Here is a 108,930-nt window from a genome sequence, read left to right on the forward strand (position 1 = left end):
GAATACCTAAAATCCGTTCGAGAACCCGGTGTTGCGACGACCGGTTGAATCCGCCCTGGCTGCCTTGGTCGGAATGCACGGTGACCGTCGCTTTGGGTTGGCGCCGCCACAAAGCCATCAACAAAGCATTGAGGGCCAATTCGGTATCGATGCGGTGCCCCATGGACCAGCCGATGACATGGCGCGAGAACAAGTCGATCACCACGCTCAGATACAGCCAGCCCTCGTGGGTACGGATGTAGGTGATGTCCGTGACCCAGGACTGGTTGGGCTCGCTGACGATGAAGCGTCGCTGCAGATGATTGGGGGCGACCACGGCAGGCTTGCCACCACGACTTCCAGGCCGTCGGCGGTAGCCCGTCTGGGAGCGCAGCCCCTCGAGCTTGAGCAGGCGAGCCACGCGATGCTTGCCGCATGTCTCGCCCAGATCGCGCATGTCCATGGTCAGCTTGCGGTAGCCATAGACGCCGCCACTCTCCAGCCAGGCGTGCTTGAGAAGGCCCAGCAGACGTTGATCGTCCTTGCCACGAAAACTCATCGGCTCGACCTTCCAGGCGTAGTAGCCGCTGGGGTGAACGGCCATGACCTTGCACAGCCTGCGAACGCTGTGCTCGCCTTCATGGCGCTCGATGAATGCGTACTTCACCCGGACTGCTTGGCAAAGTACGCTGCGGCCTTTTTTAGGATGTCGCGCTCCTCGGTCACACGCTTGAGCTCGGCCTTCAGCCGCCGCAGTTCGTCTGTCTGCGACACCTGCGCCTGCCGATCACCGGCGGGCATGCGCTGGGCCTTGATCCATTGATAAAGACTGTGCTGACTCACGCCCAGCCGGGCCGACACATCGGCCACCTTGTGGCCGCGCTCGGTGATCTGCTTGACCGCTTCGGCCTTGAACTCTTCGGGATATCTCTGCTTACTCATGGCACCTCCTATTGGGCCTCAGGTTTGAGGCTCAGAGGTGTCTAGAAAACCCGGGGCGATTCACCCGCAGCTTCATCGGCCAAGCATTAGCACCACTAAGAAATGGGTTGCGAGAATTCGTGGATCTCCTTGCCGCATCCGAGGCGACCAGCACACTGCTCGGTCCAGCAGATAGCGAATTTCGCGGCCGCGAGTTGCTGCCGGGCGGCGAGTGCTTCAACAAGTCGAGACGTCGAACGCTAGAAGTTCCGTGATCAAGCCGTCGCCATCCGACGCGCCGAAAACCCAATTGCGCCTCGATCCTCAACGGCAAGCATCCAGCGGAATGTCACGGATCGAAGCCTTGCTCTGGGAAGCAGAGACGATGCGTTTGCACATCGGCCAAGAGATCGCCGAGATTCCGCAACATGAGTCGCTCCCAAAGTGACATTCGTCACCATTTCGATTCACTGGCGCATCTAACATGCCGCCGGTGTGACCGACCGGAATGCGGCGCACGCGGGACCGTCTCGTTCACCCAGATGGCAAATGTCTAATCCTGAAATCACAATACGCGAGCAATGAAAAAAGAAATCTCCCGACTTTTTTACGAAATCTCTGCCGTAGCCAAAGAGCTCGGTTGCACTGAAAACGCGCTTCTCGACCTGGGGGCCCACAATCGGATTGAGCTCATTTTTGGAATTCCGGAGACAAAGACACTTCGATTGCTAGAAAGCACCACCTCCGGCGAACGCAATCTTGGCCTCCCCCTTTTGACTCCTGATTTTTTGAAGCTTCGCCCCGAGCATTGTTTCAAACTAAACATAAGCGGCACCGCCTTAGTCAGCGATTCAGAAGTTGGTTATCGCTTCAGTGAAGGACGGCCGACACTAAGGCTGCATCCCACGGACAGTGACGAGCGACTGCCATTCGATATTGAAAAAAGAAAAGAGATCTCTTGGAAAGATCCACGCCGCGCTTGGCAAGCTTGGGCCTTCGATAAAGATGGATCCCCTGATCCGCTGACCGTTACTAAGGAAACCGTTTTCGTCTCTCATGCTGAGATTTCCGATTACTTAAGGCGGCCTGCGGAAGGATTCTTTGATGTCAAGAATGAATTCAATTCCGACTTCCTTCAATACATGAAGCAAGCTGCGGTGATTTTCTGGGGGCATGCAAAAGTTGTCAAAGCAAAACCGGAAACGCATCCTAAAACACAGGATATCGAAGACTGGTTTGTCGAAAAGGAAATGTCCAGAACGCTCGCCAAGGCTGCCGCTTCACTTATCCGGCCGAGCTTTGCGGGGAAGGGACGACCGCCTGAGGATTTGGCTGCCAAGCCATAGATTCACGGAATTCTGAGTGCTGTACAGCATCCCTGAGTTGCTCAAGGAGCCTGCCTAGGGATCAGCGCACTTCATCTTAGATAGGCGCGACTGTTGCACTACTGAGCAGGATTCACCCGAACTAAGTGAACCGAACTGTGTTGTGCCGCCACGCGGCGAAGCTCGGCTTTTGCGGCCAACGAGACATGGCCCGCCGTGCGAGGCCGCCGCGTGCCTCTTTAGGCTGAGAGCGGCTAGCTTTTACGAGACGGGCACTCATTACAAGCTCTGCCGCGCCTTGACCAAGGCCTTGCGGCAGTGAACGTGCGCGACCAATAGCTCACGTGCTTCGAGAGCCGATGCTATCGCCTACGGCGTGATCGCAATTACGGGCCGCCTTACAGGCAATCCGTACCCACCCACAAGCTTCCACTCCTGATCTTCTCGCCTCGCACCCTCGCAGGGCGGCACCGACGCGCGCGCTTCGGTTGATAGCCAACGCGACGTAACGATCCGCGTACTCCTATTTGCACCCTGTCTCGAACGACAGCCGAGTGCGCCCATTAATAACTGTCTCGCCGCTCAAGCCGCGCGAACAGCAAAAATTTTCGACTCGAAATATCCACGTCAAGACAAAGGGTATTGAAAATGCGGTCGGACCATTCCCTCCTTTTTTTTAGACGCGATTGGTGTAATTCGTACTTCTTCAAACGCATCTAAGAAAGGAATGACATGGATGCAAACAACGCGAAGGCGCAAATTGTTTTGAGACGGCCAGAAGTGGAGGTTCGCACGGGATTAGCGCGCTCAACGATCTACGACCGCATGAATCCTAGTTCGAAACGCTACGACAAGCACTTTCCGAAGCCCGTTCGTCTTGGCTCGAGCAACAACGCAAAAGCAGTGGGCTGGCTGGAATCGGAAATTTCGCAGTGGGTAGATCTCTGCATTTCGCAAGGCCGCCAGCAAGCTCAATAAGACTACCACACCCTCCGAGCCCTGCGGGGCTCCAAATACCGTCGCAACTCAGCGACTTAAGGCATTTCACGTTTTCGGCTTTCTGCCGATGCGTGAAGTGCAAAAAACCTTTAATTCAAAGTATTTTTTATTTTATGTTTGTCCCAATCTACTCTCTCCCCGCCTCGCTCCTGAACTCGGTTCTGGAGACCGAACGCATCACCCAGGCTCCCTCCTCGTTGATTCTCTCGGCCCACCTTTCTGCTCTCTCGATCGCGTGCCAGCATACGCTGCAGGTGCGCCGCCCCGGCGGGCAACTGGGCCCCGTGAGCTTGTCCTTTATTGATGTCGTCCCCAGCGGCGAGCGCAAGACGACGGTGCACAAGGACATCTTTCAGCCCCTCATCAATTTCCAGCGCGAGGACGAGATGCGGGTGCAGCCGCTGCTCGACAGCTATCGTCTCGCGCTTCCCGAATGGGAGGCCGGGATCAAGGAACTCCATCGCCAAAAGGTCGATCTGGAGAAATCGGGAGCATCCACGCAGGTTCTCGAAGAGGAAATCGAGGAACTGCTCGCCAACAAGCCCAAGCGCCCGAAAGCGTTCAAGTTGATCATGCAAGACGCCACGCCCGAAGCCGTAGCTCAGCGTTTGCACGAGGAGCACCCGACGGCTGCCATCATTTCGTCGGAAGGCGGCGTCGTTCTGGAATCCGCCCTCTTCCGCTCCCTGGGCCTGTTCAATTCGCTCTGGAGCAGCGAAGACATCGAAATCGTGCGTGCTACGAAGGACACGGTGAAGATCGTCAAGCCGAATTTTTCGGTGACGATCGCTGTGCAGGACGAGGTGATGCAGAAATTCCTGAACCGCAAGGGCAGCGAAATCCACAACAGCGGCTTCATGTCCCGGTTCCTGATTTCGAAGGCCTTTCCAAAGCGCGGTTCCCGCACCATCACCGGTGAGACCTTTTCGCGCACCGCATCGGACGCATTCAAGGCCCAGGTCACGCAAATCCTGAAAGCAACGCATATTCCCGACGGCCCGCCCGACACGTACGTCATGGAATTTGAGCCGGCGGCTTACAAACCGTGGATCGACTACTTTAATGAGACGGAATTAGCCCAAGCCCCCGGAGGCCAGCTCTGCGACGTCGCGGAAGCGGCATCCAAGAGTGCAGAACAGGCGGCGCGCATCAGCGCGATCCTTCAGTACTTCGAGCACGGGCCCTCGCCGATCAACGCGGCCAACGCGCAGCGCGGCGTCGATATTGCCCGTGCGCACCTGGTGCAGCACAAAGAGATGTTCGGCGCCAAGCCCGAAGTTGAGCAGGACGAAAGCGATGCAGTGACCCTGCAGCACTGGCTGACCAAGCAGTGCCTGCGCTACGGCGGCATGTCGCGCTTTCGCCGCAACGAGATCCTGAAGCTGGGCCCGGCCACCCTGCGCAGTAAGGCCCGCAGCGAGGCCGCATTGGTCTGGATGGTGCGAGACGGGCGCGTGCGCCTCGAGTTCTGCAACAAAACCACGTTCGTGCACCTGAACCCGCAGTTCTTCCCAGTCCAGAACCCGCCCGCCTGGTTTCCGCCTCCGTTCAGCGGTCTGCCGACAGGTCGCATCTAAGCTGAAGGCGCAGTTCGCGTTCTCTGCGAGAAGGACGACATCGACGCCATCGCGAATAGGCCGCCCCCCATAAAGCCGCGACTCCTGCTACCAAGTAGCAAGAGTCGCGGCTTTTTCATTTGCACATCCCTTGCCGGTGACCTCAAACGCTCACAAGCCGCCCGGGCGCACCGCAACCTAGGCCTTGGCTTCCTGAGTCAAGCTTCGCACCGCGGCCTGCCGGCCGATCGCATCTAGAGCCGAAGGCGTCGTTCGCGGGCTCTGCTAGAAGAGCCGCGTTGACACAACCAAGACCGGGCCGCCCCCGGTGACGCCGCGACTCCTGCTACCAAGTAGCAGGAGTCGCGGCTTCTTCAGTTGCGCGCCCCTTCCCGTGACCGCAAACACTCACACACCATCCGGGCGCTTCGCGTCCGAGGCCTTGGCTTCCTGGGTCAGGGTTCGCACAGCGGCCTGCCCCAAGTGTCTGCCCGGGGCGGCTGCCAGGCCCCGCTCCTGGTGGCTGCGATGGTCGACACGGGCCGCATGCCCAAACCTCTCGAGGAACTCGTTTTGCTTGCCGGCCCAGTGCTTGCGCCGCATGGTCGCCTCGGCGCCGAGCACTCCGCGCGGACGACCACAGTTGTCCTTTCGACACCCGCCGCGCTCGGGATGTGCCGGGTTGTAGCGCCTGAAGTACTGGGCCGCTTCGCGGTCGTACTGATCTTCAAGGCGCTCAGAAATCATGATGTGCGCATGTGGCTGGGGAACGCCACCGAGGGCCGCGGTGGGGCAGTGGATGGCGTACTGGTAGGGCTTGCCCCTGAAGCTCTCCTCGATGTACGAGTTGACCAACTCGTTATTCTGATCAGCCGTCAACTCGCCCGGCAGTGCCACTTCGTATTCCCGATAGGTGGCGGCATTGCTTCGTTCGAATTTGTCCGCGGCGCTCCATAGGGCGCGAGGTGAGCCATTGGCCCATAGTGGAAGATTGCCGTGCCCAGTGGCAATGAGGTCGGCTGATTTATCGTCCCGGGCGTATTGGCCTTCGCGAGCGATATAGCTCGAATGCCGGGCTGCACTACCCTTTTTGCCTGTCTTGATAGTGATGTGAAAACTGGCCATGGTTGCTCCTAGTGGTAATTAGAGAAACGGTAAGTGCGCAAGCTCATTTACCCTCTCTCTGGTCCCTCGACATGAGAGTCCTATACCAATAGGCAAGCGTGTAAAAATATATACAACCAAGAGCCATGCCCTTGATCAGCCTCCATTCATTCAATCCAACCTTCTCATCCCATAGATCATTTGCCTCATGACGCAACAAAAAAATATGGAGAACAAGCCTTTTAAGCTTGCCTCCGCATATACATTAATTGCTCATGACTTCAATGCACACGCGCTGACTCGACCATCCCATTCATAGGAACACTCAATCGGAAATTCCTTTGAATACTTTTCCATCGAGTTGAATTGAATCTTTTCCTTGAACATCTCCTTCAAGGCCGTATCCATATCCTGAGGGTGACGCAAGAACGCGGGAATGAAGGCATTGGATGCCACCTTCTTATCATCCAGGAACCACTCCGAAGAATTGACGTTCACGCCTTTATTCTCCTGAGCTAAAAAAGTGACCTTCAACTGGAATTTGTGTGAACCTGAGAAATGAGCATTCAAATCTCCAGTGACCTTTTCTTTCGTGGCTTTGGCAGCAGCCAGATACCGCTCCTTCCACTGAGTCATTTCTTCCAGTCGCTTTTGCGCGTTAGCAATGCTTCCCTGGTCTTGCGCCTGCTCGACAACGCGGTCTGACTCGAGCCTGCTTTGCAGCTCCGCATAGTTAGACTTCATTTTGGCCAGCTCCTGCTCAGCCATCCGCTTCCACGTCGGGTTGTTGATGGGACTGTTGGCCACCTGCTCGGCTTGTGCTTCGTAGACTTGCAATGCCTGCGCAGCGGATTCGAGCTTTGATTTGCGAGCTTGCTCTGAGCGCTCCAACAGGTTCTTGGCGTTCGCCAGGTTCTGCTCGGCGGCTTCGAGCATCTTTGCGTACCGCTGCTCTTTCTCCAGCGCCACCCTGTCCAGTTCTTGCAGACTTCGTTGCTTTGCCGCTTGAACGACCTCGTCGCTTGTCTCCGTCAGGCAGGTGAATTCAACGAGCGTTTGGCCATAGTCGGCCTTGCTGTGATCCCAATCCGTGGATTTGCAGCCCTTGGCACCGTCAAGCACTTCGCCGAAGGTGAAGTTGCTCTGGGACAGTGCGCTTTCTTTCACTTGGGTGATGCTGGAGTTCGTGCAGGCACCCAGTGCAACGCTGACGAGGAGCAGCGCTGATGTTCTTGCGAGTTGAAAGGTGTTCATTAATCTTTGCTCACGGTTAGAGTGAGCGTTTGCTACTCTTGATTGGTGGATGAGAGGGATGCGCTTGATGCCCGTTGTGCGGGAACGCGAGCAACGGGGTATCGCAGCGCTAGATGGAGGAGACACAGCTCAGGCTGAGGACTGGGCCGTGCTGAACGATCGAGGGCTATCGGGCAGCAGGAGTGACGCCGGGCGATGAATCCCGGCCGATGGCGCCCTGGCGCTCGAATGGCAGCTTCACGAAGACCAGCACAGCCAGCAGGACGACGCCGGCCCAGGGGAACACGAAGCTCCATGCCAAGAGGCCCCAGGCGCCGTGATACCCGAGCTTCTTCGCGAAGCGCCAGCCCAGTACAGGAGGAACGATCAGGCCTGCGACGATGAGAAGGTGATAGACGTTGAGCGAACCCATGGTGATTTGCTTTCGGAAGTTGGATAAGGAAGGGGATGGTTGTCGAGGCAGGAAGGCGGCTATGCCGCCGCTAGCACTTGTGCTTCTTGTTGACTGAGCGACGTGGATCGGTGCCAAGGATTGCGCCCTCCTTGGTCATGCACACGCCATCGGTGCAGACGTAGCCAGGGGCCTTGAGCACGGCGCGGTCGGCGTCCCCGATTTCGCAGCGCAGCTCGTCGAAGTCGAACTCCTTGTATGACTTCACACGCTCGGTCGTCGTGTAATACACGCCGTTGCCGCCGGCCTGCACCCGGATCGGATAGACCGGGTACTTGAGGTCGCGGCTCCAGCCCTGGATTTGGATCTCCATGGCCGAGCGGTCGATCTGATGCCGCACGGCATCGGGGTTGATGAGCGGATCTCTGCCCTGGGCAAGCGCCACAGGGGTCAAGACGATCGCGGCGAGTACCGCGAAGACGGTGCCGAGCATGGTTCTCATGGGGAGCCTTGAAAGAAAGTGGACTTGAAACGAGCCCGATCGGACGAATTCCGGTCGGGCGAAAGCCGTTCAACCAAGCTTGGCATCGGCAGGCTGGGGCGCGATCAGCTGCGGGATATTCCAGTCGGGCGGAAAGGCATCGACCGGCACCCAGCCGTTCTTCACATAGGAGCGCGCCGAAATCCGGTTACCGAAATACCCCACGAGCCCGCACGCGACGAGGATTGCCCAGGTCTGGGCCACCCAGTCTTCGGCCGGGTCGAGCACCAACAAGATGGCGAGCCCCACGACGAAAAAGGTCGCATACAGGAAGACCGCGCACAACAGCGCCAGCGGCCATTGACCACGCATCAGGAATGCGACCGGTCCGAAGAAGAAGAGCTGCCACGAGAAGCCGTGCTTGACGAAGCGGGTTTGATTGTTTCGAGCGAAGTGGATGTTCATAGGAGTGTTGAGAGCGAAAGGGCCGCTTCGCAGCCGCATATATACTAAGGATTCCTTAGTATAAGAAAAAGATGAAACTAAGACCATCTGAGGATGCCGCGTGCGCTCCATGCTCAGATCGACCCAGAGCTTCCTTTGTTTGCCCGACGGCTAAAGGCGGCCCGCTTGCGCAGTCAACTGTCGCAAGAGAAGCTCGGCATCAACGCTGGGGTCGATGAGTTTTCGGCGAGCGCTCGTATCAATCAGTACGAACGCGGCAAACACACTCCAGATGTCTTGATGGCGACGCATCTGGCGCGAGCGCTCGGGGTGCCGCTTTCTTATTTCTGGGCGGTCGATGACGATGAGGCAGAACTTCTGCGGCTTTATCACGGTTTTGGTGCGCGGATGAAGAAGCAGGTTCTTCGATCAGTTCAGGAGCTTGCGACGACAAAATAGGCATCCCTACTCGATGCTCGCGATGGACGCTGATTGCCAAGACATGAGGGACCGTCAGCCTGTAGACATTGACTTCGCAGTCCTTGAATGCCAACGTCAGCGCTTGAGAGGGCTCCCAATCTTCAGACCCATCGGACGGGGCATCGTGGCAACTGCCTAGTCGGAAGAGTGTGTCTCGCCCGCCCCTTAGATCCGCTTGGAGCGAGCCACCGTAAAACTCCCGCGGAAGGGAGCGGTCCACCGAGCCGGCCAACTCGATGGGAATGGGTCAAGCGCTGCAGCACGAGACCCAGAGGCGCAGCCCTTAGGGGTGACGCTGCCTCGAACGCCATTGCCAGCCAACCCCAAACCCGAACAGCAGTCCGAACAAAAGGCCGACAGCCAGCACGATTGCGAACGCGGCCAAGTATTCGAGGGGCCCTGGAAAGGTCGTCATCTCGCTTCCCACGTGTTCATGCCTACGGTTCTGGCGCTGCGACGGTTGGTCTGTTCGCGCTCCTGATCTCTAGGCGCTGCACGTTGGACCTCCTCTTCAAGCGCACGGTGGACGTGATCCATCCGGTACGGATCGCGCTGCTTGCAGAGCAGTCCCGCGCGATCCACGCGCTCCAGAAACGCTTCATCGAACTCGAGGCCAGCGTCGGACACCGGCGATTGGCCGACTTGAGACGTCGTCATTGCAGGTCCTCCCGATCAAAGACCGCCTGCACGCGCGATGCCCCACTGCCGTGAGCCGGAAACCCCACGATCGCTGCACGATCCCGTTGCTGGCAGATCCCGCAGTTCAGACAATCCGAGTTCCCGGTGCTGGCCGGACAGACGATCACCTGGCGCCCGGCCGGTGTGCGGGTGGACCTGGTGGCGTCGTGCGGCAGCACGACCACCACAGGCGCGATGCCCAGATCCGCATAAGCGTCGGCTTGCGCCAAGCTCTCCGCACTGAGGTTGACCGTGAAGCCGAGCCTGTTGGCGCTCTGGATCGCGATCCGGTTGATGGCCGTGGGCGGATAGTGGGTATAGGTGAATCCACGCCGCCCCCTGTTGGCCATGGCCAGCCGTGTCAACAGTTGCGCGTCGATGACCCCCGGCGCCTGGGGCGTCAGATCCCCCGCCTGGTTGTGGCGCCACAGTGCATGGCGTCGTAGCGTGGTGATCTCCTGCAGAAGTTCGTCAAAGCTGCTGCCGCGCATTCCGCGGGACACCGCCTTCCAGTGAATGGCCAGCGGGCCGCTTTCCGCATAGCAGCCGTTCCCCTTGAAGCTGCAGTTCGCTGGACACGCGTTCGCACTCGTGGTCGTGACCGGGATCGGACCGGTCTTGCGGTTGCGACTGACGCGCACCAGGTGGTAAGTGAAGACGCCCTGTGCGGGTAGATGCACTGGAGAGATATCCGAGCGGTTTTGAGGCGCGCGGGCTGGGTTCGGGCGAGCCTCTGCCCGCGCCATGATCGAAATGGACAAAGTCAAATCCTCTATGTTGTGAGCGCTGCCATCGACGACAGCGCCAGGGAAAAAGCCCGCCCCGAGGGGCCGAGCCAGAACCGCACGCGCAGACCCTCCACGCCCCAGGCCAGAGAGGCCGGGGCGTGGGGGGATGCGCGTGCGGGGATACGGGTGGGGAAGAAGCGGACCGGGAAGTCCGCTGCAGGCGTTGCGCCTTTTGTGAACGGCGGCCGTCAGAGGCCGTTGAGGGTCAGGACCTCTGCGAGGACGCGGCGGCTGGCGGACTCGCGTCACTCCTGCCCAGCCTTCTGGCCAGCTTGTCCCGGACCTCGACGGCACAGCCGTGCCAGGCATGGCCGCTGACCATCGGTGTGTCGAGCGCTTCCGGCGTCATCGCAGCCACCCGCTTGGCGTACTGCTCCAGCGCCTGCATGACAAACGCCTGGATGAGCGCCCCATGCGCACTGAACTCCATCAACTCGGTGACGAATTCAACGTTGGTGGATGTGTTGGTAGATGGCCTGCTCATGTCGCCTCGCACGTCGACTGGAGGATCTCGAAGCCCGCATCGGCGATCAGGCCCGGAACGAGCAACATGACCAGGTCATCGGACAGGCCTGTACGCATGGACGCCCACTCGGCCTCGCTCAGCCCGTCCTCGAGCGCTCGTGTCTTGGCAGCTCGAGCCAGCGCCTCCTCGTCGAAGACGGCGAGCTCGGCCGTGAACACCAACGTCGTTCGGGTCGGGGCGTTCATGAGGAGCCCTCCCCAGGGACGATTGACGAGATCTCCGCGCCGAACGCCAGCGCCGCGTTGTCGGGACTGGGGGGACCGTTCTGCCGGATCCACCAATCGGGCGGGCTGTACGGCACGGTCATCACGCCCAGATACCCGTTCTGGGAGGCGTAGCCGACCACCTTGGCGCGACCGATTCCGTTGATGCGGATGATCACGTCTTCGCTGATCGAGGGAACCTCGAAGTCGGCCGACCACTGCAGCAGGTCCTGGGTGAAGGGGTCGCGGGTATAGCTCGGCACCGTGACGTGCCGCTGGAATCTGCCTTTCATGGTTGTTTCTCCTTGGGCGGCAACACCGTCGCGTCGCCAAGTTGTCGGGATTTCATGCGCAGGACCAGGCCATCGAGTTCGCGCTCGACGTCCCATCCGCGCCGCCCGAGGCAGCGTCGCAGCACATAGGTGTGGGCGCCGTAGGCAACGCGTGCGCCCTGCCGGATCGCTGACCGTCGGGCCGCCCGGTTGGCATGGAACGCACGCACCTTCTCGCGCCAGGGGCCCGCGTACGGCCCAGTCGGTGCATCGGCCTGCGCGAGGAAGGCGAGTGGGCAGTCGTAGTAGCAAAGCCCGCAGGTCTCGTCCATGCTCTTGACGGCCGCCTCGCCACCCCGACAGTCGATGAGCGTCAGGCCGATCCATTTGCGGCCGACGTGTGCGCCTGAGTGGGTCTGGGCCAGGAACCACAGCCGGTTGCCGATCGTGCGGTGGGCGAGCACCGTGGAATAGGCCGCCACACTGGCCAGCTCGTCGTGGACGGCCTGGTCCTTGGTGGCGCGGTAGAGGATGGTCCCCATGTCAGGCTCCCACGGCCGACGAATCGGTGAACGCGAGGCGGGCGCCAGGCGCATGGAAAGGTGAGGGTTGGATCGCAAGGGCCGTGAAGGTCGTATCGATCCGTGGAACGCGTGTGTCGTTGTGCATCGGGTGGACGTAAAAAAGCCCGCGCAAGGCGGGCTGGATGGATGGGTGATGGGGCGGTGGATTGATAGGTGAACGGGGGGTGCCGGATTAGTAGGTGTTGAAGAGAGAAATTGACTTCGCCGCAAGGCGTCATCCAGGTTGCGTGTCGTCGTTCGCATGGATGCCGATGGCGCGCTCGATCAGCTCCTGCTTCGTCTCCCGGTCACTGGCGATCTCCTGCAAGCGCTGGTCCAGCGCCCGCACGGCCGCGGCCAGATCGCCATGCTCCCAGGAGGTCACGACGTCACGCGCCAGGCGTTCAAGCGTGAGCAAGGCAAGCCTCCAGGCCGTGGACATAGGCCTCGATGCGCGTGTGCTCCGCTGGCGAGGAGCGCTTCAGGATCTCGATCACCTTCAGGTGCAGCGGCGTGGCGCGGGTCCAGACCCGGTGCCAGGCTGCGGCATCGTCGGGCAGCGCACCGTCCCCCTCGTCGGGGCTGTCGATGCACTCGAGCCGAAGCTCGACGATCTCGCCGAAGTGCGTGAAGAGCGACCAGCCTTCGGCACAGGCCTCGGCGTTCTCCTCGGCGGTAAGCAAGGACGCTGCATCTTGCGCACCGGCCGCCTCCAACCTCGGGGATTCGAAGCCGTTGAACTCGCACGCTTCCGCGATGATCTGGCCCATCGCAACAAGTCCCATCGCATCGGCGGCCTCCTTCTGTGCATCGTCGATGTCGCTCCAGTCCACGGAGCCGTCGCCACCGTTGGCGATGTCGGCAATCTCGTAGGCGCGTGTCACGCTGTGGGCGCAATGAAGGGCGCGCTGCAGCTGATGGCCGGTGTACAGATCGCGGCCCAGCAGATATTTGCCGGAAGCTTCGATCGGAATCACGGCCATGTGAAGACCTCGAACGCTAGAACGGCCGGCAGCACCAGGTTGTCGCCCGAGAGCTCCAGAGCTTCGCACTGGTGGTTCTGTGCAAGTTGCAGCAACCGGCGCAGCGCATGCCATCCCAGTGCCTGGGCCGCAGCGATGTTGTCGGCGTTGACCTCGGCGCGCCAGCTGTAGTCGTCGAGCTCGAGGATCAGGAGGCCAGCAGCGGACTGAAAAGCGCCACAGATCTCGCCTGTCTGGTGTTCCACATGAATCTGTTGGGCGATCTCCCAGGGGAGGTGCCGCGCGCTAACGCGCAGCGTGCGAGCGATGTAGCGGTGAAGGCCAGCGGACGACAACGTGGAAGGTTCGTGATCCGCCGCAGAGTGAACGCTTGAATCGTTGGTCATGGGTATTCCTTGTGAAGAGAAGATGGAAGGAAAGATGGAAAAGAAATGAAGGGAAAGGAAAGAAGGAACGCGTGCCCGCGCTGGGGGGCAATGCCTGCGTGGTCATGGCAAGCCACCTGTCAAGACAGTTCCGCCCAAGGCGGCACAATCTGGGAATGACAACAACGCAGGAGCTGCCCGACGAGGCGTTGAGTGCGATAGCCACCGAGTGGCGCAGGAAGGCCCTGGAGGGCGAGCTTCACGCGCGCGGCATCGCCCATGAACTCGAGACGGAACTGCGCCGACGTGTCGGGGCCCCGTTCACGAACTACGACACCTTGGACCTGCGCCCTCTCGAGACGAGGATGGCGCAGCGCCGGTGGTGGCAGCTCTGGCGCACACGCTGATGCCGGTAGCTCCGGCCCCTTGCGACGTCGGTCAATCGCCATCCCGGGCCGCCGGCGCCCGGTCCAGTTCCACCCCGCGCCAGAACGCGCGTTCCGCCCGAATGAGCCGCGCGATCTCGGCCTCATCGCGCTCGACGCGATAGATCTGCAGGTCCTGCCCACCCAGCAGCACGACCACATCGGCCGCGCGTTGGCCTGTGACCGCCAGCAGATGGACAACGCGAAGCCGGATGTATGCGGGCATGCCCTCCGCCCACAGGGGGGCAGCATTCATGCCGACGCACAGGCACTCCAGCAACTGGACGTCCGGTGAAGCCACGACCTCTCGGTTGACGGTGGCGACCATCCAGGGATGGCGCGGATGGCGCCGCTCGGTGTCGGTGCGCCGGATCTGGCGCCCGGTGCGTTGGGTGTAGTGCGCGGCCACGATGGGCTCCAGCAGGCGGCTCCAGTACTCCATGCTGTCCTCTTGCTGATGCTGTTGCCGCGGTTGCAACAGGTCCTGCCGGCCCGTCTTTTCCATCCAGAGGCGCACCTCGGACTTGAAGGGGTCCAGGCCGAGGGCTGCAGCGGCGTCGAGGTTCGTGAGACTTGCGCCGCATGGCTCGGATGGACTAACGGTGTGGGTCCGACGATCGGGAATGAGCTTCGGGACAAGTTGCAGTACGGCGCCACTTCTCGAAGAGGTTCGCAGGCGCTCCGCGCGTGTGTGGATCATGGTTTTTTCCTGGGAAGTGAGGCCCATCGGCACGAAGCCCCGTTCTCCGCAAGGAGACACGGGGCTTCGGGCAGCGGGCGGGGGTTGAGGTGGTTCTGACTTGCTTGGCGAGCACCCTCAGGCGATGAGTTCAAGGGCATGGGTGAGCGCGCGCTGCTTGATCGCCGCACCCTGGCCGAACCAGGCGCTGTCCAGGCGGTATTCGCGGCTGCGGGCACGTCGTTCGTGGTCGACGTATTCGGTCACCGCGTTCAACAAGCCCCACGCTGTGCCCTTCGCGGCCGCGAGTTCGGCGCCACGGCCCTGGCCCTCGTAGAGCGCCTGGATCCGCTTGACGGCTCGCGCCTGCGGGACCACCGTTTGCTCGGAGGTGCCTTGCTTGCCATCGCCTTGACCTGCATGCGGTCCGCACAGCACGTGGAGGAAATAGTCCAGCGACTCTTTGCCTTTGACCTTGCGCTCGGCCAGGGTCTTCATGCGGTGCATGAAGCCGTCCCACTGCGACACGGCGATACCCAGTTGGCGCTTGATCGCATCGGCATCGAAGCTGGTGTTGTGGGGCACGCGGATGGCACTGCTGCTCGCGCCGTTGATCGCCATGGTGAGGGTGTTGTGGCAGACCACCCGCACCGTGGTCGGCGTCACGGTCGTGGCCAGCGTGCCGTCGCAGGAGGTTGCCAGCAGCAGGTACCCGTCGACGGCATCGGCGCCCTTGAGCACGGTGTGTTGACCGGTGCGCGCGAGCGCCCAGAACTTCCGCCCAGCTTTGAGGACGCCTGCGGTTTCCATCTCGAAGCCCGAGACTTCGGTAAGGTCCCGGTAGAACTCGAGCACGGCTTGCGGCTGGACCACTTGGTAGCGGCTGCTGACGACGGACAAGGCCGCTTTGGTATCGCTGCGGTAGAGAACCTTCTGCTCCTCGAAGGCCTTCAAGGCCTCGAAGCTACCCGCGTCTTCGCTCATGTAGCGCACCGGGGTCTCACGGATGGTCCAGTCCATGCCGGCCTGCTGCGCCCAGACTTCGATGGGCTGCTTGGGTGGGAGCGCTGTGCCCAGCAGGTGCCAGGGGGTTTCGCCGGCGTAGGCCATGGTTTCGATGAGGTGAGCCATAAGGGGTCAATTTCCTTTTGAGGGTTGAAAAAAGCACGACGCCCACGCCGGATCGCTGCAAAGGGCAGCGTCCGGGCGTGGGCGTCGAAGGGTGGAAAGAGTTGAAGAGAAGCGCTCGAGCGCGAGGGAGCAGGAGAGGCGGAGAACGGGATCGTTGCGTGCGAAGGACTTAGCGCGCTTTCTGTCCTTGATCGAAGAACTCGTCGACCAGGCGCCGGGCCTGAGCGCGTCGATCCTTTGGATCGCAGTGGAAGTTCTGGCGGCACCAGGTACCGAACGGCTCGCTGACCTCGTAGTCCATGACGCCGGGGAAGTCCGGCATCGCCACCTCGGCCAGGCACGCATTGAGGGCCTGGTGCAGCTCCGTGACGCAGTCGGAAAGTACAACGGCCGCACCGATCTGCTCGCCGTACAGATCGGCATCCGCATCGCCCCATGGACGGGCCTGCATGAAGCCCTGCCACATGAACATGGCCAGCAGGTGCGGGTTGATGAAGGGATGGTCCGGGTGTGTCGTCATCCGGGGTAGTCCCCAAGGTCGACACTGGCACCGGTCGGCGCCATGTAGACGTCCTTGAGTTCGCCCTCCACATCGAGGCAATAGAAGTCGTCGAAGCGGTCGTCCTGCTCTCGTAGGTGTTCGGCCCGAGCGAGCTCCGTGGGGAACTCCTGCGAGCCCGTACCGCCCGCAGTCACTGAGACAACGTAGAAACGAGTCGTCGGGTCCTTCATGGAGCGGCCGGCTTCTCGCCGAACGTATAGCTGCAAGCCAAGCACTCGTAGTTGTCCAGGAAGCTTGCGTCCATGGCCTGGCCAATGGTGGCGCCACCGGCCAGCCCTGCGAGCGCGGCACCGGCCATGGAACTCAGCAGGGAGCCGGCCGGGTCGGTGGCTGCGCCTGCGAGCGTGCCGACCTGGGCACCGCGCATGGCGCAGGCGGCACCCCAGGCTGCGCCAACGATGGCGCCAGCGGCACCACCTACTTTTTTGCCGCGGTCACGGGAGACGACGCGGTCGGATTCACATTGGGGACAAGTGAGCATAGAGAAGCGCTTTCTTTCTAGGGGAAGGGCAACGTTGGATGCCCGATGAAGAGCCAGACGGCAAAAAGCCCAGTGCGATCGCAAGACCGGACTGGGCTTTGTTCGAAGGGGATGGACTTCTACGTTCTATCCCATGCAAGTCATATGTGGTTGAAAAATTCTGGAATCATCGCGGTCGCCAGTTCTCGCAAGGCCTGCTTGGCATCGACAGTCATGACCGACGACATGAGAAGGGCGCGGACACCATCCGTGGCGACTCCGAGGCCGGCCACCGCACTCAAGACAGGGGCTTCCGACTCCCCTGCGGGAGGCATGTGCCGCCTAATTTTTGGCACGGTCGGGACAGACGACTCGACTGGATTCACATTGGGAAGAGGTGGGCATGGAAGAAAACCCTTGCTCGAGGTTGATGAAAGGGAAACGAACACGTGCAGACCGAGCGAAGCGGTCGGCCTGCAAGGCAGGGCATAAGCCGGTGCCCGAAGCGGACATCGGTTGGCGAGGTGGGAGCACAGGAAGGCGCTTTGACAGGCCCGCACGCTCCGCTTAACTTCGGCGCCTCAGACAGGCAAATGCAGAGGGATTGATGAAGGCAGAGGAAAAAGACTCAGCGTTGGGCGCCGACGTGTGCGCTGCTACGAGCGCGCCGGCTGTGCCCGACGCCGTCGGCGCACTGCAGCGGGATGTCCAGCGCAAGCTGGGACGCTGCATGCTGCGGCTGCAGCAGTACGAGAAGATGATCAAAGCGCTGGCCGCGAATTTCGAGCTCGCGGGGCCTGCCAATGAGTTGCAGGACATCCGGAAAAAGCGTGAGGCCGCACTTGCGAATCAAACCTTAGGGGGCCTTGTGACCGTATTGAGCGGCAGCTATCTCTCCCTCCAGCCAGCGTCGGAAGCCCAAGGCGGAGAGACGTCCGAACCGGTGTGGGAGCCTCCGGACACCAAGCAGATCTGCATCCGGATGGACGCACGCATCCCGTTGTCTCCCGAAGAGCACCAGCGGGTGGTCTCAGCCCTTCGCGATCTAGTAGTCCTGCGAAATCGCCTGGTGCATCACTTCATCGAAGATTTCGATATTTGGTCGACGCAAGGGTGCCTTGCCGCCGATGCCTTCCTGGAGGAGAGTTACACGCAGATTGATATGCGCTGTATGGAGGCGCGACGTTGGCTCGTGGCCTTGGACGAAGGCCGCAAGGCGATGGCGGCATTCATGTCGACCGAGACCTGGTCCGATCTGATCATTCACGGCATTCAGCCGGATGGCACCGTGGAATGGCGACAGAGCTCGATGGTGGAGCATCTGCGCGAAGCGGAAACAGCGCTCGCAGTGGACGGTTGGGCACCGCTGGAGGGGGCAATGGAGCGGATGAAGACGCGGCATCCCGAGTACACATTGGAGCGCTACAAACGCTCCAGCTGGCGGCAGGTCTTGAACGATTGCGGCCACTTCGACCAGCGATGCGTAGATGGCGCAGGCTCGAAGGACAGCCGTACGTGGTTTCGGAGCAGGAAGTGCGCAACGACGTAGATCCCGTCCGAAGACCGGGGCCGAAAGTGGATCGCGATGCGACCCAGCCGCAACGCGATACTTTTGCAAGCCCTTGGCACCGCCGTCAAGTCGGAGTAATGGGCTCGGATTGACGCGTGGCTGGACAAGTCGAAATCGATCGTCCATTCATCACAATGATCGTGCAAATCAGGCGAATGATCTGAAGTTCACGTAGCACCGTTGTAGTGATAGAGGGCTGAAAAATTTCTTGGTTCACCGATCCGGCACGTTCGCGGGGGCAACACGGCGCCGCGGTATTTTCTGGAGTTGATCTGGTGAGACACACCGGACAGCTTGGCCTATCGAAGCAAAGATATGAAACAGCTGTCGTCCTCACTTGATCCGAGGTCGGACAACTTTGCAAGGCGCAGAGCGCTTGCCGAGAAACTGGTTGCCGTTTGACCCTTGGGCTCCCCGAGGACCGAGCAACAGCCAACAGGACCTCTTCGTAGATATCTCCAGCGCAACAAGAACTTAGTCGGAGCGGCAACGGGTTCACCACAGCCCGTCGAATGAAGGAGCCCACCCGCGACCACCCTACCGAGGCCGGAAAATGAAATGCTACTTGGCCAGCAAATCGTCAGCCGACTTCCCCGCTTCAAGCGCCGCCTTGAACCATGCCGGGCGCGGACCACGACCACTCCAAACATTGCCTTGTTCATCCTTGAACTTCGGCGCGCTCGCATTGGTGGTCTTGGTGCTCTTGCGAGACTTTTTGCCGATGCCTTCTTTGGTGACTGCAACCCGACTAGGCGCCTTGCCAAATCCAAGATCGGCGGCGGTAAAGCCATAGACCGAAATCGCCTCCTTGATTCGGCTTCGCACCCCATCGGACTCCTTTTTGCGAAGATGCTCAGCTTCTTTTTGTAGCTGCTCGATCTGCTTTTGAACTTGGAGAAACGTTTTGGCCATAATTTGCACCTGAGAAGAGAAGGGATGCGAAGCATAGAGCATCGGATAACAGCGCCTTGTCAGCGCGCCTATCGACTTCCAGATTCGATTTTTAGATTTATAACAACTGCCTACGATCTGCCATCGTCAGATTTGTATCTGACGAGCCGTCGCAACTCGCAAATCTACCTATGTTTATTCGCGTTAGGGTGATCGAGCAACAGACCTGAGTGCCGCGGCCATGGAATACTTTGGCGACCACTCGCTGCGTCCGCGATGAAAAATTGCTACAGATCCAATTGGCGGCGACTGGCCATCGCGTAACCGTCGGCCGACCCGATAAATGGCCGAGCAGCGAAGCCCATGGACGTGCTAGCTGTGATGTCTCAATAGGTTGTTCACCCGAATGGGTCTGGGAAACTGGAGTTACCACGCTTCAGGATCTCAGAGGAATCCCACCGGATGAACAGCCATAAGAATGCCAGATTGACATTGGAAGGTCGCAAGTTGCTTGTCGAACGCATTGCAGGAATGGGGCTGATGCCTGCCGCCGAGGCGGCAGGCATCAGCCCGCGCACTGCGCGCAAATGGCTCAAGCGCTTCCTAGAGGGCGGCGTGCAGGGCCTGCACGATCGCAGCTCGCGCCCGGCCAGAACGCGCACGAACCTGGACGCTGAGCTGCACGAGCGCATCGAGCAATTGCGCCGCTCGCGCATGCCCATGCGCCGCATCGCCACCATCGTGGGGCGCAGCGTGTCCACGGTCAGTCGCCTGCTCGCACGCCTGGGGCTGTCCAGCCTGAAGGCCCTGGACCCCATTGCACCCATCGTTCACTACGAGCGAGAAGCGCCGGGCGAGCTGCTGCATATCGACACCAAGAAGCTCGGGCGCATCGTGCAGCCCAGCCACCGCGTCACAGGCGATCGTCGCGATGCCACGCGAGGCGCAGGCTGGGAGTTCGCTCACGTGGCCATCGACGACCACTCGCGAGCGGGCTTCGTGCAGATGCATGACGACGAGCGCAAGGGCTCGGCCGTGGCGTTCCTGCAGGCGGCCGTGGCTCACTACGCGGCCTTGGGCGTGACCATCAAGCGCTTGATCACCGACAACGGCTCGGCCTATCGCTCGCGGCTGTTCGCCAAGACTTGCCAGGCACTGGGCATCAAACATACCTTCACCAGGCCCTATCGCCCACAGACCAATGGCAAGGCCGAGCGATTCATCCAGACCTGTCTACGCGAATGGGCCTATGGCCGTGTCTGGGCCAACAGCAAAGAACGCACCACATGGCTGCCTGCGTTTCTGAGCTACTACAACGCCAGGAGGCCGCACTCCGCATTGGGCTACAGGCCCCCAGCTTCCCGACTCAGCGGGAATAACCTATTGCAACTCGACAGCTAGCTAGCTCTCTTCCGCAGTCCCATTTGCCTGATGGCATCGGGAGCCGCACTCGCGTCCTCTTCTCTCCGATTGATCGAGGTGGTGAGAATTTTCTTATCGCAAGGCCCCCACAGGCTGATCGCGATCACCACAGTTGTCGAGTTGCGCTTTGAGTCTGCCCGCCTCAGCGAGCGCCTGCTCTAATGCTTGGGTAGCGAGATGACTCGACTGCTGCGAGAAGATTACTGTTCGTCAGAGCCCGAGTAGATGTTTGGCCGCGCCCAAGCTGGGTGCGTATTCCAGATTCAGCGCAGCGAACTCTTGAGCGATATCCGGTTTGAGCACCCGCGCCGCATCGCAGTAGTCATTGACATTGGATGATGCGAACACCATTCTCACCGTGGAGCCGGCGCTACAAAGAGCGATGACTTCCTCTAGGTAGGTTTCAATCACCACGCAGTCCTTCACGGAGTCCTTGCCTTTTTTTGCTGGCGTGACTGCTCGATTCACGCGCGCTATCGCGCGCGCGGCGACGAGCGCCCCCTGGGGCACGACGGTCACGGCTCGAATCCAGCGGTCGGCGATCACCCGTGCTCTCTGCACATGACCGGCAAGATGCTGGGTGTTCGTCGTTGCAGTCGCCCCGAAAACAGCAGCAACGGCGTCGACACGTTGCACTTGTTCGCGCAGCTTCCTCACGGTAATAGTCCGCTGAAGGCCGTCGTTGACAGCCGGGCGGTTTATGGCGTGATGTCGGCTACGTGCTGGAGCAGGCCGAAGCCCACGCGCCAGGCCCGGCCGTCGCAGTGAACGGTGGCCGTGCGCTGGTTGAGGCGCTTGATCTCTCCGACCTGACGCTTGAGGCCTTGGTCGACGAAGCTCACCCGCTGGCCGACACGGAAGTCCTCCTTCCTGTTGATCTCCGGCGGCGGCCTCAGCGGCGCCGCAGGCGCTGCTGTCGTTGATCTGGCATCCGATGCATTCGGCTGTTCCTCGGCCGGCACGATGGCCGCATACAGCACGCTCAGGCGCTCTTTGCTCTGCTCGTCGACCAGCGTGGCTTGGCGGTCCTTCATGGCCACGATGCGCGCCGCGCGCAGCTTGCCAGTGCCCCAGTCCCAGTACTGCACCAGTTGGCCCATGTGCAGCTGCGAGCGCGCCTGCACGATGCGTCGGGGGTCGGCCATGAGTTGCTCGATGACCCAACTGAGCTGGTAAAGCTCGGCGCTGGTGGCCATGGGAAGGTCTTTGATCTGCTCGACACGCATGTCGGCAATTTTGCCAGCGGCAACGCTCAGGCCGCGAGCTTGTCTGCCGTCGCCGATGTCGTGGGCGTAGCCTTGACGAGCTCACCGGCGACTGCCCACGGCAGCAGCTCGTCGATGCGGTTGCTCGGGTAGTCGGCAATGCGCTCGAGCACGTGCCGCAGATAGGCGTGTGGGTCAATTCCGTTGAGCTTGGCGGAGCCGATCAACGTGTAGATCACTGCAGCGCTACAGCCGCCGGCGTCGGAGCCGAGGTGCAGGTAGTTCTTGCGCCCGATCGCCACGCCGCGCAGCGCACGTTCGGCTGCGTTGTTGTGCGCCTCGATCCGGCCGTCGTCGACGAAGCGCGTCAGCGCCGTCCAGTTGCTCAGCGAGTACCCGATCGCCAATGCCATCGGCGACTTTGCCGAGACCTGCGACAGCGTTGTGGTGAACCACTCCCTCAATTCACCCAGCATCGGACCAGTGCGTGCCTGGCGAAGCTGCATTCGCTCGTCCGGCGGCTTGCCGCGGATGTCGGCCTCTACGCCGAACACCTTACCGATGCGCTGTAACGCCTGATGCGCCAGCGTGCCGGCCAGCTTGTGCTGACGCTCGTGGATGTCCCACACCTTGCGGCGTGCATGGCTCCAGCAAGCCGCCTCGACCACACGGCCGTCTTCGTACAGCGGGTGGTAGCCCGCGAAGGCATCCGCTTGAAGGATTCCCTTGAAGTGCCTCAGGTGGCCCACGGGGTGTTCGCCCTTGCGGTTCGCCGAGTATTGGAACCACACCGCCGGCGGTGCAGTGTCGCCGCTGGGGCGGTCATCCCTGACGTACACCCACAGGCGTCCGGTGCGAGCCCTGGCGCCCGCACCGCCGAGCACGCGGATCGGCGTGTCGTCGCCGTGGACCTTGTCGGCCGCCACCACGTAGCGGCCAATGGCTTCGGCCAGCGGGCTCAGCAGGCGTGCCGCCTGCGCTACCCAGTCGGCGAGGGTCGATCGCTGCAGATCCACGCCTTCACGGCCGTAGATCTGGCATAGCCGGTACAGGGGTGTGTGGTCGCAATACTTGCTCACCAGCACGTGCGTGAGCAGGCCGGCGCCGGCCATGCAGCGGTCGATGGGGCGGCTCGGCGCTGGTGCCTGCGTGATCGTGCTGCAGGTCGCACAAGCGAGCTTGGGGCGAACGTGGCGTACGACGTGGAAGGTGCCGGGCTCGTAGTCGAGCACCTCCGAGACGTCCTGGCCGATCTCGCGCAGGCTGCGACCGCAGGCATCGCAGTCGCAGCCGCTGTTCGGCATGTGCACCACGGTGCGTCGCGGCAGATGTGCCGGCAGATCCCGCACGCCGGTACGCTGTTGCGCCTGGCGCTTCTTGCGGGCCTGCTCGAGGGACTTGACGTTGGTGGAGTGGTGTTCGCCATCAGCGACGTCCTCACCTGGCAGCGCTGAGGGCACCGCCGGCTGCGCGAGCTGGCCACCCACCAGGTCGAGCTGCGCATGCTTGAGTTGCTCGCTGGAGCGGCCGTACTTCATGCGTCGCAAGTAAGCCACCTCGACCTTGAGCTTCTCGACGGTCAGCAGCGCGATCTTCAATGCCTCTTGCGAGCGCTGTACCTCGCCGCTGAGAGCGGCGTTGGCAACGAGCAGTTCCTCCGAGGTCATGGGCACGACTGTGCGTGAAGCAGCCAGTGCCTTCAACGGGAGTTGTCCTGTCAACGACAGGCACCAACGGCTATGCCGCTGCGCGCGGCTGCCAGGTGCGCTCAGGTCGGCGCTAGTCGATGCCTTCGAGCAGCATCGACAGCTGCGCGGCACTCAGCGAGATCGATCCCGACTCGGCCTGCGGCCAGATGAAGCGGCCACGCTCCAGGCGTTTGGCCAGCAGGCACATCCCATCGCCGTCACTCCACAGCAGCTTGACCAGGTCGCCGCGCCGCCCGCGGAAGACGAAGACATGGCCGGAGTACGGATCCTCGGTGAGAGCCGTCTGCACCTTCGCTGCCAGCGTGTCCATGCCGCAGCGCATGTCGGTTACGCCGGCCGCCAGCCAGACGCGGGTGCCTGCGCGCGGGCCGATCATGCGCTTTGGCGCAGCGCGCGCAGGACGCTGCACAGGCTGGCTTCGTCCACGGCACCACGCAAGCGCAATTGCGCGCCGGCGAACTCCAGCTCAATGACGCCGCTGCGCGGCGCAGATCTCGATGGCGGTGACGTTGGCTCGACTAAAGTGGCCATCGTCATGACCTCGGCGTCCGACGAGACCTTCACCGGCAACAGCACAGCGCAAGCCGTGTTGCCCGCTGAAGTCTCAGCACGCCGGAACTCACGTCGCCAGGTGAACAGCAAGTTGGCGTTGATGCCGTGCTCCCTCGCGATTGCCGATGCCGACGCTCCTGGCTGCAAGCTCAGCTCAACAAGCCTGGCCTTCAACGCCCGATCGTGATGGCGCCGACCTGGTTCTCCCTCACTCTTCATGATGTACACGCACTCCTGATGATGGGCACCTCATGCGGTGCCATTTGTTCAGGTCACATGCTCTCGACTTCGGAAGGCTTCAGCAAGACGGCCTTCGTCGGACTATTACTCCTCACGCCCTTGTTCGACTCCTCCTCCACACTGTTGAGGTTGCCCTGGAATTCCAGTTCCGCCTGCTCGGCCCATACAGCAACCAACTGCGATTCCGTTTCCGCGGCAAGCAGCAACTCGAGTGCAGCTTGTGCATCGTGCGCGCGGATGGACTCTCTCGTGGGATCCCGCAGGACGTCCAGAATGGAGCAGGTATCAAGGCACAGGATGGGTGCGCCCAAAGCGACGATCCTCGCCCGCTCGACTGTCGGTAAGCTCATCGATCAGACTGGTCGTACTGCGCCAACAACGCCAGGCCGAATTCATATTCGATCGCTAATAGTTGAGCGACGTCATCCGACCAATGCTCGATCTCCACCAGCCAACGACAAAGCCTGCCCGGGCCCAGCGGCGGCGAGTCGCGGTGCGCAAGAATCACGAAACTCAACCACCGCGTTTGATCCAGCGGATGCGCGGATCCGGTTGACTTGTTGGCCAGTGCCGAAAACCGGCGCAGGGCCGTAGCTGTTTCAGGACTGACCCAATCCTCCAAGGCTGCCGCTCCTGACGAAACCTCTACCTTGTGACCACTTTTGTTCGAAGCCGGCACCGCAATGCGCTTCTGGAAATCGCTCAAGAGTGCGTTGTACTCTGCGTGGCTGAACGAACTGGACTCCAACGGAACGATGTTCGCAACCGAGTAGCCATCGGGTGCCGACCACAGCACCAGTCGAGCGGCCGCCAGCCCATCGCCAGCTTCACGACTAAAGGCCATGGCCTCTTCGTCACCTGACCCGGTACGCAGTTGCGCTTCGCGCTCTTCTTCTCGGGTCCAGCGCGTATCGGATCGAGCCGTTTCATCGAGCGCCTCGCGCAACGTTTCGCGCTCGATGCCGGGAGCCTGCATGGACAGATCCTGAAACACGGCGAGAGCATCGCTATTCGCCATAGATCCTCGCTTATAGATGGTGGCAAGAATACGCGGTCGGCACTCGCCTCGTTGAGTGAAAGTACTGCAGGCCGCAGCGCTTGATCACCGAACCTGCGTAAGAAACCTCGCTGGGATTCGGCTGATCCGGCTCGCTCGTAAAGTGCCCCTGATGAGACCGAAAGCGGAATTATTTGTGGGGGCTTGCCGGCCGCTGGCTTTTGCCCTACATTCTCACTCATGAAAGTGAGTGAGCAAAATCTTCTGCCGCTTCGCACGTTCCTTGGCGTGTCCGTCCTGGCCGGCGCCGCCTCGGGACGCGAAGCTGCAGGCAAGCTACAGGTCGCCGTATCCGCCCTGAGCCCCCCTTGGGTATTCGACTTCAAAGGGATGGAGCTGATCACAGCGAGCGCCTTCCGGGAGGCAATCCTGTCAATCGTTCGCTGGGCAGCTGAGGACGGACAACCCTGCTTCCTCGCCAATGTCGACGAAATCACGCGCGATGAAGGACTGATTGCAGCAGCCCAATCCAGCAACGTCCTGCTTTTCTGTGCTCTCGAGGGCTCAACGATCACGGACGTGAACGCGAGAGGTCTCTTGGACCCGAAGTTGGAGACGACCCTGGCATTGGTCCTTCAACTCGGTGAAGCCGACGCCAAGGCGGTCAGCGACGCCTCCGGCGAAGGCACCGTCACGACCGCATGGAACAACAGACTCGTGGCCTTGAATCGCATGGGTTTGCTCGCCGAACGCAAAGTTGGAAAGACCAAGTACTACTCCCCTGTGGTGAAAGGCATGTCTTATGGGCAATGATTTTCTGCGCAAGCAGCGTGAGAGCCGCACGAAAGGCTGGAACAGGCAACTCTACATCGGGACGCACGACCTCCTCGCTTCGTTGGCGCCAGGCGAGGAGCTGGGCTGCCGCGCTTCCGTTTTCGGTGAGATGCCCCCGGTCGGCCGCAAGCTGATCCTGCAATTGCTTGATGGCGCGATCAAGGTACGCGACGAGAACATCTGCATCGGTGAAGTCAAACGGCCGAAGCCCGAACTGCTTCTGGATCTGCAGTACGGCAGAGGCCTCGCCATCGTGCATGTGCGGGCGCAGTTGCCGGCGGCCAGCTGCATCGACCTCATCGTGGAACGCTGATGCTGAGCACAGACGCGATCCGGTTCGGCGCGACATTCAAGGATGTCGGTCAGGGCCAGCCTTTGCTCGGTTGTGGAAATTGCATTGACCGTTCGGTCTGTGGCGGCCTCCATCTGCGCAATACAGGCTCGCTGCTCGTCTCGTGCATGTCGCACTGCAATTGTGTCGACCCGAGCAAATGCGATTTCGTTTGCCCACGCAAACCGGAAGAATATGTCAGGCGGCATCGCGAAGTCGATGGCTGGGACCTCACAAACATCCCGAGAGCCCGCACCGTCGAAGTTCCCCGCTTGTCAGACTGGATTGCGCTGCTGCAAGGCAATCTGATGCCCCGTCGCGTAACGGTGCTCGATGACCACGTGGCACTGCCGCTGACCTACGCTCTGAGGGGCCGGGGGCATGCAACACGCGCAAGGAGCCGCCAGGAGCTCACCCAGGACTACGGCGTACGGCCGCGCCACGGCTGGATTTTGTCTGGCGTTCAAGAAGACCCCGCCGTTGAGCGCATCTGGACCCTGCCGGACATCAGCCGCATCGCCCGGCAGCTTGTGCACGCGGGCGCTATCTTCGCCACTTCGCCGGATTTCAGCACGATCCTTGATAGCCCACGGCACGACAATCTGCACGCGATGAAGCGGATCGCATGGGTTTGGTACCACATGACCCAGGGCGGCCTGTGCACGGCGTTGCACCTCAACGGCCGCACGGATCATGATTTCGTTCGATGGGCCGAGTTCATTCGACAGCAGCCGGCCGTGCGAGCCGTCGCCTTCGAATTCCTGACTGGTACAGCCACAAAGCAAAGCGCAGATCAGTATTGCGCACGACTCACCACTCTCGCTCGTGCCGTGGGACGTGACCTGGTCCTCGTGATTCGCGGCAATGCAGAGGCCGCGCATTCGCTTAGATCTGTCTTCAAGCAAGTTGTATTCATCGATTCGACTGCCTACATGCGCTCGATGAAGCGCCGCAAAGCCTACTTCAATGAGAGCGGCCGGGTTGGATACTTGTCCGTCAGCACCAGCACGAGCCGCGAAACGCAAGCTCTGTTGCGCCACAATATTCAAACCCTGCGCTTCGCTTCCACGCAATCTCGTTTACCGCCGGAATCTGATTTACAGACTCAATTCAACTTCCAGGCGTTACCAGTGCAGCAGAACACTGACGATAAAACCACGCAGATTCCCCTGTTCACGCAAGAGGAAACTTGAGCGGTCCGACCCCTGCTCAAGTTCGATGCTGGCTGCATCGCTCCGGACTCTGAGGCTGCCATCCAACGAGCGCACTGACTGAATGACCGTCTGAAATCCTGTTCCTCGAGCTGCATCGCCTGTGCGAGAGCGATGGTCGATCACTGCCCACTTGAGCGCCATTTCCGCATCGGTCGGTCGCTCCAGGAGAGGCGAAGCAAGGTAGCCGCCCATCACGCCGCAGCCGCTATCGGCCACCACCATCCAGGCGGAACGTTCCTGCACCTCGAAAGCGCCAAGCCCATCCACGCCATTGCCGGCATGCTCTTGGACGTTGTTCAGCAACTCGTGCAACCCGCCGGACAAACGCAGCGCAGCTGAAGTTGCCGCACCAGCCTCGACCAACCGCTTGCGAAAAGCATCGGCGAAGTCGTTCGCCGCGGCATTGGCCTCCGGCCCTCCGCCGCTTCGATGGTGCAGGATGCCTGTTCCGTTTTCATTCAAATAGGGTCGCTCCGACTTCAGGGATCGACGAAGCAGGCGACCCCGGTTCGAGGCGTCAGCGATCTGGACTGCGCGGTCGCTCCCACGCCGCAGTATCAGCAGTTCGAGCAACGGGCCAAGGCCGATATCGGACGCATCCACCTTCAAAGGTGCGCTGCCGGCGCCGTCCAAAACGGCGGCGACATCGTCCGATCGAGCGAAGCGCTGCTGGAAGTTCATCGCCCTGGTGTGCTCCTCTGACCAGGTCCATTCCTGTCGTATGAAGTGGCTCCCGGTTTCAAGGCGTGCTACTCGCGATTGACTCGACGCAATGTGATGGAGATACGCCGCCCGCGGACCACGCCCATCTCTTCGAGACGAGGCGGAATTTCGTGTTGCCAAGACGTGCGCGCCTCACCATCGAGCACTACTGCACTCCGACGGGGTAGAAGCTGCCCATACCGCTCCAGCTTCCGATCGCTAGACGTCCTGGTGAACAGCATTTCCCAAGTCTCGTTGAGGCTGATCGTGACGATCGGCCCCCGGAAGCACTCGATGCAGTCGACATGCTTTGCGATACCCTGCTTCCCCTGATACTCGTTGACGATGACCTGGTCGGGCTCCTCGCTGACCACGCCCTTCTCAACGAGTCTGTGCGCCAACTGTTGTGCCCATGCCGGCAAGGGACCGATCCTCGCGGACGGACTGACCTTCCGGGTCTTGTAGTCATATTTCCAACCATAGTGCTGAACGCGTCGACGCATCGACGTGTCCCATTGCGCGGCATCGATGGCCGCGAGCAACTCGTGCTCCTCCCGCTCATTAATGAACTCGGGAACGACACCAAGGCCTTTCGGACGCTCAGATGCAACGTGCGCAATCTTGGGAGCGCGGGCCTTAGTCTTCTTGGGTGTCGACGCGACTTTCTCCGTCTCGATCGATTCCAATGGCAATACCGGCTTGAATGGCTCCACCCCGTCCACCTGCGATTCAAGGCTCCCAGGATCGCCCAAGGGACGGACCAATGGCTTTGTCTCGTTCGGTGGACGCTGTAAACGCTGCGCGATGGATGCCGTGGCCAACCAGTGCTTGAACTTCACCACGTCAAGCCGCGATTCAACACGAATGTTTCCCGCCGCTCTGAACTCGATCGCCCCGCTTACTTTCAGAACCCTGTGCTTCGGATCCAGTTCGGCGGTCCCTTCGCCAAGGAGGTCATATTCACCGGCATTCAGGACCAGATGGCTCTGCGACAGCTCCGGGCAAAATTCCTCGGCCAAGCTTTGCGCAGCCTCGCGCACTGCTTCGTCGCCGAGGTCTGCCTGATACCAACGCCCGCGGCTACCGATCTTGTGCTCCACCCAGACTTTCCCGTCATCTAGGATTCGAAATCCCTTTTCGTCAATGACCCACTCCAGCGGCCCCTTGGTCATCTGCGACCAGGGACCCGCATCCGCCTCAGAAGCCAACACCCACGTGCGAAGGGCGATCAGCTTCCGGGTGGCGAGCGAGCCTTTCCATTCAACAGGGAGAGAGTTGTATCCGTTGACGTAGCCGGAAAGGGTCAACCCCGTCCACCACGCTGCTGGAGGGATCGCAGGCCACTCCTCCGGCCAGCGCATGAACTTCTCGGGTGACGGTCGCAAGAGCAAAAGCTGCAGCGACAGCGCCAGGGGATCGTCGACCAGCCCTACGTCCTTGATGGTGGCACGATCCTCCAGAACGGCGGAAGTGCTGTCCAGCAGTCGTTTGATACGACTGCCATCTTCACCAAGTCTTTCCGCAAGGTCACAGATACCCTGAAGAATTGATTTGGGCCGCCATTCTTTCGCCACTCTTGGACCAGATAGCTCATGGAGCATCGCCCCCCACAACGGTGACTGGAACTGCGAATCATCTGCCTTGAATGCCCAGGGCGGAGTTCTCCACCACAAGGCATCGACAGCGGCCGCAGACGCCACCGGGGCGCGACCTGAGAGGACGTCACACAGCAGTGCCATCCAAGGGCCAATGGCGGGGACAGCCCAAATTGCCAATGCCGCGGCACCACGCAGCGCATTCCAGTTTGAGGGAACATTCCTGGTCCCGGCTGTTTCGATCGCCACCGGTGGCGCGGCTTGTACATGAAACGCGCCAACGCTCATCGGCTGGGAAGGAACCTCCATGTCGACAAAACCGCGTACAAGCGATATCAGGTTCGCGCGCGCATCTTCGGACTGAAAGACGAAATGTGAGACGGCAAAAAGAGGAAGCGGACCTTCCCAGGAAATCGCCTCGGCATTCGGGTCGATCTCTTCAAGCGGGTGTTCAGCCCATGCGCCAGCTCCCCAAACCATCACCTTCTGCAGGGGCAACTTCGATTGATCAAACCAAACTGCAACCTGATGCCCCTTCGAGAGCGCAGCCGAGTCACACGGGGCTTCTATCCCCAGCAGCAAACGTCCATCGCTGCCGGCCATCAACCATTCGCACGCCAAAAACTCCATGACGCGCTCCTCGTCCAGCGCCACCCCAAATAACCGAATCTTGGTCACGGGTTGCGATGTCGAGGAGGCTGCGGCGAGAAGGTCCAGTTGAGCACTGGGCGGAGAACTCATGGTTCCAGTAGGGGTCGAGAGGGAAGATCTGCCAATTGTGCCGCGCTCAGTGCCACCGGCCCGTTGATCAGAAACAGGCTGTCGCGTGCCCTGGCAGAAAATGTGTAGAGGCGACGCTTCTGAAGAGCGGCCGTCGACGGAAGCGAACGCGAAAGGTCTTGGAGAAACACAGCGTCGAACTCCAGCCCGGTTGCCGACTCTCCCGAGATGATTGTGACACCCTCCTCCTGCATGCGAATTGCGTGTTCGGCACCCGCAGGCAGTTTACTGACATAGTGATCCACCCGCACCGCTCCCAGCGCCTTCTTGAAAAGGCCGGCGAGGAAAAGCACCTCGTTTCGTTCGTAGACGATGACCCCGATGGAACCACCGCGGTTGGCCAGCCGGGTGCTGACAGCCTGGACCAAATCCGCCCAGGTCTGCACGACCAGCAGTCGCGGTCGCTCGCCCGAAGAACCCCGACTGGCAGGAGGCTTTGGCAGTCGTCGATCGACATGGAACTGGCTGACGAAATCGACGATTTCCTGGGTGTTCCTGTAATTTATGAGCAACGGCTTCACGTTCGTAAAACCCGCAGCCTTCAGATCCGCCACCTGGCTTCCGTTGTCATCCGTTGTCTGAAACTCATCGGCGAACACAGACACTGCCCGTGCGCCGTACTTACGCGCCCAGATGAAAAACTGCGGCGGCAGATTTTGTCCTTCGTCAACAACAAGGTGATCCAAGGCCGGCCGGACATTTGCATGCTCATAGGTGGCGAGAATTTGCGGCCAACGGAACTGAAACCCGGCCGTCGGGGCGAAGTGACCGAAGCGCCCTGAATATTCGGTGGTGAAGAACTTGTGCATCGTCATCGACTCGATCGAACAGCCTCCCTCCTCCAGAGCCAATCGGCTTGCGACAGCGGCCAGCAACCTGTTGCGAGTCACAAGCACGACCCGTTTTGGCGGAGTCATCGTAGCCAGGCGCCTTGCGCGCCACAGCGCCATCGATGTCTTGCCAGATCCAGGGGGGCCCACTACCAAGAGCGACTCATCCAAGTCCTCAAAGTACACGGCACGCTGTTCTTTCTCAAGAACGCTAAAACTTGGCAGTTTCATGAGAGGAGCCACTCGATGGGGACGGTTGAAGCTCGTGGTCGCACGAAGAGCGCATAGTGAATATCGCGGGCCTTCCCCCCGACGCTCAACACTTCAACCTTGTCCCCGTCTGACTCAAAGCCCGAAGCCGTCAACTGGGCCTCGAGTTCCGGATATTTTTCGCGAGCTGCCAGTCTCGCGGTGTTCGTATAGAGCAGCGCAACGGGTCCAAACCGCATGGCGTCGCATGCTGAGACGATTTCATTGGTGATTGATCGCACGTCGAGTGTCTTGCTTGCGAGAAGGTACGACGCCACAACAATAGTCCACCCTGCGCGTGGTTCCTCAAAGTTGAAATTGTTGAGTGAATCTCCAAATTGCACCTGCGTTTGGGAATGCAATGCGCCAATTTCGCGGGCTCCCACGGCGAGCTCTTCTCCAAAGTTCCGCATCGCTTTCGATGTGTCAATACCGAAGTAGCGAAACACCACGCCGCTCCCAGCGACGTCAGCCAGTGCCAGACCAGCGGTGAACGGCCCACACCCGACATCTATGACCGTTGCGTCCTGCAGATCAGTAGGGTTGGCGAGAAGTTGCGCAAATGCGTGCTGCAATTCGAGGACATGCCCTGGCTGGTTGAACCATGCATAGAGCATTGCGCGGTCTCGAGGTTTCAGATCCTCGATGTCTTCGTCAAAGTTTGCCTGCCCCCCACCTATTGCCTTAGAGAAAATCCAGGATTTAGAGTGTCCGAGCAGCGTTTCGTAGGCTCCGGTGTTCCTCTTATCCTCTCGGATAGGCCTGATCACGAGCTTGTTTCGCAGTTCAGCCAGCCAGTTGCTCTTGTTATTCAAATAGCCCTCCATTTATCTGCGGAGATGAATATACGCCAACGTTCGAAGAACGCAACGCAACGTAAATCGTCAAGCCGGACGCATGTCTTCCCATTGCCGAATCTGTCGCTCTCACATTGCGCGAGCCAGACAAGACTTTGCCAATGCAGAAATCTGGAAGATCGACACCGGCGGCCCATCGGATTCGTGAAGATGTAGTCAAGGACTGGCTTCAGACGCGTCGGTTTTGCTGTCCCACGACCAAGTGACTGCGCAGTCTGGCTCTATTCCAATGCCAAACTTGCGACCCGACCAAAGGAATACGGTTGATCGCTCGAAGTCGCCTCAAGCGGATCAACAATTGCTTAGTATTTGTTGCCCACGTACTGAGAGTCCCAAGCTTCAGGAATCTTCAACCCGTCACCCACGGTGAAGTTCTTGCCGCCATCATCGAGATTGAACGTCATCTTCGCCCACAAGCCCACGGTTTTCCAGATCAGAGAGCCAGGGTCCGATTGCCTGGCGCTGCTGGCCTGCCTGTGGGGGTGGATGTGAGTGATCTTTCCGCCATTCGCCGCCACCGCGTCAACGATCCATCTCACAGCCGTTTTGACCGCCTCAGCCTGAACAGCGGGCAAATCCATGGGTTGGCGCTTTGGGCCTGGACCACCCGGTTGCCACAGCGTGTCGAACTGACCTTCAATGCCGGAAAACCACCCATCGATCTCGATGCCCACGCTGGATCGATTGAAGTTACCGGCGTGATTGCAGACCTCGGTCAACTCGTAGAGTTGATAGATCTTGCCGGCGCGCGTGACGCCAAAGTGGATGGGGACCCGGTGCCATGCCGAAGCCTTTTCTCCCATCTTGGTGGCCGTCTGATGCAAGACGATGGCCGTGACGTTCGACCAGGTGCGATAAGGCATGGAGACGGATCGTCCCGAATGAGGGTGCTTGGCGCGTTCGTCGATGATTCCTGCGGTAGGTACCTGCTGCTGCAACGCTTGATAGGCCTTGTCCAGTGCCGCGGCGTCGGCGACCGTGATGGAGTCCGGGATCTCGTCGCCCGGCTCGCGCAAACCGACCGTGACCAGAAAGGCGCCAAATGCGGCCAGGGTCTCATCGCCCAGATCGCTATCGACCCCGAAACGGGGCAGTGCATAGCCCAATGCCAGGAGCTGCTCCTGGATATTCTTCACCTCGATACCCTTGGCGCCGCTCTTCAGTGGTTCTTGAATTGGCATGGTGCATCTCCTTCGTTGTGGGAAAAGACATCAGCAGGACGGCAGAAAACTGGATTGATCGAGATCAACCTGGTGAAGTACGGGCCGTCGACTTTTCTTGCACTGCTTGCGAGCCTTTCTGGCCGCCCTGGAGCGTCCAGCGTTACTCAATGGGGACTGAAAAGGCGCAAGCGATTGGCTTCACTCTCGGGCTATTGCGCTGAGCACTGAGTGACGACTTGCTTTGACGTAGAAGTTGAGAGCCGAATCGATCTCCCTACGGCGAGAGCAATTGCGCGGTTCATTGAACGCTTCATCTTTTCGCACCCTCCAGGGCATTTATGGCGCTAGTGTGGGAATGTCGACCAGAGTTGGCATCCCTCGTTTGTGGGAGGCGATCGAAACGATAGATACACCGCTTCGTGACCCGTACGCGTCTCAGAGGTCTTCCAAGCTCAATCTGTGCGGCCCCTCGCGCAACAACTGTCGACGAACTCTGGCGTACCAATTCAGGAGCCCGCGGGACCGAATAGCAATGGAACGACGTGGAGGGAGATGCCACCGGGAGTCTGTCGCGTTGGCACTGTCACTGGGAAGGATGGCCTCGATTTCTGCAGGGCAATCCAGTTGGCAATGCCGCGCCCGAGTGGCAATGCTCCGCCTTCTACCAAAAGGAATTGGAATCCGGAATCAGCAGCTCAGCTGCAGCATGACGTCAGGACCAGATTTCGTCTACGACGCCCAACTTGGTTTCTCTGTCAATCCACGATTGCGTGATGGGTTGAAGTTGGAGTTCGCTCCAGAATCGCCTTCCTATCCGACACTGGGGAGAAATCGATGCTGATATTCACAAACCGGGCGATGACAAATGATTCGAACGAGAAGGCATTCGGACGAGGCTTCATGCAGGGTGCGGATCAGCTCGGCATGGCGACCGTTGAGGGCGACGATGCGACAGGATGGACGATCTCGGCCGCAACGACCAAGGTCACGGACAAGAATGCCTCTGCCGTTTTGGAAAAACTGTTCACGGGTGGCTTGCCCGTATTGGTCTACATCCATGGCAACAACAACACGCCGGCGAAATGCTTTAACCGGTGCAAGACGCTGGAGAAGCTTTACGGGAAGCCCGTCATCGGCTTCTCATGGCCGTCCGAGGGGTACGCGTCAGACGGCTCTGTAATCACCGGCGTGAATGCGAGCGAAGATGACGGCGACGAAGAAGAACTCAACGGCGTGACCGCGGCCGGCAAGAAGCAAGGCAAGGGGAAGATTCTCTCGAAGATCAACCGGTATCACCAGGCGACGAAGAACGGAAAGGACTCTGGCGAGGCATTGGCCAGGTTCCTGCGACTTCTCGCCGCAGCCAGGTTGCGCGCGAACCAGCAACCGTTCACCCTGGCAGCACACAGTCTTGGCGCTCAATTCCTTGAGTACACGTTGGATCTTTCTGGGGCCAGCGAGTCGGCCTCATCCGCGCAGAACATCATCCTGCTCGCGCCGTGCGTTCGCTCCAGCGGGCACAAGACCTGGCTCGGGAAGATGCGCCCCAAGGGACAACTGTTCGTGACCTTCAATCATGGTGATTCGGTCCTGGCAGCGGCCTCGATCGCCGACAACGGGACGGGACCGAAGCTGGGGCTCGATCCAACTGACGATCTCTTCAATGCGCCATACATGCGCTACATAACTTGCACGAATGCTGCGCCCGGCATTGGGGGGCACGCCTACTTTGCCGACAAGAAGATGTCCAAAGCGATGGAGAAGGTTTTCTCTCGCATCTTCGGATCGCAAAGAGACATGACCCCGCCGGAATACGATCGCCAGGTTTACGGAGTCCAAGGCTCGGACAACGGCCTCATCAAGACTTTCAATTAGCTCGGACGACTGCAGCCGCCTTTGTTCGACGTCGACGGATAGCAAATCCAAGCGGCGCCAACGGCAACGCGCCGCAGCCGTCATGAGCTTGATCCAGTCAGCCAAGCGCAATGGGCACGATCCGTATGCCTATCTGAAGGACGTGTTCTTGCGCCTTCCGACACAGCTGCATAGCCGCATCGACGAGCTGCTGCCGCATCACTGGCAGCACAGCTGACCTCCTGCTCGCGCTCGTCGCCAAATGTGCGGCCCTCGTCAAGATGTGTTCGCCGTGTGCTTACCGTTGTCCGAACTGCACTCAGATCTTCACCGCCCGCAGCTAATGCGCGTTGGCAGCCTGGCCTGACGTCGGATCGTCTACGTCGTAGCCTTACTTGCTGACACCCCGCGGCGCTGCTTGAATTTTGCGTAGCTGAAGAGAATGAACGCTACGACGATCATGTGAAACATCAGGAACGGCACGATGGGGGCACACAGGATCCCGTTTCGGATCAAGCCGCTTATCTTGCTTGTGCCTCGCTGCCAAGGAAGTAGAACCCACGCGGCATGGTTGGAACTGGAAAGGATCCAGTTTGCTGAACTCAGCACATGGGTCAGCCACAGCGCTGCGTACGCTTGCATCAGGCTGAAGGCCGTCAATGGGTGCATGTCGGTCATTGTCTTCACGTAGCCGAGAGTCGCTTTCTCGTAGAGCGCCCATCCAGCGATTGCAAGCAAGAGCAGCGGAAGCAGGCGCCGAAAAACTCGAGCGGCCGTCCCATCCGGGTCGGCGCGGAGTTTCGGAAAGTAGAGGACGTAGCAAACGAGGAGAGCTATGGAGTACACGGTGTTTGATGTCCTGGATCGGGAGTCGCTGCCTCGCGGACTACGAGGGTGAAACGAAGCCCGGAATGTAGGGCGCGTTTGGGCGCCCTACAAGAAATTGTGGTTTCAGTTCCCCGACAGGGGCGCCACTGTCAAATACAGGCTGGTGGCGTCGCATATTGCGGCGCCTTCGCGAAGATCGTCTTCATCAAGTGGTCGCGAACGTCTTGCCATGGCTTTTTCTCGTCGACCGCCTGAATCAGCCAGGTACCGACCGTCACAGGGTCATTGCTGTAGGTGTGGTTGCCGGTCCTGAGCAGTTTCTTGAACCAGGCCGGCGTGACGTCCTGTTTCGCGTGCAACTTGTGATCCTGCTCTACGTAGTTGCGCACGTCATAGAGTGCGGCGAGGGGTGCGGTGCCGCCTGAACTCACCGCGACGCGGCAGGTGTGCGAAGGAGAAAAAGAGTCCTGAAGGATGTGAAGCATCGAGCCGAGTGCTACATCAGGAGTGATTGAGTCGCGGACCGCGAGTTTCTCCGGCTCTTTCCCATCCGGTTTCGTAAAGAGTGAGCGAACAACAATGTTCCTGGGGTCCGCACATACATTCTTAGCAATAGAGGGCAAGTGCAGTCTCACCTCCTGGTCCGCATTGATTGCATCATTTGGCTTCGTCTTGCCAGTCGCGACGTCGTACGCGAACTCCAGCCAGACCAAGGCGTTTGCGGTGACGTCGTCCAGTTTCACCGCGGCTGGCTCTGTCCTCTTTTTCGTGGACATGAAGTGCAGATGCTGAAGATTGCCGAAGTGCGAGTGTTGTGGAAGATGTTCTTTGATCGGCACAGGACACTCGTCGGTGCTGCCCTCGTAAGTGGCGTACTTTTTCTTAGCGAATACTTTTTGCACATTTTTTATGCCATGGCGGAAATCATCGCTGCTGCCCCATAGGTACATGGAAGGGTCGTCGTTCCACCAGGTCCCTTGAACGATGATGATCGTCTGGTGTTTTGGCCCGTTGCCAACACGCCACGTCGGAGCGTAGAGGAGGTTGGTGGAGCTTTTGAGCCCGCCAGGTGTTTGCTCTGTCTTTGTTCCGACCGAATCACGGCCCGCGTACGCCTGCACGGTGGCCAGCGTCATGTGCTCGTGCACGCTGTCCTTCAACTGGGGGACTGCCCCGCATGGATTGATTCTGCGAATGGCTTCTTGCGAAGGCTTCCCGTTGGTAACGGTGAGGGTACGCAGGCAAGGATTGATCGTGAAGGCCGAGACTTCGCTAACGAGCGACAGGGCAGCAGCGGCCCCCAACAGCGGGATAAGCTTGAACAAGGTGACCCTCCAGGATCGGTGAAGCAGGTCAGGCCCGCTTTTTTTGGAAACTGGAGTTTTATCAGAGTCGGGTCGAAAAGTAATCAGTTGTTACCCGGCTCGCCTTGTTTAGCTGGGCGATACCCGAGAAGTCTCATTGCCTCCGTTAAGTCTTGTTTGGTCTGTCAATAGTCTTGCCAAGGTCGGCCGTCTGGAATGACGAGTGCTCCCGCGCTGTCTTGACGTTCCATTGCGAGCCACTTTTGATCGAGTTGAGCGCGTCCCAGGGAATCGGCGTGGAGACAACCTTGATGACTAGCGAGGCCCTGTGCGATCATCGGAACTCCACGCCTCCGACCCTGCGTTTAGAGCGCATCTGATTCGCGTGAAGTCATCGCGTAGAAAAAGCTCCCTGCTTGAAGCGAGCAACGAGGAAGAGACGCGAGGCCGATTGCCCCTTCAGCACGGCCCCGTCAAGATGTGTTCGCCGCGTGCTTACGGAAGTCTGAAGATACCATTGGGACCGACGAGACTTCCTGACGGAGCACCGTCACCCGTTGCCAAGGTCGAGTACCCCCGGCAATATATTCAGATCTTTGCCGAAGTCTCCCATCCCCCCATTCGCCAGGCCCAACGGTCCGGTCTTCGCGAATAATCGCATTGACGCAACGAACAAAAAAACTCCATGGAAACAATCCAAGTTCTGGCGCCTTTGGCGGGCGTCGTTTTAGGCAGTGCACTGACCGGAGTTTCAACCTATTTCAAAGATAAAAAAGAAAGAAGGCGGATCATTGCCGTCGCCTTGGCGGATCTGCTGGAAGTTCGGCACCACCTCGTTAGCAAGGAGATGGTTGTCAGTGCTATCCGGAGCAAGGCCGGGATCCAACCCGGATGGTTGACCCAACTACGCTCTGCAATCGATGCTATGGCGCCATTGGACACGGGCATTCATCAACGTTACGACGCGGCGATTTCGCTCCTTGCCGGAGTTGATCCAGTTCTGGCATTCAAGATGCGCTCCAAAAACCTGGTGCCGTCGATTCTTTCGAAGATTCGCACGCAAACGCCAGAAGGCGCGGACAGCGCTCTCCTCGACTTGGCGGAAGTTGATCTCATTGGCGCTGTTGCACCGACCTTGGATTTGGCCCTATTGACGCTTTCCAGAAAACATTCCTTCTCCACCGCGCGACAAGTGGGATCGATCATCGCCCGCTCCACCGTTTTGCCACCTGAGGTGACGAAGCTGCTGTCTTATATCGACGGCGCCAACCCATCAAGTCCTCGCTAAAGGTTGCGCAACCGTAGGGCAGTACCTGAGATAACGCATCGCATACCAACAAAGCTCCTTCATCGGAACGCATTCATTGCTGCTTCCGATGCAGGGCATCTTCTCCTGCGGTCAGGCCTTCGATTTCGTGAGTCTTAAATAGCCATGCCGAGAAGTGGATTAGCGAGAAGCCTGACGCGCATGGCCGGAACTTCTCTACTCACGGATTGTTGATTTCTCCTCTGGCGTGACCCAAATTTCCGCAGGCGCTTGATCTGCCAATACCTCTGGGTAGACGCCCGCTGCGCCTTGCAATCGGTGCACAAAGGGGCAGGGCTCGATGGAAAAGTGGGTTACGCGAGCGTTTGCAAGAAAACAAGCTGGTGCAGAGCATGTCGCGCAGGGCCACCACAAGCGCAAAGCTCGCGCAAATCTATGGTGTCGCGCCATCGAAGCTTCTCCGGACCACGGTCGAGGTTGATCGCTTCATGCTGGCCTGACCCCGGGGCCTTTGTTCTGCATACCGTGTTCAAACCCGGCGCAGAGCGAAGACGATGCGATGATCAGACGGAATACAGGCCACACTGTTCACACTGGCCAAGCTCGAAGATTGCGCTCATGCGAATTCACCCAGCGAATTTGATGCCAACCCGTTCAGCAGACGGCTTAGTTCTGATGACCCCAGTGGGTGGTCGATGGGGTTCAGTCCAAAGTTGACGCCTGACCGTAGCCGGTGACGCGCTTGGCTGCACGTATTTGCCCCGCCTTCAACTCGCTGCGGTGACGATGCCTCCGGCCATTGCTCCCCCGGTTGCTGTGCCCGCTGCAACGACGACCGCGGTCCCCCGGCCATACCTGCGCCGCCTGCGGCCAAGCTACCGCCGCCGAGCGCGGCAAGCCGCCTCCCGTGGGCGGCGAAGGATGTCTCATCGCTCCGGCGACATGTGCTCCTCTTGTCGTGTTTGCGTTCGTCGCTATTTCGCCGGAATTCTGCGCGTCCAAAGCGCCCAGACATCAACTCTTCTATCCTCAGGGAAGCCGGTTCTCCTTGTGTCTGCGGCAGCGGTATCAAGCGCAGGCGTATGACGAGGGCCGGACACAAGTGCGATGACCTGATCCTCGCGGAGTTGGCAAGTTGGATCGATCTCCTTGCATCTCTTGATAATGGCCTGCTTGACCGTCTCGGCTCTGGCCATCGCCAGTCCAGCATTCGCTTCAAACTGTCGGCTGGCAGCCCCTCTTATGGGAAGGCGATCCGTTGCACCAATGACCAGCAAGACAGCGCCCCTCTTGTCGGCGTGACCTTGCAGCCAGGCGCGGGAAAACTGGCTGATCTCGTCCGAATTAGCCACTGGCAGGCGTCCTTTGTCTTGTGTCTCAATATTTTGGGCTTCACCAATAGCGAATCGATCCAAGTAGCCGAGGCGCTCGGGCCCCAGAGCGCCTTGTTGCCGTAAGTCGATTGAAGGCTGCAGGACCAATTTATCCAAACTGACCTTGAATAGGCTGTCGATTTTCAAGTTTTTGACGAGTACGAAGCCTCCTGCAGAAAGGGTCGCAGCCGTCACAAGAGACGCGCCAATAGCTTTCATCGTCGGCGCCGTGAAAGTGAGCAAGACCACGCCCCCGATGAATGAAACCGTGCACAACCCAAAGAACAGCCATACCGTCCACGATGCCCAACTGCGGATCGTTCCTTCGCCTGGAACGCCGATGACGCGCTCGCTGAGCTGGTTGACATTCAGCTGATTCGTCCTGGTCTCGGGGGGCGCTTCTATTGCACGACGGATAGCGGCTACGTCATCTTCCATGCGTGGTGAGCAGCATGGCTCGAAACGCCTACCGGCAGCTTGATCGCCTTGTCTGAAAGTACCCGTGGTTAACGGAATGATTAGGAACACAGCGAGCAGAACTAGGCTGCCGCCTAGAGATGCCTGTTTTGACCAGAAGAAAATGATCTGAAGTCTATTGGGTCTTGAATAGCGGTCGTACTTGTAGTCGGCATCGGCGCCCTCAGTCTTCGTGCCGTTCCGCAGCGTGACAGTAGTCAGCATGTATGCAGCGACGTACTGCAGAAAATCCAGGAGAAGAGCTGCCAATGCAAGTGTGCCGGCAAACCATAGCAGAAAGTTGAACGACGATTGCGCTGGAAATGTCGACGCATCTTTTCCCGGAAAAAGGAGGAGCCAGACGAAAGCAAGGACGCCGATCGAAAGAGTTCGAACCTGCGCGCTTATCCGCTCGGATACCTCTTTTTTTCGCGCCAGGATGTCTTTTTCACTAGCCATCAACCTACCGCTTGAAGTTCTTAAAGACGGCTTGTCTCAACGCAAGCCGTGAAATCGATGGTCCAGGATCATTGCCAGTTCCTGGATCCTCCCCTTCTGCTGCCGATCGCAAGATAGCTTTAAGCGTAGTGTCTACGTGGATTCGCTTTGGCCGCCCTCCCCGGAAAAGCTGATTCTCGCGAACGTAGTCAACGACTTTGCGAGCAGCCACTGTCGCAAGGACTGGCTTGTAGCCCACAACGACGGATAACTCTGCGCTCGGTATCCGCGCCGCGCTGTCCGGAATCCGGCGCGACGTCGTACGTGTAGGCGTTCCAAATTTCTTTGAGGGCGTGTCGAAATCGACAGGCTTGTTTGCGGTTACTCGCTTTGAAACGAAGTTCTGCTTTTTTTGCTGTGGTTTTTTGGGCCTAGCCAATACAACTCCTCGACGGCGGTAGTTCGCCGCCCCACTCAACTTTTAGATTGGTGCGAGTTTAGTCGCAGTGCTCGATACCCGCATTGGTGTATACGACCAACGAAGTCGCAGTCGGCAGGGGGGAAGTCTCCTAGGATGACGTATCCGTTGGGGTCCGCGCGAGCATCCTCATCTGCGATGAGAGTTATCATCAAGGTGACGCCACGCGTTAACAACAAGAACTCGGGTTGACGGAGCATCTTGGGCCTATACCTGATGTGGAAAGCTCTCACTTATCAATCTTGACAATGCTTCCTCCTGCTGCGCCACGTAGATAGGAAGCTGCTCATTGGAGATCGACTCCTTCAGCGTAATCCTGCGAACGCTGCGCTTCTCACGCTGTGCAATCGAAGGCATATTTTTTGCCAGGACCTCACGCATCTTGATGGCGTCCGATTCGGACGGCATGTAGCCGGGCACGAAAACAAGGCGTACGCGGCAGTGAGAGTCATTTAATCTGTAGGCACTCAGATACACGGGGAAGTAGCTCTCGGGATCATAGAATTGATCCACACTTCGGGGCATCACATCGATCCAGGTACGCCCCCAACAAACATGCTCGGATTCAAACTGTGCGTTGTTTCGCAAAAGCATACGCCTGACTGAGGCAAATCCCTTGCCGTCCAGCAGTGCGAGAACTACGGCTTGATTCTGGGCCGCAAACAGCTGCGCACTTTCTGCAGCCTCCGCAACGGCAACCTTGCCCAGTAGCCAGAACTTCTGGGGCCGTCGCCCCATGGCGCAAACCGCCGTAGCCGCTTCGGGATGGTCGCGCCAGATATTCGCAACCAACTGCGAGCATTCCTTTTCGTTCGGACTCTCCCAACCGGTTTGCCTGCGACAGTATTCTTGTACTAATCGTGCCCCTTCGTTGCCCCGCTGGAGGTGAAGTTCTGCACGTTGTGCGCCTGCCCTAAGCCAGTCATAGCTGACAGGCACCCAATGCTGCAGCTCCTTTTGCAACGCTTTGGGATATCGATCTTCGTCGTCCAGATCGTAGTTGCGACCCAAGGCCACGAACCCGAGCTGGAAGTTCATCAGCCAAGGCGAGCTTTGCTGAAGCTTCACGACATAGTCTCGATACCGCTTGAGTTGCTCGGCGCTGAACTTCGGTCCAAGCTTGTTCTCTACCGCGATCAAGAAACGATTGACCGGATCAACTATCAGCAGGTCCAGACGATTGGCCTGGGTCTCCGCGAACTCGGTAGCAACAAAACAGGCACTGAGTCCGGAGGACTGAAGACGCTCAACTGACCAGTTCCGCGCAAATCCCTGGCTGGTACTTTTTTTGTCTGACTTTCCGCTTCTCCAACGCCTCGGAGACTGGTCGGCTACGTGCATCAGGAAATCGCGCACGATGGCCTCACCCTGTGCGTGGCCCTCCCGTGGATCGAAAAGCCAAGCCAGTATCGCGGAGTGCTGATTTTCTCCCAGATCGATCACATCGATGAGACCGTCACCGATCTTCAGCCTCTCTTGCAACTGCCTGAGGTTCTCATCCTGGAAGAACCCCGCCATCTGTTCAGACTTACTCATTCGCGCTTCTCATTTCTCAGCTTGAAGGAAATTGATTCAGACGACCATTTAGATTGAGATGAGTGAGAACACATCTTCGCCATCTCATGCCCGGTCTTTATTATTTCTCATGCGTTTCTTGGCCAGATCTTCAGTGCGCGCGCCAAAAGCTCATCGGAACGCTTCTCGATCGCCGCTTCATCCCATACGGCAACGTCGTGAAGCAGTTGATTAATTGGGAGTAGTGAATGCTTCATCAACTCCGACTTCTTCACGCTCCATTGGCTATTCGAGATCGATGAGTTCAATGCTTGCGTTAAGATGGTTAGATTGCCCAGAGTCTGCAGCGACTGATTGCGTTCACGCGACGCTTCGGCCACCGGATCGTCTACGGCGGCAAACCTCAGCTCCGCCACAGAGAACCCTTTCGAGCCATCAGGCAGCCGCCAATTCTCTTGCCATTGCTGGGGAAGAACATGCTCGACGGATAGCGCGTTCTCGACGGAGACAACCTCGCTTTTTCCGTCCATATAGGTGTCGCTCAAACGCTTCAGAATGTGAACGATCTTTGGGTTGTTGAGGACCTGATAGGCGTGCTGCGTTCGCCATGCCTCAATGAACCTTTCATCAGATGGCCATTCGGTTGAATCACCGGTTTGCTCGCGAAGTAGCCTGGACAGATTCTCAGGCGTAACACCTTCACGCCGTAGTGTCCGCGTCAATCCAAGGAAGACCCGGTTGTAGTTCTTCGTCGTCAGTCCGCAGACCGCTCGGCGCAGAAGATAAGACTCAAGGATCGTCGAGACGGACCGCCACTGCGTTTCATCCATCCCCAGATCCAACATCGTCAAGAGCAACGGGTATGAGGTCCGGACGTCATACGAATCAAGGAACGTGACCAAGCCATAGAGAAGATCATCCTTGCTCGGAGCCATGATGCGGCGGAAGTCGTCACCTTGCCTTGCCAGACAAGCCAGTTCCTCCTCGACGGAAGCAAAAGGCTGCGAGCGGTCAATCCAAAACTTGTATTCAACAAAAAGATGCTTGATGGGGATGTCGGCAGTCAAACGACTAGCAAGGAAATGCTGCAAGAACAAGTCGCTGCGAGGTCTGAGCAGCCGTCCTTGCTTGACCTCGACCCGCCAAAACGGATCGTCGAATCGCGCCCAGAACCGCTTATAGAGAATTTCCTGCGGCTCTCCGCGACGCGCCGCCCGCAGAAAAATGAAATTGCGAAGCAGGTCTGCAGGCAACAGAGGTTCACCGCGTGCGTTGAGTGTCTCGAAAATGACCTGAGCATCATCCCCTTGCTCAAGGTCGATCTCCACGACTTGCAACGCACCCTTGAGAGCTTGAAAGCATTCGTCAACCCGTTGGGCCAGAGGTACGCCACCTGCCAAAGGCGGCTCTGCCATCGTCCCGACGAAGAACTCATCAAACTGCTCGTAGAAGAAGAAATACGCCTCCACCATGCGCGGACGAGGATCGTATTTCTTTGCATAGGGCCGCTTGCGCAGCGGGTGCCTTTTCAGCATCTCTTCACGAGACCCCGCGCTCACGACATCGGAAAATTGCGCCCTATCCAGTTGCGTCGGCCAGACCTTGAACTTGTCGACCTCAGCATCCGCCATCATCCCCTTGTTGAGGGTAAAGCCGGCGCATTCCTTTGCCATGTCGTCACAACCGTGCTCATAGCAGAAGTCTCGAAATGCCGAGAGAAAAATCTGAAGCGTCGTTAGACGTTGCTGCCCATCAATGACTTGACGCTTGCCAACATGGGTCGCCGGCGTCTGTTTCAAGTCAAGCACCATCGCGCCAAGAAAATGAACCGGTGCGTCTTTGCGGCCATCAAGGTAGTCTGTGAATTTTCGCCCGATGTCTTCCCACAGAGGCTCCCAATGCTTCTCACGTTGCCAGATGTACTGGCGCTGAAACAGCGGGACCTCAAGTTGCATCTTCGTCTCAAATAGCGCGAGCAGCGATACGGCGATTGCTTTCATGTATTTTTTAGTTAATGTTCAGACCAGTTTTTTCTATCGGCACGCGCTATCTCAGCGAGAGATCTTGTCAGTCCCTCTCAAATTAAGGCTTGGGTAAAAATTGGCCAAACGTGCTCGACCTGTGGACGCCACGTACGCCGACCCGTTTCACTTCATGCTCGTCATGCCCTAAGTGATCGCAATGGTGTATGAGATCTCGGCATGGCGGCCTGAGTAACCACCCGTCCAATAGAGTAATCTTTGGTTACCTAAATAACATCCCATATTCGCGGGATTCCTCGCCCGAGCACTCGGCGAAATCATCGTAGTTCGAAAAGGCATTCCAACTTCGGGACACCAGATCAAGAAATTAATACTTTTTTATTCTTTTTTGAGGTTGGCCGTGTCTCGCACGCACCTACCCAAATCAGATACTGGCCTGCTGGGGTGAGCGGCGAGAAAACGCGTGCGGATACAGATCGCAGCGGGCATTTGGGCGACTCAAGATTAACTCCTTTAAATTTCGAGGGTTTTGATGTCCGTATCCGCCTCACTTACAGCGCGCGACAGTCCAGCCTGAAACTTGACTCAATAACTCAAGCACCCAAACCACGCAATCGATCGCAGGCGAGTTGATTGAAAGGTTACTTCGGTGCAGTATTGGCGCGATTTTCGGATCCAATAACGCACCGCCAGACGTGAAGCTTGACACAATGGGCCAATCTGAACGTTTTCATAAAATTCGTCGCCTGCTTCAGTCCAAAGACGTTGTGCCGCGTGCAGTGTTGCTGAGAGAGCTAGGAATCTCATTAGCGACGCTTAAACGCGATCTAGAATATCTGAGATCGCGCATGAACTGCCCTATCATCTGGGATGCTGAGCGGCGCGGATATGCAATCGAACGTGATGCACCGGAAAATCAGCCGATCTACGAGCTGCCAGGCTTGTGGTTCAACGCATCTGAGATATATGCGCTGCTTGCTATGCAGCATCTTCTTCGGGATTTACAGCCTGGCCTGCTTGACCCACACATTGCGCCCCTGCAAGCCCGTTTGCGAACTTTGCTCGGGAAAACCGCTCATGCAGCTGAGTCGGTCGAACGTCGCATTAAGCTCATTCATATCGGTACGCGCAAGGTGGAGTTGAAGCACTTCGAACAAGTGGCGCAGGCCCTGCTGGATCGCAAGCGGCTATCCATCACTTACCTGAATAGAGATCGCCGAGAGACCACCACACGAGAGATATCACCGCTCCAGCTTGTTCACTATCGCGAAAACTGGCTGCTGGACGCGTGGTGTCATTTGCGAGAGGGCATCCGGTCCTTCTCGTTAGACGCGATGCAGGAAGTGACCACGGGCACCACGCCTGCCGTAGACGTCTCGGGCGCCGAGATGGCTCAGCACTTCGAGAGTGGTTACGGTATCTTCGCGGGAGTGGCAACCCAGCGGGCCAGAATCAAGTTCACGCCTGAGCGAGCGCAATGGGTTTCCTTGGAAACCTGGCATTCAAATCAAACGAGCGAGATACTGAGTGATGGTAGCTATGTCCTAGAAGTGCCATATTCAAACGACCAGGAGCTGCTAATGGATCTCCTGCGTCATGGGGCTGATGTTGAGGTGTTGGCGCCGGCGACTCTGCGGGAGAAACTGGCGGCAACTCTGGCGCTCGCTGCTAGTAAATATTTGCAGTAGCCGCTAGGTAGCTCACGCTATGAGCCACCACCAGCGAAACAATAGACCTACGTTGGGGAACCGCGCCGCGGAAGCCCGAGAGGAGTGATTGTGCGAGCCAGTTTCACCCGTTCAATTTGCCGAGGAGCCGCTCATGGCCAAGAATGACCCAGTGGGCGACAACGCTCGAAGAGGCGCGGTGAAGAACCGCTCTCAAGTCCTCAATCCAACAACAAACAACTGGACCAAGCGCAATGGCGACAACGGTCAGTTCATGGATCAAAAGCAAGACGGAGCGCCATTCAAAGGCGTTCGCAAGGAAAAAGGAAAGTAGGCTGAAAAATGTCTTCGTACTACATCAACAAGAATCAGCAAGCCAACGGAGATCATGAAGTTCATGTGACCGGTTGCGCCTATCTCCCCTCAGAAAACAACCGAGTCTATCTCGGAGAATTTTCATCGTGCGGACCAGCCGTGAGCGATGCGAAACGCCGCTGGCCCGGCAACAGGATCAACGGCTGCTACTACTGTTGCCGCCCGTGCCACACGTCATAGGAAATTTCAACATGGCTGGATCTGATCGCGTAACTGGGCGAGTCTCTCGCGCAGTTGCGCGATCGACATGGGCGGATCCTCACGATGCAGCATGGCGTGGCAATTGGGACAGACCGGCTTCAGATGGTTGATTGGGTCGACTTGGTACTCTTCGCGGATGTCGGCGAGCTGAATCTCGTGATGAATATGGATGAAGCCAGTGCCAATCGGCCCGTAGCGCTTCTCGAAGTCCAGATCACAAACCCGACAGACGGCACCGTAGTGCTTAATACACGCGTTGCGAGCCCCGAGGTGACGCTCCCAACGTGTAAGTAGCACCTCCAAGGCGGCGCCCTCGACGTACTCGCCGACCGAGATCTCGTTCTGGAAAAAGGCGCCGGGAGGCCTCTCGATTTCGAGCGAAGTCTCGGGCTCCTGCTCACCCTCCGGCGTGGCAACGCCACCCGCTTGAGTCCCGGTCGGCGATTTCTGCTCGCATTCATCGTCCACCTTGATCTCGCAGGGAGACGAGGTCTTCAAAGACGTCGGTGGCGGCAAGCGTGGCATCGCCTCAGAGTTCGCTCGCCAAGTCGTCAAACTTACGGGGTCAGGACCGTCGGTCATCGACCTCTCAGTTCCTGGAAGGTCGGCAACCTCCACGAACGCACGCAGCATGACTGCAGGCTCGCACCCTTTGAAAAATGCCTGCGCTGTCGTTTCGTTTTCTTTCCAGACAAAGACCGCGACGACGGCGCCGTAGACGCGGACCTGTGAGGCGTTGGACGTCAACAGCAAAAACCTCGCGCCGTGTTCCCCGTCGACGGCGTGCCATTCAGTCGTGTGAGTCGTTACGACACGCCATTTGAAGTCATCATGCACCGCGGCAAAGATGATCCTCGGCTTGGAGGAGGCTCTCGCAACCTTTTTCGCCTTCGCTTTAGTCATTTTATTCGCTTAGAACAGCAGCAGTTCCATTTTGATAGCTCTCGCGCAGTCCCTCTGCCTTGTAGCGGGTGACCTCGTGGGCCAGATGTAACTCGACGAACGATCGCGCCGGGCACCACGGGGGCGGTGCTGTTCAGCGTGAAGGTGGACTGAACGGGGACGCGGCGCGGTGCGGCCGTCCGCGAGTCTTCAATCCGTGGTTTACGAGTTCGCCGCCTCCTGAATACCCAGCGTCTCGCCGGCCAGCCAGATGTAGAGATCAATGCGTTCGGACTCGTTCATCTTCTTGTGCCGGGCGGCCACTTCCTCAAACTTGACCAGTACCTCGCCCACGGTGGGATGCACATTCTTCGACAGGTACGTCGGGATCTCGACCCACTTGGGCCCGGCGCCGGTGGCCAGCCATCGCGGGTGGACCCGGAAATAATCGGCAATGATGAACAGGTGAGTCGATTCGATGCCTTTGTTTCGATCCGAAAGCCAGTTGGTGATCGCCGCACGGGTCACCCCGCAGCAGCGGGCGAGGTCGGCCTGCCATCCGCGGCCGATGTCCGTCGTGAATTCCTTCAGGCGCTCGGTGAACGTACTGCTCATCGCGGGCACCCCACCTGCGTCACGGCACTGAGGCTTCTGTCCGGATGACTGTCGGCCGGGCCTTCGCAGACGCCATCGCAAAACACACGGCCTGCTGGTGACGACGCTTACCTAATCAACCTCAAGTTCCATAGCATCGAAGGAGCCACGCGGCGGGAGCGAGCGCCTGGCCGCTTCTTTCTTCCTGTATTGGCAGCGCTTCAGAACATGCCCCCAAACCAGAGTTAGCTGCCCCCATTCGTGCCCCTCAATGCCTCCGGCTCTGAACGGATCAAGCTGGACAAAAATGGATTGCCGAGCAGCGACTCTCCGAGAGAGAATGAAAAAAGCCGGACACCTTTGGATGTGTCCGGCTTCATAGCTGGTCCCGCCGCCAGGAATCGAACCTGTACCCGAGAATGACTGAGGAATGCATCCCCTAAAGAGACTGGTGCGGCTGGCAGGAATTGAACCCACGACCCCTTGGTTCGTAGCCAAGTACTCTATCCAACTGAGCTACAGCCGCGCAGCCTTCAATTATAGCCTGCGCTGAGGCCTGCGCTGAGGCCTGCGCTGAGGCCTGCGCTGAGGCCTGCCCTGGCGTCCTCACGCCGGCGTGCCTGCCACAGAAGTCACGAATCAAACAATCTGAACGCGAACGCATTGGCAACTAGGTATTCCCAGGCAGCCTCCACGCCGGCTTGCAGCCACGCCGAGCATGTATTGACTTGCTGCTTCGTTCTAGACGCTCAAGGATTGGCGTAGACGCCACGTGGCAATGAACTCGCGGCTGCCATTGACCGCGCGTGAGTAAAGCCAAGATGGAGTCAATTTCTCATGCGGCATTTTCCAAATGGGTTTGTGCGCGTGCACGCGCTCGTTGCCGATGAAGATGTACTCGTCACATGCTTCGATGAGTGATGCTTCATCGACGCCGGTCACGCTGCCTCCGGCATGCGGTTGTGCTGGGTCAAAACGATGCGTGACCCAGCACGCAATGACGACGTTGGGTCGATACTTTCTCACGGCAGCGTCCGCATCCAGCGTCTCTACGTTTTTGCCGTAGGGGACCGTCGGTTGACCAATTTGTCCATAGTCGGCCCTGAGTTCCGGATCCTCTTGCTGGCGGTTATCGGTGGCAGGAATAGCCAGTGCCTCGGCAAGGATCCCGTGTCCAGAGCCGATCTCGATGGCGATCCTGCCGTCGATGCGGGATCGCAGGAACTCACAGAGCTCGTCGGTTGGAAAGCTATAGATGCCTTGGCGCACGCCAAACATCAGCCGTTCTTGGGCAGTTGTCTCTTCGAACATGCAAGCAGGAGTGATACGGAGGCGCCCATCGACATCAAGTAGGTGACTCGAGATGTCCCGTACCTTTGCTGGGTCGATGGCAAAAGCGTCCGTGTGGCGATTTCTAACCGCGGTGACAAGCCCATCTTCACCAGGAAAGATGCACCCAGCCGCTTCACTATCGCGGCTTCGCTGGCCCATACTCAAAATCCTGGCATTCGACCTCGCCACGGCAGAACTCAGCGGAAATCCGGGTTCAATAGATCAATGCCAGCGCCCTTGCATTTGATCCACGGCTCGGATGGATGTTCACAGCCATTCCAGGCCGCGAGCGCGGCTTGAGCGTCCGCTCGATGCTCGTAGCAATATCGGCGCTGATAGCCGAGATCATCGATCCCGACAACCACGGCAGTGGTGTAGTTGAACTGCTTCACCGCACACACTTGGTCTTAGAGCACGCAAATGCCTGAATACCCGCTGGCTAAAAGCACCTCCGCAAGCCTGACAACAGCGACGGTCTTGCGTGACAGATGAGGGTGAGACTGGTTTGCAGAAGCGGTGGGGGCATATCACCCCATTGTGATGGGTCTCAGCCAAGGTCTCCTGTGCCACGAAAGATTTGCCGCGCGCTTACGAAGAATCGAAGTCAGATAGGGCGTGCTGCCGGCGCCCCACGCATTGGCACGCACTGCGCCGCCTGAACACAGCATTCCGCCTCGCCACGAAAGTTGCCAGCGAATTCGAGGTCTGCGCTCACCTCTCCAGCTCGCGGCCGATCCAAAATCCGCCCGCCCTGCACAGACGCAGGGCACATTCCCCAAAATTGCGATGCCCCTGTAATCAAAATTCTGGCAACGATCTGGCAACGGCGAAATTTGAAATCTCGTTGCTATAAAATATATAGCAAACAATCGTTATGCGAAAAGGGTAGTTGGTAGGCCGTGATGGGCTTGAACCATCGACCAACGGATTATGAGTCCGCTGCTCTAACCAACTGAGCTAACGGCCCACGCGCCACGATTCTATTCGCGCCGCGGCGCCTATTTGCGGTGGCTCAGCGCATTGCTCACCAGACGCGACGTGATATCGACGATCTGGATCATGCGTTCATAGGGCATGCGGGTCGGCCCGATCACGCCCAGCGTGCCCACGACCTGCCCGTCGACCTCGTAGTTGGCGCTGACGATGGACAGTTCCTCGAACGGCACCACCTTGCTTTCGCCGCCGATGAAGATGCGCACGCCCTCGGCCTTGCTCGACACGTCGAGCAGCCGCATCAGCTGCGCCTTCTGCTCGAAAAGCTCGAAGGCGCGGCGAAGCTGCCCCATGTCGCTGGAAAAGTCGGTCACCGAGAGCAGGTTGCGCTCGCCGGAGATCACCACGTCGTCTTCCTGCGCCTCGGTGAGCACCTCGGAGCTGACCTTCACGGCGGCCTGCATCAGCGCCGCGATCTCGCCGCGCAGCTTCTCGACTTCGGATTGCAGGCGATCGCGCACCTGCTCGATCGTCAGGCCCGCGTAGTTCGCGTTGATGTAGTTGGACGCCTCGACCAGCTGCGACTGCGAATAGTCGGCCTCCGGAAAGATCACCCGGTTCTGCACGTCGCCGTCGGGCGACACGATGATCACAAGCAGGCGCCGGTCCGACAGCCGCAGGAACTCGATCTGCTTGAACACCGAAGCGCGGCGCGGCGCCATCACCACGCCCACGAACTGCGACAGGTTCGACAGCAGGTGCGCCGCGTTGGCGATCACCTTCTGCGGCTGGTCGGGCGCCAGCGCCGGCGGGCTCATCTGCTCGCGCTGGGCGGTGAGCATGGTGTCGACGAACAGGCGGTAGCCGCGATGCGTCGGGATGCGGCCTGCCGAGGTGTGCGGGCTGGCGATCAGCCCCAGTTCCTCGAGGTCCGCCATGACGTTGCGGATGGTCGCGGGCGACAGGTCCAGCCCGGACGAACGCGAGAGCGTGCGGGAGCCGACGGGTTGCCCGTCGGCGATGTAGCGCTCGACGAGCGTCTTGAGCAGCAACTTGGCACGGTCGTCCAGCATTGCAAGATTTTAGTGTTGTAATTTGTGAGATATGACCTCTCGCTTCCGTCACGTCGCCCTCATAGGCAAATACCAGGCTTCCGGCGCCCGCGCGCAGGCGGACGCGCGCGACGGCGTGATGGAAGGCATTGGCGCCTTCCTCGAATCCCAGGGGTGCAAGGTGTTCGTCGAGCGCTCGACCTGCGAGGACGACGCCGACGACGCGCCCGCCCATCCGCGCTACGAGGCCCTGTCGGTCGAGGAAATCGGCCAGCGCTGCGACCTCGGCCTGGTGGTCGGCGGCGACGGCACCATGCTCGGCATCGGCCGGCAGCTCGCCAGCTACGGCATTCCGCTGATCGGCATCAACCGTGGCCGGCTCGGCTTCATCACAGACATTCCGCTCGACAACTACCAGGCCACGCTGATCCCGATGCTGGCCGGCGAATACGAGGAAGACCACCGCAGCCTGATGCACGCGCGGGTCATGCGCGACGGCGCCTCGGTGTTCGACGCGCTGGCCATGAACGACGTGGTCGTCAATCGCGGCGCCACCTCCGGCATGGTGGAGCTGCGCGTGTCGGTCGGCCGGCATTTCGTGGCCAACCAGCGCGCCGACGGCCTGATCATCGCGACGCCCACGGGCTCGACCGCCTACGCGCTGTCGGCCGGCGGGCCGCTGCTGCACCCGGCGGTGCCGGGCTGGGTGCTGGTGCCGATCGCGCCGCACACGCTGTCGAACCGCCCGGTGCTGCTGCCCGATGCCGACGAGATCGTCATCGAGCTGGTGGGCGGGCGCGACGCCAGCGCCAATTTCGACATGCAGTCGCTCGCCTCGCTGGCGATCGGCGACCGCGTGGTGGTGCGCCGCTCCGACTTCCGCGTGCGCTTCCTGCATCCGCGCGGCTGGAGCTATTTCGACACGCTGCGCAAGAAACTTCATTGGAACGAGGGAGGCTCCTGAATGGCGCTGCGACGCATCGCACTGCGCGACTTCGTGATCGTGCGATCACTCGAACTCGACCTGTCCGGCGGCTTCACGGTATTGACCGGTGAAACCGGCGCGGGCAAATCCATCCTGATCGACGCGCTGCAGCTGGCGCTGGGCAACCGCGCCGACGCCGGCGCGGTGCGCGAAGGCGCCGAACGGCTCGACGTGAGCGCCGAATTCGATGCAGATCCGGCCCTGGCCTCCTGGCTCGACGAAGGCGGCTTCGAAGCCGGCGACGCGCTGCTGCTGCGCCGCACCGTCGACCTGCAGGGCCGCAGCCGCGGCTGGATCAACGGCAGCCCGGCCACGGCCACGCAGCTGCGCGAACTCGGCGACCGCCTGCTCGACATCCACGGCCAGCACGCCTGGCAGAGCCTGACCCGGCCCGATGCGGTGCGCGGCCTGCTCGACGCCTATGCGGGCGTGCGCAGCGACGCGCTCGACGCCGCCTGGCATGGCTGGCGGCAGACGCTCTCCGCGCTCGAACATGCGCGCTCGGCGCAAGACTCGCTGCAGCGCGAGCGCGAGCGGCTGCAGTGGCAGATTTCCGAGGTCGCCAAGCTCGCGCCCGGCGTCGACGAATGGGAAGAACTGTCGACCAACCACTCGCGCATTTCCAACGCGCAGGCGCTGATCGACGCGGCGCAGGGCGCCAGCCAGGCGCTGGAAGACGAAGACAACGGCGCGCTCTCCGCGCTCTCGCGCGCGGCCACGCTGCTGAAGAACTGCGAGCACATCGAGCCGGAGTTCCGCAACCTCGGCGAAGTGCTGGCCTCCTGCGTGGCGCAGGCCTCCGACGCGGCCCACTCGCTGCACGGCTACCTTCGCGACGCCGAAGCCGATCCGCAAAGCCTGGCCGAACTGGACGAGCGCATGGGCCTGTGGATGTCGCTCGCGCGCCGCTACAAACGCACGCCGGCCGACCTGCCGGCCTTGCTGGCCGGCTGGCAGGCCGAGCTGCAGGCGCTCGATGCGCAAAGCGATCTCGACGGCCTGGAACGCGCCGAGCAGAGCGCACAGCAGGCCTACATGAAGGAAGCCAGGGCGCTCGGCAAGTCGCGCAAGCAGGCGGCACCGCGGCTCGCGCAGGCCGTCACCGAGGCGATGCAGGGCCTGGGCATGCAGGGCGGGCGCTTCGAAGTCGATCTGCAGCCGCTGGCGCAGCCCGGCCGCGCCGGCCTGGAAGAAGTGGCGTTCCTCGTGGCCGGCCACACCGGCAGCACGCCGCGCGCCATCGGCAAGGTGGCATCGGGCGGCGAGCTTTCGCGCATCGCGCTGGCCATTGCCGTAACGACCAGCCAGCTCGGCACCGCGCAGACGCTGATCTTCGACGAAGTGGATGCCGGCGTCGGCGGTGCCGTCGCCGAGACGGTCGGGCGCCTCATGAAGCAGCTCGGCCGCGACCGCCAGGTGCTCGCCGTCACCCATCTGCCGCAAGTGGCGGCCTGCGCGGACCACCATCTGGTGGTGGCCAAGCGCCAGACCGCGGCGGCCGGCAAGGAAGGCCCGCGCACCGAGAGCGGCGTGTCGCGCCTGGACGAAGACAACCGCGCCAGGGAAATCGCCCGCATGCTGGGCGGCGAGAAGGTTTCGCAGACTTCGCTCGCGCACGCCCGCGAGATGCTGGGCCACAAGACTTCCGCGGCCACGCCATGAACCTCGACCTGGTCCTCATCACGGGCATGTCGGGCTCCGGCAAATCGGTGGCCCTGCATGCGCTGGAAGACGCCGGCTACTACTGCGTCGACAACCTGCCGCCCGAGCTGCTGACGGCGTTCATCGCCCTGCAGCACGAACAGCAGACGCCGCGCGTGGCCATTGCCATGGACGTGCGCAGCGGCGTCTCGCTGCCCATCGTTCCGCAGCAGCTCGATGCGCTGCGGCGCGACGGCGGGATCTCGCTGCGTTCGCTGTTCCTCGACGCCACCACCGACGCGCTGCTGCGCCGCTATTCGGAAACCCGCCGCCGCCATCCGCTTTCGCGCCAGGAAGGCCGCACCGACGTGCCCGAGCAGCATCGCGTGCTGATGCAGGCCATCGAGCTGGAACGCGAACTGCTGGCCGACCTGCGCGATGGTGCCGACGTGATCGACACCAGCCTGATCCGGCCCGCGCAGCTGCAGAGCTACATCAAGTCGCTGATCTCGGCGCCGCAGAGCGCGCTGACGCTGGTGTTCGAGTCGTTCGCCTTCAAGCGCGGCGTGCCGCTGGATGCCGACTATGTGTTCGACGTGCGCATGCTGCCGAACCCGCACTACGTGCCCGCGCTGCGCCCGCTCACGGGACGCGACGAACCGGTGATCGAATGGCTGCGCGAGCACGACGACGTGGCGCGCATGTACGACGACATCGAGCAGTTCCTGTCGCACTGGCTGGATGCGCTGGCGCGCGACCACCGCAGCTACGTGACGGTGGCCATCGGCTGCACCGGCGGGCAGCACCGGTCGGTGTTCCTGGTGGAGCAGCTCGCGCGTTCGTTCGGCGCCCGCTGGGGTGCGCTCAAGCGGCACCGCGAACTCGACGCGAACTGACCACCGGCTCCTATCGGGCCTCGCTGCTTTCCAGCAGCTTGCGCACCGGGGCCGGCAGGCCCAGCCGGCTCCACTCCTGCGCGTCGACCCAGCGCGCGCCTTCGCCGATCGGCTGGGCGCCTTCGAGCAGCACCGGGTGCAGGTGCAGGTCCTTGTGGGTCAGCACGTGCACGAAGGCCGGCATGTCTTGCGTGCCGCGTTGCGCGGCGGGCGGCAGCGCTGCGAGCAGATTGTCTCGGCTGTCGAATACGGGCAGGCAGTGCAGCCCCGCCCATATGCCCTTCGCCGGCCGTTTCTCCAGCCACACGCGGCCCTGCGCATCGCGCGCCAGCAGCAGCCAGAGCGACTGGGCGCTGCGCTTGAGCTTGCGGGTCTTGACGGGGTAGCGCTCGGGCGCGCCCTCGCGCAGGCCCACGCAGCGCTGGTCGACCGGGCAGATCATGCAGCTGGGCTTGCGCGGCAGGCAGACCGTGGCGCCCAGGTCCATGAGCCCCTGCGTGTAGTGGGCGATGGCCTCGCGCTGTTCGGCGGGGGGCAGCAGCTGCGTCGCTAGATCCCACAGCGCGCGCTCCTGCGCAGACGACGACATGTCGCCGCCGAAGCCGAGCACCCGCGTCAGAACGCGCTTCACGTTGCCGTCGAGGATCGCCACGCGCTCGCCGAAGCAGAAGGCGGCAATGGCCGCGGCGGTGGAGCGGCCGATGCCGGGCAGGGTCACGAGTTCCTGCGCCGTGCGCGGGAATTCGCCGCCGAAGCGCGCGACGACGTCCTGCGCGCAGCGGTGCATGTTGCGCGCGCGGCTGTAGTAGCCCAGGCCGCTCCAGAGGCCGAACACCTCGTCTTCGGTTCCGGCGGCCAGCGCCTTCACGTCTGGAAAGCGCTCGAGGAATCGCGCGAAGTAGCCGAGCACCGTCGACACCTGCGTCTGCTGGAGCATCACCTCCGACAGCCAGACGCGGTAGGGGTCGCGGGTGTTCTGCCACGGCAGCTGGCTGCGGCCGTGGCTGCGCTGCCAGGCCACGATCTGCGCGGCGAAGTCGGGGGATTCAGGCAGCACGCAGTTCGCCGGCGACAGCCGCAGACTGCGGCTTTGCCTGCTGGGTGATGAGCGTGGTGAATTCGCGCAGCCGCAGATGAAGCTCGGCCAGGTTGCTTTCTTGCGCGGCGAGCTCCATCAGCCGCTCGTCGAGGTTGCCCGCCGCGCTCTGGATGCGCTCGATGGCCTCGATGCGCTTGCTGAAGTTGCGCCGGCGCTCCTTGAGCTGCGCATCGATCTGCGCGCTCGCGCCCTTGCTCCAGCGCTCGACCTCGGTCATGGCGGCTTCATTCACCAGCCGCAGCCGGCTGGCCAGCGCGCGCACGAGCTTGTCGCAGAAATCGGCCTGCGCGAGCTTCAGCAGGTTACCCACGCCGAGGTAGTGGATGTGGCTGCGCTCGATCTGGCTGAGCTCCTGCTCGAAGCCCGTAAGGTCGGGCTCCGCCGGCGCCTGCAGCGTGAAGCCCTGCTCGGCATTGAGCTGGCGGAAGGTGGCGTGCAGCATCGACTGGATCTCCGCCGTGGTCGCCTGCACTTCGCGCAGGTTGTTGCGCAGCGAGTCGAAGGTCTCCGCGTACACCTTGCGCACGCTGAGCTTCACGCCGGGGCGCTTGAGCGCGGCCGACAGCCGCACCATGTCGGCCTTGAGCGCGGTACGGCCGAGCACGGCATACACCTCGCGCAGCAGCTTGCCCTGCACCGAGCGCAGCGCCAGGATGCGCGTGTTGCTGCCCTCGAACTCGGCGTGCTCCTGGTCGATGCGCGCGCGCATGTGGCGGATCACCGAGACATTCTTGCCGCGCAGCCCCTGCAGCTCGAGCGCCTGCTCGGACAGGTCGCGCTGGCGCACCTTCAGGATGCGTTCGGCCTCGACGCGCAGCGCGCTCATGCCGGCATCGACGGCCAGCCGCAGCATGGTCTCGCGCTTGCCGAGCACGCCTTCGCCCAGCAGCGCTTCGAGCGCGGGCAGGCGGCTGGCGTCGAGCAAGGGCACATCGCGCTGTATCTTGGCCTGCAGGCCCTTCTGCGCGGACACCGGCAGCACTTGCGCCAGCGGCACCTCGAGCAGGCGGGCCGCGCTTTCGCGCTGGCGCTCGATCTGCTGCGCGATCTGCGCGGGCGTGCTCAGCGTGTCCCACATGGTGTCGATCTTGTTGAGCACCACGAAGCGCGTGTTGTTGCCTTCGTCTTCGGTGATCAGGTGCTCGCGCCAGATGGAGAGGTCGGAGCGCGTCACGCCGGTCTCGGCGCCCAGGATGAAGACGACCGCGTGCGCCTGCGGGATCAGGCTCACGGTGAGTTCGGGTTCGGCGCCGATCGCATTCAGGCCGGGGGTGTCGAGAATCACCAGCCCCTGCTCCAGCAGCGGGTGCGGCATGTTGAGCACCGCATGGCGCCAGCGCGGAATTTCGACGCGGCCTTCGGCGTCCTGCACCGGGTTGTCGTCGGGCGTCTCGTCGTCCCAGAAACCCAGCGTGCGCGCTTCGTCCTTGGCGACCCAGCGCACCTCGGCCACCTTGCTCATGGCCTGTGCCAGCTGCTCGGCATTGGCTACGTCGATGGCGATCTCGGTCCAGCGCGTGGGCTTTTCGCGCCAGTGCGCGAGCGAGTGCGGCTCCAGGCGGGTCTCGATGGGCAGCAGCCGCAGCTTGGGCGCAAGCGCGGGGTCGTAGCCCAGCTCGGTCGGGCACATCGTGGTGCGCCCGGCGCTCGCGGGCATGATGCGCCGCCCGTAGCCGGCAAAGAAGATGGCGTTGATCAGTTCCGACTTGCCGCGCGAAAACTCCGCGACGAACGCGACCATGACCTTGCTGGTGCGGATCTGCGTCTCGAGCCCGCGCAGGCGCTCGGCCACCGCCTGGTCGAGCAGCTCGTTCTCGGTCAGCCAGCGGGACAGCCACTGCAGCCGGCGGGCGAAATTGCTTCGCCAGGCGCCGTGCTGATCGAGTTGTCGGTTGAAGGAGCGGCTCAAGAGACAGATGTAAAAAAGAGCTTACAAATATAGCATCGAGAGGTAGGCAGCAACCGTTTTCGGCCCATTTAGCTCGACGGTTACATCCGCTATTTCTGGCAGTTGGGACAGTAATAGGTGGAGCGCTGCCCCTGCCTCAACAGCCGGATGGGCGTTGCGCAGACCCGACAGGGTTCGCCGGCCCGGCCGTAGACGGTCGCCTCGAGCTGGAAATAACCGTTCTGGCCGTCGATGTTGGAGAAATCGCGCAGCGTGCTGCCGCCCTTCTCTACCGCCCTTGCAAGGATCTCGCGCACCGCCGCATGCAGCTTGGCGGCACGCGGCCGGCTGATGCGCGCGGCCGACAGCGTCGGCCGGATGCCGGCCTGGAACAGCGCTTCCGACGCATAGATGTTGCCCACGCCAACCACCACGTCGCCCGCCAGCAGCACCTGCTTGACGGCGGTCTTGCGCTTCTTGAGCCCGGCATGGAAGACGTCGAGGTCGAAGTCTTCGCCCAGCGGCTCCATGCCGAGCCCGCCGAGCAGCTTGATGGCCCAGGGCGCGTCTTCGTTCTCCACATAGACGACGGCGCCGAAGCGGCGCGGGTCATTGAGCCGCAAGGTGCCCAGGTCGGTGACCAGATCGAAATGGTCGTGCGTGCCGGGCGGCGGCAGCACCGCGTCGAAGCGCAGGCTGCCCGACATGCCCAGGTGCAGCAGCAGGATGCCGCGGTCGAGATCGATCAGCAGGTATTTGCCGCGCCGGCGCACCTGGAGCACGCGGCGCCCGACCAGCGCCTCGGGCAGCACCATCAGCGCCCAGCGCAGTGGTTTCCCGATGCGTACCGCGTCGATGCGCGCCCCGGCGATGCGGTCGGCAATGCCGCGCCGGGTGACTTCGACTTCGGGTAATTCAGGCATGAAAAGTAAATCTCCGGCAAATGCCGACGGCGACGAAGCCCCACGCGGCGCACGTTCAAAAGGCTGGATTATTATGGTCGGATGAACCTTCCGCCCCGCCGACACCGCCTTGCGGCGGCCGCGTCTCTCGTCTTACTGGCCTGTGCCGTCCACGCGCAAACCAACGACCCAGCAGCCCCCGACAGCCCCGCTCCCATCATCGAACGGTCCGCGCCACGCAAGCCGGCGGCCAAGCCGCAGCAGACCGTCGTCGCCAAGGCAGCCGCTGCCGCCGAGCCCGCGGCGCAGCCCTCGGCACTGACCGCGGACCTGTTCTACGAAATCTTGATGGGCGAGCTGACGACCCGTTCCGGCGACCCCGGCTCCGGCTACGCATTGGTGCTCGACGCCGCACGCCGGCTGCGCGACGGCAAGCTGTTCCAGCGCGCGGTCGAGATCGCCCTGCAGTCGCGTTCCGGCGATGCGGCACTGGCGGCGGCCCGTGCCTGGCAGGAAACGCTGCCCACTTCCCGCGACGCCCGGCGCGTCGAACTGCAGATCCTGATCGCGCTCAACCGCATCAGCGAAACGACCGAGCTGCTGCGCGCCGAAGTGGCGGCCACCTCGCAGGTCGAACGGCCGCTGCTCATGGCCGTGATCGTGCGCAACTATTCGCGCGCGCCCGACAAGAAGCTGGCCGCCTCGGTGGTCGAGCAGGCCTTGTCCGACGAACTCAAGAACCCGGCCACCGGTGCGCTGGCCTGGGCCACCGTGGGCCGGCTGCGCCTGAACGCGGGCGATGCTTCCGGCGCGCTGGAAGCCGCGCGCAGGGGCCAGGAACTCGATCCCTCGTCCGACGCCCCGGCTGCTCTGGCACTCGAGATGATCGACCCCGGCCAGCCGCTGGCCGAGCCCATCGTCACCCGCTACCTGAACAACAACCCCAAGGCCGCCCCAGACCTGCGCGTGGCCTACGCCCGCGTGCTGGTCGAAAACCGCCGCTTCCCCGATGCCACCGCGCAGCTCCAGGCCCTCACCACGGCCCGGCCCGAACTGGCCGAGCCCTGGCTGCTGCTCGGCAGCCTGCAGATGCAGGCCAAGCAGGACGCGGCCGCCGAGGCCTCGCTCAAGCGCTTCATCGAACTCTCGGGCAACCAGGGCAAGGACGCGGGCGAAGCGGGAGACCGCCGCCGCAGCGTGTCGCAGGCGTACTTTGCACTGGCGCAACTGGCCGAGCGCCGCAAGGACTACGCGGCCGCGGAACGTTGGCTGTCGCGCGTGACCAGCACGGACGACATCGTCGCCGCCCAAACCCGCCGCGCGGCGCTGCTCGCGCAACAGGGCAAGCTGCCGCAGGCGCGCGAACTCATCCGCTCGCTGCCCGAACGCACGGCCGACGACAAGAAGCAGAAGTTCCTCGCCGAGGTGCAGCTGCTGCGCGACGCCAAGCAATACCAGGCGGCCTACGACATGCTGGCCCAGGCTTCCGCGGCCTCGCCGGACGACGCCGACCTCGTCTACGACCAGGCCATGGTCGCCGAGCGCCTCAACCGCCTCGACGACATGGAGCGCCTGCTGCGCCGGCTCATCCAACTCAAGCCCGACAACCAGAATGCGTACAACGCGCTGGGCTATTCGCTCGCCGATCGCAAGATCCGGCTCGACGAAGCACGCACGCTGATCCAGAAGGCGGTGCAGCTGGCGCCGGACGATCCGTTCATCGCCGACAGCCTGGGCTGGGTCGAATTCCGCCTCGGCAACACCACGGAGGCGATCCGCATCCTCGAAGCCGCGTACAAGACACGGCCCGACCCGGAGATCGGTGCGCACTTCGGTGAAGTGCTGTGGAGCAGCGGCCAGAAGGACCGCGCGGTCGCGATCTGGAAAGAAGCCTTGCTGAGCGACTCCGAGAACGAAACCCTGCAGGAAACACTCAAGCGCCTGCGCGTGAAGCCTTGAAGATGACGCTGGCAAAGGCGCTTGCGCCGCAACGGATCGATCACGGGCGACGTGTGCTGCTGGCCGCTGGCGGCGCTGCATTGCTCGTCGTGTCAGGCTGCGCCCAGCTGTCGGGTGGCGGCGCTTCGGCACCCAAGGCTTCGGACAGCTGGAGCGGACGGATGTCGCTTCGCATCGAGAGCGAGCCTGTACAGACCTTTGCCGCGCTGTTCGAGCTGCGCGGCTCCGCCGACTCGGGCGATCTCACGCTCACGACCCCCATCGGCAGCACGCTTGCACAGCTGCACTGGTCGCCGGGCGAAGCACTGCTGAAAGACGGCAGCAACACGCGGCGCTTCGACTCCGTCGACGCGCTCATCGAGGCGGCCACCGGGGCAGCCATTCCGGTCGGTGCGCTGTTTGGCTGGCTGGCGGGCCGCAATGATCCCGTGCCTGGCTGGAAGCCGGACCTGGGGCAGCTCGCCAACGGCCGCCTGGCGGCGGTACGCGAAGCACCGAGCCCGCGGGCTGACCTGCGCATCGTGTTCGAGCGGTCATGAAGGCGATCTACGACCTTTCCGCGCCGGCCAAGCTCAACCTCTTCCTTCACATCACCGGCCGGCGCGACGACGGCTACCACCTGCTGCAATCGGTCTTCATGCTGATCGACTGGTGCGACACGCTGCATGTCGAATTGCGCCGTGACGGCCAACTGAGCCGCGAAGACCTCACGACCGAGCTGCCCGCGGACGACCTGATCCTGCGTGCTGCGCGTGCACTGCAGGCGTTCGCCGCGCCGGGCCAGGGAGCCCACATCGGCGTGGCCAAACATGTGCCGGCGCAGGCGGGCATGGGCGGCGGCTCTTCGGACGCGGCCACCTGCCTGCTGGCGCTGAACCGCCTGTGGGGGCTGAACCTGCCGCTCTCGCGCCTTGCCCACATCGGGCTGAAGCTGGGCGCGGACGTGCCTTTCTTTCTCGGCGGCCGCAATGCGTGGGTCGAGGGCATCGGAGAGCAGCTGACACCGGTTACACTCCCTGCCGCGCGTTTCGCGGTGGCCAAGCCTCCCGAGGGACTCGATACTCGATTAATTTTTTCAGCAACAGATCTTGAACGTTCAACTCCTGTTGCTATAATCACAGGCTTTGCTGCAGAGAGCGAATCGCTCGAAGCGACAAACCTGAAAAGCTCGGTTCTGAGCCCTTCGGTTTTCGACTTCGGCCACAACGACCTGCAGCCGGTTGCCCAGCGACTTTGCCCCGCGGTCACCGACGCCATCGAATGGCTCGGAGCCCAAGGGTTGAAGGCACGGATGACCGGCTCCGGAAGTTCGGTGTTCGCGAAAATGCCGCAAGCGCCGCAGGAAGCGGAACTGCTGGAAGCCCCCAAGGGCTGGCAGGTTCGTCAATGCAGCAACCTGGAAGTCCATCCACTCTGGGGATGGGCAACCTGAAAAGATGATCGGGCCGTTCATTCGGTTCGATGCGACATATATCGGTTGGTGGTGAAAATCATCGACCCGTGTAGGGGAGTCGCCAAGCTGGTTAAGGCACTGGATTTTGATTCCAGCATGCAAAGGTTCGAATCCTTTCTCCCCTGCCAAATCTTCAACGACTGCGGCCAAATGGCCGCAGTCTTCATTTGCAGCTCACCCGCTGCAATAATCGGCGGCCTACCGGTCGCCATGCATCACAAACCTTTTGGCGGCTTCCTAAGCCAATTTGCACTGCCGGGACGCGCTCATGCAGGCTAATCACCCTGATTTCATGGTTTTCACCGGTAACGCCAATCCTGGCCTTGCTGCGGAAATCGCGCACAACCTCGGTACTTCGCTGGGCGCCGCCCGCGTGGGCCGCTTCTCGGACGGTGAAGTCACCGTCGAGATCAACCAGAACGTCCGCGCCCGCGACGTGTTCGTGGTCCAGTCGACCTGCGCTCCTACCAACGAAAACCTGATGGAACTGCTGATCATGGTCGACGCGCTCAAGCGCGCTTCGGCCGAGCGGATCAGCGCCGTCATTCCCTACTTCGGCTACGCCCGCCAGGACCGCCGTCCGCGCTCGAGCCGCGTGCCCATCTCGGCCAAGGTCGTGGCCAACCTGCTGGAAACCGTCGGTGTCGAGCGTGTGCTCACGATGGACCTTCACGCCGACCAGATCCAGGGCTTCTTCGACATTCCGGTCGACAACATCTACGCCTCGCCGGTGCTGCTCGGCGACCTGCGCGCCAAGAACTACGAAGACCTGATCGTGGTTTCGCCCGACGTCGGCGGCGTGGTCCGTGCCCGCGCGCTGGCCAAGCAACTGAACTGCGACCTCGCCATCATCGACAAGCGCCGCCCGAAGGCCAACGTCAGCGAAGTCATGAACGTGATCGGCGAGATCGACGGCCGCAACTGCGTGATCATGGACGACATGATCGACACCGCCGGCACGCTGGTCAAAGCAGCCGAAGTGCTGAAAGAGCGCGGCGCCAAGAGCGTCTACGCCTACTGCACGCACCCGATCTTCTCGGGCCCGGCCATCGAGCGCATCACGCAGGGCTCGGCCCTCGACGAAGTGGTCGTGACCAACACCATCCCCCTTTCCGACGGCGCCAATGCCTGCGGAAAGATCCGCCAGCTCTCCGTGGCACCGCTGATCGCCGAAACGATCCAGCGCATTGCCAAGGGCGAGTCGGTGATGAGTTTGTTCTCGGATCAGGACAACCTGTTCTGACCGGGGCATGAAGCTGGCCTCCTTCGCAGGAGGCCTTTTTGAACCGGAGTCGCACTGGTCGCGGTGGACTCTCACAGGAGCTAGTTATGAAATTCGTCGCTTTTGAGCGCGCAAAGCAGGGCACGGGTGCGAGCCGCCGTCTCCGCATCACGGGCAAGACCCCCGGCATCGTCTACGGTGGCGACACCCAGCCGCAACTGATCGAGATCGATCACAACGCGCTGTGGCACGCCCTGAAGAAGGAAGCTTTCCACTCGAGCGTGCTCGAGATGGAACTCGGCGGCACGACCAGCAAGGTCCTGCTGCGCGACGTGCAGTACCACCCCTTCCGCCAGCTGGTGCAGCACATCGACTTCCAGCGCGTCGACGCCAAGACCCGCATGACCATGAAGGTGCCCGTGCACTTCAAGGGTGAAGAAGAATCCGAGGCCGTCAAGATCGACCTGAACCTGGTCAACCACGTGACGACCGAACTCGAACTGAACTGCCTGCCGAGCGATCTGCCCGAGTTCATCGAAGTCGACCTGTCGGGCCTGAAGAAGAACGGCACCGTCACGCTGAAGGACATCAAGCTGCCCAAGGGCGTGAAGTGGGTCAGCCACGGCAAGGTCAACCCGGTGCTGGCTTCGGCCGTGTCGCCGGCGGCTGAAGAAGTCGACGCTCCCGCCGAAGGCGCTGCCGATGCAGCAGCCGCCGCCGCACCGGCCGGCAAGGGTGGCAAGGCTCCGGCCGCCAAGACCCCCGCCGCAAAGACTGCCAAGAAGTAATCTTCTTTCGCATCCGTTGCTGCAGAAGGCCCGCCTCGTGCGGGCCTTCTGCTTTTTGGCGGCGGGATAATCAAGACCATGATCAAGTTGTTCGTCGGCCTCGGAAATCCGGGCCCTGAGTACGAAGCCACGCGGCACAACGCGGGCTTCTGGTGGATCGACGCCCTGGCGCGCGACTGGAAACTCAACCTCGTGCCCGAACGCGGCTACCACGGCCTCGCGGCGCGCGCCAACATCGGCGGGCAGAGCATCTGGCTGCTGGAGCCGCAGACCTTCATGAACCTGTCGGGCAAGTCGGTGGCGGCGCTGGCGCGCTTCTTCAAGATCGCGCCCGAGGAAATCCTGGTGGTGCACGACGAGCTCGACGTGGTGCCCGGCCAGGCCAAGCTCAAGTTCGGCGGCAGCCATGCCGGCCACAACGGCCTGCGCGACATTCACGCGCAGCTCGGCACCGGCGACTACTGGCGGCTGCGCCTGGGCATCGGCCACCCCGGCGTGAAGTCGGAGGTGGTCAACTGGGTGCTCAAGAAGCCGCTGAAGGAACAACGCGAGGCGATCGAAGACGCCATCGTCCGCACGCTGCACGCCACGCCCGCGCTGGTGGCGGGCGAGATGGAAAAGGCGACGCTGCTGATTCACACGAGCAAGCCACCGCGGCCCAAACCGCCGCGGAGGGAGCCCGGCGACGGGGGCACGCCTGCCGCCACCTAGCCGGCCATCGGAGCGCAGGAGGGAGAGAAATAAAAAATGAGAGAGAAAAGCAGAAGAAAAACGACAGCAGGCGCCGCAAGGATCGGCATCGCTATGTTTTCCATAGCGGCCTGCATCCATTCCACCGGCGCCTTGGCGCAAGGTGGAACCACCGCATGGCGCTGCGGCAACGCTTACTCGGACCAGCCATGCGAAGGCGGCAAGGCGGTGCGGGTGAACGACAGCCGGAGCGCGCAGGACCGCCGCGACGCCGACACGGGCACTCGCAGCGCAAGAACGCAGGCCGACCAGATGGAGCGCAGCAGGCTGTCGCTCGAAAAGGCAGCCTACGACCGCGACCAGCGGGCCGCCCGCGAGGCCCGCAGCGCGGCTCTCGCGGAACGGCGGCTCGCCCTGGCAGAGCAAAAGGAGCGGGACCGTGCCCGCACCCTGGCGGCCGAACCGCGCAAGGCCAGCGCGAGCTTCAAGGGCGCGGCGAGCGACCTGAATACGGCCGGCGACGCGCCAAAGAAGAAAAGGAAGCGGAAATCCGCCGGCTCAGACGCCGCCTGACGCGGCCGTCGTCACCTTGATCGCCGTGAGACGCTCGTACTTCTGAAGCAGCGTCTCGCGGCTTTCCACATGCTCTGGATTGACGGGAATGCACGCCACCGGGCAGATCTGCACGCATTGCGGCTCGTCGAAGTGGCCGACGCACTCGGTGCACTTGTGCGGGTCGATTTCGTAGAACGCCTCGCCCATGTAGATCGCGTCGTTCGGGCACTCGGGCTCGCAGACATCGCAGTTGATGCATTCGTCGGTGATCATGAGGGCCATCCCCCGATTATCGCGGGGCCGCGCAGGCCGGCCGCCTCTGAATGACAAAGGCCACATTCACGGCACATTTGTTGCAGGAGTCAGTTATGCTGCGCCCCGCCCCATGAGTCTGTTTCTATTCAAGCGCCTTGCCACGCTGATCGGCACGCTGATCGGTGCCTCGGTCATCGTTTTCCTCGTCCTCGAGATACTGCCCGGCAACGCCGCGCAGATGCTCATGGGCCCCGACGCCTCGCCCGAAGCGGTGGCGGCGCTGGCCACCAAGCTCGGCCTCGACCTGCCCGCGTGGACGCGCTACTGGCACTGGATCGGCGGCCTGCTCACCGGCAACCTGGGCGACAGCTACGCCTACAGCTCGCCGGTGCTCGACCTGATCCTCGAGCGCCTCGCGCTCACCATGCCGCTGGCGCTGCTGGCGATGTTCTTCACCACGGTCATCGCGCTGCTGGTGGGCGTGACGGCCGCGGCGCGCCACAACAAGCTCGGCGACGTCGGCCTGATGGGCATGGCCCAGGTCGGCATTGCGATTCCCAATTTCTGGTTCGCGATCCTGCTGATCCTCGTGTTCTCGGTGAAGCTGCAGTGGTTCTCCGCCGGCGGCTTCGAGGGCTGGGGCGACGGCTTCTTCTCGGGCATCAAGTCGCTGCTGCTGCCTGCCCTGTCGCTCGCGGTGGTGCAGGCCGCGATCCTCGCGCGCATCACACGCTCGGCGGTGCTGGAAGTGATGCGCGAAGACTTCGTGCGCACCGCGCGAGCCAAGGGCGTTTCGCAGCGCATGGTGCTCTGGACGCATGTGCTGCGCAACGCCATGATCCCGGTCATCACGGTGATGGGCATGCAGTTCTCCGAGCTGCTGGCCGGCACCATCGTGGTGGAGAACGTGTTCTATCTTCCCGGCTTGGGCCGGCTGATCTTCCAGGCCATCAGCAACCGCGACCTGATCGTGGTGCGCAACTGCGTGATGCTGCTCGCGGCCATGGTGGTCATCGTGAATTTCGTGGTCGACGTGCTCTACGCCGTCATCGACCCGCGCATCAAGGCCAGCGACATATGAGCAGCAGCATCACCGCCCCCAGCGCCGCCGCGCTCAAGGTGCCGGGCTTCTGGCGCCGCGCGCTGCATCACCGCAGCTTCGTGCTCGGCGGCGTCCTGACGCTGCTGTTGCTGCTTGCCGCCGCCGTCTCGCTGGTGTGGACGCCCTGGTCGCCCTACGACATGGACATGGCCAACAAGCTCAAGCCGCCGATGGCCTCGCACTGGCTGGGCACCGACACCTACGGGCGCGACGTGGCCTCGCTGCTGCTGGTGGGCGCGCGCGCATCCATCCTGGTGGGCATGATCGCGGTGGGCATCGGCCTGGTGGTGGGTACCGCGCTGGGCTTGCTCGCGGCCGCCAGGCGGGGATGGGTCGAGGAAGCCATCATGCGGCTCACCGACTTCTCGCTCGCCTTCCCGGCGATCCTGTCGGCCATCATGCTGACCGCCGTGTTCGGCGCGGGCATCGTGAACGCGATCATCGCGATCGGCATCTACAACATCCCGACCTTCGCGCGCATCACGCGCGCATCGGCCAACGCCATCTGGTCGCGCGAATACGTGGCCGCCGCCCGCGCCTGCGGCAAGGGCTCTTTTGCCATCACCATGCAGCATGTGCTGCCGAACATCTCGGCGGTGCTGATCGTGCAGATCACCATCCGCTTCGCCATCGCCATCCTGGCGGAAGCCGCGCTCTCGTACCTCGGTTTGGGCACGCAGCCGCCGCAGCCGTCATGGGGCCGCATGCTCAGCGAGGCCCAGACGATGATGTTCCAGTCGCCCCTGCTCGCGGTGTTCCCCGGCATGGCCATCGCATTCGCGGTGCTCGGCCTGAACCTGCTGGGCGACGGCCTGCGCGACCTGCTCGATCCACGGCTCGCACGGGCGAGGTAAGCAAGATGCCACTGCTTCAAGTCAAGGACCTGCACATCGAACTGCAGACGCAGCGCGGCCCCGCCGAGGCCGTGCGCGGCATCGACTTCACGCTGGAGCGCGGCGAGACGCTGGGCATCGTCGGCGAGTCGGGCTGCGGCAAGTCGATCACGGTGATGTCGCTCATGGGCCTGCTGCCGTCGACCGCCAGGGTCACGGGCAGCATCCGCTTCGACGGCACCGAACTGGTGGGCCGCGCCGAGAAAGACATGTGCCAGATCCGCGGCAACCGCATCGGCATGATCTTCCAGGAGCCGATGACGGCACTGAACCCGGTGCACACCATCGCACGCCAGGTCGGCGAGCCGCTGCGGCTGCACCGCGGCCTCTCGAAAGCCGATGCGCGCAGGGAAGTGCTCGCGCTGCTCGAACGCGTGGGCATTCCCGACGCGGCTTCGCGCCTCGATGCGTACCCGCACCAGTTCTCGGGCGGCCAGAGGCAGCGCATCGGCATCGCGATGGCATTGGCCTGCGGGCCCGACCTGCTGATTGCCGACGAGCCCACCACGGCGCTCGACGTGACCATCCAGAAGCAGATCCTGGAGCTGATCCAGAGCCTCGTGGCCGAGCGCGGCATGGCGCTGATACTGATCTCGCACGACCTCGGCGTGATCGCGCAGACGGTGTCGAAGATGCTCGTGATGTACGGCGGCAGCGTGGTCGAGAGCGGGCCGACCGAGGCCGTGTTTGCCCGCCGCGCCCACCCCTACACGCAGGGCCTGTTCGCCGCGCGCCCCGCCATCGGCGCGCCGCGCGGGCTGCGCCTTGCCACCATCAAGGGCAGCGTGCCCGAACTGGTAGACCTGCCGAAGGGCTGCCCGTTCGCCGGCCGCTGCAGCTACACGGTCGATGCCTGCCACACCACGCGGCCGCCCGCGACGATGCTGCCGCACGACCATGCGGTGCGTTGCATCCGGCTCGAAGAGATCGCGACCGAAGTCGCCGCCGCACCATGAGCCAGAAGACCGCTGTTCCACCGCTGCTGCAGGTCACCGACCTCGTGCGCCACTACGCGCTGCCGCGTGAAAAACTCTTCGGCCCGCCGCCGACAGCGAAGGCGCTCAACGGCGTGAGCTTCGACGTGCAGGCCGGCAAGAGCGTGGGCATCGTCGGTGAATCGGGCTCGGGCAAGTCGACCATCGCGCGCCTGGTGATGGCGCTGGACACGCCGACCTCCGGCAGCGTGCGCCTCGAAGGCCGCGACCTGCACACGCTGCCCAGGGCCGAGCTGCGCACGGCGCGGCGCGATTTCCAGATGGTGTTCCAGGACCCGTACGGCTCGCTCGATCCACGCCAGACCGTGGCGCGCATCGTCGCCGAGCCCCTCGAGGCGCTGGCGGAAACCAGCCGCACCGAGCAGCGCGAGCGCGCCTCGGAAGCACTCGCTGCCGTCGGCCTGCGCACCACCGACATGGACAAGTATCCGCACGAGTTCTCGGGCGGGCAGCGCCAGCGCATCGCCATTGCACGCGCGCTCATCACACGCCCCAAGCTCATCGTGGCCGACGAGCCGGTGAGCGCGCTCGACGTGTCGGTGCAGGCCCAGGTGCTCAACCTGATGCAGGACCTGCAGCAGCAGTTCGGCATCAGCTACCTGCTCATCAGCCACGACCTCGCGGTGGTCAACCACCTGTGCGATGACGTGTGCGTGGTGTGGAAAGGCAAGATCGTGGAGCAAGGCCCGCCCGCCCAGCTGTTCCGGCATGCGCAGCACCCCTACACGAGAACGCTGCTCGAAGCCGTGCCGCGCACGCCCACCGGCGGCACGCTGCTGCCGGCCTGAGGGAGCTGACACCGGCGTGTCGCCGGCCGTTCTTAGGATGAGTGGGTCATAAGCATCTGGTTGCGCGAAGGCCACCACCTCGCGGATGATGCTTGCCCCCTGTTCCGAGGACACCGCTTCATGCTCAAACGACGCACCCTGCTGGCCACCGGCGCCGCAGCCCTGACACCGCTGGCCCTGCCGACCATCGCGCTGGCGCAAAGAAGAAAAGACGCACTGGTGATCGGCCTCACGCTCGAGCCCACGGGGCTGGACCCCACGGCCAAGGCCGGTGCCGAGATTGCCGAGGTGGTGCTCTACACGGTGTTCGAAACGCTCACCAAGATCAACTCCGACGGCAGCGTTACGCCGCTGCTGGCAGACAGCTGGGAGGTTTCGCCCGACCTGAAGACCTACACCTTCAAGCTCAAGCGCGGCGTGAAGTTCCAGAACGGCGAGCCCTTCAACGCGCAGAGCGTGAAATTCTCGTTCGACCGCGCGGCCGCGGCCAACAGCACCAACAAGGACAAGCGCACCTTCACCAACATCGCGACGCAGGTGGTCGACGAGCACACGGTGGTGCTGATCAGCAAGGAGATCGAGCCCGACCTGCTGTTCCTGCTGGGCCAGGCTTCTGCCATCCTGGTCGAGCCCAAGAGCGTGGAGACCAACGCCACCAAACCCGTCGGCACCGGCCCCTACAGGCTCGACAACTGGGCCAAGGGCTCGAGCATCGTGCTGGCCAAGTGGGACGGCTGGCGCGGCGCCGAGACGGTGCAGATCCGCAAGGCCACCTTCCGGTTCATCTCCGAGCCGGCGGCGCAGACGGCCGCGCTGCTGTCGAACGACATCGACCTGTTCCCGCACGCCTCGGTGTCGCGCAGCCTGTCGCAGTTCCAGAACGACAAGCGCTTCCAGATCGTGTTCAACGCTTCGCTCGGCAAGACCATCCTGGCAATCAACAACAAGCGCAAGCCGCTGGACGACGTGCGCGTGCGCCGCGCCATCTCGGCGGCCATCGACCGCAAGGCCGTGATCGATGCCGCCGTGGACGGCCGCGGCATTCCCATCGGCAGCCACTACGTGCCGGGCCTGCCCGGCTATGTGGACACCACCGGCGTGAACCCGTACGACATCGAGAAGGCAAAAAAGCTGCTGGCCGAGGCCGGCGTGAAGACGCCGCTGGAGCTCGAACTGGTGCTGCCGCCCCCGCCCTATGCGCGCCAGGGCGGCGAGCTGATTGCCGCGCAGCTGGCCAAGATCGGCATCGTCGCGAAGATCCAGAACGTCGAGTGGGCGCAGTGGATCAGTGGCACCTACGGCAACAAGAACTACGACCTCTCCCTGATCCTGCATGTCGAGCCCTTCGACCTGGTGAACTACACCAAGCCGGAGTACTACTGGGGCTACCAGTCGGCAAAGTTCAACGAGGTGTTCGACAAGGCCCGCAATGCGGCGCGCCCCGCCGACCGCCTGCACTACCTCGGCGACGCGCAGCGGCTGCTGGCGGAAGACGCGGCCAACGTGTTCCTGTTCCAGCCTCAGTTCATCACCATCGCCGGGCGCAACCTGCGCGGGCTGTGGAAGGACGCGCCGATCTTCGTGAACGACATCGCGGCAATGTCCTGGGCCTGAGCCAGGCGGTCCGCGGCCTACGGGAACGTCCCGAGGAAAAACCGCCCCGCGGGCCGCTCGGCGGCGCTCCCGCTGCGAGAGAATGACCGGTTGCGCACGTGGCATCTTTCGTGCTGCGTGTCGTGTCTTTGCGGCGTCGCGCCTCCCTTCGGGGCACGGCGCACGCCGAAGCAGTCATTCGAACCTGGCTTGTTTTTCCGGAGATCACACGTATGTTGAACCGCCGCACCCTCCTCACCACCGCCGGCGCCACCGTTGCGCTGGCCACCCCGCTCGCCGGCATGGCGCAGGGCAGGAAGGACGCCATCGTGATCGGCATGGCGCTCGAGCCGCCGGGCCTGGACCCCACCAGCGGCGCCGCCGCCGCCATCGCGGAAGTTGTGCAGTACAACATCCTGGAAACGCTCACCAAGATCAACGCCGACGGCAGCGTCACGCCGCTGCTGGCCGACAGCTGGGAAGTCTCGCCCGACCTGAAGACCTACACCTTCAAGCTCAAGCGCGGCGTGAAGTACCAGAACGGCGAGCCCTTCAACGCGGCCACGGTCAAGTTCTCGTTCGACCGCGCCGGCAGCGAGAAAAGCACCAACAAGGACAAGCGCACCTTCGCCAACCTGAGCACCCAGGTGGTCGACGACTACACCGTGGTGGTCATCAACAAGGAAATCGACCCCGACCTGCCCTTCGTGCTGGGCCAGGCCACGGCCGTGATCGTGGAGCCCAAGAGCGCCGAGGGCAATGCCACCAAGCCGGTCGGCACCGGCCCCTACAAGCTCGACAACTGGGCCAAGGGCTCGTCGATCACGCTGAGCAAGTGGGAGGGCTTCCGCAGCCCCGCCACCGCCAAGATCAACAAGGTCACCTTCCGCTTCATCTCGGACACCGCGGCGCAGGCCGCGGCGGTACTGTCGGGCGACATCGACGTGTTCCCGCGCATCGGCACGCGCGTGGTGCCGCAGTTCAAGATGAACCCGCAGTTCCAGGTGATCCTGGCCGGCTCGCGCGCCAAGACCATCCTGTCGATCAACAACCGCAAGAAGCCGCTGGACGACGTGCGCGTGCGCCGCGCCATCCTCGCGGCCATCGACCGCAAGGCCGTGATCGAAGGCGCCGCGGACGGCTTCGGCGTGCCCATCGGCAGCCACTACGTGCCGGGCGCGGCGGGCTATGTCGACACCACCGCCATCAACCCCTTCGACATCGAGAAGGCCAAGAAGCTGCTGGCCGAAGCCGGCGTCAAGACGCCGCTCGAACTCAAGATGACGCTGCCCCCGCCGCCCTACGCGCGCCAGGGCGGCGAGGTGATCGTGGCCCAGTTGGCCAAGATCGGCATCGTGGTGAAGGTGCAGAACGTCGAGTGGGCGCAGTGGCTCAGCGGCACCTACGGCAACAAGGACTACGACCTGTCGATCGTGTCGCACGTGGAGCCCTTCGACCTCGGCAACTACGCCAAGTCGGACTACTACTGGGGCTACCAGTCGAAGGCCTTCGACACGCTGTTCGACAAGATCAAGACCACCGCCAACACCGCGGAGCGCAACAAGCTGCTCGGCGACGCGCAGAAGATGCTGGCCACCGACGCGGCCAACGGCTTCCTCTACCAGCCGCAGTTTCCGACCGTGGCGAAGAAGAACGTCAAGGGCATCTGGAAGGAAAACCCGATCTTCGTGAACGACCTGTCGGCGCTGTCGTGGGGCTGAGCGACCTGACCGCGCAGGAGCTTGCCGCGGCCTACCGCGACCGCAAGCTCTCGCCGGTGGAGGTAACGCAGGCCGTCATTGCGCACATCGAGCGCTGGGAGCCGCACCTGCAGGCCACCTGGCTTTTCAGGCCCGAGGCCGCGCTCGAGCAGGCGCGCGCATCGGAGGCGCGTTGGCAGCGCGGCGACGCACGCGGCCCGCTCGACGGCGTGCCGGCGACCATCAAGGAGAACATCGCCACGCGCGGCGACCCGATGCCGGCCGGCACCGCGGCCGTCGACCTCAGGCCCGCCGCCGCCGACGCGCCACCGGCCGCGCGCCTGAAGGAAGCGGGCGCGGTGATCGTGAGCAAGACCACCATGCCGGACTACGGCATGCTGTCTTCGGGCCTGTCGAGCTTCCACACGCTGGCGCGCAATCCGTGGGACCTGCGGCTCACGCCGGGCGGCTCCAGCGCGGGCGCGGGTGCCGCGGCGGCTGCCGGCTACGGCCCTCTGCACCTGGGCACCGACATCGGCGGCTCGCTGCGCCTGCCCGCGAGCTGGTGCGGCATCTTCACGCTCAAGCCCAGCCTGGGCCGCATTCCGATCGACCCACCCTACATGGGCCGCGCGGCGGGCCCGATGACGCGCACCGTGGGCGACGCCGCGCTGATGATGCAGGCGCTGGCCAGGCCCGACACGCGCGACAGCATGAGCCTGCCGGCGCAGGACATCGACTGGGCCGCCTTCGACGTGTCGCCCGACCATCTGCGCGGACTGCGCATCGGGCTGCTGCTCGACGCGGGCTGCGGACTGGCGGTCGAGCCCGAGATCCAGGCAGCGGTCGAGCAGGCCGCACGCCTGCTGGAAAAGGCAGGCGCCATCATCGAACCGATGCAGCCTTTCATGTCGCAGGCGATGCTCGATGGCATGGACCACCTGTGGCGCATGCGCTCGCTGGTGGACATGAAGGGGCTGCGCGCCGACCAGCGCGCGAAGGTGCTGCCCTACATCCGCGAATGGGCCGAGAGCGCGGCGGAGTTCAGCGGCGAGCATGTGTTCCGCAGCTTCAGCCAGTTCCACGCAACGCGCGTGGCCGCCGTCAGCGCATGCGCGCGCTTCGACTACGTGATCTCGCCGGTGTCGCCGAACATGCCGGCGGCCGCGGAAGCGCCCTCGCCCACCAACGATCCGCTGCGTGCCCTGGAGCACATCGGCTTCACGGTGCCGTTCAACATGTCGGAGCAGCCGGCTTCGTCGATGAACTGCGGCTACTCGGCCTCGGGCTTGCCGATCGGCCTGCAGATCGCGGGGCAGCGCTTCGACGATCTCGGCGTGCTTCGCGTTTCGCGCGCCTTCGAGCAGATCCGCGAATTGCAGCGGCCCTGGCCCGAGGTGCCGCGGGCAGGCAGCTGAAGCCTTCAGAAACTGGCGAACCTGCCGATAAGGAAGAGTGCCCGGATACCGGGCGTCTTCTTTTTCGACAGGAGCCTGGATTGATCGTCACCCCGACCGCTGTCAGCCCCCTGGTGACGTCCAGCGCCACCACCGCATGGCGCACCACCAGCCAGCCGGTCCCCGTCGACACCGCGGCAACGGCCACGCCCGCCGTTTCCGTGAGCCTCGGGCAGTCGGCCACGCCGGCCGATGCGCGGACCTATGCAATATCGGGCCGAACGGCCGCCGCACCCACCTGGGAGCGGCAGCCCGACGACGCGATCTCCTCGCTGATGGCGGGCAACCTCGTTCATGGCCCGAGCGGCACGCGGTTCAACGGATTGGGCGCCGCGATGCTCAAGCGCTTCGGCGCGGACGCCGGCGACTTCTCCCAGTCGCTGACGCTGGCGGCGCAAGGCACGAGCGCCTCGGCGCCGCATACCGACGCCGACAACCAGATCAAGCTGTCGATCCGCATGGCCAGCGGTGCCACCGTCGAACTGGGCCTGGGCAGCCAGGACGACGGCATGGCGGTGCAGATCAAGGTCTCCGGCGGCGAACTCACCGAGGCCGAGCGCAAGGCGCTGGTGCAGCTCTCGGATGCCTTCCAGGAAGCCATCGACGGCCTGGGCGCCTTTCCGCCGCGCATGGCGCTCGGCGGCCTCATGAAGTTCGACCCGGCGGTTCTGTCGTCGATCGACTTCAAGGCCGGCATCGAGGCCGATGGCAAGGGCGCCATCAACACCCTCGAGTTCCATGCCGACGCGAAGTCGCGGTCGGTGAACGCCTCCGGTCCGTCGGGCGCGGTGAAGGTCGACGTCGACCTCTCGAATCCGGCCATCCTCGGAGACGCCACCCAGCAGGCGCAGGCCATGGCGCGCTACCTGCAACAGGTCGATGCCGCCGGCAGCCGGGGCCGGGGCGACAAGGCGCTCGTGTCGATGTTCAAGGACGCGTTCTCGCAGATGAACAGCGACTACGGCGTGACGCCACCCGTCGCGGGCCGCGAGGCGCCGGGCGTGATCGCGCTGAACGCGGGCGACCACAGCCTGCTCAGCGGCCTGGCCGACTTCAATGCGTCAATGGTGCAGCCCCCGGTTTCATCGAATCCGATGCGGCCGGAGGAAGTCGACACCTTCTCGTACAAGCTCTCGCAGAGCACCACCGTGACGGGCAAGGACCCGCGCAATCGCAACATCCACCAGGACCAGCAGGCGCAACTGAGCGCAAGCTTCCACCGGCCGTTGACGCCGGAGGTGTCGCTCCTGCTCACGGCTTCGAAGGAATCGCAGTTCTACGAATACGTGCGGATCGACGACCAGGCCAGGGCGTCCGCCGACATCACCTACGAGGACGGCAAGCGCATCGGCGCGACGGTCGAGCAGTCCGCGAGCGAGTCGATCCGCGTCCAGCGCTACCTCATGGGCAAGCTGGCGTCCGACACCACGACCCCGCTCGAGCGCAAGCGTGTCTCGGAGGTGAGCCTGTTGCTGTCGAGCGTCGAGAAGGCGGAAAGGTCGCACGAGCCCGAGGATGCGCGCCGCCGCGACCAGGCGCTCGCGGTGGCTGCGTCGCTGGCCGTCCTGCCGGACAGGCCGGGCGCGCTGCCGCGAGGCTACGGCGAGACCGTGTATCGCCCGCAGCCGGCGGGCTGAACTCCGGCGGCGGGGCAGTACGGATCGGCGAGAGGCGAAGCCGGATAAGCTCGCCGTACGCCACCCATCCTTGGCGCTCTTGCCATGCCCTCCCGCAAAGACTCCAGCGCCCCGGCCCCCGCACCGCCTGAGGGCGCCCCCATGCAGGACCCACAGCTGCTGCGCCGCCTGCTGCGCGCGAAAGACCGCATGGACGCCGCATCGCACGAGGCCTGGCCGGTGCTGCGGCTGGCCGCGGTGAGCGGTGTTTCCGAAGCCCATTTCGCGCGTTCGTTCAAGCTGGCCTTCGGCATGCCGCCGCACCGCTACCTGCTGACGCGCCGCATCGAGCGGGCGACGGCGATGCTGCGCGACACCGACCTGTCGATCACCGAGATCGCCTTCGCCACCGGCTGGGAAAGCCTGGGCACCTTCGGGCGCACCTTCCGCGACGTGGCGGGCGAAAGCCCCGGCACGCTTCGCCCCCGCCTGCAGGCCGCGGCGCGGCAGCTCGAGCACATGCCGGCCTGTGTGCTCAAGGCCGCGCAGCGGCCCGATCTGACCGAAGCAGTTTCGGAGAAGCGCCGCCGCACGGCAGCCGGTACAAAACGGCTTTCAACCAAGGAGACGCGATGAGCCAAGGTATCGGTGTGGTGGGTTTGTATGTGGACGACCAGGACGAAGCGCTGGCGTTCTATGTGGAGAAGCTCGGATTCCGCGTCCACGCGGACGTGCGCAACGGCGCCTATCGGTGGCTCACGGTGAAGCATCCTGAGCAGCCGTCGTTCGAGCTGGGCCTGTTCACTCCCGGGCCGCCGGTACACGACGAGGCGACCGCACAGACGCTGCGCGCCATGGTGGCCAAGGGCGCGATGCCGCCGCTGGTGCTGAACGTGGCCGACTGCCGCGCGGCCTGCGAGCGGATGCGCAAGCTGGGTGTGGAGTTCACGCAGGAGCCCATGGAACGCTACGACAGCGTGGACGCGGGCTTTCGCGACCCCGCGGGCAACGGCTGGAAGATGATCCAGGCGCGAGTGAACTCGGCATAGGGGACACGCGCATGGGCATGTCGACTGCGGCATCCAGGCCTCGGCGCCGCAAGCCCGGGCGCGTCGCCGCAGCAGCCGTCCTGCTCGCGATCGCCGCCGGCTTCGTATTCACGGCCGCGATCGACATGAAGAACCCGGTGTTCCTCGTCCGGTTTCTGTTCACGCCAAGATCGGAAGTAGAGGCGCTGTACGACACCCGCATGATCGCCGCGTCTTCGCAACCACGCCCGATTGCCGAGCAGTTGCAGCCTCTTGCCAAGACCGTACCTTGGAAGGGCAACAACATGGACATCGTGAGCGTGCTGCGGGCGACCCGGACCAATGCGTTCCTCGTGATGTGCCGCGGAACCCTGGTGAACGAGTGGTACAGCGAGCCCGGCAAGAAGACGGCGCGCGAGTCCTCGTGGTCCATCGCCAAGTCCGTCTTGAGCCTTCTCGTCGGGCAGTTGATCGCCGAGGGCAAGCTGTCCGAAGACACGAAGCTGGTGGCGGTGCTGCCCGAGTTCGCCGCCGGCGGCAAGTTCGATGAGATCACCGTGCGCGACCTGCTCGACATGAAGAGCGGCATCGACGTGACCGAGGACTACGCCGAATACAAGCCATTCACCGGTGTCGCCGGCATGCAGATCACCACCGACCTTCGCGCCTATGTGATGAAGCACCGCACGCTCGCCTTCGCGCCTGGAAGCCGGTCGTCGTACCGCAGCATCGACGCGCAGTACCTGTCGATGATGGTGGCGCGGATAGAAGGCGAGCCCATTGCGAAGGTGCTCGAGCGCCGGCTGTGGCAGCCGCTCGGCGCGCAGGACGAGGCGAGCTGGAACCTCGATCACGCAGGCGGCATCGAGCGCGGCTTCGGCAACCTGAACGCCACGCCGCGCGATTTCGCCAAGCTCGGCCTGCTCGCGCTCGCGGGCGGCAAGGTCGGCGGGCGCACATTGGTCTCTCCCGCATGGATGGCCCGCATCACCACACCCGTGGCCGAGGCGGAGCCCGGCTGGATGTACGCGGCGCTGTGGTGGCACCCGCCCGGCCACGAAAAGAATCGCGACTACAGCGCGATCGGCGTCTACGGCCAATACGTCTACGTCAACCCCGCACGCTACACCGTCGTGGTGAAGCTCAGCGACTACGGCTCGCAGCAGGACGAGGCGGAAACGATCGACGTGTTTCGCGCCGTGGCCGAAGAGTGCCACTGAGCCCGGTGCGAGTCGGGTGTGGGGCCGGCCTCAGACCGCCGCGCTGCCGCCCTTCTGGAGCTGCCTCTCGATGGCGCCCTTGTCGAGGATCGACAGCACCTCCACGATCTTCGCGTCCTTGAATTCGTAGAACACGTTCTCGGCAAACGAGACGGTTCTTCCGTTCACCGGCAAGCCGAGAAAACTGCCCTTCGGCGCGCAGTCGAACTGCAGCCGGCTGGCCACGCGGGGCGGCTCGGCAACGAGCAGCTCTATGCGAAAGAAGAGATCCGGAATCGCTGCGTAGTCCTGCTCCAGCATTTCGCGGTAGCCCGACAGTCCGAGCAGCCGGCCGTTGTGCTTCACCTCGTCGTGAACGAAGCGGCCCAGGCTCGGCCAGTCCTTTGCGTTGAGGCAGGCGATGTAGCTGCGGTAGACACTGGAAAGGTCGGTAGTGGTCATGGCTGCGGCTGCTCCTTGGCGTGAACAATAGCGTCTCACACGAGGTGGGAAGCCAGCAGCTCGCGGGCCTTGCTGACGAACGCGGTCTCTCCCCGCCGCGCCGGCAGGAACTGGAACGCCACCTTCGGCAGTGCCGGCAGCCCGTGCGGCGTCGGCAGACGCGCCACGCCCTCGCTGATCGCGGATTCGTTGAGGCAGGCCACGCCCAGCCCCGCGGCCAGCGCCGACTGCAGCCCGGCCACGCCCGAAGCCACGTGCGCGAGCGAGTAAGCCACGCGCCGCCGACGCAGCAGCGCGACGGTGAACTGGTGCAGCGAGCAGGTGTCGGGCAGCACCAGCAGCCGCACCGGCTCGCCGCGCACGAGGCGCATGCCCGATGCGCCGAGCCACGCCAGCGACTCGCGCCGCAGCACCGGCGCGCGCGGCTGCACAGCGGACACGCCGGCGATGTTCATCCCGAGGCCCACGTCGAAATCTCCTCGTGCATAGGCCGCACGCAGGTCGTCGCTTTTCAGGATGCTCACGTGCAGCCGCACGCGCGGGTAGCTTTCGCCGAGCCGCCCCAGCAGCCGCGTGAGGTCCGCGGGGCGGAAGTAATCGGTGACGGCCAGTCGAAGCTCGCCCTGCAGCACTTCGCCATGCAGGTCGCGGAACGCCTCGTCGCTCAGCGCCAGGATGCGCCGCGCGTGGGCCAGCAGGCGGATGCCTGCCTCCGTGGGCGACACGCCGGCCTTGCTGCGCGTGAGCAGCGATTGCCCTGCACGTTCCTCCAGCTTGCGAATCTGCTCGCTGACCGAAGACTGGGAGAGAAACACGCGCGGCGCGGCCGCGGTGAGACTGCCCGCGTCGATCACCGCGGCGAAGGTGCGTAGCTGCTCGAGGTCGAAGCCTTGCATGGTCAATCCATCCGTTTATCCGATTGAAGACATCATATCTTCCCGCTTTTTCGATGATGAGAGGGCGCCCACAATCACCCCATCGACCCACCATTCACCAAGGAGCCAGCCATGCCCCACATCGTCGTCCACCTCTCCGGCGAACCCGACGCCGCCCTCACCCGCAAGACCGTCGACACGGTCGCCGAACTGACGCAGAGCGTGCTCGGCAAGCAGTTGCCGGTCATCGCCGTCACGGTGCAGTACATCGCCGCTGACGCCTGGTTCATCGGCGGCCAGTCGCTGGCTTCGCTGGGCAAGTCGGCCTTTCACCTGGACATCAGCGTCACCGACGAGACCAACACCAAGGCCGAGAAGGCGCGCTACCTGCGCGAGGTGCATGCGGCCATGGCGAAGATCCGGCCCGACCTGCACGAGGTGTCGTACATCCACGTGATCGACGCGCGCGCCGCGGCCTACGGCTATGGCGGTCAGACGCAGGAGTACCGGCACCAGCAGGCCGGCGTCTGAGTCGTTGAAGCATCCCCGGGGGCATGGCACCATGCCGCCATGCCCTCCGGAAAATCCCTCGCCGACAGCCTCGGCAACCCGCTCACCCTCGACGACTCGGCCAGCCTGCCGCTGATCGACGACTTCGTCATGGGCTTCATCTCGACCGAGGCCCGCGCCGTCAACCTGCTGGCGGCAGCCGACGCCGACCCGAGCCCCATCGTGCAGGCCTACTGCGCCACGCTGCACCTGTTCGCGGAATCGCGCGAGGCCGTGGCCAACGCGCGGCCCTTCCTCGACAAGGCGCTGGCCGGCGCCGCGCGCGCCACGCCGCGCGAGCGGCGCTACATCGCGGCCATCGAGGCATGGGCGCAGGGCGACATCGCCCGCGCCATCGCGCTTCATGCGGAGCAGGCGCGCGAGTATCCGCGCGACCTGGTGTCGGTCAAGCTCGGCCAGTACCACTGCTTCAACACCGGCGACTGCCCCGGCATGCTGCGGCTGGCGCTGGCCGTGCTGCCGCATGCGGCGGACGTGCCCTATGTGCACGGCATGGCCGCCTTCGGCTACGAGCAGTGCCATCTGATGCGCGAGGCCGAAGCCAGTGCGCGCCAGGCCATCGGCATGTGCCGCAAGGAGCCGTGGGCGCACCACGCGCTGGCGCACGTGATGCTCACCGAAGGCCGGCTCGCCGAGGGGCTGGCCTTCATGAAGAGCGTGAGCGACACATGGACCGGGCTCAACTCGTTCATGGTCACGCACAACTGGTGGCACGTGGCGCTGTTCCTGATCGACCTGGGCCATGACGCCGAGGCGCTCGCGGTGTACGACCAGCACGCCTGGGGCGTGGTCAAGGACTACTCGCAGGACCAGATCGGTGCGGTCTCGCTGCTGGCCCGGCTGGAGCTTGCGGGCATCGATGTCGGCATGCGATGGAACGACGTGGCGGGCTACCTGCTGCAGCGCCAGGCCGACCATGTGCTGCCTTTTCTCGACCTGCAGTACCTCTACGGCCTTGCGCGTGCCGGCAGGCCCGAGGCCGATGCGCTGCTGCGCAACATCGAGGCCTTTGCGCCCAACGCGCCGCTCTCGACGCGCGCCGCCTGGCAGCGCGTGTGCGTGCCGGCCGCGCACGGGCTGGTGGCGCATGCGCGCGGCGATCTCGCGGGCGCCATCGAAGGGCTGGGCACGGCGCTGCCACGCATGATCGAGATCGGCGGCAGCCATGCGCAGCGCGACCTGTTCGAGCAGCTCTACCTTGCCGCGCTGGTGCGCACCGGCACGGAGGCTTCGCTGACGGGGGCGCAGGGCATCCTGCAGCAGCAGCTCAACGGCCAGCCCGAGTCGCTGCGCCTGCGCCGGCAGACGGCCGCTGTCTACGAGCGGCTGGGGCTGGGCCAGCTCTTGCGGGGCTGAGCGGGCGGGGGGACGCTCAGTCCTTGTTCTTCAGGTGCCGCGTCTGGTCGTAGGTCGGCTGCGGCGGCAGGTCGGCCAGATGCCGCGTGTCGGCCCAGTCGACGATCTCGATCTCTTCGGGCCTTGCGGGGTCGGCGATGCGGATGCGGTTGAAGCCCGCGTTGGGAATCTCGCTGCGGCGCGGTCCGCTCAGGCTCAGGCCGCGCGCGGTGCGCCACACCATGTCGAGCACGCCGCCGTGGGTGACGACGATCAGGTACCGGCCCTTGTGCGCGGCGGCGATGTTGCCCAGCGCCGCGATGATGCGGGTGTGGAACTCGCGCGGCGTTTCGCCCTCGGGCATGGCGTGGTCCTCGCGGAACTCCAGCCACTCCTCCCAGGCGCGCGGATGCTGGCTCTGGATCTCGTCGGAACGCATGCCCTCGGCCACGCCGAAGAACTGCTCGCGCAACGCCGCCGAGGTGACCACCGGCAGCGACAGCTGCTGCGCGCCCGGTGCCGCGGTCTGCTGCGCGCGCATCAGGTCGCTGCTCAGGATGTGCTGCACCGCGGTTTCGCTGGCCAGCCGCAGGCCGAGGCGGCGGGCCTGCTCATGGCCGATGTCGTTGAGCGGGACGTCGGCATGGCCCTGGAAGCGCAGTTCGCGGTTCCAGGCGGTCTCGCCGTGGCGGATGAGGATCAGGTCGGTGGTGGAGTCGGGTTTGGGCGTGGGCATTGCGCCCATTTTCCACGCTGGGCGTGACGGCTCAGGCGTTTGCCGCGACCAGCTGTTGCAAGGCCGCCACCGCAGCGGCGGGCGAGGCCGTGCCCAGTCGCATGGGCGACGGCGTGAGCAGCGCCAGCACCCAGCCGATGATGCAGCCGCCGACGATGGCGCAAACCACCACCACGGCCGTGTACGGCACCGCCTTGTCGGGCGGGCAGCGCATGAGCACCGGCAGGCCGGTGTAGAGCAGGTAGATGCCGTAGAGCGCCGCGAGCGCGCCGATGATCGACAGCGAAGGCAGCAGGCTGAAGACCCCGCCCACGAAGGCCGCGGTGCTGGCATAGGCCGACAGCTTGAGCGCGCCGATCTGGCTCCGCGTGCCCTCGAAGGTCGGCGCCATCGCGTCGATGATGAGCGCGAGCACGAACACCATCACCAGCGACAGCACATAGCCCACGACCATGTGCGCGAGCCCGGAGACGATCGGCACGCGGAAGCTGATGCCGAAGGCGCCGACGCCGATGAGCGAAAGGCCGATGAAGCTCGCCACCGCCGGTATCAGCGCGAGGATCATCACGTAGTTCCTGTAGAGCGACGCCGGGTCGGCCGGCTCGGCATCGATCACCGGCCAGGTCGCCTTGGGCTTGAGCAGGATGGACTGCACGCGTTCGACCAGATTCATTTTTCGGAGTCCTTCGACATGTGCCGCAAAGTATGTCGACCGGAGGCTGCCGTGGCTGCTGGCCATGAAGCCTATGACGTTACGCCGGTGGCCGCGATCGCGCAGAATCCATGCATGCCAAATCTAGTCCTGCTGCCCGGCCTCGCCTGCGACGAGCGCATCTGGGAAGCCCAGATCCCCGCCCTTCCCTCCGTCTTCGACACCCGCGTGAGCGATGCCCAGCGGCACAACGGCACCATCGAGGGCATGGCCGCCGCGGTGCTGCGCGACAACCACGGCCCGCTGGTGCTGTGCGGCGCGTCGATGGGCGGCATGGTCGCGATGGAAGCGGCCCGCCAGGCGCCCGAGCGCATCGCCGGGCTCGCCCTGCTGGGCACCAGCGCGCGGCCCGAGACGCCCGAGATGTTCACGCTGCGCGAAGGCGCCATCGAGTACTTCGAGCGCGGCGAGTTGCGCGACGTGATCGAGCCGAACGTCTACTTCGCCTTCCACCCCGCGCAGGCGGCCGATGAAGTGCTGGTGCGGCGCTACCTCGACATCGTGCTGGGCGCGGGCGCGCAGCAGCTCATCAGCCAGAACCGCGCCGTGATGCGGCGGCCCGACGCGCGGCAGCACCTGGGCTCGGTGCGTGCGCCGGTGCTGCTGATGTGCGGCGACGACGACAAGCTCGCGCCGCCTGAGTGCACCCGTGAGATGGCCGCGCTGCTGCCGCAGGCCGAGGTGGTGTGGGTGCCCGCCTGCGGCCACATGCTGACGATGGAGAAGCCGGAACTCGTCAACGCCGCATTGAACGGCTGGCTCGCGAAGCACTTCGGCTGAGCCTCGCGGCCGCTCTCGTGGCGATCGCCGACGGCGGGTGTGAGCGCTTCCGAGCGCGCCCTGGGGTCAGGCCGACGACCGCACCGCGATACCTTCGGACTGCAGCCGCTCGCGGATGCGGCGCGCGAAAGCCAGCGCATGGGCGCCGTCGCCATGCAGGCACACGGTCTGTGCGTTAACGGGCACGACGCTGCCGTCGATGGCCGTCACGCGGCGGTCCCGCGCCATCGAGAGCGTCTGCGCGATCGCGCGCTCTTCGCTGTCGATGAGCGCGCCGGGCTGGCTGCGCGGCACGAGGCTGCCGTCGGGCATGTAGCCACGATCCGCGAACACCTCCTCGACGGGCACCAGGCCGGCACTGCGGGCGGCGTCGATCATGCGGCTGCCCGCGAGGCCGAAGAACCTGAGCGTGGGGTCGAAGCGGCGCACCGCCTCGCACAGCGCGTCGGCGAGCTCCGGTTCCTTCGCGGCCTGGTTGTAGAGCTGGCCGTGGGCCTTCACGTGCGACAGCCTGCCGCCCTCCGCCTTCACGATGGCCGCCAGCGCGCCGATCTGGTAGAGCACGTTGGCCACGATCTCGTCGGGCGGCAGGTGCATGGTGCTGCGGCCGAAGTTCTCGCGGTCCGGAAAGCTGGGGTGCGCGCCGATGGCCACGCCGTGGCGCATGGCCCAGCGCACGCACTGCTGCATGGTCTTGGCGTCGCCGGCGTGCCAGCCGCAGGCGATGTTGGCGGAGCTCACCAGCGCGAGCAGTTCTTCGTCGCTGCCGGCGCCTTCGCCGAGGTCTGCGTTGAGGTCGATGTGCATGGGGCGTTTCCTTTGCGGAAAGTCTATGCCCTGCCCGGCCAGCATGTAGCGGCCAACCCCTGCGCCACCTGCGCAAGATAGCGCTGCTGCTGCGCCCATGCGGCCAGCGCCTGCGGCTGGTCGACCTGCACCAGCCGCAGCATGCCGTTCAGCGGCGCCTGCGCCAGCTTCCAAAGGTCGGCGCGGATCACCACGCCGATGCGCGGGTAGCCGCCGGTGGTCTGCGCATCGCCCATCAGGATGATCGGCTGGCCCGACGGCGGCACCTGCACCGTGCCGGGGATGACGCCCGACGACAGCATGTCGCCGCCGCGCTTGCGCTTGAGCTCGGCGCCCGCGAGCCGGCTGCCCATGCGGTTGCTCTGCGGCGTGATGCGCCACCGCTCCCCCCACAGCAGTTCGCGCGCGGCCAGGGTGAACTGCTCGAACTCGGGGCCGGGCAGCACGCGCAGGGCGATCGCGCCGTCGGCTTCCGTGGGGCCCCAGTCCGGCCCGCGCACGCCGAAGGGGCGGCGGGCGAGCTGTGCGGCGTCGAGCCTGGGCGTGCCCAGCGGCAGGCGGTCGCCCTTGCGCAGCGGGCGCCCATGGTGGCCGCCGAAGCCGGCCTTCAGGTCGGTGCTGCGCGAGCCCAGGATCTGCGGCACGTCGATGCCGCCCGCCACCGCGAGCCAGCTGCGCAGCCCGGCTTTCGCCGCGCCAGGCGAGTTCGCGCCGGAGAGCTTCAGGACCTGGCCGGCCGCCACCGGCACGCTCCAGCAGGCGCGCAGCGGCACGCCGTCGAGCCTGGCCGTGAAGTCGTCGCCGGTCAGCGCGATGCGCGTGGCGGCTTCGAAGCGAAGCTCGCAGCCGCCCATGGTGAGTTCGAGGCCCGCGGCGCCGTCGGCGTTGCCCACGAGCCGGTTGGCCAGCGTGAGCGACAGCACGTCGAGCGCGCCGCCGGGGCAGATGCCGAGCTGGCGATGGCCGTGCCGCCCCAGGTCTTGCACCGACGCAAGCAAGCCGGGTTTCTGGACGACGATCATGCCTGCACGCTTTCCGCGACGAAGCGCACGCGGTCGCCGGGGCGCAGCAGCGTGGGCGGTGCGGCCTTGGGGTCGAACAGCTCGAGCGGGGTACGCCCGATCAGTTGCCAGCCGCCGGGCGAGGCCAGCGGGTAGATGCCGGTCTGCTCGCCGCCGATGCCGACCGAACGCGCGGGCACCGCGGTGCGCGGCTCCGCCCGGCGCGGCGTGGCGAGTTCGGGTGGCAGGCCGCCCATGAAGGCGAAGCCCGGCAGGAAGCCGAGCAGGTACACGACGTATTCGCCCGCGCTGTGGCGCCGCACCACCTCGGCCGGCGTGAAGCCGGTGTGCGCCGCGACGTCGGCCAGGTCGGGCCCGTGCTCTCCGCCGTAGGCCACCGGGATCTCGACCAGCCGGCCCAGGGCGCCGCCGGACGGCAGCTTCGGCCAGGCTTCGAGCACGTGGGCCGTGAGGGTGTCGAGATCGATCGCGGTCGGGTCGAAGGTCAGCGTGAGGTTGTTCATGCCCGGCAGCGTCTCGCCGACGCCCGGCCATTGGCGCGCACGCTCGGCGAGCGCCCAGATGCGCTGCTGCTGCGCCAGCGTGGCGGGCGCCGGCAGCTCGCACAAGAGCGCTGCATCGCCCAGGAGATGCAGCCGGGGCGGCGGGGTGCCGCTCATCGAGGCTTATTCACGGCCGAGGCTGCGAACCTTGGCGGCGAGTTGCTGCTCCACGTTGGGAGAGACGAACTTGTGGACCTCGCCGCCGAGCATGGCGATCTCGCGCACGAAGGTGCTGGAGATGAACTGGTACTTGTCGCTGGGGGTCAGGAACACGGTCTCGACGTCGGGCATCAGCGAACGGTTCATGCCCGCGAGCTGGAACTCGTAGTCGAAGTCGGTCACGGCGCGCAGGCCGCGCACCATGGCCTTGCCGCCGCGCGCGACGACGAAGTCGCGCAGCAGGCCGGAGAAGCTCTCGACAGTGACCTGGTCGCTGTAGGGCTTCACCGCCTCGCGGGCCATGTCCATGCGCTCGGACAGCGTGAAGAGCGCCTTCTTGTGGTGGCCCGCCGCGACGGCGACGATCACCTTGGAGAAGAGCTGGGTTGCGCGCCGCACCACGTCCTCGTGACCGAGGGTGATGGGGTCGAAAGTGCCGGGGTAAACCGCGATCACGTTGCTGGCCATGGTTGCTTCTTCCTCATGCTGCCGATGCGGCTTGTTCGGCGGATTATGCAGTCCCCTCCGGAGCGGGCCGAAGCAGATGGGCATGCACGGCGCCGGCCTTCAGGTAACGGAAGCCGGCGAGGCCGAAGGCGGCGAGCTCTTCGTCGCTCCAGCGGCGCGGCGCCTCGAGGTACACCGAGCCCCCGGCACGCAGCGCGCGCGCGGCGGCGCGCAGGGCGGGCTCGTAGAGCGCGGTGCTGTCGAACGGCGGATCGAGGAACACGGCGTCGAGGCTGCCGGCGGGGGTGCGCTCCAGCGCGGTCACGCCGTTGCCGCGCTCGATGCGCACGGCCTCGGCCGACAGCTTGGCCTTGGCGGCCTGCAACTGCGCGACCAGCGCGGCGTCCTGCTCGCACAGCAGCACGCTGGCGGCGCCGCGCGAGGCGGCTTCCAGGCCCAGCGCGCCGGTGCCGGCGAAGGCGTCGACGCAGTGCCAGCCCGGCAGCTCGCCGCCGCCGGCCCCGGCCAGGCTCGCGAGCCAGTTGAAGAGGGTTTCGCGCACGCGGTCGGGCGTGGGGCGCAGGCCGGGCTTGTCGGCCACGGCGAGGCGGGTGCGCTTCCATTCGCCGCCGATGATGCGCACCTCGCTGGGCTTCGATGGGCGCCTGGTTGCGGCGGGACGGGCGGCTGGGGCGGCTTTCTTCTGGGGCATGCGGCGAGCTTAACGCCCGGCGCCCCTCGGCCCGGAGCCCGCTTCAGAGCCCGCTGAAGGCGCGATGGGCCAGCATGGCGGCCAGCAGGAGCATGGTGCCGCCGATGAGCCCGTCGAGCATCTGCCAGGCGCGCGGCCGGGCGAACACCGGCGCGAGCAGGCGTGCACCGAAGCCCAGCGAGGTGAACCACAGCGCGCTGGCCGTGGCCGCGCCCGCCACGAACCAGACCTTCAGCAGCCCCGCGTACTGCGCGCCGGCACTGCCCACGAGCAGCACGGTGTCGAGGTAGACATGCGGATTGAGCAGCGTGAAGCCCGCAGCCTGCGCGACCACGGCCGCGCGCGACAGCGACACGCCCTGCGCGCTGGCCTGCAGCGCGGCGGGCCGGCGCGAACGCCACAGGGCCTTCAGTCCATAAGTGCAGAGAAAGACGGCGCCGAATGCCGCCAGCACGGTCGCCAGCATCGGGCGGCCCTTCAGCGCCTGCGCCATGCCGGCCACCCCGGCGCCGATCAGCACAGCGTCGCTGGCCGCGCAGAACAGCACCACTGCGCCCACGTGCTCGCGGCGCAAGCCCTGGCGCAGTACATAGGCGTTCTGCGCGCCGATGGCGACGATGAGGACCAGGCTCATGAGGAGCCCGTTGGCGAAGGCGGGGGTGGCTTGTACGGCTTGCATGGTCCGAGCTTGCAGCCTGCGCGCAGTTAATTCAAACTAAACTTTCTAACGCCGATTCAGTTTTACTTCATCTCCATCATGCTCGACTATGCCGCCCTGAACGCCCTTGCAGCCGTCGTGCGCGAGGGCAGCTTCGAACGCGCGGCCCGCGCGCTCCACGTCACGCCGTCGGCGGTGTCGCAACGCATCAGGCAGCTCGAAGAGCGCACCGGCGGCGCCTTGCTCGTGCGCGGCCAGCCCTGCGTGGCGACCGAGGCGGGACTGCAGCTGTGCCGGCATGTCGAGCGCGTGGGCATGCTGGAGCACGAACTGCGCGACGCCATGCCCGTGCTGGGCATGGGCAGTGGCGAGGCCGGCGACGAACGGCTGACGGTGCGCGTGGCCGTCAACGCCGACAGCCTGGCGACCTGGTTCATCGCGGCGGCGGCAGCCTTCACCGCGCAGGCACGGACGGTGCTGCTCGACCTCACGGTGGACGACCAGGACCACACGGCCGAGCGGCTGCGCAGCGGTGCGGTGCTGGCGGCCGTCACGGCGCTGGCAAAGCCGGTGGCGGGCTGCAACAGCGAGGCGCTGGGCACGGTGCACTACGTGGCGGCCGCGAGCCCGGCATTCGTGCGCGACCATTTCGCCAAGGGCGTGGGTGCGCGCACGCTGGCGAACGCGCCGAGCCTGGTGTTCGACCGCAAGGACCGGCTGCAGGCGCGCTGGGTGCGGCGCATCTGCCACCGCAATGTCGAGACGCCGCGGCACTGGGTGCCCTCGCCCACTGCTTTCGTCGAGGCGGCGTGCGCCGGCATGGGCTGGGGCATGCACCCGGCCAGCATGGTGGCCGGCGCCATCCGCGAAGGCAGGCTGGTGGAGCTGGTGCCCGGGTCGACGCTGCCGGTGCCGCTCTACTGGCAGCAGGCGCGCGCGGCACCGCGCCTGCTGGAAAAACTGGGCGCCGCCGTTCGCGCGGCCGCCAGCCAGGGGCCGCACGCCCTGGCCTAGTCGCTTTACTGCGGCTGCGCCTTGGCGGAGGCCTGGGCGGGCTTGCCGCCCACCACCACCGTCACCATGCGCTCCGGCTGCAGCTTGCGCTGGAAGGCGGCCTTGATGTCTGCCGCCGTGACCGCGTTCATGCGCGCAGTCCATGTGTCGAGATAGTCCAGCGGCAGGTCGTGCCAGGCGATGTTGGCCACGTTGCCGATCAGCTTGCGGTTGCTGTCGAGCAGCAGCGGGAAGCCGCCGATCACGTTGTCCTTGGCGGCCTTCAGCTCGCTGGCGGTCGGGCCTTCGGCCACGAACTTCGCGAGCACCTCGCGCGACACCTTCACCGCTTCCTCGGCCTGGTCGGGCCGGGTCTGGAAGCCGATGCGGAACGCGCCCGCCTCGAGCCCCGGCGCGAAGCCGCTGTAGATGCTGTAGGTGAGCCCGCGCTTCTCGCGCACCTGGTCGGTCAGCCGCGACACGAAGCCGCCGCCTCCGAGCACGTAGTTGCCCAGCGTGAGCGCGAAGTGGTCCGGGTCCTTGCGCGGATAGCCGGGCTGGCCGATGAAGACATGGGCCTGCGCCGAGTCGAACGGAATGCGCTCTTCCTTCGGCGCGGTCAGCGCGGCCACGGGCGCGATGGCCGGCAGCGGCGTGCAGGCCTCCGGCCCGGGCAGGCGCGACAGCAGCGTGTTGGCGAGCGTCTCGGCCTCGGCGCGCGTGACGGCGCCGACGATGCTGAGCTTGGCGCGGCACGGCACCATCAGCTGCTCGTAGCGCTGGCGCATGGCGGCGGTGTCGATGCGCGCCAGCGTTTCCTCGGTCACTTCCTGGCCGTAGGGATGCGTGCCGTACACCGTCTGCGCGAAGGCGCGGCCCGCAACGGTCGCGGGCTTGGTGTTGGCCTCCTTGATGGCGGCGTTGATGCGCTCGCGCTCGCGCTGCCACACGTCGTCGGGGAAGGCCGGCTCGCCGATCTCGCGCGAAGCCAGCACGACGGCCTTGTTCAGCAGCGCCGGGTCGGACAGCGTGCGCAGCGAATAGCTGGTGCGGTCGGTGCCGGCGCTCACGTCGAAGCTGGCGCCCAGGTCGGCCCAGGCTTCGCCGAGGGCATTCTGGTCGAGCGCGGGCTCGCCGCCCTTGCCTGCGCGCACGCCCTTCTCGACCATCGCGGCCGTGGTGCTGGCGAGGCCGGCCTGCGGTGCCGGGTCGCGTCGGCTGCCGGCATCGAAGTCGAGCTGCATGTCGACGATCGGCAGCGCGTTGGTCGACACCAGATAGATCTTGGCGCCGTTGGCGAGCGTCCAGTGCTGGATGGGCAGCGCGGCATGCGCGCCGGTCATGCCCGTGAGGGCCGCCACGCCTGCGAACAGCAGGGCGCATGCGGTTTTCTTGAGAGTCTTCGTCATGGAATCGGGACCTTTCAGCGCAGCTCGCCCGCGGGCGCAGCGAAACCGCGGCCGCGCTTGGCCTCGGGCGGCAGGGGCCGCAGCGTGGCGACCGTGAGCTGGTCGTCGCCGAAATACTTCGCGGCCACGGCCTGCACCTGCGCGGCCGTGACGGCTTGCAGCCGCGCGACGATGCGTTCGCTGGCGTCCAGCGGCAGTCCCTGGATCCAGTTGCTGCCGAGTTCGCGCGCCTGCGCCATCACCGAGTCGCGCTTGTAGGTTTCGCTCGCCACCCATTGCGTCTTGACCCGGGCCAGCTCCGCTTCGCCCACGCCTTCCTTGGCGATGCGCGCCACCTGCGCGCGCAAGGCGGCCTCGACCGCCTCGGCGCTCTTGCCGGCGGCCGGCACGCCTTCGAGCACGAAGAGCTGCGGGCCGCGGCCGATGAAGCCCGCATAGGCGCCGGCCGAATCGGCGACGCGGTCGGGGCCCTGTGTGAGCGCGCGGTCGAGCCGCGCGCCGGCATAGCCGTCGAGTACGGCGGACAGCACCACCAGCGCCCAGGAGTCGCTGTTCACGTCGTCGATGTTGGCGATCTGCGGCACGCGGTAGGCCAGCGACACATAGGCCTGCTCGGCGGGCGCCTTGAATTCGAGGCGGCGGATGCCGCGCTGCACCGGCTCCACGCGCGGCTTGCGCACGGGCACCGCGCGCGAAGGGATGCGGCCGTAGTACTTCTCGGCCATCGCGCGGACCTGGGCCACGTCGACGTCGCCGGCCACCACCAGCACGGCGTTGGCGGGCACATACCAGCGCTGGTGGAAGTCGCGCACGTCGGCCGGGGTCATGGCGTCGAGGTCGCTCATCCAGCCGACTACGGGGCGGTGGTAGGGCGACGCGATGAAGACGGCGGCGTTCTGCTGCTCGCCGAGCAGGGCGCGCGGCTGGTCTTCGGTGCGCAGGCGGCGCTCTTCCTTGACTACTTCGATCTCGCGCTTGAACTCGTCGTCGGGCCACTGGTTGTTGGCGAAGCGGTCGGATTCGAGCTTCATCACCTGCTCGAGGCTGCCGACCGGGATCTGCTGGTAGTAGCCGGTGTAGTCGCGGGTGGTGAAGGCGTTTTCCTGGCCGCCGAGGGCCGCCACGCGGCGCGAGAACTCGCCGGGCTTGATGTCCCTGGTGCCCTTGAACATCATGTGTTCGAGCGCATGTGCGACGCCGGAGGTGCCGTCGACTTCGTCGAGGGAGCCGACGCGCACCCAGACCATCTGCACCGCCGTGGGCGAGCGCCGGTCGGGCTGGACGATCAGCGTCATGCCGTTGGCAAGGGTGAATTGCTGGGGTCCCGGCGCAGCCGCGGCGGCGGCGGACGAAGCGGCGGGGGCCGGAGTGGACTGGGCCTGCGCAGGCATGGCCCACGGCGCCACGAGCGCCATCGCCAGCACCGCACCAGACGCAGCACGGCGTGGCGGGAGGTGTTTCATAGAATGGGTCGGATTGTAAAAAGCTCCTGATGTTCAGTTTCTTCAAGAAAAAACCGCCTGCCGATGCCCCGGTCGCGCCGGCGCCCCCTCCGGCCGCCGCGCCAGCGCCCGCCCCGGAGCCCGCGCCCACGCGCTCGATGTTCTCGCCTTCGAGCTGGTTCGGCTCGAAGCCTGCGGCGGAGGAAGCGCCTGCGGCGCCTGCGCCTGCGCCGGCCCCTGCTCCAACGCCCGCTCCGGCACCAGCACCTGCACCGGCACCGGCCGCCCCTGCGCCGGTCGTCGCGGCGCCGGCGCCAGCCCCGGTGGTGGCCGCTCCGCCTGCGGCACTGGCGCCCGTCTTCGCTCCCGCGCCAGCTCCCGCGCCTGCCCCCGTCCCGGCTCCCTCCCCGGCCGCCTCGGCGCCGGCGGTCCCCGAGCGCAAGAGCTGGCTCGACAAGCTCAAGACCGGCCTGCGCAAGACCGGCACTGGCATCCAGGCCGTCTTCGTCAACGCCCAGATCGACGACGCGCTCTATGAAGAGCTCGAGTCCGCCCTGCTGATGGCCGACACCGGCGTCAAGGCGACCGAGTACCTGCTCGAAGACCTGCGCGGCCGCGTCAAGCGCCAGATGGCCACCGACGCGGCCCAGGTCAAGGTCCTGCTGGCCGAGGCGATCGCCGACCTGCTCAAGCCGCTGGAGAAGCCGCTGGTCATCGGCCAGTTCACGCCCACCGTCATCATGGTGGCCGGCGTCAACGGAGCGGGCAAGACCACGTCCATCGGCAAGCTCACCAAGCACCTGGCCACCGAAGGCGCCTCGGTGCTGCTGGCCGCGGCCGACACCTTCCGGGCTGCCGCACGCGAGCAATTGCTGGTCTGGGCCGACCGCAACACGGTCGAGATCGTGAGCAACGAGGGCGGCGACCCCTCCGCCGTGAGCTTCGACGCGGTGAATGCCGGCAAGGCGCGCGGCAAGGACGTGGTGCTGGTCGACACGGCCGGCCGCCTGCCGACGCAGCTGCACCTGATGGACGAGCTCAAGAAGATCAAGCGCGTCGTCACCAAGGCCGACGCCACGGCGCCGCACGAGGTGCTGCTGGTGATCGACGGCAACACGGGCCAGAACGCGCTCGCGCAGGTCAGGGCCTTCGACGAGACGCTGGGCCTCACGGGCCTGATCGTCACCAAGCTCGACGGCACGGCCAAGGGCGGCGTGCTGTGCGCCATTGCGCGCGAAAGGCCGATCCCGGTGTACTTCATCGGCGTGGGCGAGAAGCTGGAAGACCTGGAGACCTTCGACGCGCGTGAGTTCGCGCAGGCGCTGCTCGGCTGACGCGGTCCGTGCCCCACCCATAAAAAAACGGCCCCGGCTTGCACCGGGGCCGTTTCTCTTTTCTTCTTTTCCTCTCTTCTCCCCCCTCGCCGGGTCAGAGACCGAACGGCGATGTCGGCATGCACAGGGCGGGCCCCGTGCAATTGCTGGCCTTGTAGTAGTAGTTGCGCGTCTGCGAGTTCACGATCATCGGGCCGATGAGGGCGAAGCCGGTCGCGCCCAGCGTGTTCGACTGCTCGATCTCCGCTGCCAGCGTGTCCTTCGGAACCAGCGCCTGGTAGGTGAATGTGCTGGACTGCGAAAGGTCCTTGGCGAAGATGTTCCCGAAGCTGTACGGCCCCCTGAAGCGGAAGCCGCGAGCGCCCGCCTCCTCGAACTGCGCCAGGGTCGCGCCGACGTCGGATGCGTCGTCTTTCACTTCATAGGCGAACGTGGAATTGCCGACCGAGCTTTTCTCGAAGACCGCGACCATCGCCGAGCCGAACCCGTAGGCCGGCGCGGTATTGAAGTAGCCCTCCGCGCCCTGCGCGTTGCCACGGGCGATGAAGTCGGACCTGCTGGCCGCCGCGGCCTCGGTGCGGTAGGTGTAGGTGGCGCTGGTGCCGCTGTCCTTGCGGTAGATCATCACCGGCACGTTGTTCACGCTGCTCGCGCCGGCCCAGCGATAGCCGCGCCCGCCCGCTTCGTTGGCCTGGGCTAGGAAGGCATCCGCGTCCGCCGGCGTCGCCTTCGTCTCGTAGACGTAGGTGATGTCGCCGGTCTTGTAATAGACGTTGGCGCCGGCACCGGACTGGGCCGCCGTCAACGCGCCGAGGAACCTGTAGCCCTTCGCACCTTCGGTGTTGAGGTCGTTCAGGAAAGCCGCGCCATCCGCCGGATACGGCACCTGCTCGTACAGGAAGGTGCTGGTGGCCGGCGCGGGCGCGGGCGCAGGGGCTGGCGCAGGGGGCTCCGCGGGCGGCGGAGCGGGAGCGGGAGCGGGAGCGGGAGGCGGGAGCACGCCGATGGGCGCAAAGCTGCTGCCATCGTTGCCGCCGCCACCGCAAGCCGCCAGGGCAAGCGTCGCCGCGACTGCTGCGGCTACCGCCGCGAGTCTGAACTTCATTGGGGAAAAACCTCCGGAATCCATGTGTTGTGAGCGCTCTGGCAAGAGGACTCGGACGGGGTGTCCGAGTCGCCAGTGCCCCGCTAAGTTAAAGCGCAACCACGGTATTCGCCAGTGCCGAAAGTCATTTCATCTGTCGGCTACAGATGCCATTGGCACTCAATTAATACCAATAGGTTCAAAAATCGGATCGGCTACCGGGCCGCCGCAAGTTCCGCCATCGCGCGCAGAAGCGATTCGGCGGCCACCGGCTTGAACAGCACCGGCACGCGCGATTCGCGCACGCGCTTCAGCCGGTCCGGCGAGGTTTCGCCGGTGATGAGCAGCAGCGGCGTGGCCGTTGTGCCCTGGTTCGCGGCCTGGCTCAGGCGCAAGCCGGCGTCGAGCCCGTCCGCGCCGTCGGCCAGCCGGTAGTCGCACAGCAGCAGATCGAAGGGACGCCCTTCGGCGGCGGCCTGCTTCAATGCCTCGGCCGCGGCTTCCTCGCTGTCGACGGCATGCGCATCGACGGCATGGGAGCGCAGCAGCCCCACCATGGCCTCGCGGATTTCAAGTTCGTCGTCGAGCAGCAGCACGCGCCCGGGCAACGCGGACTCGGGGTTGCCGCCACGCAGCGCCGATGCGGCCCCCGCGACGGACGCCGATGCGGCCGCCGACCGTGCCGGCGCCTTCACCGCAGGCACCACCACGCGGAAAAATGTGCCGCGCCCCGGCCGCGAATGCATCTGCACCGGATGGCCGAGCAGCCGCGACAGCCGCTGCACGATCGACAGCCCGATGCCCAGCCCGCGCGAACGGTCGCGGCCCGGATTGTTGATCTGATAGAACTCCTCGAAGATCCGGCTCGACTGTTCGGGCGCGATGCCGATGCCGCTGTCGCGCACCTCGATCCACACGGTTTCGCCGCGGTCGCGCGCCGTCACGGTCACGCCGCCGCGTGCCGTGTATTTCAGCGCGTTGTCCATCAGGTTGGACAGCATGCGGTGCAGCAGTTGCGGATCGCTGTGCACCCACAGGCCGCTGGCGAGCACGCGCAGTTGCAGCTGCTTGTGTTCGGCCCGGGCCGCGAAGGTGTGGTTGAGCGGCAGGAACAGCGCGTCGAGCTGCACCGGCTGCGGCGCCGGCGTGACCACACCCGCGTCGAGCCGCGAGACGTCGAGCATGGTGTCGAGCGATGCGCCCAGCGCATTCACCGCGCGCATCAGGCGCTCGGCATTGCGGCGCTCCGGGCGGTCGCGCAGTTCGTTTTCGAGCGCGGCGCCGAACAGCGCGATGGCGTGCAGCGGCTGGCGCAGGTCGTGGCTGGCGGCGCCGAGAAAACGCGTCTTTTCTTCGCTGGCGCGTTCGGTGGCGGCAATCTGCTCGCCGAGCCGTGCGGCAAGCGCCTCGTTCTCGAAGCGCAGCAGGAGCGACTCGGTGAGCAGCTTGTGCTGGCCGACGCCCGCATGCAGCGTCAGGAGCAGGTAGGCGGCGCCGGCCGCCGCCAGGAAGAGGTGCAGGCCGTCGCCCTGCCAGGCGAGCGCGGTGATCATGCCCAGCGACATCGGCATCGTGTAGCCGAACAGCGCCGGCTTCAGCGGCCAGAGCGACTGGGCCGCGCGGGCGCAGCTGCCGACGATCACGGCCATCAGCAGCGACGTCATGGGCAGGTTTTCGTGCGGCACGATGAGCCAGGGCACCACGGCGGTGACCATGCTCACCAGCGTGACCATGCGCGAGATCTTGCGCGCCCAGTAGGCGCTTTCGCGCGCCGGCCGCTCGGGCGTCCAGCGCGGGGTGAAGAGCACGTAGATGTCGGCGATCAGCAGCGCGGCGAGCCAGAACAGCAGGCTCGGGTCTTTCAGCTGCGAATAGATGATGGCGCCGAACACCAGCACGAACGCCATGTGCGTCAGCGTCGAGACGATGTAGGTGCTGTAGACCGAGGCGATGCTCTCGCGCAGCACCCGCTGGCCGAGCATGTAGTCGGCGGACGGCTCGCTCGGCGCCACGGTCGGTGCGCTCAAATCAGTGCAGGGTGCTGATCAGCTGGGCACGCGATCGCATGCCGAACAGCAGCAGGATGGTCGAGACGTGGTTCTTCACGGTGCCTTCGCTCAGGTTCGCAAGCTGCGCGATTTCCTTGTTCGCCTTGCCTTCGAGCACCCATTGCAGCACCTGCATCTGGCGCGGCGTGAGTTCCTGCCAGGCGCTGGCATGGGGGAATTCGGCATGGCCGGCGAGCGGCCTGGAAAAGGCCGGCGGCGGGGGTTCGGCGGCGCCGGGCGCCGAGGGGTCGAGCAGGCCGCAGGCGCGGATGAAGCTCACCACTTCCTTCAGGTCGGCCGACTTGGGCAGGAAGGCGGCCGCGCCCAGCGCCAGCACGCCCTGCGCCAGCGTGCTGTTTCCGGTGCCCGAGAGCACCACGATGCGCGCGTCGGGAAAGCGCTGGCGGAAGTCGGCCAGGCCGCTCAGGCCGCGCGTGTCGGGCAGCGCCAGGTCGAGCAGCACGAGGCCGATGGACGCCCGGTGGTTTTCGTAGAGCACCAGCGCGTCGGCCACGTTGCCGGCCTCGAAAACCTCGATGCTTGCGCCGGAGGACGCCGCCTGCGCCTGGACCAGCGCGCAGACGCCGAGGCGCAGCAGGTCGTGGTCGTCCACGACGAGGATCGCGGTGGGTGCAGGGTTGGCGGCGGGCGTGCCGGCCTCGGCGGCCGGATGCGGGGGCGTGGATGAGGTGTCGAGGGAAGCCACGCGCTTGATCTTAGCGGCGCGACGGCGCGATGAAAGTGCCCAAAGTCATTCTGTGCGTGCACCTGTAATGCTTTCAAGCTACTTTTTTGATAGCAAATACGCATCGGAAGCGCTCTTGCCATCGGGCTTTTCCGTGTGCACCATCGAAGTCCCGCCGCATCGAACGGCGCCCACGGAGACACGCCATGACGCACACCGCCGCCGCCCCGCTCGAATCGAGCGATCGCAAGGTCGACCGGCTGCTCGCCCACTACGAGGAGAGCCACCGGAACCCGACCAACGAACTGATCCATTTCGTGGCCATCCCGGCCATCATGCTGAGCATCGTCGGGCTGCTGTTCGCCATCCACCCATGGGTGGCATACGTGTTCGTGGCGGCCAGCCTCGTGTACTACGCCCTGCTGCGGGCGCCCGCCTTCCTGCTCACCATGGCCGTGCTGACCGCCATCGCACTGGCGCTGGTCCATGCGATGGGCGGCCTTGTATTGCCGATTTCGGCCGCTATCTTTGTAGTGGCCTGGATCTTTCAGTTCGTGGGCCACAAGCTGGAAGGCAAGAAACCTTCGTTCTTCGAAGACATCCAATACCTCTGGGTCGGCCCGCTGTTCGTTCTGTCGAAGCTCTTTCTCAAGCTAGGCATACGCTGGTAGCCTGGGGCTATCGGCGCGATAGAAACTCAAGGGAACCCTTGGTTTAGCACTCCCTCTAACCGAGTGCTAATATGGCCAACACAAAGGAGTTTCCCCTGATGACAACCCTGTCCGGAGTCTCTGCCAACCAGCTGGCCGTCGCCAACCCCTGGTCGATGGTTCCCCCGCTGGGCAACCTGGATGCTTACATTTCGGCCGCCAACCGCCTGCCGTTGCTCACGCTCGAAGAAGAGCAGGGCTTCGCTCGCAAGTTGCGCGACCACAATGACCTCGAATCCGCCGGCGCGCTCGTGCTGTCGCACCTGCGCCTCGTGGTCTCCATCTCCCGCCAATACCTGGGCTACGGGCTGCCGCACGGCGACCTGATCCAGGAAGGCAACGTCGGCCTGATGAAGGCCGTGAAGCGTTTCGACCCCGACCAGGGCGTGCGGCTCGTGAGCTACGCCATGCACTGGATCAAGGCCGAAATCCACGAGTACATCCTGAAGAACTGGCGCATGGTCAAGGTCGCGACGACCAAGGCCCAGCGCAAGCTGTTCTTCAACCTGCGCTCGATGAAGCAAGGCTTCAAGGCCGACTCGGCCGCGGCCGACAACGGCACGCACCGCGACACGCTGAGCCCCGACGAGGTGTCGCAGATGGCGACCCGGCTCAACGTCAAGCCTGAAGAAGTGCTCGAGATGGAAACCCGCCTGTCGGGCGGCGACGTCATGCTCGACCCGGGCCCGTCGGACGACGGCGAAGAAGCCTTCGGGCCCATCGCCTACCTGGCCGACGCCACGCAGGAGCCGACCGCCCTGCTCGAATCGCAGCAGCGCGACCGCCTGTCGAGCGACGGCATCGCCACGGCGCTCGAAGCGCTGGACGACCGCAGCCGCCGCATCGTCGAGGAGCGCTGGCTCAAGGTGAACGACGACGGCTCAGGCGGCATGACGCTGCACGACCTGGCGGACGTGTATGGCGTGAGCGCCGAGCGCATTCGCCAGATCGAAGTCGCTGCCATGAAGAAGATGAAGAAGGCCCTCGCGGACTACGCGTAAGCCTCCTCTCTTCCCAGAATGAAAAAAGCCCGGTCACCCGGGCTTTTTTCATTTGGAGAGCGTACGCATCGCCCGTTTAGCGATGTAGCGGGTCTCGGGCGTGTCCGATTCGGCCAGCCACCGCGCGCAGAGCCGGTCGACCCATTCGCCCTGGCTCTTGCTCGCATCGTTGAGCCAGTTGGCCACCGAGTTCTGCACGTAGCGGCTCGGATCGGCGCGCAGCGGCTCCAGCAGCGGCAGCGCGAGCCAGGGCTCGGTCTTGAGCGCCTCGATCTGCGCGCACCACACGCCGCGCGGCCGCGTGAGTTCGCTGGCAAAACGGCGGATGTTGGGGTCGGCATCGAACACCCAGGGCTGCAGCAGCGCGAGTGCTTCGTCGAGCGAGGCGATGACCGCGTCGCGCACCGCCATCCATGCGATCTCGCGCACGCCGAAGTGCGGATCGGCGGCAAAGCGCCGCACGGCCTCCAGTTGCTGCGGCAGCGGCAGGCCCGAGAGCGTGACCCACTGCGCGGCCCAGCAGCGCGCCACGTCGCTCGCGTGCGTGGCCAGCCGGTGGGCGACGGCGTCGCGCTCGGCGTGCAGCGCAGCGAGGTCGTAGAGCGCGCGGGCGATGTGCCCGTGCCGCTGCATCGGCTTGAACGCCGCCAGCATCGCGAGCGTATCGGCCAGCCGCTCGCTCTGCGCGTCGAGCCCGATGTGCCCTGCCACGCTGCGCGCCAGTTGCGGCAGCTCCAGCGCCATGAATTCGTTGAGGTTGACGGTCTCGAGCAGCCCGTCGTTGAGCGCGCTCAGCACCTCCGGCGGAATCAGCGCGATTCGGAAGGCGCCCTTGCGCGCCTTCAAGTGCTCGACCGAGCCCATGGCATCCATTCGCCGGCCCCGCTCAGGAAGCGAGCAGGGTTTTCAGGTCCGACACCATGGCCGGCACGCCCGCACCATAGCGTGCGTAGAGCCGCAGGCGGCCCTGGGTGTCGTACACGTAGCTGGCGGCCGAGTGGTCCATCGAATAGCTGGTCGGCGTCTTGCCCTCGACCTTCTTGTAGTAGACCTTGTAGTCCTTCGCGAGCGCGGCCAGTTCGTCGGCGGTCGGAATCAGCGCCACGAAGCTCGGGTCGAACGCGCCCATGTAGGCCTTGAGCACCTCGGCCGTGTCGCGCGCCGGATCGACGGTGACGAACAGCACCTGCAGCTTGTCGCCGTCCTTGCCGAGCTGCTGCTTGACCTGCGCCATCTCGGTCATGGTGGTCGGGCAGACGTCGGGGCACTGCGCGTAGCCGAAGAACATCACGACCACCTTGCCCTTGAAGTCGGCCATGGTGCGGACCTTGCCGTCGGCATCTTTCAGCGAGAAGTCTTTCGCGTAGTCGGCACCGGTGATGTCCACCGCATTGAAGCTCTGCTTCTGTTCGCTGCAGGCGGAAAGCCCCAGGCCCAGGGTCGCGGCAACGCCCACCCAGCCGGCGCTTCCGGCGATCAATCTGAGAGCGTTCCGCTTGTTCATGGAAAAGACGTGTTCAATGGATGTAGTGATCGACGAGCAGCGCCAGGAACAGCACGCTCAGGTGGATCAGCGAGAAGCGGAAGGTCTTTCGCGCCAGGGTGTCGGAGTAGTTGCGCCACAGAGCGAACGCATAGCCGGTGAAGCCGATGCTCACCGCCACGGCCACCGCCAGGTACAGCCAGCCGCTCATGCCGTAGATGAAGGGCATCAGGCAGGCCGCGAACAGGATGAAGGTGTACAGCAGCACCTGCAGCCGCGTGAACTCGTTGCCGTGCGTGACGGGCAGCATCGGCAGGCCCGCCTTGCGGTAGTCCTCGACGCGGTAGAGCGCCAGCGCCCAGAAGTGCGGCGGCGTCCACAGGAAGATGATGAGGAAAAGGATCAGCGCCTCCGGGCCCACGTCGCCCGTCATCGCGGCCCAGCCCAGCACCGGCGGCATGGCGCCCGATGCTCCGCCGATCACGATGTTCTGCGGCGTCAGCGGCTTGAGGATCACGGTGTAGATCACCGCATAGCCGACGAAGGTGGCAAAGGTCAGCCACATGGTCAGCGGATTGACCGTGAACCACAGCAGCGCCGAACCGACGGCGCACAGCACCGCCGAGAAGACCAGCGCCTGCAGGTCGCTGAGCTGGCCGCGCGCGGTGGGACGCCACGCGGTGCGCTTCATCTTGGCGTCGATGCCCTTCTCGACCAGGCAGTTGAAAGCCGCCGCCGCCCCCGCCACCAGCCAGATGCCGATGCAGGCCAGCGCGCCGCGCTGCACGTCGGCCCACGACGGCATGCCGGGCACGGCCAGCACCATGCCGATGAGGGCGCAGAACACGATCAGCTGAACCACGCGCGGCTTGGTCAGCGCGTAGAACTGGCGCAGCACGTTGGCGGTGCTGCTCTGCTGAACGGAAATCGGGGTACTCACGCGGCGGCCTTCCTCTGGTTGTTGTTGTCGCGACCGGTTGCATTGTCACTGGCGCGCGCCACGCGTGCCTCGGAAACGGCGCGCCGGCTCTCGCACAGGGCCCACGTCAGCACCACGGCCAGCGCCGCGGCGCCCCCGGTGTGCAGCACGGCCGCCGCCAGCGGCCAGCCGAGCAGCACGTTGCCCAGGCCCGTGGCCAGTTGCAGCAACGCAAGACCCGCCAGCCAGCGCGCTTGCGGTTTCAGCGTGTCGATGCGGCGCAGGCGCCATGCCAGCACGCCGAGCGCGGCGAACACGGCGTACGCCATCAGCCGGTGCGCATAGTGGATGGCGGTGAGCGCTGAAAAGTCTAGCGGCTGGCCTTCGCCGGTCACGCCGAGGTGACGCCAGATCTCGAAGCCCTGCGCGAAGTTCATCGGCGGCCACCAGCTGTCCTGGCAGGTCGGGAACTGCGTGCATGCGAGCACCGCATAGTTGGTGCTGACCCAGCCGCCGAGCGCGATCTGCAGCACCAGCAGCACGGTGGTCGCGATGAGGCCGTTGCGCAGTGCCGGCGACACCGGCGTCGGCAGCCGGCGCGCGGCCGCCTGCCGGTAATGCACGGCCTGGATGCAGAGCAGCGCCAGCAGCACCACGGCGCCCAGCAGATGCAGCGTGACGATCGCGGGGAACAGCTTCCAGGTGACGGTGAGCGCGCCGAAGGCGCCCTGCAGGCAGACCCACACCAGGGTGAAGGCCGGCCACCAGGCGCTGAGCGTGGTGTGGTGATCACCGTCCTCGGAAGATGACGACTGCTGTGGCGCGCGGCGCTGGCGGCGGCGCGCGATCCAGGTCGCGCCTGCGAGCGTGAGGATCAGCACGCCGACGCCCGTTGCCAGGTATCGGTGAACCATCTCGACCCAGGCCTTGCCATGCGTGACCGGACCGGTCGGCTGCGCACTCTGCGCCATCGCGATCTCGTGGCGCGCACCGTGCGGACTGGCGTTGCCGTAGCAGCCGGGCCAGTCGGGGCAGCCCAGGCCCGAATCGGTGAGACGAGTGAAGGCGCCGAACAGGGTCAGGTCGAAAGTCAGGAACAGCGTGAGAACGGTCAGCGCATGCAGCCGGCGCGCCGGGCCTGCGCCCGCGTTGCGCCGCCAGACCCAGAGCAGCGGGCCGAGCGCGATCAGCACGCCCGCGGCCATGAGCCACGCGATCGGCGTGAGGTCGTAGAGCGAGCTCGTCGTGTCCATGCTGTGCTGCTTGCCTGTCTTGCTGCCGGCCCGTCAGCGGTCCGGCTTGTCCCACGACGCCGAGGCGCGCAGCAGGCGGTCGAGGTCGCGCTTGGCGCGGCTGGCGCCAGCGGCGTCCATGCGCGCGGGGAAACGCATCATCCAGTGGCCCATCGGGTCGACCACGTAGAGGTGTTCGGCCAGCGTGTGGCCCGACACGGGCACCAGCCACCTGGCCAGTTCGTCGGCAGGCACGCGCAGCACGGTCGCGCCGTGCAGGCCGTTGTTCAGCCGCTCGGGCACGGGCGCGGCGTCGCTCACCAGCCAGACGCGGTCCATGCGGTCTTTTTCGCGGCCCAGGCTTTCGCGCAGTTGCCGCTGCAGGTAGAGCTGCTGCTCGCACAGCGCATCGCAGGCGGCGTCGGCCACCGCGACCAGCAGCCACTGGCCTTTGAGGGTGGCCAGGTCGACCGGTGCGCCGTTGCGATCGGTGGCGATGACCTTCGGCAGCTCGCGCTGCGGGTCGATCAGCTCGCCGTAGACGCTGCGCCCCTCCGGCCGGATCACGTAGTAGGTGAAGTACGAGGCGATGACCGGCGCCGCGCACATCAGCATCACCGCGATCATCTTCCAGCGCCCGACGACCGTGCGCCGGCCCTCGGCGCCGTCGAGCGCCTGGTTCGGCGACGGCATCGAATGGACCGTCAGGCCCAGCGGCTCGTCAGAAGCGGCCATCGCGTGCGCGGCGTCTCGCGCGGCGGAAGGGTGTGATGAATTGGAACCAGACATAGAGGATGACGACGAGGGCCGACAGGCCGAACCACTGGAATGCGTAACCGTAGTGCCTCTCGAGGCCCAGCGCCGGGGCCGGCCAGTCTCGCTGCAAGCCCTCGGAGGCCGGCCCGGTCTGCTGCAGCGACACGTCGGTACGCAGCGGCATCTTGGTCTCGGCGCGGAAGGCCTCCAGGTCGAGATTTTGCCGGATGGGCGAATACCCTTCGACGGCCGGTGTCGGCGCGGCGGGCGCGGCCGGCGCGGGGGCTTCCGGTGCCGCTGCCGTTGCGGGCGCCGCTGTCGGTGCGGCGGGCGCGGGGGCGGGCGTGCCCAGCTCCAGCAGGTGGCTCGGGGGCGGCTCGAGCAGGCCCGTCACCTCGACGATGCCGGCCGGCGTGTCGACAGCGCCCAGCTTCGTGCGATCGACGAAGTTGCGCTGCACCCAGCCGCGCTGGACCATCACCGTCTGCTCGGTGCCCTCGAGCGCGAACGGCGTCAGCACGTAGAAGCCGGGCACGCCATGCATCTGGCGGTTGTCGAGGTACACGGTCTGCGGCGTGAGCCAGAGGCCGCGCAGGCGCACGGGGCGATGCAGTTCATCGGAAGGCTGCTGCAGCGCCAGGAACTCGGCCTGGGTGAGCGGCGGCTTCTGCTTCTGGGCCTCGATGCTGGCTTGGAGCGCCTCTTTCTGCGCGGCGCGCGAGAGCTGCCAGCGGCCCAGCGAAACGGTGGCCGCCAGCGTCAGCACGGCGGCGACGGTGACCAGCCAGAAACGACCGGGGCGGCGCCGGTCTTCGGAATACAGGGGTTGGGGAGTCACTGGAGGAAGCGGGGCGTGCGGCCGATAATGCGGGTCATGAAATATTTCGTCGCCCTGGTGTTCGTGGGCATCTTCGCGAGCCTCGCGTTTGCCCTGTTCTTCATGCTGAAGGACGGGCGCAACGGGCGCGCCAAGAGCGGCGGCATGGCGCGCGCCCTCACCTTTCGGATCGGGCTCTCGGTATTTTTGTTCCTCTGCATGCTGCTCGCCTGGAAACTCGGCTACATCCAGCCCACCGGGCTCCCGCTCGGCAAGTAGCAGGTGGTGCTCGTTCCACGAGAACCATGAAAAAGGCGCCTTCCGGCGCCTTTTTTGTGGAATGCCGCGAGGTGCTTCGCTCAAAGCCAGTAGACCAGCATGTAGAGACCGAGCCAGACGACGTCCACGAAGTGCCAATACCAGGCCGCGCCTTCGAAGCCGAAGTGGCGCTCCGGCGTGAAGTGCCCCTTCTGCAGCCGCAGCGTGATGAACAGCAGCATCAGCATGCCGATGAACACGTGCAGGCCGTGGAAGCCGGTCAGCATGAAGAAGGTCGAACCGTAGGTGCCGGAGCTGAGCTTGAGGTTCAGCTCGGTGTACAGGTGGTGGTACTCGTAGCCCTGCACGCCCAGGAAGATCAGGCCGAGCAGCACGGTCATCCACATGAAGCGGATGGTCTGCGCGCGGTGGCCGGCGCGCAGCGCATGGTGGGCGATGGTGAGGGTCACGCCCGAGCTCAGCAGCAGCGCGGTGTTGATCGTGGGCAGCCAGAACGGGCCGACGGTCTGGAAGGGCTCGACGATGCCGGCCGGCGAGCCGGTGGCGCCGGCGGCCATGCTGGGCCACACGGCCTTGAAGTCGGGCCAGAGGATCGCGTTGTCCAGGCTGCCGAGCGTCGGCAGCGCATGGGTGCGGGCCCACCACAGCGCGGTGAAGAAGGCGCCGAAGAACATCACTTCGGAGAAGATGAACCAGCTCATGCTCCAGCGGAACGACAGGTCCACCTTGTGGCCGTACTGCCCGCTCTCGCTCTCGCCGATGGCGGCGCGGAACCAGACGAACAGCGTGCCCAGCCAGACCAGCATGCCCGCCAGGAGCGACCAGGCGCCCCACGCATGGCCGTTGATCCACTGCGCGGCGCCCAGGATCACGAAGAACAAACCGATCGCGGCCGAGACCGGATAGGACGACGGTCCGGGCACGAAGTAGTAGGGCGTGGCGCCGTGGGTGGTTGAACTCATATCAGCTGCTCCTGGCTTTCTTTCTTCTCTCGATTCAATGGATTCTGCTCGTTCAGGCCGCGGCCACGTGGCGCACCAGCAGCACCAGCGCGACCACGAAGACGATCACGGCCACGAACGCCACCGCAATGATGTGCAGCGGGTTCAGCTTGCGCAGGTCTTCCTGGTAGGCGCTGTTCTTGCGAACGCCGAAGAACGACCACCCCACGGCCTTCACCGTGTCCCACAGCGAAGCCTTCGAAGCCTTCGAAGCTTTCGGCCGTTCGGGCGGCGTGCTCACGAGCGCGGCTCATTCGGGGCATTCGAAACGGCGGCGACCGGTGCCGCGGGCGTCTTGCCGCCCACCTCGAAGAAGGTGTACGACAGCGTGATGGTCTTCACGTCCTTGGAAATCTTGGGGTCGATCACGAAGGCGACCGGCCACTGCTTCTTCTCGCCCGGATCGAGCGTGTACTGGTTGAAGCAGAAGCACTCGAGCTTGTTGAAGTAGGGCGCTGCCTGCTGCGGCGCATAGCTAGGAATGGCCTGCGCGGCCATGCGGCGGTTCTGCACGTTCTGGAACTCGTACATCACCGTGTTGAGCTGGCCGGGATGCACCTGGATGGTCCGCTCCGCGGGCTTGAAGTCCCAGAGGCCGCCGCGCACGTTGGAATCGAACTCGACCGTGATGGTGCGGGTCATGTCGACTTGCGTGTTGTCGGGCACGCGCACCTTCTTGCCGCCGCTGGCACCACCGGGCACCTCCAGTTCGGAGAGCGCGAGGATGTTGATGCCGGTCATCTCGCAGATAGCGCGGTACATCGGCACCAGCGCATAGCCGAAGGCGAACATGCCGCAGGCCACGACGGCCAGCTTGCCGACCATGCGGACGTTGGCGCGGCGGATGCGTTGACCGATGCTCATGCTGGTGCTCCCGTTCGGTGGCCGGCGGCTCAGCGCGCGCCGAACCAGACCATGCGCACGATGAAGCCGATGAAGAACACCACGGCGATGGAGGCCAGCGTGAGCCCCATGCGCCGGTTGTTGCGTTTCTGCTCGGGTGTCATCGCGTGCTGGCTGTTGCTGCTGCGAAGCCGGTCAACCGATCACCTTGGTGGCGGTCGCGTCGAGCTTGGGCGGGTTCTCGAAGGTGTGGAACGGTGCCGGCGACGGCACTTCCCACTCGAGGCCCTCCGCGCCTTCCCACGGCTTCTGCGCAGCCTTCTCGCCCTTGCCGCGCATGGTCGGGAACACGACGAACAGGAAGAAGTACACCTGCGCGAAGCCGAAGAAGAACGCACCGACCGAAGCCACCGCGTTGAAGTCGGCGAACTGCATCGGGTAGTCGGCGTAGCGTCGCGGCATGCCGGCCAGGCCCAGGAAGTGCATCGGGAAGAAGGTCACGTTGAACGAGATCAGCGACCACCAGAAGTGCACCTTGCCGCGCGTCTCGTTGTACATGACGCCGGTCCACTTGGGCACCCAGTAGTAGAAGCCCGAGAACATGGCGAACAGCGAGCCGGCCACCAGCACGTAGTGGAAGTGGGCCACCACGTAGTAGGTATCTTGCAGCTGCGTGTCGATGGGTGCGACGGCCAGGATCAGGCCGGTGAAGCCGCCCATGGTGAACACGAAGATGAAACCGACCGCGAACAGCATGGGCGTCTCGAAGGTCATCGAGCCCTGCCACATGGTGGCGATCCAGTTGAAGATCTTCACGGCCGTGGGCACCGCGATCAGCATGGTCGCGTACATGAAGAACAGCTGGCCGGTCAGCGGCATGCCGGTCGTGAACATGTGGTGTGCCCACACGATGAACGACAGGATGGCGATCGACGAGGTGGCATACACCATCGAGGCATAGCCGAAGAGCTTCTTGCGGGCGAATGCCGGCACCACCTGGCTGATGATGCCGAAGGCCGGCAGGATCATGATGTAGACCTCGGGGTGGCCGAAGAACCAGAAGATGTGCTGGTACATCACCGGGTCGCCGCCGCCGGCGGGGTTGAAGAAGCTGGTGCCGAAGTGGCGGTCGGTCAGCGTCATCGTGATGGCGCCGGCGAGCACGGGCATCACGGCGATCAGCAGGTAGGCGGTGATGAGCCAGGTCCAGCAGAACATCGGCATCTTCATCAGCGTCATGCCGGGGGCGCGCATGTTGAGGATGGTGACGATGATGTTGATCGAACCCATGATCGACGAGGCGCCCATGATGTGCATCGCGAAGATGCCGGCGTCCATCGAGGGGCCCATCTGCAGCGTGAGCGGCGCGTAGAGCGTCCAGCCCGCGGCGGGTGCGCCGCCTGGCATGAAGAACGAACCCACCAGCATCAGCGCCGCCGGGATCAGCAGCCAGAAGCTGAAGTTGTTCATGCGCGCGAAGGCCATGTCGGAGGCGCCCACCTGCAGCGGGATCATCCAGTTCGCGAAGCCCACGAAGGCCGGCATGATGGCGCCGAACACCATGATCAGGCCGTGCATGGTGGTGAACTGGTTGAACAGCTCGGGGTTCACCAGCTGCAGGCCGGGCTGGAACAGCTCGGCGCGGATCAGCAGCGCGAGCACGCCGCCCACCATCAGCATCGTGAAGCTGAACAGCAGGTAGAGCGTGCCGATGTCCTTGTGGTTGGTCGCGAACACCCAGCGGCGCCAGCCGGTGGGCGCGTGGTGGTCGTGATGCTCGTCGTGCGCGTGGCCGCCGGGGACTGCGTGACCGTGGGGGTCGAGGACTGCACTCATTTCGTTGTTCCTTGCAATTTCTTCGTCGCGGGACGCTGTCGCATCACTTGCCGCGCAGGGCGAGCACTTCGGCCGGCTGCACCAGCTGGCCCGTCTTGTTCGACCAGCTGTTCTTGGTGTACGTGGCCACGGCCGCGAGGTCGGTGTCGCTCAGCTGCTTCCAGGACGGCATGGCGCCGTTGTTCTGGCCGTTGAGCAGCACGTGCAGTTGCACCGTGTGGTCGGCGTCGAGCACCTTCGGGTCGCCGTCGAGCGCCTTGATCGGGCCCGCGCCCTTGCCGTTGGCCTGGTGGCAG

General features: G+C 63.9%; 117 protein-coding genes, 3 tRNA genes and 2 pseudogenes (1 of these 122 only partly in view). 46 read left to right on the top strand and 76 right to left on the bottom strand.

The window, feature by feature from the left end; genetic code table 11:
- Positions 1-921: pseudogene (locus QRN67_RS17685) on the bottom strand (IS3 family transposase); the annotation flags it as partial.
- 250 nt (positions 922-1,171) lie between these two features.
- On the opposite strand from QRN67_RS17685, the gene QRN67_RS17690 reads away from it, so the two are divergent.
- The 4 genes from QRN67_RS17690 (at position 1,172) to QRN67_RS17705 (ending at position 4,801) form a co-directional block, all read left to right on the top strand.
- Positions 1,172-1,348: a hypothetical protein gene (locus QRN67_RS17690; protein ID WP_285412883.1), complete on the top strand. Its 177-nt coding sequence runs from the start codon at positions 1,172-1,174 to the stop codon at positions 1,346-1,348.
- Between the two features lie 133 nt (positions 1,349-1,481).
- Positions 1,482-2,246, top strand: a complete 765-nt coding sequence (locus QRN67_RS17695; RefSeq protein WP_285412884.1) for a hypothetical protein — start codon at positions 1,482-1,484, stop codon at positions 2,244-2,246.
- A 711-nt stretch (positions 2,247-2,957) separates the two neighbouring features.
- Positions 2,958-3,203 carry an AlpA family phage regulatory protein gene (locus tag QRN67_RS17700; RefSeq protein WP_285412885.1) on the top strand — a complete coding sequence of 82 codons (246 nt, stop codon included), beginning with the start codon at positions 2,958-2,960 and terminating at the stop codon, positions 3,201-3,203.
- A 134-nt stretch (positions 3,204-3,337) separates the two neighbouring features.
- Positions 3,338-4,801, top strand: a complete 1,464-nt coding sequence (locus QRN67_RS17705) for a YfjI family protein (protein WP_285412886.1) — start codon at positions 3,338-3,340, stop codon at positions 4,799-4,801.
- Positions 4,802-5,188: 387 nt separating this feature from the next.
- Here the strand turns inward: QRN67_RS17705 and QRN67_RS17710 are convergent, their stop codons facing one another.
- The 5 genes from QRN67_RS17710 to QRN67_RS17730 all read right to left on the bottom strand — a co-directional run bounded on the left by QRN67_RS17710 (position 5,189) and on the right by QRN67_RS17730 (position 8,475).
- Complete coding sequence (locus QRN67_RS17710) at positions 5,189-5,905, bottom strand: MobA/MobL family protein (RefSeq protein ID WP_285412887.1); 717 nt, start codon at positions 5,903-5,905, stop codon at positions 5,189-5,191.
- A gap of 252 nt (positions 5,906-6,157) precedes the next feature.
- Positions 6,158-7,138 carry an HlyD family secretion protein gene (locus QRN67_RS17715; protein WP_285412888.1) on the bottom strand — a complete coding sequence of 327 codons (981 nt, stop codon included), beginning with the start codon at positions 7,136-7,138 and terminating at the stop codon, positions 6,158-6,160.
- A gap of 166 nt (positions 7,139-7,304) precedes the next feature.
- Positions 7,305-7,550: a hypothetical protein gene (locus tag QRN67_RS17720; protein ID WP_285412889.1), complete on the bottom strand. Its 246-nt coding sequence runs from the start codon at positions 7,548-7,550 to the stop codon at positions 7,305-7,307.
- 70 nt (positions 7,551-7,620) lie between these two features.
- Complete coding sequence (locus QRN67_RS17725; RefSeq protein ID WP_285412890.1) at positions 7,621-8,031, bottom strand: hypothetical protein; 411 nt, start codon at positions 8,029-8,031, stop codon at positions 7,621-7,623.
- Positions 8,032-8,100: 69 nt separating this feature from the next.
- Positions 8,101-8,475, bottom strand: coding sequence for a hypothetical protein (locus QRN67_RS17730; RefSeq protein ID WP_285412891.1), 375 nt, complete (start codon positions 8,473-8,475; stop codon positions 8,101-8,103).
- A gap of 93 nt (positions 8,476-8,568) precedes the next feature.
- On the opposite strand from QRN67_RS17730, the gene QRN67_RS17735 reads away from it, so the two are divergent.
- A complete protein-coding gene (locus QRN67_RS17735) occupies positions 8,569-8,913 on the top strand; it encodes a helix-turn-helix domain-containing protein (RefSeq protein WP_285412893.1) in 345 nt (114 codons plus the stop codon).
- A gap of 432 nt (positions 8,914-9,345) precedes the next feature.
- Here the strand turns inward: QRN67_RS17735 and QRN67_RS17740 are convergent, their stop codons facing one another.
- The 9 genes from QRN67_RS17740 to QRN67_RS17780 form a co-directional block, all read right to left on the bottom strand.
- The gene (locus QRN67_RS17740; RefSeq protein ID WP_285412894.1) at positions 9,346-9,591 is read right to left on the bottom strand and encodes a hypothetical protein; all 246 of its coding nucleotides are present in this window, start codon (positions 9,589-9,591) and stop codon (positions 9,346-9,348) included.
- Positions 9,588-10,373, bottom strand: coding sequence for a DUF7227 family protein (locus QRN67_RS17745; RefSeq protein ID WP_285412896.1), 786 nt, complete (start codon positions 10,371-10,373; stop codon positions 9,588-9,590). Before QRN67_RS17745 ends, QRN67_RS17740 begins: the two co-directional genes overlap by 4 nt.
- A 232-nt stretch (positions 10,374-10,605) precedes the next feature.
- Positions 10,606-10,884: a hypothetical protein gene (locus QRN67_RS17750; protein ID WP_350226903.1), complete on the bottom strand. Its 279-nt coding sequence runs from the start codon at positions 10,882-10,884 to the stop codon at positions 10,606-10,608.
- Complete coding sequence (locus QRN67_RS17755) at positions 10,881-11,111, bottom strand: hypothetical protein (RefSeq protein ID WP_285412898.1); 231 nt, start codon at positions 11,109-11,111, stop codon at positions 10,881-10,883. Before QRN67_RS17755 ends, QRN67_RS17750 begins: the two co-directional genes overlap by 4 nt.
- A complete protein-coding gene (locus QRN67_RS17760) occupies positions 11,108-11,422 on the bottom strand; it encodes a hypothetical protein (RefSeq protein WP_285412899.1) in 315 nt (104 codons plus the stop codon). The genes QRN67_RS17755 and QRN67_RS17760 overlap by 4 nt, the downstream gene beginning before the upstream one ends.
- Positions 11,419-11,943 carry a hypothetical protein gene (locus QRN67_RS17765; protein ID WP_285412900.1) on the bottom strand — a complete coding sequence of 175 codons (525 nt, stop codon included), beginning with the start codon at positions 11,941-11,943 and terminating at the stop codon, positions 11,419-11,421. The genes QRN67_RS17760 and QRN67_RS17765 overlap by 4 nt, the downstream gene beginning before the upstream one ends.
- Before the next feature lie 256 nt (positions 11,944-12,199).
- The gene (locus QRN67_RS17770; RefSeq protein WP_285412901.1) at positions 12,200-12,382 is read right to left on the bottom strand and encodes a hypothetical protein; all 183 of its coding nucleotides are present in this window, start codon (positions 12,380-12,382) and stop codon (positions 12,200-12,202) included.
- On the bottom strand, positions 12,369-12,947 hold the full coding sequence (locus QRN67_RS17775) for a hypothetical protein (protein ID WP_285412902.1): 579 nt from the start codon (positions 12,945-12,947) through the stop codon (positions 12,369-12,371). The genes QRN67_RS17770 and QRN67_RS17775 overlap by 14 nt, the downstream gene beginning before the upstream one ends.
- Complete coding sequence (locus tag QRN67_RS17780) at positions 12,938-13,333, bottom strand: hypothetical protein (protein ID WP_285412904.1); 396 nt, start codon at positions 13,331-13,333, stop codon at positions 12,938-12,940. Before QRN67_RS17780 ends, QRN67_RS17775 begins: the two co-directional genes overlap by 10 nt.
- Before the next feature lie 155 nt (positions 13,334-13,488).
- Between QRN67_RS17780 and QRN67_RS17785 the strand changes: the two genes are divergently transcribed.
- Entirely contained in the window at positions 13,489-13,719 is a 231-nt protein-coding gene (locus QRN67_RS17785; protein ID WP_285412905.1) for a hypothetical protein, read from the top strand.
- A 31-nt stretch (positions 13,720-13,750) separates the two neighbouring features.
- Here the strand turns inward: QRN67_RS17785 and QRN67_RS17790 are convergent, their stop codons facing one another.
- From QRN67_RS17790 to QRN67_RS17810, 5 genes are all read right to left on the bottom strand, one after another.
- Positions 13,751-14,437: a YqaJ viral recombinase family nuclease gene (locus tag QRN67_RS17790; RefSeq protein WP_285412906.1), complete on the bottom strand. Its 687-nt coding sequence runs from the start codon at positions 14,435-14,437 to the stop codon at positions 13,751-13,753.
- Between the two features lie 117 nt (positions 14,438-14,554).
- Complete coding sequence (locus tag QRN67_RS17795) at positions 14,555-15,547, bottom strand: DUF932 domain-containing protein (protein WP_285412907.1); 993 nt, start codon at positions 15,545-15,547, stop codon at positions 14,555-14,557.
- A gap of 169 nt (positions 15,548-15,716) precedes the next feature.
- A complete protein-coding gene (locus tag QRN67_RS17800) occupies positions 15,717-16,067 on the bottom strand; it encodes a hypothetical protein (protein WP_285412908.1) in 351 nt (116 codons plus the stop codon).
- Positions 16,064-16,279, bottom strand: a complete 216-nt coding sequence (locus tag QRN67_RS17805) for a hypothetical protein (RefSeq protein WP_285412909.1) — start codon at positions 16,277-16,279, stop codon at positions 16,064-16,066. Before QRN67_RS17805 ends, QRN67_RS17800 begins: the two co-directional genes overlap by 4 nt.
- Complete coding sequence (locus QRN67_RS17810; RefSeq protein ID WP_285412910.1) at positions 16,276-16,590, bottom strand: hypothetical protein; 315 nt, start codon at positions 16,588-16,590, stop codon at positions 16,276-16,278. The genes QRN67_RS17805 and QRN67_RS17810 overlap by 4 nt, the downstream gene beginning before the upstream one ends.
- A 586-nt stretch (positions 16,591-17,176) precedes the next feature.
- Here QRN67_RS17810 and QRN67_RS17815 point away from each other — a divergent pair.
- Positions 17,177-18,118: a hypothetical protein gene (locus QRN67_RS17815; protein WP_285412912.1), complete on the top strand. Its 942-nt coding sequence runs from the start codon at positions 17,177-17,179 to the stop codon at positions 18,116-18,118.
- Positions 18,119-18,700: 582 nt separating this feature from the next.
- Here QRN67_RS17815 and QRN67_RS17820 read toward each other — a convergent pair.
- Positions 18,701-19,093: an H-NS histone family protein gene (locus QRN67_RS17820; RefSeq protein ID WP_285412913.1), complete on the bottom strand. Its 393-nt coding sequence runs from the start codon at positions 19,091-19,093 to the stop codon at positions 18,701-18,703.
- 399 nt (positions 19,094-19,492) lie between these two features.
- On the opposite strand from QRN67_RS17820, the gene QRN67_RS17825 reads away from it, so the two are divergent.
- Positions 19,493-20,431 (top strand): IS481 family transposase, encoded by a 939-nt coding sequence (locus tag QRN67_RS17825; RefSeq protein ID WP_285412914.1) that lies wholly within the window; start codon positions 19,493-19,495, stop codon positions 20,429-20,431.
- Positions 20,432-20,662: 231 nt separating this feature from the next.
- Here QRN67_RS17825 and QRN67_RS17830 read toward each other — a convergent pair whose 3' ends face one another.
- The 7 genes from QRN67_RS17830 to QRN67_RS17860 form a co-directional block, all read right to left on the bottom strand.
- Positions 20,663-21,109 carry a PIN domain-containing protein gene (locus QRN67_RS17830; RefSeq protein WP_285412915.1) on the bottom strand — a complete coding sequence of 149 codons (447 nt, stop codon included), beginning with the start codon at positions 21,107-21,109 and terminating at the stop codon, positions 20,663-20,665.
- A gap of 41 nt (positions 21,110-21,150) precedes the next feature.
- On the bottom strand, positions 21,151-21,648 hold the full coding sequence (locus QRN67_RS17835; RefSeq protein ID WP_285412916.1) for a hypothetical protein: 498 nt from the start codon (positions 21,646-21,648) through the stop codon (positions 21,151-21,153).
- A 56-nt stretch (positions 21,649-21,704) separates the two neighbouring features.
- On the bottom strand, positions 21,705-23,309 hold the full coding sequence (gene tnpC / locus QRN67_RS17840; RefSeq protein WP_503010910.1) for an IS66 family transposase: 1,605 nt from the start codon (positions 23,307-23,309) through the stop codon (positions 21,705-21,707).
- 127 nt (positions 23,310-23,436) lie between these two features.
- Positions 23,437-23,742 (bottom strand): IS66 family insertion sequence element accessory protein TnpB, encoded by a 306-nt coding sequence (tnpB, locus tag QRN67_RS17845; protein ID WP_285412917.1) that lies wholly within the window; start codon positions 23,740-23,742, stop codon positions 23,437-23,439.
- Positions 23,739-24,137, bottom strand: a complete 399-nt coding sequence (gene tnpA, locus QRN67_RS17850; protein ID WP_285413006.1) for an IS66-like element accessory protein TnpA — start codon at positions 24,135-24,137, stop codon at positions 23,739-23,741. Before tnpA ends, tnpB begins: the two co-directional genes overlap by 4 nt.
- A 53-nt stretch (positions 24,138-24,190) precedes the next feature.
- A complete protein-coding gene (locus tag QRN67_RS17855; protein ID WP_285412918.1) occupies positions 24,191-24,508 on the bottom strand; it encodes a hypothetical protein in 318 nt (105 codons plus the stop codon).
- Positions 24,505-25,134 (bottom strand): hypothetical protein, encoded by a 630-nt coding sequence (locus QRN67_RS17860; protein WP_285412919.1) that lies wholly within the window; start codon positions 25,132-25,134, stop codon positions 24,505-24,507. Before QRN67_RS17860 ends, QRN67_RS17855 begins: the two co-directional genes overlap by 4 nt.
- Before the next feature lie 261 nt (positions 25,135-25,395).
- Between QRN67_RS17860 and QRN67_RS17865 the strand changes: the two genes are divergently transcribed.
- Genes QRN67_RS17865 through QRN67_RS17875 form a run of 3 tightly spaced genes read left to right on the top strand, consistent with a single transcriptional unit; the run spans position 25,396 to position 27,513 of the window.
- Entirely contained in the window at positions 25,396-25,968 is a 573-nt protein-coding gene (locus QRN67_RS17865; protein WP_285412920.1) for a hypothetical protein, read from the top strand.
- Entirely contained in the window at positions 25,958-26,302 is a 345-nt protein-coding gene (locus QRN67_RS17870; RefSeq protein WP_285412921.1) for a hypothetical protein, read from the top strand. The genes QRN67_RS17865 and QRN67_RS17870 overlap by 11 nt, the downstream gene beginning before the upstream one ends.
- A complete protein-coding gene (locus QRN67_RS17875) occupies positions 26,302-27,513 on the top strand; it encodes a DUF4417 domain-containing protein (protein WP_285412922.1) in 1,212 nt (403 codons plus the stop codon). The genes QRN67_RS17870 and QRN67_RS17875 overlap by 1 nt, the downstream gene beginning before the upstream one ends.
- Here QRN67_RS17875 and QRN67_RS17880 read toward each other — a convergent pair.
- From QRN67_RS17880 to QRN67_RS17900, 5 genes are all read right to left on the bottom strand, one after another.
- Positions 27,445-28,215 (bottom strand): hypothetical protein, encoded by a 771-nt coding sequence (locus QRN67_RS17880; protein ID WP_285412923.1) that lies wholly within the window; start codon positions 28,213-28,215, stop codon positions 27,445-27,447. The genes QRN67_RS17875 and QRN67_RS17880 overlap by 69 nt on opposite strands.
- Before the next feature lie 68 nt (positions 28,216-28,283).
- On the bottom strand, positions 28,284-30,572 hold the full coding sequence (locus tag QRN67_RS17885; RefSeq protein ID WP_285412924.1) for an alpha-ketoglutarate-dependent dioxygenase AlkB: 2,289 nt from the start codon (positions 30,570-30,572) through the stop codon (positions 28,284-28,286).
- Positions 30,569-31,672: an AAA family ATPase gene (locus QRN67_RS17890; RefSeq protein WP_285412925.1), complete on the bottom strand. Its 1,104-nt coding sequence runs from the start codon at positions 31,670-31,672 to the stop codon at positions 30,569-30,571. The genes QRN67_RS17885 and QRN67_RS17890 overlap by 4 nt, the downstream gene beginning before the upstream one ends.
- On the bottom strand, positions 31,669-32,505 hold the full coding sequence (locus QRN67_RS17895; RefSeq protein ID WP_285412926.1) for a small ribosomal subunit Rsm22 family protein: 837 nt from the start codon (positions 32,503-32,505) through the stop codon (positions 31,669-31,671). Before QRN67_RS17895 ends, QRN67_RS17890 begins: the two co-directional genes overlap by 4 nt.
- Before the next feature lie 344 nt (positions 32,506-32,849).
- Entirely contained in the window at positions 32,850-33,728 is an 879-nt protein-coding gene (locus tag QRN67_RS17900) for a peptidoglycan recognition protein family protein (protein ID WP_285412927.1), read from the bottom strand.
- 816 nt (positions 33,729-34,544) lie between these two features.
- Here QRN67_RS17900 and QRN67_RS17905 point away from each other — a divergent pair.
- A complete protein-coding gene (locus tag QRN67_RS17905) occupies positions 34,545-35,585 on the top strand; it encodes an alpha/beta hydrolase (RefSeq protein WP_285412928.1) in 1,041 nt (346 codons plus the stop codon).
- A gap of 55 nt (positions 35,586-35,640) precedes the next feature.
- A pseudogene (locus QRN67_RS17910) lies at positions 35,641-35,802 on the top strand (transposase domain-containing protein); the annotation flags it as partial.
- Positions 35,803-35,942: 140 nt separating this feature from the next.
- Here the strand turns inward: QRN67_RS17910 and QRN67_RS17915 are convergent.
- Both QRN67_RS17915 and QRN67_RS17920 read right to left on the bottom strand, forming a co-directional pair.
- Entirely contained in the window at positions 35,943-36,242 is a 300-nt protein-coding gene (locus QRN67_RS17915; protein ID WP_285412929.1) for a hypothetical protein, read from the bottom strand.
- 299 nt (positions 36,243-36,541) lie between these two features.
- Positions 36,542-37,717 (bottom strand): hypothetical protein, encoded by a 1,176-nt coding sequence (locus QRN67_RS17920; RefSeq protein ID WP_285412930.1) that lies wholly within the window; start codon positions 37,715-37,717, stop codon positions 36,542-36,544.
- Positions 37,718-38,381: 664 nt separating this feature from the next.
- Here QRN67_RS17920 and QRN67_RS17925 point away from each other — a divergent pair.
- A complete protein-coding gene (locus tag QRN67_RS17925) occupies positions 38,382-38,984 on the top strand; it encodes a hypothetical protein (RefSeq protein WP_285412931.1) in 603 nt (200 codons plus the stop codon).
- A gap of 953 nt (positions 38,985-39,937) precedes the next feature.
- Here the strand turns inward: QRN67_RS17925 and QRN67_RS17930 are convergent.
- From QRN67_RS17930 to QRN67_RS17940, 3 genes are all read right to left on the bottom strand, one after another.
- Positions 39,938-41,251: a hypothetical protein gene (locus tag QRN67_RS17930; protein ID WP_285412932.1), complete on the bottom strand. Its 1,314-nt coding sequence runs from the start codon at positions 41,249-41,251 to the stop codon at positions 39,938-39,940.
- Positions 41,252-41,915: 664 nt separating this feature from the next.
- On the bottom strand, positions 41,916-43,244 hold the full coding sequence (locus QRN67_RS17935; RefSeq protein ID WP_285412933.1) for a PDDEXK-like family protein: 1,329 nt from the start codon (positions 43,242-43,244) through the stop codon (positions 41,916-41,918).
- Between the two features lie 107 nt (positions 43,245-43,351).
- A complete protein-coding gene (locus tag QRN67_RS17940) occupies positions 43,352-45,223 on the bottom strand; it encodes a DUF262 domain-containing protein (protein ID WP_285412934.1) in 1,872 nt (623 codons plus the stop codon).
- A 677-nt stretch (positions 45,224-45,900) separates the two neighbouring features.
- Here QRN67_RS17940 and QRN67_RS17945 point away from each other — a divergent pair.
- Positions 45,901-46,893 carry a helix-turn-helix transcriptional regulator gene (locus tag QRN67_RS17945; protein WP_285412935.1) on the top strand — a complete coding sequence of 331 codons (993 nt, stop codon included), beginning with the start codon at positions 45,901-45,903 and terminating at the stop codon, positions 46,891-46,893.
- A 133-nt stretch (positions 46,894-47,026) separates the two neighbouring features.
- Positions 47,027-47,206, top strand: coding sequence for a hypothetical protein (locus tag QRN67_RS17950; protein WP_285412937.1), 180 nt, complete (start codon positions 47,027-47,029; stop codon positions 47,204-47,206).
- Positions 47,207-47,433: 227 nt separating this feature from the next.
- Here QRN67_RS17950 and QRN67_RS17955 read toward each other — a convergent pair whose 3' ends face one another.
- The 7 genes from QRN67_RS17955 to hrcA all read right to left on the bottom strand — a co-directional run bounded on the left by QRN67_RS17955 (position 47,434) and on the right by hrcA (position 52,262).
- Positions 47,434-48,351: an HNH endonuclease gene (locus QRN67_RS17955; protein ID WP_285412938.1), complete on the bottom strand. Its 918-nt coding sequence runs from the start codon at positions 48,349-48,351 to the stop codon at positions 47,434-47,436.
- 201 nt (positions 48,352-48,552) lie between these two features.
- The gene (locus QRN67_RS17960; RefSeq protein WP_285412939.1) at positions 48,553-48,945 is read right to left on the bottom strand and encodes a helix-turn-helix transcriptional regulator; all 393 of its coding nucleotides are present in this window, start codon (positions 48,943-48,945) and stop codon (positions 48,553-48,555) included.
- A 428-nt stretch (positions 48,946-49,373) separates the two neighbouring features.
- Positions 49,374-49,450: transfer RNA gene (locus tag QRN67_RS17965), tRNA-Arg, on the bottom strand.
- Positions 49,451-49,665: 215 nt separating this feature from the next.
- On the bottom strand, positions 49,666-50,235 hold the full coding sequence (locus QRN67_RS17970) for a hypothetical protein (protein ID WP_285412940.1): 570 nt from the start codon (positions 50,233-50,235) through the stop codon (positions 49,666-49,668).
- A 218-nt stretch (positions 50,236-50,453) separates the two neighbouring features.
- On the bottom strand, positions 50,454-50,648 hold the full coding sequence (locus tag QRN67_RS17975; protein ID WP_285412941.1) for a hypothetical protein: 195 nt from the start codon (positions 50,646-50,648) through the stop codon (positions 50,454-50,456).
- A gap of 498 nt (positions 50,649-51,146) precedes the next feature.
- A tRNA-Ile gene (locus QRN67_RS17980) sits at positions 51,147-51,223 on the bottom strand.
- Between the two features lie 31 nt (positions 51,224-51,254).
- Positions 51,255-52,262 (bottom strand): heat-inducible transcriptional repressor HrcA, encoded by a 1,008-nt coding sequence (gene hrcA / locus QRN67_RS17985; protein ID WP_081269874.1) that lies wholly within the window; start codon positions 52,260-52,262, stop codon positions 51,255-51,257.
- Positions 52,263-52,293: 31 nt separating this feature from the next.
- On the opposite strand from hrcA, the gene QRN67_RS17990 reads away from it, so the two are divergent.
- From QRN67_RS17990 to rapZ, 3 genes are read left to right on the top strand one after another with little or no spacing between them, the layout of a single operon-like run.
- Positions 52,294-53,205 carry an NAD kinase gene (locus QRN67_RS17990; protein ID WP_106936924.1) on the top strand — a complete coding sequence of 304 codons (912 nt, stop codon included), beginning with the start codon at positions 52,294-52,296 and terminating at the stop codon, positions 53,203-53,205.
- Positions 53,206-54,888: a DNA repair protein RecN gene (gene recN / locus QRN67_RS17995; protein ID WP_285412943.1), complete on the top strand. Its 1,683-nt coding sequence runs from the start codon at positions 53,206-53,208 to the stop codon at positions 54,886-54,888.
- Positions 54,885-55,763 carry an RNase adapter RapZ gene (gene rapZ, locus QRN67_RS18000; protein WP_106936922.1) on the top strand — a complete coding sequence of 293 codons (879 nt, stop codon included), beginning with the start codon at positions 54,885-54,887 and terminating at the stop codon, positions 55,761-55,763. Before recN ends, rapZ begins: the two co-directional genes overlap by 4 nt.
- A gap of 10 nt (positions 55,764-55,773) precedes the next feature.
- Here the strand turns inward: rapZ and mutY are convergent, their stop codons facing one another.
- The 3 genes from mutY to mutM form a co-directional block, all read right to left on the bottom strand.
- Complete coding sequence (gene mutY, locus QRN67_RS18005; protein ID WP_503010907.1) at positions 55,774-56,820, bottom strand: A/G-specific adenine glycosylase; 1,047 nt, start codon at positions 56,818-56,820, stop codon at positions 55,774-55,776.
- On the bottom strand, positions 56,810-58,771 hold the full coding sequence (locus tag QRN67_RS18010; RefSeq protein WP_285412944.1) for a dynamin family protein: 1,962 nt from the start codon (positions 58,769-58,771) through the stop codon (positions 56,810-56,812). Before QRN67_RS18010 ends, mutY begins: the two co-directional genes overlap by 11 nt.
- 89 nt (positions 58,772-58,860) lie before the next feature.
- Entirely contained in the window at positions 58,861-59,673 is an 813-nt protein-coding gene (gene mutM / locus QRN67_RS18015; RefSeq protein ID WP_081269879.1) for a bifunctional DNA-formamidopyrimidine glycosylase/DNA-(apurinic or apyrimidinic site) lyase, read from the bottom strand.
- Between the two features lie 81 nt (positions 59,674-59,754).
- Between mutM and QRN67_RS18020 the strand changes: the two genes are divergently transcribed.
- The 8 genes from QRN67_RS18020 (at position 59,755) to QRN67_RS18055 (ending at position 66,337) form a co-directional block, all read left to right on the top strand.
- Positions 59,755-61,611: a tetratricopeptide repeat protein gene (locus QRN67_RS18020; protein WP_285412945.1), complete on the top strand. Its 1,857-nt coding sequence runs from the start codon at positions 59,755-59,757 to the stop codon at positions 61,609-61,611.
- A gap of 2 nt (positions 61,612-61,613) precedes the next feature.
- Positions 61,614-62,150 carry a lipoprotein insertase outer membrane protein LolB gene (locus QRN67_RS18025; protein ID WP_285413009.1) on the top strand — a complete coding sequence of 179 codons (537 nt, stop codon included), beginning with the start codon at positions 61,614-61,616 and terminating at the stop codon, positions 62,148-62,150.
- Positions 62,147-63,043, top strand: a complete 897-nt coding sequence (gene ispE / locus QRN67_RS18030; protein ID WP_106936918.1) for a 4-(cytidine 5'-diphospho)-2-C-methyl-D-erythritol kinase — start codon at positions 62,147-62,149, stop codon at positions 63,041-63,043. The genes QRN67_RS18025 and ispE overlap by 4 nt, the downstream gene beginning before the upstream one ends.
- Positions 63,044-63,115: 72 nt before the next feature.
- A tRNA-Gln gene (locus QRN67_RS18035) sits at positions 63,116-63,192 on the top strand.
- 140 nt (positions 63,193-63,332) lie between these two features.
- The gene (locus QRN67_RS18040; protein WP_081269883.1) at positions 63,333-64,307 is read left to right on the top strand and encodes a ribose-phosphate pyrophosphokinase; all 975 of its coding nucleotides are present in this window, start codon (positions 63,333-63,335) and stop codon (positions 64,305-64,307) included.
- Between the two features lie 86 nt (positions 64,308-64,393).
- The gene (locus QRN67_RS18045) at positions 64,394-65,074 is read left to right on the top strand and encodes a 50S ribosomal protein L25/general stress protein Ctc (protein WP_081269884.1); all 681 of its coding nucleotides are present in this window, start codon (positions 64,394-64,396) and stop codon (positions 65,072-65,074) included.
- A 78-nt stretch (positions 65,075-65,152) separates the two neighbouring features.
- On the top strand, positions 65,153-65,785 hold the full coding sequence (pth, locus tag QRN67_RS18050) for an aminoacyl-tRNA hydrolase (RefSeq protein ID WP_106936916.1): 633 nt from the start codon (positions 65,153-65,155) through the stop codon (positions 65,783-65,785).
- A 93-nt stretch (positions 65,786-65,878) separates the two neighbouring features.
- Positions 65,879-66,337 carry a hypothetical protein gene (locus QRN67_RS18055; protein WP_285412948.1) on the top strand — a complete coding sequence of 153 codons (459 nt, stop codon included), beginning with the start codon at positions 65,879-65,881 and terminating at the stop codon, positions 66,335-66,337.
- Here the strand turns inward: QRN67_RS18055 and QRN67_RS18060 are convergent.
- Positions 66,323-66,601: a YfhL family 4Fe-4S dicluster ferredoxin gene (locus tag QRN67_RS18060; protein WP_081269887.1), complete on the bottom strand. Its 279-nt coding sequence runs from the start codon at positions 66,599-66,601 to the stop codon at positions 66,323-66,325. The genes QRN67_RS18055 and QRN67_RS18060 overlap by 15 nt on opposite strands.
- A 103-nt stretch (positions 66,602-66,704) precedes the next feature.
- Here QRN67_RS18060 and QRN67_RS18065 point away from each other — a divergent pair, with 103 nt between their 5' ends.
- The 11 genes from QRN67_RS18065 (at position 66,705) to QRN67_RS18115 (ending at position 78,966) form a co-directional block, all read left to right on the top strand.
- Positions 66,705-67,655: an ABC transporter permease gene (locus QRN67_RS18065; RefSeq protein ID WP_285412949.1), complete on the top strand. Its 951-nt coding sequence runs from the start codon at positions 66,705-66,707 to the stop codon at positions 67,653-67,655.
- Complete coding sequence (locus QRN67_RS18070; RefSeq protein ID WP_285412950.1) at positions 67,652-68,530, top strand: ABC transporter permease; 879 nt, start codon at positions 67,652-67,654, stop codon at positions 68,528-68,530. The genes QRN67_RS18065 and QRN67_RS18070 overlap by 4 nt, the downstream gene beginning before the upstream one ends.
- A gap of 5 nt (positions 68,531-68,535) precedes the next feature.
- A complete protein-coding gene (locus QRN67_RS18075; RefSeq protein ID WP_285412951.1) occupies positions 68,536-69,525 on the top strand; it encodes an ABC transporter ATP-binding protein in 990 nt (329 codons plus the stop codon).
- Positions 69,522-70,352 carry an ATP-binding cassette domain-containing protein gene (locus tag QRN67_RS18080; RefSeq protein WP_285412953.1) on the top strand — a complete coding sequence of 277 codons (831 nt, stop codon included), beginning with the start codon at positions 69,522-69,524 and terminating at the stop codon, positions 70,350-70,352. The genes QRN67_RS18075 and QRN67_RS18080 overlap by 4 nt, the downstream gene beginning before the upstream one ends.
- Positions 70,353-70,472: 120 nt before the next feature.
- On the top strand, positions 70,473-71,966 hold the full coding sequence (locus tag QRN67_RS18085) for an ABC transporter substrate-binding protein (protein ID WP_285412954.1): 1,494 nt from the start codon (positions 70,473-70,475) through the stop codon (positions 71,964-71,966).
- 212 nt (positions 71,967-72,178) lie between these two features.
- Complete coding sequence (locus tag QRN67_RS18090) at positions 72,179-73,666, top strand: ABC transporter substrate-binding protein (RefSeq protein WP_285412955.1); 1,488 nt, start codon at positions 72,179-72,181, stop codon at positions 73,664-73,666.
- Complete coding sequence (locus QRN67_RS18095; protein ID WP_285412956.1) at positions 73,657-75,063, top strand: amidase; 1,407 nt, start codon at positions 73,657-73,659, stop codon at positions 75,061-75,063. Before QRN67_RS18090 ends, QRN67_RS18095 begins: the two co-directional genes overlap by 10 nt.
- 80 nt (positions 75,064-75,143) lie before the next feature.
- Positions 75,144-76,739: a hypothetical protein gene (locus QRN67_RS18100; protein WP_285412957.1), complete on the top strand. Its 1,596-nt coding sequence runs from the start codon at positions 75,144-75,146 to the stop codon at positions 76,737-76,739.
- Between the two features lie 84 nt (positions 76,740-76,823).
- Positions 76,824-77,354, top strand: a complete 531-nt coding sequence (locus QRN67_RS18105; protein ID WP_081269896.1) for a helix-turn-helix domain-containing protein — start codon at positions 76,824-76,826, stop codon at positions 77,352-77,354.
- Positions 77,351-77,767: a VOC family protein gene (locus QRN67_RS18110; RefSeq protein ID WP_285412958.1), complete on the top strand. Its 417-nt coding sequence runs from the start codon at positions 77,351-77,353 to the stop codon at positions 77,765-77,767. Before QRN67_RS18105 ends, QRN67_RS18110 begins: the two co-directional genes overlap by 4 nt.
- 11 nt (positions 77,768-77,778) lie before the next feature.
- Complete coding sequence (locus tag QRN67_RS18115) at positions 77,779-78,966, top strand: serine hydrolase domain-containing protein (RefSeq protein ID WP_285412959.1); 1,188 nt, start codon at positions 77,779-77,781, stop codon at positions 78,964-78,966.
- A gap of 30 nt (positions 78,967-78,996) precedes the next feature.
- On the opposite strand, the gene QRN67_RS18120 is transcribed toward QRN67_RS18115, so the two are convergent.
- Complete coding sequence (locus tag QRN67_RS18120; RefSeq protein ID WP_285412960.1) at positions 78,997-79,407, bottom strand: ester cyclase; 411 nt, start codon at positions 79,405-79,407, stop codon at positions 78,997-78,999.
- A gap of 35 nt (positions 79,408-79,442) precedes the next feature.
- The gene (locus tag QRN67_RS18125) at positions 79,443-80,303 is read right to left on the bottom strand and encodes a LysR family transcriptional regulator (protein WP_285412961.1); all 861 of its coding nucleotides are present in this window, start codon (positions 80,301-80,303) and stop codon (positions 79,443-79,445) included.
- 111 nt (positions 80,304-80,414) lie between these two features.
- On the opposite strand from QRN67_RS18125, the gene QRN67_RS18130 reads away from it, so the two are divergent.
- Positions 80,415-80,813, top strand: coding sequence for a tautomerase family protein (locus tag QRN67_RS18130; protein ID WP_285412962.1), 399 nt, complete (start codon positions 80,415-80,417; stop codon positions 80,811-80,813).
- 39 nt (positions 80,814-80,852) lie between these two features.
- The gene (locus QRN67_RS18135) at positions 80,853-82,208 is read left to right on the top strand and encodes a tetratricopeptide repeat protein (protein ID WP_285412964.1); all 1,356 of its coding nucleotides are present in this window, start codon (positions 80,853-80,855) and stop codon (positions 82,206-82,208) included.
- 16 nt (positions 82,209-82,224) lie between these two features.
- On the opposite strand, the gene QRN67_RS18140 is transcribed toward QRN67_RS18135, so the two are convergent.
- Positions 82,225-82,923 carry a histidine phosphatase family protein gene (locus tag QRN67_RS18140; protein WP_285412966.1) on the bottom strand — a complete coding sequence of 233 codons (699 nt, stop codon included), beginning with the start codon at positions 82,921-82,923 and terminating at the stop codon, positions 82,225-82,227.
- 31 nt (positions 82,924-82,954) lie between these two features.
- Complete coding sequence (locus QRN67_RS18145; protein WP_285412967.1) at positions 82,955-83,596, bottom strand: Yip1 family protein; 642 nt, start codon at positions 83,594-83,596, stop codon at positions 82,955-82,957.
- 114 nt (positions 83,597-83,710) lie between these two features.
- On the opposite strand from QRN67_RS18145, the gene QRN67_RS18150 reads away from it, so the two are divergent.
- Complete coding sequence (locus QRN67_RS18150; RefSeq protein ID WP_285412969.1) at positions 83,711-84,415, top strand: alpha/beta fold hydrolase; 705 nt, start codon at positions 83,711-83,713, stop codon at positions 84,413-84,415.
- 66 nt (positions 84,416-84,481) lie between these two features.
- Here the strand turns inward: QRN67_RS18150 and pxpA are convergent, their stop codons facing one another.
- From pxpA to QRN67_RS18180, 6 genes are read right to left on the bottom strand one after another with little or no spacing between them, the layout of a single operon-like run.
- The gene (pxpA, locus tag QRN67_RS18155; protein WP_285412970.1) at positions 84,482-85,222 is read right to left on the bottom strand and encodes a 5-oxoprolinase subunit PxpA; all 741 of its coding nucleotides are present in this window, start codon (positions 85,220-85,222) and stop codon (positions 84,482-84,484) included.
- Between the two features lie 23 nt (positions 85,223-85,245).
- Entirely contained in the window at positions 85,246-86,244 is a 999-nt protein-coding gene (locus QRN67_RS18160; RefSeq protein WP_285412971.1) for a 5-oxoprolinase subunit C family protein, read from the bottom strand.
- Positions 86,241-86,903, bottom strand: a complete 663-nt coding sequence (pxpB, locus tag QRN67_RS18165) for a 5-oxoprolinase subunit PxpB (protein WP_081269907.1) — start codon at positions 86,901-86,903, stop codon at positions 86,241-86,243. Before pxpB ends, QRN67_RS18160 begins: the two co-directional genes overlap by 4 nt.
- 6 nt (positions 86,904-86,909) lie before the next feature.
- Positions 86,910-87,413 carry a pantetheine-phosphate adenylyltransferase gene (coaD, locus tag QRN67_RS18170; RefSeq protein ID WP_081269908.1) on the bottom strand — a complete coding sequence of 168 codons (504 nt, stop codon included), beginning with the start codon at positions 87,411-87,413 and terminating at the stop codon, positions 86,910-86,912.
- A gap of 43 nt (positions 87,414-87,456) precedes the next feature.
- Positions 87,457-88,104 (bottom strand): RsmD family RNA methyltransferase, encoded by a 648-nt coding sequence (locus QRN67_RS18175; RefSeq protein ID WP_285412972.1) that lies wholly within the window; start codon positions 88,102-88,104, stop codon positions 87,457-87,459.
- A 43-nt stretch (positions 88,105-88,147) separates the two neighbouring features.
- Positions 88,148-88,783 carry a LysE/ArgO family amino acid transporter gene (locus QRN67_RS18180; protein WP_285412973.1) on the bottom strand — a complete coding sequence of 212 codons (636 nt, stop codon included), beginning with the start codon at positions 88,781-88,783 and terminating at the stop codon, positions 88,148-88,150.
- Positions 88,784-88,861: 78 nt separating this feature from the next.
- On the opposite strand from QRN67_RS18180, the gene QRN67_RS18185 reads away from it, so the two are divergent.
- Positions 88,862-89,776, top strand: coding sequence for a LysR family transcriptional regulator ArgP (locus tag QRN67_RS18185; RefSeq protein ID WP_285412975.1), 915 nt, complete (start codon positions 88,862-88,864; stop codon positions 89,774-89,776).
- Between the two features lie 5 nt (positions 89,777-89,781).
- Here the strand turns inward: QRN67_RS18185 and QRN67_RS18190 are convergent, their stop codons facing one another.
- On the bottom strand, positions 89,782-91,164 hold the full coding sequence (locus QRN67_RS18190) for a M16 family metallopeptidase (protein ID WP_503010909.1): 1,383 nt from the start codon (positions 91,162-91,164) through the stop codon (positions 89,782-89,784).
- 14 nt (positions 91,165-91,178) lie between these two features.
- Positions 91,179-92,627: a M16 family metallopeptidase gene (locus QRN67_RS18195; protein WP_106936898.1), complete on the bottom strand. Its 1,449-nt coding sequence runs from the start codon at positions 92,625-92,627 to the stop codon at positions 91,179-91,181.
- A gap of 29 nt (positions 92,628-92,656) precedes the next feature.
- On the opposite strand from QRN67_RS18195, the gene ftsY reads away from it, so the two are divergent.
- A complete protein-coding gene (ftsY, locus tag QRN67_RS18200) occupies positions 92,657-93,940 on the top strand; it encodes a signal recognition particle-docking protein FtsY (RefSeq protein ID WP_285412976.1) in 1,284 nt (427 codons plus the stop codon).
- Between the two features lie 94 nt (positions 93,941-94,034).
- Here ftsY and QRN67_RS18205 read toward each other — a convergent pair whose 3' ends face one another.
- The 3 genes from QRN67_RS18205 to QRN67_RS18215 all read right to left on the bottom strand — a co-directional run bounded on the left by QRN67_RS18205 (position 94,035) and on the right by QRN67_RS18215 (position 97,778).
- A complete protein-coding gene (locus tag QRN67_RS18205; RefSeq protein ID WP_285412979.1) occupies positions 94,035-95,045 on the bottom strand; it encodes a hypothetical protein in 1,011 nt (336 codons plus the stop codon).
- A gap of 194 nt (positions 95,046-95,239) precedes the next feature.
- Positions 95,240-97,006, bottom strand: coding sequence for an ATP-binding response regulator (locus QRN67_RS18210; protein ID WP_285413011.1), 1,767 nt, complete (start codon positions 97,004-97,006; stop codon positions 95,240-95,242).
- Positions 97,007-97,052: 46 nt separating this feature from the next.
- Complete coding sequence (locus QRN67_RS18215) at positions 97,053-97,778, bottom strand: response regulator transcription factor (RefSeq protein ID WP_285412981.1); 726 nt, start codon at positions 97,776-97,778, stop codon at positions 97,053-97,055.
- Between the two features lie 185 nt (positions 97,779-97,963).
- On the opposite strand from QRN67_RS18215, the gene QRN67_RS18220 reads away from it, so the two are divergent.
- Positions 97,964-98,428 carry an Mpo1 family 2-hydroxy fatty acid dioxygenase gene (locus tag QRN67_RS18220; protein ID WP_285412983.1) on the top strand — a complete coding sequence of 155 codons (465 nt, stop codon included), beginning with the start codon at positions 97,964-97,966 and terminating at the stop codon, positions 98,426-98,428.
- Positions 98,429-98,526: 98 nt separating this feature from the next.
- Entirely contained in the window at positions 98,527-99,468 is a 942-nt protein-coding gene (rpoH, locus tag QRN67_RS18225; protein WP_081269917.1) for an RNA polymerase sigma factor RpoH, read from the top strand.
- Positions 99,469-99,516: 48 nt separating this feature from the next.
- Here rpoH and QRN67_RS18230 read toward each other — a convergent pair whose 3' ends face one another.
- From QRN67_RS18230 to QRN67_RS18255, 6 genes are read right to left on the bottom strand one after another with little or no spacing between them, the layout of a single operon-like run.
- A complete protein-coding gene (locus tag QRN67_RS18230) occupies positions 99,517-100,341 on the bottom strand; it encodes a DNA alkylation repair protein (protein WP_285412984.1) in 825 nt (274 codons plus the stop codon).
- A gap of 13 nt (positions 100,342-100,354) precedes the next feature.
- Positions 100,355-100,972 (bottom strand): SCO family protein, encoded by a 618-nt coding sequence (locus QRN67_RS18235; protein WP_081269919.1) that lies wholly within the window; start codon positions 100,970-100,972, stop codon positions 100,355-100,357.
- Between the two features lie 13 nt (positions 100,973-100,985).
- Positions 100,986-101,891 carry a heme o synthase gene (gene cyoE, locus QRN67_RS18240; protein ID WP_081269920.1) on the bottom strand — a complete coding sequence of 302 codons (906 nt, stop codon included), beginning with the start codon at positions 101,889-101,891 and terminating at the stop codon, positions 100,986-100,988.
- Complete coding sequence (locus QRN67_RS18245) at positions 101,888-103,123, bottom strand: COX15/CtaA family protein (protein ID WP_285412985.1); 1,236 nt, start codon at positions 103,121-103,123, stop codon at positions 101,888-101,890. The genes cyoE and QRN67_RS18245 overlap by 4 nt, the downstream gene beginning before the upstream one ends.
- Before the next feature lie 33 nt (positions 103,124-103,156).
- Positions 103,157-103,837: a redox-active disulfide-containing membrane protein gene (locus QRN67_RS18250; protein ID WP_285412986.1), complete on the bottom strand. Its 681-nt coding sequence runs from the start codon at positions 103,835-103,837 to the stop codon at positions 103,157-103,159.
- Positions 103,824-104,696, bottom strand: coding sequence for an SURF1 family protein (locus tag QRN67_RS18255; protein WP_285412987.1), 873 nt, complete (start codon positions 104,694-104,696; stop codon positions 103,824-103,826). Before QRN67_RS18255 ends, QRN67_RS18250 begins: the two co-directional genes overlap by 14 nt.
- Positions 104,697-104,723: 27 nt before the next feature.
- Between QRN67_RS18255 and QRN67_RS18260 the strand changes: the two genes are divergently transcribed.
- Positions 104,724-104,954, top strand: coding sequence for a twin transmembrane helix small protein (locus QRN67_RS18260; protein ID WP_081269924.1), 231 nt, complete (start codon positions 104,724-104,726; stop codon positions 104,952-104,954).
- Positions 104,955-105,034: 80 nt separating this feature from the next.
- Here the strand turns inward: QRN67_RS18260 and QRN67_RS18265 are convergent, their stop codons facing one another.
- The 6 genes in view from QRN67_RS18265 to coxB are tightly spaced (at most 52 nt apart) and all read right to left on the bottom strand, a layout consistent with a single transcriptional unit that may run on beyond the window.
- Positions 105,035-105,916, bottom strand: coding sequence for a cytochrome c oxidase subunit 3 (locus tag QRN67_RS18265; protein ID WP_081269925.1), 882 nt, complete (start codon positions 105,914-105,916; stop codon positions 105,035-105,037).
- A gap of 52 nt (positions 105,917-105,968) precedes the next feature.
- On the bottom strand, positions 105,969-106,196 hold the full coding sequence (locus tag QRN67_RS18270; protein WP_285412989.1) for a DUF2970 domain-containing protein: 228 nt from the start codon (positions 106,194-106,196) through the stop codon (positions 105,969-105,971).
- Positions 106,193-106,819 carry a cytochrome c oxidase assembly protein gene (locus tag QRN67_RS18275; protein ID WP_106936887.1) on the bottom strand — a complete coding sequence of 209 codons (627 nt, stop codon included), beginning with the start codon at positions 106,817-106,819 and terminating at the stop codon, positions 106,193-106,195. Before QRN67_RS18275 ends, QRN67_RS18270 begins: the two co-directional genes overlap by 4 nt.
- Before the next feature lie 29 nt (positions 106,820-106,848).
- The gene (locus QRN67_RS18280; protein ID WP_216639236.1) at positions 106,849-106,962 is read right to left on the bottom strand and encodes a cytochrome oxidase small assembly protein; all 114 of its coding nucleotides are present in this window, start codon (positions 106,960-106,962) and stop codon (positions 106,849-106,851) included.
- A 31-nt stretch (positions 106,963-106,993) separates the two neighbouring features.
- Entirely contained in the window at positions 106,994-108,634 is a 1,641-nt protein-coding gene (ctaD, locus tag QRN67_RS18285; protein WP_106936886.1) for a cytochrome c oxidase subunit I, read from the bottom strand.
- A 43-nt stretch (positions 108,635-108,677) separates the two neighbouring features.
- A protein-coding gene (gene coxB / locus QRN67_RS18290) for a cytochrome c oxidase subunit II (protein WP_081269929.1) crosses the window boundary here: on the bottom strand, positions 108,678-108,930 show its end. Its footprint extends 926 nt past the window's final position; only the last 253 of its 1,179 coding nucleotides appear in the window; its start codon lies beyond the right edge, outside the window; the stop codon is at positions 108,678-108,680.

Origin of the sequence: Variovorax sp. efr-133-TYG-130 (assembly GCF_030208835.1) — a bacterium.
Lineage (GTDB): Bacteria > Pseudomonadota > Gammaproteobacteria > Burkholderiales > Burkholderiaceae_C > Variovorax.

Bases quoted from the DNA above. Each gene is read 5' to 3' on its own strand.
- QRN67_RS18060 (WP_081269887.1), bottom strand. From the start codon at position 66,601: ATGGCCCTCATGATCACCGACGAATGCATCAACTGCGATGTCTGCGAG.
- tnpB (WP_285412917.1), bottom strand. From the start codon at position 23,742: ATGATCGGCCCGCGCGCAGGCACCCGCGTCTGGCTGGCGGCCGGCGTA.
- QRN67_RS18055 (WP_285412948.1), top strand. From the start codon at position 65,879: ATGTTTTCCATAGCGGCCTGCATCCATTCCACCGGCGCCTTGGCGCAA.
- QRN67_RS17900 (WP_285412927.1), bottom strand. From the start codon at position 33,728: ATGCCAATTCAAGAACCACTGAAGAGCGGCGCCAAGGGTATCGAGGTG.
- QRN67_RS18125 (WP_285412961.1), bottom strand. From the start codon at position 80,303: ATGCAAGGCTTCGACCTCGAGCAGCTACGCACCTTCGCCGCGGTGATC.
- QRN67_RS17880 (WP_285412923.1), bottom strand. From the start codon at position 28,215: ATGAACTTCCAGCAGCGCTTCGCTCGATCGGACGATGTCGCCGCCGTT.
- QRN67_RS17700 (WP_285412885.1), top strand. From the start codon at position 2,958: ATGGATGCAAACAACGCGAAGGCGCAAATTGTTTTGAGACGGCCAGAA.
- QRN67_RS17990 (WP_106936924.1), top strand. From the start codon at position 52,294: ATGACCTCTCGCTTCCGTCACGTCGCCCTCATAGGCAAATACCAGGCT.
- ispE (WP_106936918.1), top strand. From the start codon at position 62,147: ATGAAGGCGATCTACGACCTTTCCGCGCCGGCCAAGCTCAACCTCTTC.
- QRN67_RS18250 (WP_285412986.1), bottom strand. From the start codon at position 103,837: ATGGCCGCTTCTGACGAGCCGCTGGGCCTGACGGTCCATTCGATGCCG.
- QRN67_RS18135 (WP_285412964.1), top strand. From the start codon at position 80,853: ATGCCCTCCGGAAAATCCCTCGCCGACAGCCTCGGCAACCCGCTCACC.
- QRN67_RS17810 (WP_285412910.1), bottom strand. From the start codon at position 16,590: ATGCTCACTTGTCCCCAATGTGAATCCGACCGCGTCGTCTCCCGTGAC.
- recN (WP_285412943.1), top strand. From the start codon at position 53,206: ATGGCGCTGCGACGCATCGCACTGCGCGACTTCGTGATCGTGCGATCA.
- QRN67_RS18140 (WP_285412966.1), bottom strand. From the start codon at position 82,923: ATGCCCACGCCCAAACCCGACTCCACCACCGACCTGATCCTCATCCGC.
- pxpB (WP_081269907.1), bottom strand. From the start codon at position 86,903: ATGAGCGGCACCCCGCCGCCCCGGCTGCATCTCCTGGGCGATGCAGCG.
- QRN67_RS17930 (WP_285412932.1), bottom strand. From the start codon at position 41,251: ATGGCTAGTGAAAAAGACATCCTGGCGCGAAAAAAAGAGGTATCCGAG.
- QRN67_RS18065 (WP_285412949.1), top strand. From the start codon at position 66,705: ATGAGTCTGTTTCTATTCAAGCGCCTTGCCACGCTGATCGGCACGCTG.
- QRN67_RS17950 (WP_285412937.1), top strand. From the start codon at position 47,027: ATGGCCAAGAATGACCCAGTGGGCGACAACGCTCGAAGAGGCGCGGTG.
- QRN67_RS17865 (WP_285412920.1), top strand. From the start codon at position 25,396: ATGAAAGTGAGTGAGCAAAATCTTCTGCCGCTTCGCACGTTCCTTGGC.
- QRN67_RS17720 (WP_285412889.1), bottom strand. From the start codon at position 7,550: ATGGGTTCGCTCAACGTCTATCACCTTCTCATCGTCGCAGGCCTGATC.
- QRN67_RS18185 (WP_285412975.1), top strand. From the start codon at position 88,862: ATGCTCGACTATGCCGCCCTGAACGCCCTTGCAGCCGTCGTGCGCGAG.
- QRN67_RS17970 (WP_285412940.1), bottom strand. From the start codon at position 50,235: ATGTTCGAAGAGACAACTGCCCAAGAACGGCTGATGTTTGGCGTGCGC.
- QRN67_RS18020 (WP_285412945.1), top strand. From the start codon at position 59,755: ATGAACCTTCCGCCCCGCCGACACCGCCTTGCGGCGGCCGCGTCTCTC.
- coaD (WP_081269908.1), bottom strand. From the start codon at position 87,413: ATGGCCAGCAACGTGATCGCGGTTTACCCCGGCACTTTCGACCCCATC.
- QRN67_RS17765 (WP_285412900.1), bottom strand. From the start codon at position 11,943: ATGGGGACCATCCTCTACCGCGCCACCAAGGACCAGGCCGTCCACGAC.
- QRN67_RS18195 (WP_106936898.1), bottom strand. From the start codon at position 92,627: ATGAAACACCTCCCGCCACGCCGTGCTGCGTCTGGTGCGGTGCTGGCG.
- QRN67_RS17705 (WP_285412886.1), top strand. From the start codon at position 3,338: ATGTTTGTCCCAATCTACTCTCTCCCCGCCTCGCTCCTGAACTCGGTT.
- QRN67_RS18045 (WP_081269884.1), top strand. From the start codon at position 64,394: ATGAAATTCGTCGCTTTTGAGCGCGCAAAGCAGGGCACGGGTGCGAGC.
- QRN67_RS18245 (WP_285412985.1), bottom strand. From the start codon at position 103,123: ATGGACACGACGAGCTCGCTCTACGACCTCACGCCGATCGCGTGGCTC.
- mutM (WP_081269879.1), bottom strand. From the start codon at position 59,673: ATGCCTGAATTACCCGAAGTCGAAGTCACCCGGCGCGGCATTGCCGAC.
- tnpA (WP_285413006.1), bottom strand. From the start codon at position 24,137: ATGAAGAGTGAGGGAGAACCAGGTCGGCGCCATCACGATCGGGCGTTG.
- QRN67_RS18210 (WP_285413011.1), bottom strand. From the start codon at position 97,006: ATGCTCGGCCAGCGGGTGCTGCGCGAGAGCATCGCCTCGGTCTACAGC.
- pth (WP_106936916.1), top strand. From the start codon at position 65,153: ATGATCAAGTTGTTCGTCGGCCTCGGAAATCCGGGCCCTGAGTACGAA.
- pxpA (WP_285412970.1), bottom strand. From the start codon at position 85,222: ATGCACATCGACCTCAACGCAGACCTCGGCGAAGGCGCCGGCAGCGAC.
- QRN67_RS18025 (WP_285413009.1), top strand. From the start codon at position 61,614: ATGACGCTGGCAAAGGCGCTTGCGCCGCAACGGATCGATCACGGGCGA.
- QRN67_RS17885 (WP_285412924.1), bottom strand. From the start codon at position 30,572: ATGAGTTCTCCGCCCAGTGCTCAACTGGACCTTCTCGCCGCAGCCTCC.
- QRN67_RS18120 (WP_285412960.1), bottom strand. From the start codon at position 79,407: ATGACCACTACCGACCTTTCCAGTGTCTACCGCAGCTACATCGCCTGC.
- QRN67_RS18150 (WP_285412969.1), top strand. From the start codon at position 83,711: ATGCCAAATCTAGTCCTGCTGCCCGGCCTCGCCTGCGACGAGCGCATC.
- ftsY (WP_285412976.1), top strand. From the start codon at position 92,657: ATGTTCAGTTTCTTCAAGAAAAAACCGCCTGCCGATGCCCCGGTCGCG.
- QRN67_RS17790 (WP_285412906.1), bottom strand. From the start codon at position 14,437: ATGATCCACACACGCGCGGAGCGCCTGCGAACCTCTTCGAGAAGTGGC.
- QRN67_RS17855 (WP_285412918.1), bottom strand. From the start codon at position 24,508: ATGAGCTTACCGACAGTCGAGCGGGCGAGGATCGTCGCTTTGGGCGCA.
- QRN67_RS18230 (WP_285412984.1), bottom strand. From the start codon at position 100,341: ATGGATGCCATGGGCTCGGTCGAGCACTTGAAGGCGCGCAAGGGCGCC.
- QRN67_RS17715 (WP_285412888.1), bottom strand. From the start codon at position 7,138: ATGAACACCTTTCAACTCGCAAGAACATCAGCGCTGCTCCTCGTCAGC.
- QRN67_RS17890 (WP_285412925.1), bottom strand. From the start codon at position 31,672: ATGAAACTGCCAAGTTTTAGCGTTCTTGAGAAAGAACAGCGTGCCGTG.
- QRN67_RS17780 (WP_285412904.1), bottom strand. From the start codon at position 13,333: ATGACCAACGATTCAAGCGTTCACTCTGCGGCGGATCACGAACCTTCC.
- QRN67_RS18180 (WP_285412973.1), bottom strand. From the start codon at position 88,783: ATGCAAGCCGTACAAGCCACCCCCGCCTTCGCCAACGGGCTCCTCATG.
- QRN67_RS17800 (WP_285412908.1), bottom strand. From the start codon at position 16,067: ATGACGACACACCCGGACCATCCCTTCATCAACCCGCACCTGCTGGCC.
- QRN67_RS18260 (WP_081269924.1), top strand. From the start codon at position 104,724: ATGCGGGTCATGAAATATTTCGTCGCCCTGGTGTTCGTGGGCATCTTC.
- QRN67_RS17925 (WP_285412931.1), top strand. From the start codon at position 38,382: ATGGAAACAATCCAAGTTCTGGCGCCTTTGGCGGGCGTCGTTTTAGGC.
- QRN67_RS17785 (WP_285412905.1), top strand. From the start codon at position 13,489: ATGACAACAACGCAGGAGCTGCCCGACGAGGCGTTGAGTGCGATAGCC.
- QRN67_RS18070 (WP_285412950.1), top strand. From the start codon at position 67,652: ATGAGCAGCAGCATCACCGCCCCCAGCGCCGCCGCGCTCAAGGTGCCG.
- QRN67_RS17695 (WP_285412884.1), top strand. From the start codon at position 1,482: ATGAAAAAAGAAATCTCCCGACTTTTTTACGAAATCTCTGCCGTAGCC.
- QRN67_RS18280 (WP_216639236.1), bottom strand. From the start codon at position 106,962: ATGACACCCGAGCAGAAACGCAACAACCGGCGCATGGGGCTCACGCTG.
- QRN67_RS18265 (WP_081269925.1), bottom strand. From the start codon at position 105,916: ATGAGTTCAACCACCCACGGCGCCACGCCCTACTACTTCGTGCCCGGA.
- QRN67_RS17730 (WP_285412891.1), bottom strand. From the start codon at position 8,475: ATGAACATCCACTTCGCTCGAAACAATCAAACCCGCTTCGTCAAGCAC.
- QRN67_RS18275 (WP_106936887.1), bottom strand. From the start codon at position 106,819: ATGAGCATCGGTCAACGCATCCGCCGCGCCAACGTCCGCATGGTCGGC.
- QRN67_RS18085 (WP_285412954.1), top strand. From the start codon at position 70,473: ATGCTCAAACGACGCACCCTGCTGGCCACCGGCGCCGCAGCCCTGACA.
- rapZ (WP_106936922.1), top strand. From the start codon at position 54,885: ATGAACCTCGACCTGGTCCTCATCACGGGCATGTCGGGCTCCGGCAAA.
- hrcA (WP_081269874.1), bottom strand. From the start codon at position 52,262: ATGCTGGACGACCGTGCCAAGTTGCTGCTCAAGACGCTCGTCGAGCGC.
- QRN67_RS17815 (WP_285412912.1), top strand. From the start codon at position 17,177: ATGAAGGCAGAGGAAAAAGACTCAGCGTTGGGCGCCGACGTGTGCGCT.
- QRN67_RS17760 (WP_285412899.1), bottom strand. From the start codon at position 11,422: ATGAAAGGCAGATTCCAGCGGCACGTCACGGTGCCGAGCTATACCCGC.
- QRN67_RS17935 (WP_285412933.1), bottom strand. From the start codon at position 43,244: ATGAGTAAGTCTGAACAGATGGCGGGGTTCTTCCAGGATGAGAACCTC.
- QRN67_RS18160 (WP_285412971.1), bottom strand. From the start codon at position 86,244: ATGATCGTCGTCCAGAAACCCGGCTTGCTTGCGTCGGTGCAAGACCTG.
- QRN67_RS18110 (WP_285412958.1), top strand. From the start codon at position 77,351: ATGAGCCAAGGTATCGGTGTGGTGGGTTTGTATGTGGACGACCAGGAC.
- QRN67_RS17825 (WP_285412914.1), top strand. From the start codon at position 19,493: ATGAACAGCCATAAGAATGCCAGATTGACATTGGAAGGTCGCAAGTTG.
- QRN67_RS17940 (WP_285412934.1), bottom strand. From the start codon at position 45,223: ATGAAAGCAATCGCCGTATCGCTGCTCGCGCTATTTGAGACGAAGATG.
- QRN67_RS18190 (WP_503010909.1), bottom strand. From the start codon at position 91,164: ATGACGAAGACTCTCAAGAAAACCGCATGCGCCCTGCTGTTCGCAGGC.
- QRN67_RS18205 (WP_285412979.1), bottom strand. From the start codon at position 95,045: ATGAAGTTCAGACTCGCGGCGGTAGCCGCAGCAGTCGCGGCGACGCTT.
- ctaD (WP_106936886.1), bottom strand. From the start codon at position 108,634: ATGAGTGCAGTCCTCGACCCCCACGGTCACGCAGTCCCCGGCGGCCAC.
- QRN67_RS17725 (WP_285412890.1), bottom strand. From the start codon at position 8,031: ATGAGAACCATGCTCGGCACCGTCTTCGCGGTACTCGCCGCGATCGTC.
- QRN67_RS18145 (WP_285412967.1), bottom strand. From the start codon at position 83,596: ATGAATCTGGTCGAACGCGTGCAGTCCATCCTGCTCAAGCCCAAGGCG.
- QRN67_RS17750 (WP_350226903.1), bottom strand. From the start codon at position 10,884: ATGAGCAGGCCATCTACCAACACATCCACCAACGTTGAATTCGTCACC.
- rpoH (WP_081269917.1), top strand. From the start codon at position 98,527: ATGACAACCCTGTCCGGAGTCTCTGCCAACCAGCTGGCCGTCGCCAAC.
- QRN67_RS18235 (WP_081269919.1), bottom strand. From the start codon at position 100,972: ATGAACAAGCGGAACGCTCTCAGATTGATCGCCGGAAGCGCCGGCTGG.
- QRN67_RS17860 (WP_285412919.1), bottom strand. From the start codon at position 25,134: ATGCAGGCTCCCGGCATCGAGCGCGAAACGTTGCGCGAGGCGCTCGAT.
- QRN67_RS18220 (WP_285412983.1), top strand. From the start codon at position 97,964: ATGACGCACACCGCCGCCGCCCCGCTCGAATCGAGCGATCGCAAGGTC.
- QRN67_RS17960 (WP_285412939.1), bottom strand. From the start codon at position 48,945: ATGAGCAGTACGTTCACCGAGCGCCTGAAGGAATTCACGACGGACATC.
- QRN67_RS17820 (WP_285412913.1), bottom strand. From the start codon at position 19,093: ATGCTCTATGCTTCGCATCCCTTCTCTTCTCAGGTGCAAATTATGGCC.
- QRN67_RS18105 (WP_081269896.1), top strand. From the start codon at position 76,824: ATGCCCTCCCGCAAAGACTCCAGCGCCCCGGCCCCCGCACCGCCTGAG.
- QRN67_RS17905 (WP_285412928.1), top strand. From the start codon at position 34,545: ATGCTGATATTCACAAACCGGGCGATGACAAATGATTCGAACGAGAAG.
- QRN67_RS17735 (WP_285412893.1), top strand. From the start codon at position 8,569: ATGCCGCGTGCGCTCCATGCTCAGATCGACCCAGAGCTTCCTTTGTTT.
- QRN67_RS17875 (WP_285412922.1), top strand. From the start codon at position 26,302: ATGCTGAGCACAGACGCGATCCGGTTCGGCGCGACATTCAAGGATGTC.
- QRN67_RS17870 (WP_285412921.1), top strand. From the start codon at position 25,958: ATGGGCAATGATTTTCTGCGCAAGCAGCGTGAGAGCCGCACGAAAGGC.
- QRN67_RS17915 (WP_285412929.1), bottom strand. From the start codon at position 36,242: ATGACCGACATGCACCCATTGACGGCCTTCAGCCTGATGCAAGCGTAC.
- QRN67_RS17755 (WP_285412898.1), bottom strand. From the start codon at position 11,111: ATGAACGCCCCGACCCGAACGACGTTGGTGTTCACGGCCGAGCTCGCC.
- QRN67_RS18115 (WP_285412959.1), top strand. From the start codon at position 77,779: ATGGGCATGTCGACTGCGGCATCCAGGCCTCGGCGCCGCAAGCCCGGG.
- QRN67_RS18130 (WP_285412962.1), top strand. From the start codon at position 80,415: ATGCCCCACATCGTCGTCCACCTCTCCGGCGAACCCGACGCCGCCCTC.
- QRN67_RS17805 (WP_285412909.1), bottom strand. From the start codon at position 16,279: ATGAAGGACCCGACGACTCGTTTCTACGTTGTCTCAGTGACTGCGGGC.
- QRN67_RS17775 (WP_285412902.1), bottom strand. From the start codon at position 12,947: ATGGCCGTGATTCCGATCGAAGCTTCCGGCAAATATCTGCTGGGCCGC.
- QRN67_RS17795 (WP_285412907.1), bottom strand. From the start codon at position 15,547: ATGGCTCACCTCATCGAAACCATGGCCTACGCCGGCGAAACCCCCTGG.
- QRN67_RS17835 (WP_285412916.1), bottom strand. From the start codon at position 21,648: ATGGCCACCAGCGCCGAGCTTTACCAGCTCAGTTGGGTCATCGAGCAA.
- QRN67_RS18075 (WP_285412951.1), top strand. From the start codon at position 68,536: ATGCCACTGCTTCAAGTCAAGGACCTGCACATCGAACTGCAGACGCAG.
- QRN67_RS18080 (WP_285412953.1), top strand. From the start codon at position 69,522: ATGAGCCAGAAGACCGCTGTTCCACCGCTGCTGCAGGTCACCGACCTC.
- QRN67_RS18040 (WP_081269883.1), top strand. From the start codon at position 63,333: ATGCAGGCTAATCACCCTGATTTCATGGTTTTCACCGGTAACGCCAAT.
- QRN67_RS17740 (WP_285412894.1), bottom strand. From the start codon at position 9,591: ATGACGACGTCTCAAGTCGGCCAATCGCCGGTGTCCGACGCTGGCCTC.
- QRN67_RS18175 (WP_285412972.1), bottom strand. From the start codon at position 88,104: ATGCCCCAGAAGAAAGCCGCCCCAGCCGCCCGTCCCGCCGCAACCAGG.
- QRN67_RS17710 (WP_285412887.1), bottom strand. From the start codon at position 5,905: ATGGCCAGTTTTCACATCACTATCAAGACAGGCAAAAAGGGTAGTGCA.
- QRN67_RS17955 (WP_285412938.1), bottom strand. From the start codon at position 48,351: ATGACTAAAGCGAAGGCGAAAAAGGTTGCGAGAGCCTCCTCCAAGCCG.
- QRN67_RS18090 (WP_285412955.1), top strand. From the start codon at position 72,179: ATGTTGAACCGCCGCACCCTCCTCACCACCGCCGGCGCCACCGTTGCG.